The following is a 114366-nucleotide window of genomic DNA, read 5'->3' as shown; positions in this document are numbered from 1 at the left end:
CAGCACCTTGGCGGACAGGCCGGTGCCGGAGCGACGCGCGCGCGGCTTGGCCGCGGCACGGGTGGGGGTGTCGCCGGACGCCGGCTGCGCAGGCGAGCCTGATGCGTCGGAGAGGAGTTCGGTGGTGTCGCTCAACTAAAAGGTCCTTCCCAGGGGTCGGGCGCCGGTTGGTTTCTGCCGGGCGTCCCGGAGGTGCTTCGATCCGGCGGGACAGACCGGGTCGGGGTGCACTTTGCGATCTTCGGCCGCCGCTGGGGACGGTCGCCACTCTTGGGGAGGGGCTCGTCCAGGCCGCCACAGGACGGTGGCGCGTGGAGGACACCCCCCAGATTGCTGTCGCCAGCCAGATGTCGAGGTGATTCGAACGCGCAGATCCCCGTCGTCGCCGCCTCACGTTGGGCCAACCGGGTGTGGGCCAACCGGAGGCAACGGATTCCGGGGAGACAGCCGCGCTGCTCACGCCTCGCGACGTGAAGCATGATGCAGCGATGTGTGGCTGACAAGCACGCACCCACCAAGGGGGCATCTGGTGCGGCTATCAGCCTAACATCACCAGCGCACACGGCTATTCCCTGAAGGTCTAGAGAGGCATCAGCGTGTCTCGGGAAACTGAACGTACGCACCGACCTGGTCGACGTCCATTAGCTGGATGTGCCAGTCATTACCCACTTCTGGTGCGATCAAATCCTGCGAATCCGGTGTCGAAAACGCGAGGACAGTGGGACCCGCTCCGGACACGACCGCAGGCACGCCCACCGCACGCAGACGTTCTACCAGATCCGCGCTGCGCGGCATCGCAGGCGCGCGGTAGCTCTGGTGGAGCCGGTCTTCCGTCGCCGCGAGCAGCAACCCCCGATCCGGCCGCTGGGTCAGCGCGGCGATCAGCAGCGCGGCCCGGCCGGCGTTGAAGGAGGCGTCCTTGTGGGGCACGTCCTTCGGAAGCAGTCCTCGTGCGGTCTCCGTGGCCAGCCGCGTCGACGGAACGAACACGACGGGGCGGATGCGCGCATCAGGGACCAGTTTCACCATACGCGGTGCTCCGGAGTGGTCGGTCCAGGCCACCGTCAGGCCTCCGGCCAGGCACGGAGCCACGTTGTCGGGGTGCCCCTCCATCTCCGTGGCCAGCCGGAACACCTCGTCGTCGGTCAGCTCCGGCTCGGCTGCCCGCTCCTGCGTCGCGGCGCGCGCGGCCTCGGGGGCGAGGGCGCGGGCTGCGAGGATTCCCGCGCAGATCGCGGCCGAGGACGAGCCGAGGCCGCGGGCGTGCGGGATGACGTTGCGGCAGCGCACCTCGATCCCGCCGGGCTGGGGCACGCCCATGCGGTCGAACGTCCTGCGCATGGCCGTGACGATCAGGTGGCCCTCGCCGAGGTCCAGCTCACCGGCCCCCTCGCCCTCGACGGCCACCCGGACGCCGGGCTCGGCGGTCAGCCGCGCCTCGACCTCGTCGTGCAGCCCCAGCGCCAGTCCCAGCGTGTCGAACCCCGGCCCGAGGTTGGCCGACGTGGCCGGCACGCGGACCATCACGGTGCTCATTGGTCAGACTTCCCTTTCGTCCGCCTTCGCCGGGCGGGCGTGCGCCGCGCCGCGCCGGTGAGGCTGCTGTTGACTTGTGGGCGTACGCGTTCGGCGAACACGCCCACCGAACGGTCCGTACGGCTCCCGCGGGAGGCGGCGCGGCGGGTGCCGTGCGTCAGGCCAGGCCGAGGGCCGCGGCGGCGGCGTGCACGTCGATGGGCACGGTGACCGGGGCCGGCGCGCCCGAGATGGCCCAGTCGGGGTCCTTGAGCCCGTTGCCGGTGACCGTGCAGACGATCCGCTGACCGGGCTCGATCCGCCCCTGGGCGTGGGCCTGGAGCAGGCCGGCCACGCTGGCCGCCGAGGCCAGCTCGACGAAGACGCCCTCCTCCTGGGCCAGCAGCTTGTACGCGGCGGCGATCTGGCGGTCGGTGACCGACTGGATGTCGCCGCCCGACTCGTCGCGGGCGGCGACGGCGAGCTGCCAGGAGGCGGGGTTGCCGATGCGGATGGCGGTGGCGATCGTCTGCGGCCGGGTCACCGGGGCGCCGATCACGATGGGCGCCGCGCCGCTGGCCTGGAACCCGAACATGCGGGGCGTGCGAGTCGCCAGCTTGTCGGCCGCGTACTCCTGGTAGCCCATCCAGTAGGCCGAGATGTTGCCGGCGTTGCCCACCGGGATGCAGTGGATGTCGGGCGCGTCACCGAGCGTGTCGACGATCTCGAACGCGGCCGTCTTCTGGCCCTGCAGCCGGAACGGGTTGACGGAGTTGACCAGCGCGATCGGGTAGCTGGACGACAGCTTGCGCGTCATCTCCAGGCAGTCGTCGAACGAGCCCTCGACCTGCAGCAGCGTCGCGCCGTGGACGAGCGCCTGGGCCAGCTTGCCCATCGCGATCTTGCCCCGGGGCACCAGGACGGCGCAGGTGAGGCCGGCGCGCACGGCGTAGGCGGCGGCGGAGGCCGAGGTGTTGCCGGTGGAGGCGCAGATGACCGCCTTGGCCCCCTCTTCGAGGGCCTTGCTGATGGCCATGGTCATGCCGCGGTCCTTGAAGCTGCCCGTCGGGTTGGCGCCCTCGACCTTCAGGTAGACGTCGCACCCGGTGAGCGCCGAGACGCGGCGCGCGGGCAACAGCGGCGTGCCGCCTTCCAGCAGCGTGACGACCGGCGTCTTCGTGGTGACCGGAAGACGCTCTCGGTACTCCTCGATGAGGCCACGCCACGCCCTGCTCATGATGACTCCCTACCTGCGGTGTTGGGCCCGAGTGTACGGGGTGCCGCGACGCGCCATCGAACGGAGTCCAGCCGCGGCCACAAGATCCCGCATTTGCGGAAATTCTCCGGTTCTCCCGATAAAGTGCCCGCCAGGGGGTCACCACATGAACGCGCGTCCTGCCATGACGCAGAACGACTTTTCTCCGCTTCAGCCGCCGGAACTCGGCACCTGGTCGCCCGCCCTGTCCGTGAGCGTGGTGGTGCCCGCGCACGGCGGGCCGCACCTGGAGCTGACGCTGGCCGCACTCGCGGCGCAGACGTACCCGGACCACCTCATGGAGGTCCTGGTCGTGGACGACGGCAGCGAGCCGCCGATCCGGCTGCCGGAGATCCGGCCGGTCAACACCCGCCTGGTCAGGGTCGAGACGGGCTGGGGCATCTCCAACGCCGTCAACACCGGCGCCCGGGCCGCCGACGGCGAGATCATCCAGCGGCTCGACTCCGACATGGTCGCCTGCCGCGAACACATCGAGGCGCTGGCCCGCTGGCATCACCTGACCGACTACCTGGTCACGATCGGCATGAAGAAGTTCGTCGAGGTGCCGCCGCTGACCGCCGCCGAGGTGTACCGGGCCCGGGACCTCGGTGAGGTGTTCGCGCTGGACAAGGCGGTGGCCAGCTCGACCGAGGCGACGATCGCCAAGACCGACGGGCTGCGCAGGAGCCGCAATCCCTACCACGTGTGCACGGGGCCGACCTTCGCCCTGCCCAGGGACGTCTTCCACGCGGTGGGCGGTCTCGATCCGACCGTCGTGCGGGGCGAGGACACCGAGTTCGCGTACCGGCTGGCCATGCACGGAGTCGTGTTCATCCCCGACCTGGAGGCCCAGGCGGTGCATCTGGGGCTGCCGGCGCAGCACCGCGACCGCGAGCGGGCCGTACGGGCCGTCGAGCCGTACCTCGCGCACCGCATCCCGCTCCGGCGAGACCTGCGCAAGGACGCGGGCCGGCGGTGGCTGGTGCCGTACGTCGAGATCGTGCTGGACGTGGGCGACACCTCCGAGACCGTCGTACGGCGGGCGGTGGCGGCGGCGCTGGACGGTGCGCTGCAGGACGTGGTGGTGACGCTGGTGGGACCGTGGGCGCGGCTGCACGACGGGCGGCGCTCGGTGCTGTCCGACCCGCGCTTCGAGCTGCGGCTGATGCGTGACCTGTTCGCGCACGACGAGCGGATCCGGCTCATCGACGAGGCGGCGCCGACGCCCGCGCCCGCGCCGTTCCGCTACCGCGGGCCGGTGGACGTGCCGCTGCACCGCTCGACGCTGGAGCGGATGGTGGAGACGGTGCAGAAGGACCTGACGGGCGTGCTGGTGGTGGACCTGCCCGACGGGCGCACGGCCAGGCTGGAGCGCACCTCCGCCCTGGGGCGGGCGCTGCTGCTCGCCGCGCCGGGCGACGACCTGGACGACGTCATCGCGGTCACCCACGGAGTACGGCACGTGCCGCCGGACCGCTACTGGCCCGCGCCTCCGGCCAAGCCGGCCCCGGCCGCGCCGGCCCCGGCCGCGCCGGCATCGGCCCGCCCTGGCGCGGGTGGCGGCAGCGGGGGTGGCGCGGCCGAACCGGGCGAGCCCGCCGTGAAGCAGCCCGCCCAGCCGGTGGGCGCGGTGGTGCCCGCCTCACGGACTCCCGCGGAACGCACGCTGCTGGGCCGCCTGAAGTCGGCCCTGCGCCCCGACTGACCCGCCCGCCCCGGCCTCGCCATCCGCGCCGCCACCTGGACGCTCCGTCGTGACGGCCCTCCAGGAGCGAGCGCGCCGCTCCGGAAGGGGAACTCCTTCCTCAGGAGGGGGTGGCCATTCCGAGGTGCGCGCCCCTCCCGAGAGGGGCGGCCCCCCGAGCAGCGTGACCCCGTGCGTTGCGGAGGTGAGGGCGTCTCCCCTGGTGCGCGGCGAGGTCGGTCAGGTGCGGTTCTTGCGGCTCAGGGCGCGGCGGACGGTGGTGGCCACGAGGACGCGCAGGCCCTGCTGGGCCCGGTTGGCGGCGGCGAGCTGGCGGCGGAGGGTGCCGACCTCGCGCCGCAGTTCGACGGCGCTCTTGCGCCACCGCGCCGCCTCGTCGCGCCACTTGGTCACCTGGGCACGCAGTCGTTCGGCCTCCTTGGCCAGGCGTTCCGCCTCGGCGCGGGCCTCCGTCCTGGCGCGGTGGGCGCTGCGGCGGCCGGGGATCTCGGCGGGCTCGGCGCCGAACCCGTAGGTCTCCCCCTCCACCCAGGTCACGCCGGACACGTCGTCCACCGCGTCGTCCAGGTCCTCGCCGGGCTCCAGCACGACGCAGGCGCGGGCGAAGGCGGCGACGCGTTCGAGGCGGGCGGCCACCACGCCGTCCGGCGACTCGTGCAGCAGCACGTTCACCAGGCCGTACCCCTCGTCGCGGCACAGGTCGAGGAGCCGGGCGAGGCTGTCCTCGCCGGGCACCCAGCCGGGCGGCAGGCGCAGCACGTACGGCACGGCGGGATCGACGTCGGCGGCGGTCGCCAGCCGGACCCGGCCGTCGTGCAGGTAGTGGCCGTGGACGAGCACCAGGTCCAGGGCGGGATCGCGGAGGGGGGCGCGGCGGTCGCGGTCCAGCGTGTCCCACGGGCCGACGACCACGACCTCGACGTCCGGCACGGTCCCGGCGAGCAGCGCGTCCACGGTGGACCGCACGCTCTCGTACCCGGCCGTGCCGTCCACGACGGCCGCCACGTACGGCACCTTCCACTGGCGGCCCGGATGCGAGCGCAGCCACCGGTAGGCGGGGATGCGATCGGCCACGAACGCGTGGCTCACCCGGTCGATGGGCTCCTTGTCACGCATCCGCATGGTGGGCCCGAGGTGGTAGGCGCGGGCGGCCGGCTCGGGGACGAACACGGCGCCCGCCTGCGCGAGGCGGTAGCCCAGCTCGGTGTCCTGGCCGAGGATCAGGTCCTCGTCCATCGGCCCGGCCGCCTCGACGAGCCGGGCCCCGACCGAGGTGGCGCCGCCCACGTGCAGGCTGAACGGGCGCTGCGGGTTGTCGGTGAGGCCGCCGGTGCGTTCGACCAGCTCGACGATCCAGCCGTGCGGCTCGGCGGGCTCGAACGCCTGCTCCAGGTCGTCGGGCAGTTCGGCGGGTACGGGGGCGTCGGTGAAGCGGATGTAGCCGGTGACGACGAGGTAGGGCGCGGCGTGGTGCCAGCGCATGTGCGCCTCGATCGCGCCGGGCGTGAGGAGAACGTCGGAGTCGAGCCAGTGGACGACGTCGCCGCTCGCCTCGGCCAGGCCGGCGTTGCGCGCGCTGGCCCGGCCGGGTGTCCCGCAGACGATCAGCCGGGTGTCGCGCGGGCGTTCCTCCGGCAGGCGCAGCGGCGGCGAGCTGCCGTTGTCGACGACGAGGACCTCGATCAGCTCGGCCGGATAGCTCTGCCTGGCCAGCGCGGCCAGCACGAGGTCGAGCTTGTCCTGACCGCCGTAGGCGGGGACGACCACGCTGACCCGCAGCGTGGGCTCGAAGCCGGCCGGGGGCCGCAGCACGCGGTAGTCGTTGCCGCGCACCCGCTCCCGGTCGCCCGCCGGCCGTACGGGATAGGGGAAGGCGGTCACGCGGCCTCCATCAGCAGGCTCGGGCGGAACCCCCGCCACTGGCTGGAGGCGACCTTCAGGAAGTGGGCGAGCGGGAGCTGCCAGGTGTGCCCGCCGCTGAGCGTGCGCCGCAGCACGTAGCCGAGGCCGTGGGTGCGGTAGACGCGCGCGCCCGCCTCGGTGGCGGCCTTGAGGAAGTCGCGGTCCACCGCCCGGGGCTGGGCAGGAAAGCCCCCGATGTCATGAAACTTCGCCCGGGAGGTGAGGATCGTGCCGCCCGCCACGTGGTCGGACCACACCTCGCTCTTGTACGCGGCGCCGCTGGCGAACGTGGTGCGCCGGATCGTGGTGTGCAGCGGCTCCAGGTAGAGGAACTCCCCCGCCGTGCCGACCACGTCGGCCCCGGAGTAGGCGGTGGCCATCACGAGGTCGGCGAGGTGGTCGGGGCCGTACCAGTCGTCGTCGTCCCACTTGGCCACGTAGTCGCCGCCGGCGAGCGCCGCGGCGTCGTTGAGCACCTGTCCGAACGGCACGTCGGCGTCCGCCTCCACCCAGGCCACCGGCAGCCCGGCGCCCTCGACCGCGTGGCGCACCCGCTCGAACGGCACCCCGTGCAGGCCCAGGAGCACCTCCACCTGGACGCCGCGCTGGCGGGCCATCTGGGCGAGCGCGCCGGCGACGAGGGCCGGGCGCATGGTGGCCATGACGACGCTGATCGCGGGTGTGCCCGGGAGGCGGTGGGCCAGGCGGCGCAGCCGTACGCTGTGCTCCTCGCGCCGCAGGTCGGCCAGGCAGCGCGCGGTGCCGTCGGGGACGTGGCGTAACCAGGCGCGGTCGGCGAGCAGCCGCGCCAGGCTCTCCGGCACCCAGCCGGGGGGCAGGGTGCCGGCCGCTTCGGGGCCGGCCAGCGGCACGCCGGCCGCCGCGAGCGCCAGCAGGCCGTCGAGCGGCACCGGCTCGGTCGGCCACTCGATCTCCAGGCCGCGCAACGGGCGCAGCTCGGCCACGTCGGGCACGTGACCGTCGACCGCCCACCCGGCCTCGCTCCAGTGGAGACGGGCGAGCCCCTTCTCGGGCGTGCGCGTGAAACCGCAGGGGGTGACGGTCATGCGTGGAGTGCTCCTCGACCGGGCTCGGCGACTCAGTCGGCGCCTACCTTACGCCCGTCCGGCACGCCTGTCCGATTGAGGCGTAGGCGGGGAGCGCCCGCCACGGCGGAAAGCCTCGCAGGTAAAGCTGCGGTCGTTCCCAGTGACCGCTAAGGATGTTATGGCACTGTAGTGGTTTAAGTTGATTAAGCTGTAAATAAATCCCCGATGACCGATTAATGATCTCGACGAAAGGTAAGCGCGGATGCTCTCGCCTCGCAGGCTGGCGATGATCGCCGCAATCCTCGGAGTCCTGGTCGTCGTCGTGCTCACGGCGCTCGTGCTCGGCGGCCTGATGGCGCTGGGCGCGGCGGCAGCCACGGGAGCGTTCCTGATCGCCCTGGCCGTCCTCGCCGTCCTGCTGATGAGCGTGCGCCGGCTGGACGGCAAGGCCCAGCGCATCGACCAGCGGGTCAAGAAGCACGAGAACGAGCTGGCCAGGACCGCGACGGCGCTCAAGCGCATCGACGCGAAACTGGACCGCGTGGCGGCGGCGGTCGAGGCGTCGGGTGCGCGCCGCGACGAGGACCTCACCGCGATCCTCGCCTCCCTGGGCGAGGACCGGGTCAACGCCATGGCCCGCGCCCACGAGCTGGACGAGCTGCGCGCGGAGGTCCGCGCGCTGGCCCAGGGCCGGGTCTGACGTGGCGCGGGTACGCAGCGGGGACCTGGCGGCGAACCGGCCGCGCCGGGAACGGGTACGCGTCGAGGGCGGCGCATGACACGGGTCAGGCACAACGACTACGGCGTCCTCGACCCCCCGGCCATCGGGACGTGGCGGCCCGCGCTGACCGTCTCGATCGTCATCCCCGCCCGCGGCTGCGGTGACGAGCTGGAGCGGACGGTCACCGCCCTCGGCCGGCAGACCTACCCCGCGGAGCTGACCGAGGTGGTCGTCGCCGACGACGGCAGCGACCCGCCCATCGAGCTGCCCGCCGACCTGCGCACCGGGCCGCTCCGGGCGCGGGTCGTGCGGGTCCGCGACGGCTGGGGGCGGGGCGCGGCCCGGGAGACCGGCCGGCTCGCCGCGACCGGCGACGTGATCCACTGGCTCGACGCCGACATGATCCTCGCCGAGGACCACGTCGAGGCGCACATGCGCTGGCACCACCTCATCGACCACGCCGTCGTCATCGGCGACACCCGGTTCGTCGACGCGCCGGGCGAGGAGGGCGTCCGGTCCGCGTACACGAACCGGACGCTGGAGTCCACCCGCATGCTGAAGGACGCCGGTGCGAACGCGTACCTGTTGCACACCGGCGCCTCCTCCTCCGTCCGGGCCGACCTGCTGGCCGCCGCGGGCGGCGTGGACCCGGGCCTGAACATGGCCGAGGACACCGAGCTGGGCTACCGCCTGGCCCAGGCGGGCGCGGTGTTCGTGCCGGACCCGCTGGCGCGCGGCTGGCACGTCGGCCCGTCCACGGTCATGCGGCGGGAGAAGGACGTCCACCGGCACAACTGGTCCTACCTCGGCGACCTCATCCCCGATCTGCGCTGGCTGCGCGCCCACCCGCGCCGCCACTGGCGGGTGCCGTACGTGCGGGTCGTCGTGCCGGCCACCACCTACGAGGAGACGCGCACCGCCGTAGACGCGGCCCTGGCGGGCACCGTGACCGACACGGCCGTCACCGTCGCCGGGCCCTGGGACCGGCTCACGGACGGGCGCCGTGCCAGCCTCGACGAGCCGCTGCTGGACCTGCGCCTGCTCAGCAACCTCTACCGGTACGAGCCGCGCGTCGCGTTCGCCGCGGCCGAGCCGCTGTCGGCCGCCCCGGCGCCGTTCCTGCTGACGCTGCCGGCCGGGTGGGCGCCGGGCCCCGACACGGTGTCCCGGCTGGTACGGCTGGCAGACGCCGACGGGCTGGGCCTCGTCTGCGCCGTCCTGGCCGAGACCCCCGACGGGGTGGTGGCGGCCCGGTTCGAGCGGACGGCGGCGTTCGCCCGCGCCGCGTTCTTCCACGGCGACCCCGACGACCTGGTCGACGAGATGTTCGGCTCGCTGTGGGTCAGCGGGGCCGAGTTCGGGATCGTCCCCGTTACCGAGGCGGAGTCACCGGCCGGCGACGCGGCCAAGTGGCGGGCGCTGGCCGCCCAGCGGCTGGCGGAGGTCAAGGAACTGCGCGGCGAGGTCGAGCGGCTCTCGGCGGAGGTGGCGCGGCTGTCGGCCGAGGCACCGGACGACGCCGGGACCGGCCGGTTCAGCTCGCTCATCAGGCACCTGCGGAGTGCGGGTTGATCCGTGAACTGCTGGCGGAGCTGCCGCGGGCGCGCGTCTACCTCGCCGGAATCGACCCCGACGCCGTCCCTGCCCCCGACCGCGACGCGCCGGACCGTACGGACCGCGCCGCCGTGCCCCCGCCGGTGGACCTGGACCGGGACCTCCTGGAGCCGCCGCCCGCCACGGAACAGGTGCGGGAGGTGCTGGTGCTCGCCCGCACCCCGGCCGATCTGAGGCGGGCCGCCACCCTGCACAAGCTGCTGCCCGATGCGGCGCGCGTGGTGGTGGCCGTGCTCGACACTCCCGCGGCGCACCCGGCGCCGGTGCCCACGCCCACTCCCGCGCACCGGTGGCGGGCGCTGGCGGACCTGCGGGTGCACCGGCCCAAGGACCGGGTGTGGGTGGTGGACGCCACGTTCTCGGCGCCGGTGCCCGCCGGCCGTACCGTGACCGCGACCGCCCGCGCCTTCGCCGGCCACCGGCTCGACGTGATCGCCGCGCCCGCCGCCGCGATCGCCGGCGTCGGCGCCGCCGACTGGCGGCCCGGCGACCCCAACGCCACGCCCGCCGAGGTGTCGGGCCCGGTCCCCGAGCGGGTCGGCGCGCCGGGCGGTGACGTGGTGCTGCGGACGTTCCCCGACCCGGCCGTGCTCGGCCCCGCGCCCGGCCCCGCAGCCGGTGACGCGCCCGGCGACCCGCAGGCCCTCGTGACCACGGAGGGCTGGGAGGGCGACGAGACGCCCGTCGAGCGGCCGGCCCACCGGGCCGCCACCTGGGAGCTGCTGGGCCGGCCCGGCGGCGCCGGCCTGCCGCTGGCCGACCCCGACGTGCTCGGCGAGCCGTCGATGATTCCGCCGGTGGACGAGCGGCTGGTCAACCCGCAGGGCTTCGTCACCACGCCGTCGCGCGGCCTGGCCTCCCTGGAGGAGCGCGACGGACGCTGGGCGGTGCTGCTCGACGGGAAGCCGGTGACGACGTTCGCCGAGTCGGGCGGCGTGACGGACGCCGACGTGGCGCGGCTCAGGCAGGTCCGCGGGGTGGAGGTGGACTGGCGGCACGCGCACAGCGGGCCGCTCGCCGCCGTCCGCGTGCTCGCCGGACTCGCGGCGGCCGGAGTGCCGCTCGTCGCGGAGTCGGTGCCCCGTTGGGCGCACGGCCTCGGCGAGGAGCTGATCGCGCTGCTGACGAGCCGTCCCGGCCTCACCGACGACCTGCGGCGAGAGGAGCACAGCATCCGGCTGCGCCGCGAGGCGCTGCGCACGCACGGGGTGGCCGCGCGCTGGGAGCAGCTCGGCGCGCCCGCCCCCGCCGCGCCGCTCACGTCCGTGCTCCTCGCCACCCGCCGGCCCGCCATGGTGCGGTTCGCGCTCGACCAGGTGGCCCGGCAGCGCGACGCGCGGCTCGAGGTGGTGCTCGCCCTGCACGACGTACCCCGCGACCACCCCGAGGTGGCGGCGGCGATCGCCGCGTTCGACCGCCCGCTGACGGTGTACGAGGCCGGCCGGGAGGAGATCTTCGGCGCGGTGCTGAACCACGCCGCCGCCCGGGCGTCGGGATCGTTCCTGCTGAAGATGGACGACGACGACTGGTACGGCCCCGACTTCCTGTCGGACCTGCTGCTGGCCCACTCCTACTCGGGGGCGCAGGTGGTGGGGACGGTGCCGGAGTTCGTCTACCTGGCCTCGATCGACGTCACCGTGCACCGCAGGCAGGTCACCGAGCAGATCACCAGCTTCGTCGCGGGCGGCACGATCCTCGTCGAACGCTCGGCGTTCCAGGCCGTGGGCGGCTTCCGGCCGCTGCGCCGCTCGGTCGACACGCAGTTCCAGGAGGCGCTGCAGGCGGCGGGCGGCCAGATCTACCGCACCCACGGTCTCGGCTACATCCTGCGCCGGGGCCCCGCGGCCGATCACACCTGGCAGGAGCCGATCGGCACGTTCCTGCAGCGCAACAGGCAGCAGTGGCGCGGCTTCCGGCCCAGCGCCCTGATGGAGCTCGACCGGAGCAGCACATCGTGACCCGCATCCCGCGCATCCGGCGGCAGGACTTCGGCGTGCTCACCCCGCCGCCGCTCGGCGGCTGGAGCCCTACGCTGACCGTGACGGTCGTCATCCCCGCGCACGACCGCCAGCAGACCCTCGACCTCACCCTCGCGGCGCTGTCGGCCCAGAGCTACCCGGCCGAGCTGATGGACGTGGTCGTCGTGGACGACGGCAGCGCGGTCCCGCTGCGGCTGCCGGAGCTCGTCCCCGACGGGACCAAGCTGATCTCCAGCCCGCCCGGCGGCTGGGGGCGGGCCTGGGCTCTCCAGGCGGGCCTGGAGGCGGCCACCGGTGAGGTCGTCCTCGTGCTGGACGCCGACATGGTGCCGCACCGCCGGCACGTCGAGGCGCAGTTGCGCTGGCACCATCTCGCCCCGTACGTGGTGACGCTCGGCTGGATCGACTTCACCGTCGCCGACCGGCTGCCGTCACCGGAACGGGTGCGCGCGGCCGTGCGGGACGGCGAGGAGGACGGCCTCTTCCCGCTCTCCCCGCACCGCCACGACTGGGCCGAGAAGATCATCCAGGACCACGACGGGCTGCGCACCGCGCCGAGCTCGCTGGCCACCAGGATCCACGTGGGGGCGACGGCCGCCTACCCCGCGGCGCTGCTGCGCTCCATCGGCGGGCTGGACACCTCGCTGGTGCTGGCCGAGGACACCGAACTCGGCTACCGGCTCACCCAGGCGGGCGTGGTGTTCGTGCCGGACCCGCAGGCGCGGGCCTGGCATCTCGGCCTGCCCACGGCGATGCGCGACATGGCCGCCCTGAAGAGGTACAACGACCCGTACGTCGCCGACCGCGTGCCGTACCGGCGCTACCTGCGCACGGACGCCGGGCGGCAGTGGCTGGTGCCGTACGTGGACGCCGTGGTGCCGGCCGGGGCGTACGAGGACGTCCGTGCCACGGTGGACGGTCTGCTGGCCGGGAGCCTCCCGGACGTCCGGGTCACCGTCGAGGGCCCGTGGGCGTCGCTCGGCGCCGGCCGCCGCTCCCCGCTGCGCGACCCGGACCTGGACCTGCGCCTCGTGCACGCCACGTTCGAGCACGACGCCCGGGTGCGGCTGGCCGACCCCGCGGCGCCGCCCCCGGCCGGCCCCGAGCGCGTCGTGGCGCCGTTCCGGCTGACGGTGCCGCCCGGCTGGATGCCGCGCGCCGACACCGTCGAGCGCCTGGTCGGGCGCCTGGAGGAGGACGACGGCGGGGTGCTGTGCCTGGCGCTGGACGAGACGGAGGGGGGCGTGCTCGTGGCCCGCCTGGAGCGCGCCTCCGCCCTGTCGCGTGCCGCCCTGGTGGCCGAGCCGGGCGAGCCGCTGGACGACGTCGTGGACGAGCTGTTCGGCGTCGAGTGGCTGGACGGCGCCGAGTGGGGCTTCACCCGCAGGCCCGCCGGCTACCCCCCGCGCAGGCGCCCGGTGCCGGAGGCCGAGCGGCTGGCCGCGCAGCGTGAGAAGGAGATCGCCCGGCTCCGGGAGCGGGCCGCCGCGCTGCGCGCCGAACTGGCCGAGGTGCGCAGGCAGGCGGGCAAGAGCGAACGGGACGCGGCCCGATGGCGGGAGAAGGCCGAGGCGTGGCGGCGGGAGGCGGTCCGGCTCGCCCGTACCCAGAACCGCACGGTCATCACGCGCGCCGTCCGCCGCATGCGCGACCTCGCCTCCCGCACCGCCTCTCCCCCCGCTCCCCGTGGCGCCTCCCGCCCGGGGCGGCGGCAGGAGGACGGCCCGGGCACATCCTGAGCCGCCCCTCGGTCGTCAGCCTTCGGTGAGGAGGCTGTCGTAGGCGCCTGAGTGGTGGCGGCCCGCCATGAACGTCAGGAACTCCCTGACGAACGCCGCCCGGGAGAGCCGGTCGGCGCCGCCGGTCAGTTCGCGGTCGAACGCGGACCGGAACAGCGCTTGGTACTCGGGCGTGCTGATCGTCTGGTCGCCGTCGGCGTCGGTGGCGTCGAACAGCGCGTCGGCCACCTTGATCAGGGCGGGCCCGGCAGGCGTGGTGGCCGCCGTCGCGTACTCGTGCCGGGTGATCCGCCCGTCGCCGTCGGTGTCCAGGCTGGTCTGGAGCTCGCGCCACCAGTCGGCGTACGCGGTGAAGAGCCGGGCCTCGGCCTGGGCGTCCATGTCGAGCCGGGTCGCGATCTCCCGGGCCATGGCCGCCAGGTCGGGCCATTCGAGATGGCCGTTGCCGGTCTGGTCGAGGACCTCGGTGAAGAACCGCTCGGCGGATCTGCGGGCGGGGGCGACGGGCTGCTCGGGCTCGGCGTGGACGTGCTGCAGCAGGGTGCTGACCCGGCTCGCCTGGTGCAGCAGCGCCCCCAGCAGCCGCGAGCCGGGCTCGTCGTCGAGGTCCAGGACGTCCATGAACGTGGAGACCCGCGTCCAGGCCGCCGGCAGCCAGCGGGTCGCCAGCCCGGCCGTCAGGTAGACGCCGTGCATCAGCGCCTGCGCGCCCGGCGGCGTGGCGAGGTGGGCCTGCCGGCGGAAGCCGTCGGGCAGCGACGCCACGGTGATCGCGCCGGCCAGCGGCCCGGCCAGGGCCCGGATCGCGGCCCACGCCGCCGGGTGGTCGCGCAGGAGGGGCGGCGGGGGCACCTCCGCGAACACCCGGTAGAGGACGGCGTGGACCGCCTCGTTGAGCTCCAGGCGAAGGCTGACCGTCTCGTCGTAGTAGGGCCAGAACTCGTGGAGCGTCGCGGGCAGGGCGGCGCCGTCGTCGCCCATGAGGACGAGCATCTCCCGGAACTCCTCGTACAGGCGCTCCTGCGTGGGCTTGTCGAGGGGCCTGCCACCGAGCCGGCACATCGTGACCGTCGACTCGAACAGGGTCGCCATCACCCAGGCGCGGGCCTCGGGGTCCATCGCGTCGTAGGGCCGGCCCTGGGCGTCGGTACCGGCGATGCGCCCGTGCAGCCTGTTGAGCCGGGCCGCCTCGCGCAGGCGCACCTGGTCGTCGTCGTCGACCAGCCGGCGCATGCTGACCAGGGTGTTGCGCAGCCGCCGCCAGGGGCGGGCGACGAACGTCGAGTTGGCGGCGAGGGCCGCGCCGATCTGCGGGTGGGCGGCCTCCAGGACGCTGGCCCGGGTCGCCGCCAGCCCCCACCGCGCCTGGTTCGCGTAGTGCCGCAGCAACGGGCCGGGCCCCGGCGTGGGCGCGGAGCCGGTCGCCGGATCGGCCCCGGTGTCGGCCATCGGGTCGGTCACGGGGTCGGTCGGAGCGTTCGTCGTCTCGGCCATCTCAGCCCTCTCGCGTCATGGTCGGCACCTGGACGTCGCCGAACCGGCGCTCGCGCCGCCGGTAGGCGTCCAGGCATTCCCACAGGTGCGCCGCGCGGAAGTCCGGCCACAGCACCCGGGGGAACATCCACTCGGCGTAGGCCACCTGCCACAGCATGAAGTTGGAGATGCGCTGCTCCCCGGAGGTGCGGATGACCAGGTCCACGTCGGGGGTGTCGGGGTGGGGCAGGTGGCGGGCGAAGCTCTCCTCGGTGACCTGCTCGGCCGGCACCCGGTCGCGGATGAGGGACCGGGCGGCGCTCACGATGTCGCGGCGCCCGCCGTGGTCGAACGCCACGGTCAGCGTCATCCGCGTGTTGGCGCGGGTCAGCGTCATGAGGTCGGTGATGTCGCCGGCCAGGGACGCGGGGATCCTGGCGTCGGAGTCGCCGAGGAAGCGGCACCGGATGCCGCGCGCGTGCAGCGTCATGGCGTGCTTGCGGACGGCCCGCTGCACCAGCCGCATCAGGAAGCCGACCTCGCCGCCGGGCCGCCGCCAGTTTTCGGTGGAGAAGGCGAACAGGCTCAGCCACGGGATGCCGGCCGCGTAGGCCGTCTCGATCACGTCGATCACCGCGGCCTCGGCGGCCCGGTGCCCGGCCGTCCGGGGCAGTGAGCGCCGCTCGGCCCACCGCCCGTTGCCGTCCATGACGCACGCCACGTGGCCTGGCAGACCCGACACCACCGCATGGCCTCCGCTCCCCCGCCTCCGGAGCGACTATAGCTCACCGTGGGTGAGTGATGAACGACTCTTGGTAGTCGAGCGGGAATCGGAAAGGAGGCCCGGTGACGAAGGCCCAGCACCGGTCACCGTACGACTAGTGCCACCACCCGGTCGGGCAGTACACCAGCCCCGTGCCCGTGAGGGCGTCGCGGAGGATGCGGTGGCGCGTTCACGCCGCCGGGCAGCCGCCGCCGAGCGCGGTCAGGACCGCGTCGACGAACGCCGCGTTCCCCGGCTCCTCCGCGTGCGGCACGCCCGGCAGCTCGGCCCTGCACGCCACACCGTCGATGGTGTCGTTGCGGGTCTCGTCGAGCGAACTGGCCAGCACGGTGTAGCGGACCGCGCCGGGCGTCGGGTCGCCGCTGTTGAGCTGCGTCATGAACGTGCTCGTGGGGCACATCTGGCCGCCCTGCGCGGCCGGGAGCAGGCACGCGGGCCAGTAGCCACGCTGGCCGGTGCCCATGGAGACGTAGCTCAGGGTCTTGGTGGTGCCGCCGAGGGACTTCAGGTAGTACCGGGCCGACAGGCCGCCCATGCTGTGACCGACCAGGCTCACCTTGTCGGCGCCGTGCGTCTGGCGTACCTGCTCGACCAGGGCGGCGATGGCGTTCGCGTTGGCGATGTTCTCCTCTCCGGGCAGGTCGATCGCGTACGCGGGATGCCCGGCCTGCTGCAGGGCCGCCTTCATGGGGGCGAAGGAATCGGGGGTGCCGTTCCAGCCGTGGACGAGGATGACCGGCTCGCCCTGGGACTGTCGCGCCCAGGCCACTCCCGAACTCGTGCTCAGGGCCGCCGCTAAGACGACGGCCCCCGCTCCTGCCAGCAGACGTCCCATGGTCGCCCCTTCACTTACTTAGTGCTCGGTAGGTGAGTTGCGCTAGGTTTAGCACCATGAGCCGCGCTGATCAACCCCTCCACGGGGACGGGCCCGCGACGAGCCGCCGCGAACGGGCCCGCCTTCGCCGCGAGGAGATCATCCTGATCGCCGCCGAGTTGTTCGCCGAGCGCGGCTACCGGGGCACCTCGCTGGCCGACGTGGCCGCCCGGGCCGGGATCACCGAGCCCGGCCTGCTGCACCACTTCGGCAACAAGGCGGGGCTCCTGCTGGCGGTGATAGAGCGGCGTGACCTCGACAGCGAGGCGTTCGCCATGGAGCTGCTCGGCATGGAGCCGGCCGACCGGCTGCGGGCACTGCCGGAGTTCGCCCGCCGCAACAAGTACCGGGCGGGGCTGGCCAAGCTGTTCACGGTGCTGGTGGCGGAGAGTCTGGAGCCGGACGCCCCGGGGCACGACCACTTCGTCGCCCGCTACCGCGCGATGCGCGCCATCGTCGCCGACACCGTCCGCGCGGCCCAGCGGACGGGGCTCACGCGGGCCGGGCTGGACCCGGAGGCCAAGGCGGCCGAGATCATCGCCACGCTCGACGGGCTGCAGACGCAGTGGCTGCTGGACCCGGAGGCGGTGGACATCGTCGCCGCCGTCGAGTCGTACGCCCGCACCCTGGAACGCGACCTCACCGGCTCCTGACCGGCTCAACAGGGCGATGGCGCCCCGGCACGAGCGTCCCCGCGAGCAGCCGTCCGAGGGCCGGCGCCCGGGGAGTCCGAACTCGCACGGGCCGAGGGCGGATCAGGTCGGCGGAAGCGAGTGTTGCGGCGGGGCGGGCCGCCGAGTCAAGATCCACGTAAGTGTTGCCGGAAGCGTTTTCTCCACAGAGGGGACTTGCGTGGCCAAGCACTGGGCGGCGACTGCTCTGACCTGGTTCGCGAGAACGGTGGCCGTGGCGGCCCTGGTCTCACCCGTGATGTCTCCGGCCAGCGCGGCGGCGAGGACGGCCGATGTGGCGCCGCTCAAGGCGTTGAGCCTGACGGGTCTCAACCTGACCGCCGGCTCCGACCCCTATACGGTGCCGCCCTCAGCCGAGTACGAGCGGGTGGGGATCGCCGGGGCGCTCACCGGAACCGACCGTACCGCCCTACCGGGGAGCGAGGACGCGGGCTGCGCGGCCCGGGCGTCCTATCTGCCGCTGCTGCAGGTCCGTACGTGGTTCTGCTGGAACCCCGGCGCCCAGGGCGACAAGCAGGACCTCCCCCACTCCCCCTGGGTGCCGCAGGGGCTGGCCACCTCCGGCGAGGCCCAGCTCGACGGCACCCCGATCGGGAGCGACCACAGGGCGCTCATCACGAGCTGGGCGTGGCTGAACTCACCCGACCCCGACGCGCCCGACTACCGCACCAACTCCGTCATCCTGTCGGTCGTCGACCTGGACGAGCGCCGCTACCGCAACGTCCTGCCCGTATGGGTGGACGGGCGGGGAATGCTGAGGCGCGTCTACGGACACGGCGGCGGTCTGGCGTGGTACGGCCCCTACCTGTTCATGACCTCCAGCTCCAACTGGAACGGCTACTCGGGCCCCGACTCGACGCGGCACACCATCCGGGTGTTCGACACCCGCAAGATCTATCGCAAGAAGGACGGAAGCGGCGGTGACTACAAGTACGTCATTCCGGAAATACGCCACTACATCACCCCGATCCTCTTCGACTACGTCTCCCTGGACCGCCGCAGCTCCGGCGGCGCGACCCTGATCGCGGGCACGTACAAGCGCTCCAGCGGCACCTCCGCCTCCCTGGCCGGCACCAAGCTGGTCCGCTACCGCTTCCAGCCGCCCCCCGACGGTGACTACCGGCTCGTCACCGCCCCCGCTCAGGCGTGGGTGTCCACCGTTCCGGCCGACCCGGCCGACGCCATCAGCGACGTGCAGGGCGTCCAGGCCGACGGCGACCGCCTGTACCTCAACATGTCGGCCGGTTCCCACCCCGGCCCGGACCCCGGCAGGCGGTTCGCCACCGTGAACGTCAGCGGCGCCGCCTCCACCTGGACGATCGACGCCCACACGCGCTGGGCCCACCGGCCGGAGGACCTGTCCCTCTGGTACGGGACCGGCGAGTTGTGGGGCCTCACCGAGGGCGAGGAGGAGCGGGTCGTCTTCTCCGTCAGGATCGCCGACATCCCGTCGCCCGCGTAGACGCTCCGAGCGCGGGCCCCGCCCTTCCCCCGTACGGAGCTAACCTGGTCAGGTGGGCATCACCGCTGGTAGCTACACGTTGGGACCCGAGTCCGGCCGGCTCCTGGTCCATACGACGCGTGCCGGGTTCGGCGCGAAGGCCGGCCACGATCTCACCATCGCGGTCACCCGCTGGCACGGCGACGCCACGATCGACCCCGCCGACCCGGCCGGCTCCTCGGTGACGGTTGAGGCGGACACCGGGTCGTTCGAGGTTCAGAAGGGGACCGGCGGCGTCAAACCGCTCACGGCCGCCGATCGCGAGGAGATCGAGAAGATCATCCGGGAGAAGATCCTGCACAGCGGACGCCATCCGATGATCACGTTCCGGTCGTCACGGGTCGGGGGCACGGCGGAGTCGTTCCAGGTCGAGGGCGACCTCACCATGGTCGGCGCCACACTGCCCGTCGCGATACAGGGCACTTTGGCCGGGGGACGCGCGAACGGCTCGGCGGTCATCGTGCAGTCCCGATGGGGGATCCGGCCCTACTCGGCGTTCTTCGGCGCGCTCAAGGTCGGCGACGAGGTCGAGATACGGTTCGACCTCGGCCTCGTACCCAAGCAGTAGGGAGGATCCCAGCCGCCCGAAGCCTCCGAGGGCCCGGCGGCTGGGATCGTCGTGTGCGGGCCGGCGTCAGCCCTTTCCGTTGGCGGCGCACCAGCCGGCCCAGGTGGTGGCTCCCTTGCCCAGTTGCTTGTTGTAGAAGGACGTCCAGGAGTTCTCGCTCGGGCCGGGCGCGGTGGGGGCGGCCCTGAAGAGCGGGTAGGCGGCCTCGACCTCGGCGCGCAGCCACGGCTCGATGTCGTCGTAGGACTGCAGCGACCAACTGCGGGCGTGGTAGGTGAGCTGGCCGCGGACATCGGTCTCCGGCAGGCACAGGAACGGCGCCCATGGGCTCGTCCTGGCCCAGCTGATCTTGGTGTTCATCGCCCCCTTGGGCACGGTGCCCGCGACCGTGCGGGTGGCGACCTCCCGGTCGTCGACGTAGAAGTCGAACATCTCCTGGGCCGCGTAGACCCCGTTCACCAGGCCGAACGACTCGCCCAGCGCGGTCTTGAGGTCCGCGCGCACCGGGATGTCGCTGGTCCACTCGGTCTCGTCGTGCATCTGCCGCAGGGGCGGGCCGACGTAGGAGGAGGTGACGTTGAACGGGCCGAAGTTCACCGCGTCGTTGTTGATGGGGACGACGGGGTAGGTCTTGAGGTCGATCGGGTTCTTCCACTCCCGCAGGACCTTCGTCGGATCGGCGGGGTCGGTGTAGAAGACGATCTCACGGGAGAGCTGGTAGAGCTGCGTGGTGCCGGGCACCCGGTACAGCCGCCGGATGTTGTAACCCTCGATGTTGAACAGTTTCTGGCCGTGGCGCAGCGCCGGGTCGTGGGCGTTGCCCTCGATGTTGGCGTAGACGGAGCCCGAGATCCGGAAGACCATGTCCCGCCCGTCCGGGCGCCCGTTGGTCTGCAAGGACAGCAGCGCGCTCTTGTCCGTCACCGTCTTGTAAACCGGACCCGGATTTGTCGGATCATCCAACTCATCGCCTGCCGCCGCACCGGGAACGGCGACGCACACCAACAGCATGGTGAGGGCTGCGGACAGGATCAAACCACGACGCTTGAACAAGAGTGCTCCCGGCGCTGCAGAGGGTGACATAGCCAGCGAGATCATGCCAGTTGGTGCACCCCCACCTCAACCGGTCCATTCGTGATAATTCCGCGCTTCCCGGCGGCGCGGGATCTTGCCACAATTCCGCGACAGAACGCGCAGGCATGGGAGGCCGGGTGTCGAACAGCGTGCTGACCCACGAGTTCCACGTGGACGTCGCACCGGAGAAGGTGTTCGAGCACCTCACGACTCCGGAGAGCTACATCGGCCTGTCCCCGCTCGTGGTCGCCGTCCGTGATGTGGACCGCTCCGAGCCTGGGGTGATCCGGTACACGGCCGTCGAGCGCTTCCGATTCCTCCGGTTCCTCACCTACGACAACCCGATCGACGTGGTACTCCACACCGACGGCCGGTCCGTGTACGGCGAGGTGCGCAGCCCGGGACGCGTTCGCATGGCCTACCGCTTCGATGTCGCGCCGGACGGCGCCGGCACCCGGGTGAGCGACCGGCTCGACCTGACGGCCCCGTGGCTCCTGGCCGGGTTCGCGGCGGGCCAGGCGCGCAAGGTCCAGCTCGCCCGCGCCCGGATCCTCGCGGAACGGTTGTCCCGCCATCTCTGAGGGCACCGCCGGCCGGCATGGGAGGCGATCAGCCCAGCAGCAGCGACCGCGCCGTGTTCCAGCACGTGGGGCTGATCAGCTCCTCGGCCTCACGGTCGGCCACGGTGGCCACCTCGCCGGGCGACTTCTCGGCCACCTCTCCGTCGGCCAGCGCCCGGAAACGGGGAAGGATCGCGATCTCCGCCGCGTCGGTCAACATCTCGGTCACCTGGTCGATCCACATGATCGCGACCCTGACCCCAGCTGCATGCGGTCAGGCAGAGCCGTCGAGCAGCCCCGTGAAGTACGCGCAACCCCCGAGCTCCTCGCCGGCTTCGAACAGTGCGGCCCACTCGCTCACCTGACCCGGCGTGGGGTCGCCGTTCAGCCCGGCCGCGGCCAGTGGCGGCGGCTCGCCGAGCCGCCGCCACTGCTCGGGCGAGAGCGTGAGTGAGAGCAGCCCGTCCAGCTCGCCGATCACGGCGAGGTCCCGGGCGGCGCCCTCCGCCAGTTCGAGTCCTTCCAGACGCGGGAACGTCCGCAGCACGCCGAGATCGACGGGGTCCCGCGTGCCGAGGGTCACCGCGCGCAAGGTCGGGTGTCCGGCCAGCGGGCTCAGATCGGCCGCGTCCAGCTCCAGCCGCAACGCCTCGAGCGGGACGTCGCGCAGGGGCTCCAGATCGACGGGCCCCTCGCCGAACAACGCCACCATGCGCAGGTGCGGCGCGCCGCGGACCGACTCCAGATCGAGGTCCCTGACCTTGTCGACGACGAGGGACTGGATCCTGCGCGTCTTCTTCGGGATCGGGGGCGCGCCGCGCCAGTAGGTGCGGTCGTCGTCCAGGTAGCTCGGGAGCCTGGCGTACACATCGAGGTAGCCCTCGCGGTCTTCGTAGTCGCCCCGGTCGAGTGCCTCCACGAGCCGGCGCAGCATGGTCGTGACGGAGTCGGCGACATAGACGGGCTCGCCGTCGTAGTGGATCCCGACGCGGATGACCTGGCCCGGGCGGCCCGCGGGTCCCGGGTCCATGTCGACCGCCAGGTAGTCGCCGCCGGTGCTGGTCGCGAACGGGATCCAGCGCGGGCTGCTGAGCTGTCGCCGGATGGTGCCGAACGGCTCCGCGTCGCCGGTCATCGACCAGAGCGGGTCGCCGGTCCATCTCCGTTCGGGCCGGTGGTGGACGTAGGTCGTCGTGGACTCCAGGGGGAACCACAGGTGGTTGTGGAAGAGCCCGGTCTCGTCGTCGCCGTCGGCCTCGCCGTACAGGGCCACCAGGTCGGGGGGCAGGTCGCCGGGGAAGGCGTCCAGCAGCGCGGCCCGCTCGGCCGGGTCCAGCGGCTCGGGCAGGAACTCCTCCCCGATGATCTCGGCACGCCGTCTCACGTACTCCCGGAACAGCCGCACGGCCTCATCCGGGTCGCCCGCCGGCGCCGGGTTCGACGGTGGGTCCTGGTCGGCGCCGGGCTCGCGGGGCAGCACGTCCGGGCGCAGGACGTACAGGAACAGACCCGAATGGTCCCGGGTGATCGCCCGACTGGTCACCGCCTCGAACCGGCCCGAGGAGTCGACGGCCAGATCGACCGTCAGATCCGCCGGCGAGGCGCCACTGAGCTTGTAGAGCCTGTTCAGCCCGCCGAGGGCGGCGGGCAGGTCGCCCATGCTGCCGTCGGACATCTCGTATCCCGCGCCGCGGTGTCCCGAGGAGGACGGGCCGCGGTAGGCGTGCACCCATCCCCGCTTCCAGCCCTGGGGAGCGCCTTCCGCGATCTGCGCGGCCATGCCGCGTATGACGTCGGCCATGGCACGTTCGCGTTGATCATCCATGTGGGCCAGTACTACACCCTCCCACCGACGATCGGCCTGCCGCCGGTGTCGGCGAGATCGGCGCCGGGCTGCTCCGGGCCACCGCCCCGGCCCAGGCGACGACCGGAGTCACGGGCGGTCGCGGCTGCGGTGGCCCCTGCTCGACCAAGGTGGGGTTGCGGCCGAGTTCGGACCAAGCCCTACCCGCTCCCGGCAGTCACGAAGATCCCAACGACGGAGAGGTCCGCGTGAGCTTCAGCGGTGGCCGTGGCCTGGAGCCGGCTCGATGGATGCCGGAGCCGCCACGAATGCCGCGGCGGCAACGACGCGTCCACCTTCCACGGCTTCGATCTCTCGCCGTGGCCACGGCGAGAGATCGAAGCCAACAGGAATCATCGCGCTCTAGTCGTCACCCTCGACGCGCATCACGCTGGCGATCGCCCGGACGATGTCGAGCTCGCGCAGCCCTTCCATGGTGGCCGTCAGCGCCGCGTCCGTCGCCCGGTGGGTGACGATGACGAGTTGCGCGTCGTCGCCGTGGCCCTCCTGGCGCACGGTCTGGATCGACACGTCGTGCTTGGCGAACAGCTCGGCCACCCGGGCCAGCACGCCCGGCTTGTCGGCCACGTCGAGCGCCACGTGGCACCGGGTGACCGTCTCGCCCATCGGGTGCACGGGCAGGGAGGCGTAGGTGGACTCCTCGGGCCCGCGGGTGCGGGCGAGCCGGTTGCGGGCCACGGCCACGAGGTCGCCGAGCACCGCCGAGGCGGTCGGCGCGCCGCCGGCGCCCTTGCCGTAGAACATGAGCTGCCCGGCCGACTCGGCCTCCACGAACACCGCGTTGTACGCCTCGCGCACCCCGGCCAGCGGGTGGGTGCGCGGGATCATCGCCGGGTGCACCCGCACCCCGACGGAACGGCCGTCGTCGGAGCGGGCGCAGATGGCCAGCAGCTTGATGACGTAGCCCATGGCCTTGGCCGAGGCCACGTCGGTGGCGGTGATGTCGGTGATGCCCTCGCGGTGCACCTCGGCGGCCGTCACCCGGCTGTGGAAGGCCAGCCCGGCCAGGATGGCGGCCTTGGCCGCGGCGTCGAACCCCTCGACGTCGGCCGTCGGGTCGGCCTCGGCGTAGCCGAGGGTCTGCGCCTCCTCCAGGGCGTCGGTGAACGACGCGCCCGTGGAGTCCATCTTGTCGAGGATGTAGTTGGTGGTGCCGTTGACGATGCCAAGCACCCGTTGGACGTGGTCGCCGGCCAGCGACTCGCGCAGCGGCCGCAGCAGCGGGATCGCGCCGGCGACGCTGGCCTCGAAGTAGAGGTCGCCCTCGCCCGCGCGGGCCGCCTCGTGCAGGGTGGCGCCGTCCTCGGCCAGCAGGGCCTTGTTGGCCGTCACCACGGACTTGCCGCGAGACAGGGCGGCGACGATCAGCGACCGAGCCGGCTCGATGCCGCCGATGACCTCGATCACGATGTCGACGTCGTCACGGCTGACCAGCGACTCGGCGTCGGTGGTGAACAGCGCGGGGTCCAGGTCCACCTCGCGCTTGCGGCCCAGGCGGCGAACCGCCACCCCGGCCAGCTCCAGCGGCGCGCCGATGCGGGCGGCCAGGTCGGCGTGCTGCTCGTGGATGAGCCGGATGACCTGCGTGCCGACGACGCCGCAGCCCAGCAGCGCGACCTTCAGCGGTTTCACAACTGCCCCCTCAACAGGTCGTCCTCGGTCTCGCCCCGTACGATCACCCGGGCCTGGCCGTCGCGGACGGCGACCACGGCGGGCTTCGGGAGGTAGTTGTAGTTGCTCGCCAGCGACCGGCAGTAGGCGCCGGTGGCGGCGACGGCGATCAGGTCGCCGGGCGCGAGGTCGGCCGGCAGGAAGCAGTCGCGCACGACGATGTCACCGCTCTCGCAGTGCTTGCCGACGACGCGGCTGAGCATGGGCTCGGCCGAGCCCTCGCGGCTGGCCAGCACCGTCGTGTAGTCGGCGCCGTAGAGCGCGGTGCGGAGGTTGTCGCTCATGCCGCCGTCGACGCTCACGTAGGTGCGCAGCCCCTCGACGTCCTTGATGGTGCCGACCTCGTAGAGGGTGATGCCGCCGGGGCCGACGATGCCCCGGCCGGGCTCGACGGTCAGCCGCGGCACCGGCAGGCCGGCCGCGGTGCACACCTTGGCGACGATCTCGCGCAGGCCGTCGGCGATGACCTTGATGTCGGGCGCCTCGTCGTCGTCGACGTAGGCGATGCCGTAGCCGCCGCCGAGGTCGAGCTCGGGCAGCACCACGCCGTGCTCGTCCTTGATCTGCACGAGGAGGGCGGCCAGGCGGCGCGCGGCCACCTCGAAGCCGGCCGTGTCGACGATCTGCGAGCCGATGTGCGAGTGGAGGCCGACGAGCTCCAGTGACGGCATCGCCAGGATGCGGTGCACCGCCTCGGCGGCGGCGCCGGAGTTGAGCGACAGGCCGAACTTCTGGTCGTCGTGCGCGGTGGCGATGAACTCGTGGGTGTGCGCCTCGACGCCGGTCGTGACGCGGATCATCACCTTGGGCCGCCTGCCGAGCCGCTCGGCGAGGTGGCCGAGCCGGGCGATCTCCTCGAAGGAGTCGACCACGATGTGCCCGACCCCGGCCTCCAGGGCCCTGGTCAGCTCGGCGACGGACTTGTTGTTGCCGTGCAGGGTGACGCGCCCGGCGGGGAAGCCGACGCTGAGCGCCACCGCCAGCTCGCCGCCGCTGGCCACGTCGAGGCCGAGGCCCTCCTCGTCCAGCCAGCGGACGATCTCCTTGCAGAGGAACGCCTTGCCCGCGTAGTGGACCTCGGACCCGGCGAACGCGGTGGCGTAGTCGCGCATGCGCGAGCGGACGTCGTCCTCGTCGAGCACGAACAGCGGCGTGCCGTGGTCACGGGCCAGGTCGCGGACGTCGACACCGCCGATCGTGAGCGCGCCCTCGGTGCGGCCGGACGTTCGGGGCCAGATCGCGGGATTGATCCGGTTGAGGTCGGCGGGCGCCAGCGGGGGGCGCTCGTGGGGCAGCATCTCGGCGTGCCGGTCCCCTGCGGGATGGGCGAATCGACTCACCCGATCGAGGCTATCGGAAGCGTCGTCATCCCTGGACCGGGTGCTCACGTATCGAGACGCGATCACCCCTCTTCGGGGATATTTTTACGCTTCTTCGCCCTTTCGCCGGATATTTTGTGATTCGTCAGATGCGATCGGGTCCCGCGAGCACGTCCCGCACGGCCCGCGCCAGCCGCACCCGGGCGGTGTGCGCCGGCGCCGGCTCCTCGTCCCCCACGGGTACGGCCGGGGCCAGCTCGTGGGCGTCGTGGTAGGCCGTGGCCAGCCGCACCTGGAAGGCCTCCCACCCGGGGGCCCGGCCGGCCAGCCGCCCCGGCAGCTCGGCCAGCACCCGCAGCACGGCCCGGCAGCGCGGGTCGTCCAGCAGCTCCGGCCGGAAACCGGTGTCGGGCACGCCCAGGTCACGGGCCCACCGCTGCACGGCGGCCGCCCGCGCGTGCGCGTAGCGGACCACGAAGCCGGGGTTGTCCCACGTCCGGGGGAGGTCGGGCCACGGGTCGGGCAGGTCCAGCGGCCGGACCTCCTCCACCAGCTCGCCGGGCGTCTCGACGGTGATGCGCAGGAACCCGTTCGGGCGCACCTCGACGCGCGAGACCCCGTCCAGCGGCCGCACCTGGCCGGCCAGCTCGGCGGCGACCCGGCCGACCTCCGCGCCCCCGCCGGCGGCCGGCTCGCCGGGCCGCGGGGCGACCCGGGCGCGCCGCAGCGCGACGGCCGAGACGTAGACCGCCTCCCGCTCCCACGTGCCGTCCGGCGCGGGCGGCTCCCCCAGCGCCTCGGCCAGCCGCCCGGGTCTCACGGCCGGCTCAGATGAGCGCGTGCGGCTCGGCCGAGCCGTACTCGACCAGATGGGCGGCGCCCAGCAGCCACCGGTCCTCGTCGCGCACGCGGACGTAGCCGAACCGGTCGGCCGAGAACACCTTCACCCCGTCGGCGCGGCAGCGCCGCATGAGCACGTCGTCCCAGCCGTCGGTCAGGTCGGCGAAGCCGAGCTGGCGCAGCGTGTTGCGGCGGGCCAGCAGCGTCGCGCCGGCGATCTCCGGCAGGTAGGTGTACTCGGCGTCCGGCTGCTTGAGCAGCGTGGCCTGCGGCTTGCGCAGGTGGGCGTAGTAGGCGGCCTTGCCGACGATGTCGGCGGTGCCGAACAGGAAGGCCCGGCTCAGGTCGGCGAGGTAGTGGGTGCCGTACAGGTCGCGCTGGTCCATGACGGCGACCAGGTCGGCCTCGCACAGGTCGAGCCCGCGGTTGAGCATCTCACCCGTCGACAGCGCCGGGTCGAGGTGGCGGAAGACCACCTCGGCGCCCGGCACGACCTCGCGGGCGCGCGCCTCGGCCTCCGGCGGGCCGAACACCACGAGCTGCGCCACCGGCTTGGACTGCCGCGCCACCTGGGCCAGGGCGGGCTCCAGCAGCCGGCGGTCGGTGACGGGCAGCAGCAGCGAGACCTCCAGCGTGGCGCGGGCGCCGGGCAGGCCGATCGCCTCCAGCAGCTCGTCGATCCGCTCGGTCATCGTGCCGCTGTTGTAGGCGCGGCGCAGCGCGACGTGCGCCCGGCGCGAGTCGGGCTCGTCGCCGATCGAGGTGCCGCAGGCCGCGAGCTCGGCCAGCCGCCACGGCGGGGTGCCGGCCGGGCACCGCACGGCGGCCGGCCAGCGGTAGGAGGTGAGCACGTCGGGATAGGTCAGGTGGCCGGGCAGGAGCTGCTCCAGCGTGAGCATGCGGTCGATGCGCCCGCCCGACAGCGGGATCGGGTTGTGCACCCGCGGCTGGATCGCGAACGACAGGTGTGGCCAGCCGGTGGCCGGGTCGGCGCTGAAGCGGTGCTCGAACAGCCCGGCGGCCGCGGCGTAGGCGGCCGCGTCGCCCTGCGTGTGCCAGAACACCGTGCGGATGCCGCGGTCGGCGCACCAGGCGAGCAGCGCCCGCAGCCCCTCGCCCGGCTCGCCGGTGATCTCCTCGGCCCACGGCCCTCCGGTGACGGACTCGACGACGAGCAGGTGCGGCACCTCCTGCGGCAGCACCCGGGCGAAGTCACGTGGCGTGAAGCCGGTGGTCTGCCGCCACTCGTAGCGCAGCAGCGCCTCGACGTGCGGGTCGGCGATCACCGCGGCGGTCAGGTGCGGGCGCGTGTTGGGACCCGTGGGCACCCGGTAGGGCTTGAGCTTGAAGGAGGCGCCCTCCAGGGTGCGGGTGGAGGTGGTCGCCTGGTAGGAGGCGCCGGGCCGCTCGTCGCCGGCCTGCCTGGACTTGGCGGCGACGGGCCTGCGCTTGGGGGCGGTGGGCCGCTTGACCGGCCTGGCCGCGCCCTTGAGCCCCTTGGCGAGCAGGAGGGGGTTGCTCTTGCCGGTCTTGATCGCGTCGCCGAGCCGGTTCCAGCGGGCGACCTTGATGGAGGACAGCTTCCAGTGGGCCACCTCGGCCTGGTAGCGCTGCTCGGCCAGCTCCTTGCGGAGCTTGTCGGCGGCGGCGCGCTCGTCCGCCAGGCGCTCCTCGGCCTCGGCCAGCCGATCGGCCAGCGCCTTGACCTCCGCGGCGCTCCGCTCGGCGTCGGCCAGCCTCGCCTGGGCGTCGTCCAGCAGTCTCGCCAGCTCGGCCGCGCGCTCCGCCTGGGCGATCGCATCCCGCAGCGCGCGCCTCGTGCTCTCCAGCTCAGTGCTCACCGGCACCTCCGATTCCTAGCCCGGCAAAGGATACTCTTGCGCGGGAAGCGTCTCGAAGGGATGAGATCCGGTGCAGTTCAACGTGCGGCCCTACGTCTGCGGCGCTCTCGGCCGGATCGACACCGTCGTGCTCGGCAAGCTGACGGCCGCCGGGCCGCGGGTCAGGCCCGCCCTGCAGCAGGCCGGCGCGGCGCTGTTCAGCTCGACGCCGCTGCCGCCCTACCACCGCGCCGAGGGCTCGTTCGCGTTCTCTTGGGGCGAACGCAGGCCCGCCGGGACCGGTGACTCGCCGGCCGACTGGATGTCGGTGGCGGAGACGTACGAGACGCCGGGCCTGATCGGCGACGGCGAGCGCGTCACCCTCCACGCCGGCGCGCTCGGCCTGGTCGACGTCTACTACGTGCGGCTGGGTGGGGCGGTCTACTTCTCGTCGCTGATCCAGCCGCTGCTGTCGCTGGTGCCCGCCGGGATCGACTGGGCCGCGTGGGCGTCGATCATCCAGGTGACCTTCCCTCTCGGCGAGGCCACGCCCTACCCGGCGATCAAGCGGCTGCCCGGCTCCAGCGCCCTGGTGTACGACCAGGGGGCGCTCGGCACCGAGCGCCGGCTGCCGCGCTGGCTGCGCACCGAGCCGTACGAGACGTGGACGAGCGCCGGCGAGCTGCTGGAGATCCTGCACGAGGTCTACAAGGACTACGAGGGCCGCCGGCTGCTCGTGCCGGTCAGCGGCGGCTACGACTCGCGGCTGTTGTGCTCGGTGGCCGTGGCTCGGGGCGCCGACGTGGAGTCGTGGACGACGAGCCCCGACGACGGCACCGACACCGACATCGCCTTCGCCCGGGCCATCACCCGCGAGCTCGGCGTCGGCCACCGGGTGATCACGCAGGACCCGGCCGACTACCCGGGCGACGCGCAGGAGGTGGCGCGCCGGCTCGAGTACCTGACGCCCCACCACGCCTGGTACGCGCCGTTCGCCAAGGAGGTCCACCGGTCGGGCCGGGTGCTGGTCGACGGTCTGGCGGGCGGGCCGCTGCTGAAGAACTTCATGGTCAGCGGCGCGGCGCTGGAGGCCACCTCGCAGGCCGAGCGGTCGGCCGCGGTGCTCGGCTCGCTCAGCCTGGGGGCCCCGTCGCAGCCGTTCCTGTCGCCGCAGGCCCAGGAGTGGATCGAGGAGGCCGTCAGGGAGCAGTTCCACGCCGCCACCTCGATGCTGCACGGGCACCGGGCGGAGCTGCCGCTGTCGGTGCTGCACACCCGCACCGTGCGGGGCATCGCCCGCTCGGCGGTCAACCTGGTCGGACCGGAGGCGTCGTTCGCGGCGCCGTTCATCCATCCCGATTTCTTCGACGCGGCGCTGTCGGTGGGCGTGGCCCGCAAGGACAAGGGCCGCTTCTACCGCGAGCTGCTGCACGCCGCCAACCCGCGGGTGGCCGCGCTGCCGTCCACCAACGTCGTCAAGCAACCGCTGCGGCGGGTGCCGCTGCGCTCGACGGCCGCCCCCGCGCGCGTGTACGCGCACCAGATGCTGCACGCGGTGGCCGAGCGGGTGCCGTCGCTGCTGTCGGAGGAACTGCACGCGGTCGTCCTCGACGGTCCTGACGCGCTGACCCGCTTCACCGGATGGAACGACAGGTTCTGGGTACGCGGGCTCGTGCTGTTCGGGCTGTGGTTGAGCGACTTCGAGGGTGACCTCGGCGACGTGTCGCCACCCTTCTAGATGAACCATGGGTAACAGGGCGATTACGCAGAGGTATCCAGGGTACGAAGAGATCACCGCATAAGCAGGTTCCGGAAAGCCACCGGGCTGATAGTGTTCGGCCCGTAAGCGCCGCATCGAGCGGGAGCACCCGGATCACAAATCCGGTCCCGTCAAGGGCACTGGGGTTGCAGGGATGACGACCCCAGGCGGCGCGGTCACCACATGTAAACGCCGGGGAACCGGTGACTCCGTCCTGCCCACATCTCCTTCTGTGAGCGACCTATGATCAACGCATCCCCATCGCCAGAGCCGATCTCCGAGGACTTCGTCTCGGAGGATCCCTCCTGGTACAAGCGGGCGGTGTTCTACGAGATTCTCGTCCGGGGGTTCAAGGACTCCAACGGTGACGGCACCGGAGACCTCCGTGGTCTCGTCGAGAAGCTCGACTACCTGGAGTGGCTGGGCGTCGACTGCCTGTGGCTGCTGCCGTTGTACGAGTCTCCGTTGCGTGACGGCGGCTACGACATCTCCGACTACATGAAGATCCTGCCCGACTTCGGGGACCTCGGGGACTTCGTGCATCTGGTGGAGGCGGCCCACGAGCGCGGTCTGCGCATCATCACCGACCTGGTGATGAACCACACGAGTGACAAGCATCCCTGGTTCCAGGCCTCCCGGCACGATCCGGAGGGGCCGTACGGCGACTTCTACGTGTGGGCGGACGAGCCGACGGGCTACCCCGACGCGCCCATCATCTTCATCGGGGCGGAGGAGTCCAACTGGACCTACGACCCGGTGCGCAAGCAGTACTACTGGCACCGTTTCTTCCACCACCAGCCGGACCTCAACTACGACAACCCGGCCGTCCAGGAAGCGATGATCGAGGTGCTGAGGTTCTGGCTGGACCTCGGCATCGACGGCTTCCGGCTGGACGCGGTGCCCTACCTGTTCGAGCGTGAGGGCACCGCCTGCTCCGGCCTGCCGGAGACGCACGCCTACCTGAAGAAGATCCGCGCCGAGGTGGACCGGCTCTACCCGGACCGGGTGCTGCTGGCCGAGGCCAACGGCTGGCCGGAGGATGTGGTCGAGTACTTCGGCGACCCCACCACGGGCGGCGACGAGTGCCACATGGCCTTCCACTTCCCGCTCATGCCGCGCATCTACATGGCGGTCAAGAAGGAGACGCGCGAGCCGATCTCCGAGATCATGTCGCTCACCCCCAAGCTGCCCGAGAAGGCGCAGTGGGGCATCTTCCTCCGCAACCACGATGAGCTGACGCTCGAGACGGTGACCGAGGAAGAGCGCGACTACATGCACGCCGAGTACGCCCAGGACCCGCGCATGCGGGCCTACCTCGGCATCCGCCGCCGCCTGGCGCCGCTGCTGGACAACGACCGTGACCGTATCGAGCTGTTCACCGCGCTGCTGCTGAGCCTGCCGGGCTCGCCCGTCATGTACTACGGCGACGAGATCGGCATGGGCGACAACATCTGGCTGGAGGACCGCGACGCGGTGCGCACGCCGATGCAGTGGAGCCCCGACCGCAACGCCGGCTTCTCCACGGCCGACCCGGGCCGGCTCTACCTGCCGGCCGTCATGGACCCGATCTACGGCTACCAGGCGGTCAACGTCGAGGCGCAGCAGAAGCACGCGGGCTCGCTGCTGCACTTCACCCGCCGCATGCTGGAGATCCGCCGCAACCACCCGGTGTTCGGCACCGGCGCCTACACCGAGATGTGGTCCTCCAACAGCTCCGTCCTCACCTTCGTCCGCGAGGAGCGTGACGACGTGATGCTGTGCGTGAACAACCTGTCGAAGTTCCCCCAGCCCGTGGAGCTCGACCTGCGCCGTTTCGCCGGCATGACGCCGGTGGAGGCGCGGGGCGGGGTGCGCTTCCCGGTGATCGGCGAGGTGCCCTACCTGCTGACGCTGCCGGGGCACGGCTTCTACTGGTTCGCGCTCAAGCCGTAGGAGCGCACGCCTGAAGGCGGTGTCCGCCCCCTTCGCGGGGGTGGGCACCGCCTTCTCGTGTGTTCGGCGGTCGCTCGTGTGGCGCGTGGGCGCGTGGGCGCGTGGGCGCGGTCAGCGGGTGGCGATCGGCACCTGGGCGCGGGCGGCGCGGCGGGCGGGGATGAGCGCGACCGCGAGCGCCGCCCCCACGGCCGACAGGACGGCCAGGGTCAGCGTCAGGGGGGACGGCGGGCGGCCGATCCCGGCGCCGACGCCGCTGGTGTGTCCCTGCAGGTCGATCAGGCCGGTCACGACCGACAGCCCCACCCCGGCGCCGGCGACCACGCCCAGGACGACGAGCAGCCCCGAGCCGGTCACCAGCGTGGCCATCACCTGCCGCGGCGTCAGCCCCATGGCCTTGAGAACGGCCAGGTCGAAGGCGTGGTCGCGCAGGCCGAGCGCGCTGGCGGTGAGCAGGTTGGCCAGCCCGATCAGCGACAGCAGGACGATCAGCGCCACGATCACCACCCGGATGATCGTCAGCCGGTCGGCCGGGTTGACGACCCGCTGCACGTCGAGGCCCTCCCCCGAGTCCGCCAGCAGCCTGGCCCGCACCTCGCCGGGGTCGGCGCCGGGCCGCAGCGCGAGGGCGTAGAACTCGGGCGGCACCGCGTCCTTGTCGGCCAGGCTGTCGATGCCCACCGACAGCACCTCGCCGTCGAGGTCGGGCTCGACGGCGCGGCCGACGATGCGCACGATCAGCGGCGAGCCGCCCACGGTCAGCCGGACCCGGTCGCCGATCTTCGCGCCCAGCAGGTCGAGGAGCCCCTGTCCGGCCACGGCCTCGCCCGGCCGGTCGTACAGGCGGCCCTCGACCACCGGGAAGGGATAGGCGCCCGAGGACGAGCCGCCGAGCGCCCGTACGCGGATGGAGCGGGCCTCTCCGGGCGCCAGAGCGTTCACCTCGGCGCCGGGGTAGACGGCGGCCACTCCGGGGTCGCGCTTGACGAGACGCTCCGCCTGGGCCGTCTCCAGCTTGCCGGCGCGTACGTGCAGGGCGGCGTGCTGGCCGACCTGCTCGGGGTGGCTGAGGAAGTTGTCCAGGGTGGCCCAGACGCCCAGCCCGATGGTGATCATCATCATCGGCACGGCCAGCCCGAACACCGTCAGGAACGCGGGCACCCGCCGCGTGAAGGCGTCGCGGGTGCCGAGGATCAGCGCGGGAGGCAGCCGGACGAGCAGGGCCAGCCGGGCCAGCCGTGACAGGTGACCGCGCGGCGGCACGGCCGGGGCGGCGGGGATGGGCGGCGTGCGGCCGCCGCGCCAGGCGGGCACGCCCACCGCCGCGAGCACGGCGAGCGCGGTGCCGGCGACGATGGTGAGCACGGGGATCGGCGCGATCAGCGAGGCGCCGAGGACGGCCACGGTGGCCGCCCAGCCCGCCACGGCGCCCAACAGCACGCCGACCAGCCCGAGCGAGCCGTGCTCGGCGAGCAGCAGCAGCGCCACCTGTCCGCGGGTGAAGCCCATCGACTTGAGCGTGGCCAGGTCGCGGAGCTGCCCGAGCACCCGGCCGCCCGCCGCGTTGGCCAGCGCCAGCGCGGCGGCGACCAGCCCGACCACGCCGAACAGGGCCAGCAGCGTGCCGAGCAGCCGGTTGTCGAGCTCCATGGCGGCGCGCACCTCGCGCCAGGTGTAGACGCGCTGGAGCTGGTCTTCCAACATGACGACGACGCGCTGCGAGACGATCTGCGCCGCGTCGGCGTCCGTCAGGCGCAGCCCGGTCACCCACTCGCTGCGGCCCAGCATGGGCTCGATCCGGTCGAGCGTGCCCGGCAGGACCCAGGCCAGGCCGGGCGTCCACTCGGGGAAGAAGCCCTGCTCGGCAGAGTCGGCGATGCCGCGCACGTACAGGGTGTGGCGCTCGCCGCTCAGCGCGATGACGGTGAACGGCCCGCCGACCCTGACCCGCAGCGCGGTGGCGAACGAGCGCTCGACCACCACGCCGTCGGGCTGCCCGGGGTCGAGCCAGCGGCCCTCGGCCACCACGGGCCTGGCCACCCCCACCGGCGCGGACGGCACGGCCCGCAGCGAGGTGGGCTCCTTCTTGCCGTCCTGGGCGACGGTGACGGGCGCCGAGCGGTAGGGGCCGGCGACGTGGGTCACGCCGTCGATGTCGCCGGCCGCGATCCGGGGGCTGTCCTTGGTGTAGAACCACACGTGCGCGCCGTTGGTCTGGGCGAACAGGCCCCGCCACGGGTTGGTGCCGTCCTCCAGGAGGGTGACGGCGGCGATGAGGGCGGCCACGATGCCGGCCACGGCCAGCACGGTGAGCGCGGCCTGCCCCTTCCTGGCCCGCAGGTCCGCCCTGATCCAGCGGCCGCCGGCCCGCATCGTGCTCATCTGAGGTCGATCACCGCGCCGGCGGTGCCGGTGCGCTTGCGCGCGATCCGGCCGTCATCGACGATCTCACCGTCGAACAGCGACACCAGGCGGTCGGCCAGGCTCGCGACGCGGGCGTCGTGGGTGACCATGACGATGGTCTGGCCTTCCTTGTGGACGGTGCTGAGCAGCTTGAGCACGTCGCGGGTGTTGCGGCTGTCGAGGTTGCCGGTGGGCTCGTCGGCCAGCAGCACGCTCGGCTGGTTGGCCAGGGCGCGGGCCAGCGCGACCCGCTGCTGCTCGCCGCCGGAGAGCTGGCCGGGGGCGGCGTCGGCGCGTTCGCCCAGGTTGAGCGCGCCGAGCAGGCTCTCGCGCCGCTCGCGGGCCTCCTTGGGCGAGGCGCCGGCGAGCAGGGCGGGCAGCTCGACGTTGTCGGCCACGGTCATGTTGCCGACGAGGTTGAAGAACTGGAAGACGAATCCGATCTTCTTGCGTCGCAGCAGCGCCCAGGCGCTCTCGGAGAGGGTGTCGACGCGCTGCCCGTCGAGCCAGATCTCGCCGCTGGTGCGGCTGTCGAGGCCGCCGAGCATGTGCACCAGCGTCGACTTGCCCGACCCCGACGGGCCCATGACGGCGACGAACTCGCCCGGCTCCACCTGCAGGTCCACGCCGCGCACGGCCGGCACGGGCACGGCCCCGTCGGAGTAGATCTTGACCAGGTGGACGGTCTTGAGCACCGGGGTCACGTCAGGTCCTCCTGGCAGCGCTCCAGCCAGTCGAGGTCGGCCTGCAGGTGGAGCATCGCTCCTTCGATGAGCAGGGACTGCACGTGGTCGTCAGGCGCCGTGCGGGAGAGGAGATCGTTGAGGTCGCCCATGAGGGAAAGATAGTGCCGCCGCTGACGGCTGATGAGCACCATGCGGTCGGCGATGCCGGTGAGCGGGGCCAGCACCAGCTTCATGAAGAACTCGTCGCGCACCCGGGGACCCTCGGTGGGCTCGTCCACCCAGAGGGTGAGGGTCTCGCGGCCCTTGGCGGTCAGGTAGTAGACCTTCTTGTTCGGCCGGTTGGACTGCTCGACGTCCACGGCCTTGACCAGGCCGTCCTTCTCCAGCCTGCTGAGGGTGACGTAGATCTGGCCGATGTTGGGGGAGGGGTAGGCGCTGCCGAAGGTCTGCTCGAGTGCCTGCTTCAGCTCGTAGCCGTGGGCCGGCTCTTTAGCCAGAAGCGCCAGCAGGTGTAGCCGCACGCCTCACCTCCCCTTGTGTTACGTAGGCGTTACATCGCTATCCGTTGACCCACAGATTACCTGTGTGCATAACATGAATGCATCTACCTAACACGTATGTAACCCCATTGAACATGGAGGTAACAAGGTGCTTCGCGCGCTCTCGCTCACCATGGCCGTGCTCGTGACGGCCGGGTGCGCGGTTGCGGGCAACGAGGGCGGCGGCGACACGGGAACGGGCGGAACCGGCCCGATCACGTTCGCCACCGGCCGCGACACCACGGCGTACCTGCAACCCTTGCTGGATCGCTGGAACCAGGCCCACCCGGCCGAGAAGGTGACGCTCCTCGAACTGCCCGAAGCCGCGGACGAGCAGCGCGCGCAGATGGTCGCCAACCTCCAGGCCCGCAGCACCCGCTACGACGTGCTCGGACTGGACGTGGTGTGGACCGCGGAGTTCGCGGAGAACGGCTGGATCATCCCCCTGGAGCGCGGGTTCTTCCCGCTCGACAGGTTCCTGCCGCCCGTCGTGGAGACCGCGGTCTACAAGGACAAGCTGTGGGCCGTTCCGTACACGAGCAACGCGGGACTGCTCTACTACCGCACCGATCTGGTGAAGAAGCCGCCCCGAACCTGGGCGGAACTTCGCGAACAAGCACAAGAAGTAACCAAGAAGCACGCTATAGGAGGTTACGGCGGCCAGTTCCTCGCGTACGAGGGATTGACGGTCAACTTCTCCGAGGCTGTGCAGTCGGCCGGCAGCCAGGTCGTCAGTCCCGACGGCACCAAGGTCACCCTGGACGTGGCCAAGGCCGGCACCGCGCTCGACTTCCTCCGCCAGGGACTGCGGGAGGGCTGGATCCCCACCGAGTCCCTGAGCTACAAGGAGGAGGAGTCACGCCTGGCCTTCCAGGAAGGCCGCCTCGCCTTCGCCCGCAACTGGCCGCACGCCTACGGGCCGGCCAGGGCCGAGCTGGGCGGCAAGGTGGGGGTGACCATGCTCCCCGGTCTCGACGGGCCGGGATCCAGCACGCTCGGCGGGGCCAACCTCGCCGTCAGCGCCTCCTCCAAGCACCAGCAAACCGCGCAGGAGTTCATCCGCTACTTCACGGGCCTGGACAACCAGCGCCGGGTGCTCACCGAAGGGTCGTTCCCGCCGGTGTGGACCGAGCTCTACGACGACCCCGAGCTCACCAGGCGCTTCCCCTACCTGCCCGTGCTCAAGCAGAGCATCCTCGCCGCCAAGCCGCGGCCGGTGAGCGCGAACTACAACCAGCTGAGCCTGGTGATCGCCAGTTCGGTCTCCAAGGCGCTCAGCCCCCCTTACACGGAGTCCGCCCGCGACGTGGCGGCCTCCGTGAAATCCGAACTCGAAGAGATCCTGAGAACCCAGTGAGGTCATTATGCGATCAGCCAGAACAGCAGCGGTCCTGGCCGGGCTCGCGGTAGCAGTCGCCGCCTGCGGCAACGCCCCCACCACCACGCAGCCCACCGCGTCGAGTTCGGCCAGCGCGGGCGGCGGGGCCAAGACGCTGGAGGGCGTCAAGCTCGAGGTCGCCGCCAAGTGGACCGGTGACGAGCAGAAGAACTTCGAGCAGGTGCTCAAGGCGTTCTCCGACAAGACCGGCGCCGAGGTCACCTACGCCTCCACCGGCGAGGACACCGGCGCCTACCTCGGCCCGCGCATCCAGGGCGGCAGCCCGCCCGACGTGGCGATCCTCCCGCAGCCGGGCCTGGTGCAGCAGTACGCCGAGCAGAACGCGCTCAAGCCGCTCACCGACACGGTCACCAAGCAGATCGACGACAACTACACGCCGTACTGGAAGGAGCTGGGCTCCGCCGACGGCAAGGTCTACGGCGTGCTGGTCAAGGCGGCCCACAAGTCGCTGGTGTGGTACCGGGCGCAGGCGTTCGAGGACGCCGGCGTGCAGCCGGCCACCACCTGGGACGAGCTGGTCAAGGGCGCCCAGACCATCGCCGACTCCGGCACCCCGCCGTTCTCCTTCTGCGGCGCCTCCGGCTGGACCCTGACCGACCTGTTCGAGAACGTCTACCTCTCGACGGCCGGCCCCGAGAAGTACGACCAGCTCGCCAAGCACGAGATCCCGTGGACCGACCCCAGCGTGACCACCGCGCTGGAGAAGATCGCGCAGATCGCGGGCAAGAAGGAGTTCGTCGCCGAGGGCAACTCCGGCGCCCTGCAGACCGACTTCCCCACCTGCGTCACCAAGGTCTTCGGCCAGAAGAAGGCCGCCATGGTCATCGAGGCCGACTTCGTCGCCACCCCGGTGGTCCAGGCCGGCGCCAAGGTCGGCGAGGACGCCAAGTACTTCCCGTTCCCCAAGGCGGGCGACACCGCCCCGGTCGTGCTCGGCGGTGACGTCGCCGTCGCGATGAAGGACTCCCCCGGCGCCATGGCGCTGCTGGAGTTCCTGGCCTCCAAGGAGGGCGGCGAGGTCTGGGCCAAGCTCCCCGGCTACCTGTCCCCCAACAAGAACGTCTCCCCCGACAACTACCCCGACGAGCTGACCAAGCAGCTCGGCCAGACCATCGTCTCGGCCGGTGACGCCGTCCGCTACGACATGTCCGACCTGGCGCCGAGCGCCTTCGGCGGCACCGACGGCAAGGGCGAGTGGAAGGTCCTGCAGGACTTCCTGCGCAACCCGAGCGACGTCAAGGGCGCCCAGGAGGCCCTGGAGGCCGAAGCCAAGAAGGCCTGGAAGTAAAGAGGTATGGCCGTGACCGAACGGTTGGACGGCCCGACGGCCCCGCGCGAGGGTAACGACTCGCGCGGGGGCGCTTCCGGACCAGCTGATACCCCCCGCACACGACGCCTCGGCCCCTCCCCCGTGGTCGCGATCGCCTTCCTGCTCCCGGCGGCGCTGCTGCTCGGAGTCTGGGTGGTCTACCCGATCGTCTACTCGATCTTCCGCAGCCTCTTCGACGCGACCGGCTCCGGTTTCGTCGGGCTCGGCAACTACATCACGATCTTCACCGACGGCGGCATGCTCACCACGATCAGGAACAACCTGATCTGGGTGATCGTCGCGCCGATCGTCATCACCGTGCTGGGCCTCATCTTCGCGGTGCTGACCGAGCGCATCCGGTGGGCGACGGCGTTCAAGCTGATCGTGTTCATGCCGATGGCGGTCTCGCTGATGGCCGCCGGCGTCATCTTCCGCCTCGTGTACGACGAGGACCCCGACAAGGGCGTGGCCAACGCCGTGCTCACCACGATCAACGACACGTTCTCCTCCTCCCAGGGCTACCCGGAGGCCCGCCCCCGCGAGGGCGACCAGTCGCCGGTCGCGGACCAGGGCGGCGCGGTCGTCACCAAGCAGCCCGCCCAGACCGGGCAGCCGGTGCTGGTCCCGATCGTCGGCGTCAAGCCGGCGGTCATGCCTGGGAACGCCCAGACCGCCAAGACCCCGCAGGGCGGCAACGAGCTGTCCGGCACGGTCTGGTTCGACTTCACCCCGGGCGGCGGCGGCCAGAGCGGCGCCGTGGACGCAGGCGAGAAGGGCCTGCCGGGCATGACGGTGGAGGCGGTCGGCAACGACGGCCAGGTGGCGGCGACCGCCACCACCGCCGAGGACGGCTCGTTCCGCTTCGAGGGCCTGGCCGCCGGCTCCTACGTCGTGCGGCTGCCGCAGTCGAACTTCGAGGCCGCCTACAACGGCCTCACCTGGCTCGGCCCCACGCTCATCACACCGGCGATCATCGGCGCGTTCGTCTGGGTGTGGGCCGGGTTCGCCATGGTGCTGATCGCGGCCGGCCTGGCGGCCATCCCGCGTGACGCGCTGGAGGCGGCCCGCATCGACGGCGCCACGGAGTGGCAGGTGTTCCGCAAGATCACCGTGCCGTTGCTCTCGCCGGTGCTGCTCGTCGTCTTCGTGACGATGATCATCAATACCTTGAAGGTGTTCGACCTGGTCTTCATCATCGCGCCGTCCTCGGTCCAACCGAACGCGAACGTGGTCGCGCTGGAGATGTGGCGCGTGTCGTTCGGCGGCGGGAACAACCAGGGGCTCGGCAGCGCCCTGGCGATCTTCCTGCTCATCCTGGTCCTGCCCTTCATGATCATGAACATCCGCAGGTTCAGGAGGGAGAACGCATGACCACCGCGACAGCCCCGGCTGCTCCCGCCGCCTCCGGACTGCACACGGGCGCCCCGCGCAGGGGCCTGGCCAGCCGCATCGTCGACCGGGTCGGCAGCGGCACCATCCAGGTCGTCATGGTGCTGCTCGGCCTGTTCTGGCTGGTACCGACGCTCGGCCTGCTGGTCGTCTCGATGCGGACGGTCGAGGTCAACAACGCCGAGGGCTGGTGGACCGTCTTCACCAAGCCCGCGGAGCTGACCCTCCAGAACTACGCCAACCTGCTGTCCAGCGGCTTCACCGCGTCGTTCTGGAACACCGTGGCCATCACGGTGCCCACCACGGTCCTGGTGATCGGCATCGCCGCCATGGCGGCCTACGCCTTCGCCTGGATGGAGTTCCCGGGCCGCGACACGCTCTTCCTCGTCGTGATCGGGCTGCTCATCGTGCCGATCCAGATCGCGCTCATCCCGATCGCCTCGTTCTACGGCGGCATGGGGATCTTCGGGTCGATCCCCGGCGTGGTGCTCTTCCACGTCGCGTTCGGCCTGCCGTTCGCCATCTTCCTGCTCCGCAACTTCTTCGTCGGCATCCCCTCCTCCCTGCTGGAGGCGGCCCGGATGGACGGCGCGTCGGAGTGGAAGATCTTCGCCACCGTGGTGTTCCCGCTGGGCAAGCCGGCGATCGCCTCGCTCGGCATCTTCCAGTTCCTCTGGGTGTGGAACGACATGCTCATCGCGCTGGTCTTCGCCGACACCGGCAGCCAGCCGATGACCAAGGCGCTCCAGTCCCAGATGCGGCAGTTCGGCTCCAACGTGGACATCCTGTCCTCCGGCGCCTTCCTGTCGCTGATCATCCCGCTGATCCTGTTCTTCGCGTTCCAGCGCTACTTCGTGCAGGGCATGATGGCGGGCTCGGTCAAGTAGGGACCGTTCGCCGCGGAACCCCGCACTCCTCGGGGGGGTGCGGGGCTCCGTTGTGATCATTCTGGTACGGCCGGCAGGCCCGATCGGCGCGCAGGCCGTACCAGACCTGGATAAGCTCATCGGCCATGGCCGGTCGTCCCCTGAACGAAATCGTCGAAGCCGGATGGGCACAGGCTCTTGAGCCCGTCGCCGAACGGATCTCCCACATGGGCGAGTTCCTCCGCAAGGAGATCGCCGAGGGCAGGCAGTACCTGCCCGCCGGCGCGCACGTGCTGCGTGCCTTCAACCAGCCCTTCGACGAGGTCAAGGTGCTGATCGTCGGGCAGGACCCCTACCCGACCCCCGGACACCCCATCGGGTTGTCCTTCTCCGTCGCCGCGGACGTCCGGCCGTTGCCGGGCAGCCTGCTCAACATCTACAAGGAGATGGAGAGCGATCTGGGCCTGCCCCGTCCCGCCAACGGCGACCTGACGCCGTGGGCCGAGCAGGGCGTGCTGCTGCTCAACAGGGTGCTGACCGTGATGCCCGGCAAGCCCGCCTCGCACCGGGGCAAGGGTTGGGAAGAGGTCACCGAGCAGGCCATCCGCGCCCTCGTGACCCGCGACAAGCCGCTGGTGGCCATCCTGTGGGGCCGCGACGCGCGCAACCTGGCGCCGATGCTCGGCAGCGTGCCGCGCATCGAGTCCGCCCACCCGTCGCCGCTGTCGGCACGCAACGGCTTCTTCGGCTCACGGCCGTTCAGCCGGGCGAACGAGCTGCTCGTCCAGCAAGGCGCGGCCCCCGTCGAGTGGAAGCTGCCCTAGCATCGTCGCCATGAGCGATAACGAGAAGTTTCTGCGCCTGACGGTCGAGCTGACCGTGGAGGTGCTCGACGTGGACGCGCTGCAGGCCGCCGCGCTGGCCGAGATTCGGCATCCCGACGCCGAGCTCACCGACGAGGAGCGGGCCGAGCAGGCCGAGCTCGTCGCCTCCGACGAGACCGGCGCCTCCGCGCTGCAGTGGTTGATCGAGCCTGACCACGTGCTGCAGCTCGTCGAGCACATCGACGAGATCGAGCCACGCGAGGCCGTGCTGGGGGTCGAGCCCTCGGAGGGGCCCAGTGAGGACGAGGACCACGAGGAGCATGACCACGCCTGACGCCCGGCGCGGGCCACGGCGCTGGACACACCCCGTGCCGTGGCTCGCCCCGTCCCATGCCGCCGAGGAGGTCTCACCGTGATCGTCGCATTCTCCATCACCCCGCTCGGCGTCGGCGAAGGGGTCGCCGAGCCGGTGGCCCGGGCCGTGAAGGTCGTCCGGGACAGCGGGCTGCCCAACCGGACGGACGCCATGTTCACCACGATCGAGGGTGAGTGGGACGAGGTGATGGACGTGGTCCGGCGCGCCGTCGAGGCGGTGGCCGAAGTCGCGCCACGGGTCAGCCTCGTCCTGAAGGCCGACATCCGCGAGGGCGTCACCGACGGGATGACCAGCAAGCTGGAGTCCCTGGAACGCCACCTCCCCTGACCCGCACAGGCGTTCCGCCCGCACAGCCTTCCTGGCCCGCACAGCCTTCCTGGCCCATGCGGAGCTCTGACCCGCGCGAGTGTTTCGACCCGCGCCGGCCTTCCTCACCCGCGCGAGCCTTCTGATCCGTGCAGGCTTCCGGGCTCGCGCGAGCCTTCTGATCGGTGCGGGCTGGCTGAGGCGCGCGGGCCTTCCTCACCCGCGCGGGCTCTCCTGAGCCCTACCGCCCGGCTCGTGCAGTCGCCGGCCCGAGCGACGCCCGCGCCCGCGGGAACAGGTCCCCGCTTGTCCTGGCGGGGGCCACCCCTCACCATCGAGATATGTCTTGACCGTCCTCAGAACGCGTCATATCGTGTCGCTGCAAACGCGATATGACGCGTATCGGAGAGGTGGAGACATGAAGCGCGAGCACGTGCCCGTCCTCGTGGTCGGCGGCGGATACGCCGGCCTCAGCACCGCCCTGCTCCTGGCCTGGCGACAGGTCCCCGTCATGCTGGTCGAGCGGCACGCCGGCACCTCCATCCAGCCCAAGGCGTTCGGCGTCGGCCCGCGTGCCATGGAGCTGCTGCGCCCCGTGCCCGGCATGGAGCGGGCGCTTTCGGAGATCTGGGCCGGCATCGGCGACGGCATGCGCATCGCCATCGCCCCGAACCTCGGCGCTCCCGACCCGCACATGATCGTCAGCAACAGCGAGGACGAGTTCGGCTTCCTACCCGAGGTGACACCCGTCCTCCCCATAGGCGCGCCGCAGGCCGAGGTGGAGCGCATCCTCCGCGCCCGGGCCGAGGAGCTGGGCGCCGACCTGCGCTTCGCCACCGAGCTGGTCAGCCTCGACCAGGACGCCGAGGGCGTGACGGCGGTGATCCGCGCGGGCGGCGCCGACAGCGTGGTGCGCGCCTCCTACGTCGTGGCCGCCGACGGCTACCGCAGCCCGGTCCGCGGGATGCTCGGCATGCCCACCACCGGCAAGGGCGAGCTGGGTCAGATGTGCTCCATCATGTTCGACGCCGACCTGACGGAGCTGGTGCGCGAGCGCGAGGTCACCCTCTGGTATCTGCAGAACGACGTCTTCACCGGCGTCATCCTCACCGGCACCGGCGTGGGCGCGCACGTGCTGGGCGTCAACCACGGCCCCGCCGAGAGCGAGACCTTCACCGAGGAGCGCTGCGTCGAACTGGTCCGGATCGCCACCGGCGTGCCCGGCCTGGACGTGCGGGTGCTCGACAAGGCGACGTTCGCCATGGCCCACGTGCTGGCCGAGCGCTACCGGGACGGGCGGGTGTTCCTGGCCGGCGACGCCGCCCACACGATGCCGCCCACCGGTGGGCAGGGTGGCAGCACGGCGATCGAGGACGGCTGCGACCTGGCCTGGCGGCTCTGGCTGGTGCTCTCCGGGCAGGCGGGGCCGGACTTCCTCGACACCTACGACGCCGAACGCCGCCCCATCGGCACACTCACGGCCGACGCCCAGCTCGCCAACCTCGGCGTGCGCATGCCGCCCGCCCTGCGCACCGACTACCCCGAGCCACTCGACGACCCCATCGGCGCGCTCCTCGGCCGACGCCACCACTCGACCGCCATCCTGAACGAACCCGGCGACGACGGGTCGATCCTGGAGGACCCCCGCGTGCCGACCGGTCGCCCCGGCAGCCGGGCCCCGCACGTGGTCCTGGACCGGGACGGCCGGCGCATCTCGACCATCGACCTGTTCGCCTCCGGCTTCACCCTGCTGGCCGGGCCGCGGGGCGCCGACTGGACCCGCGCCGGCCGGCTCGTCGCCGAACGGCTGGGCGTGCGGCTGACCCGCGTCGTGGTGGGCGAGGATCTGGTGGACGTCGAGGGGCGCTGGCAGGAGAGGTACGGCGTGGACGAGGGCGGCGCCGTGCTGGTCCGGCCCGACGGCTACGTCGCCTGGCGTTCCCCCGGCCCCCACCCGGACCCGGAGACGACCCTGGACCGCGCGCTACGCCACATCCTCAGCCGCTGACACCCGCCGCGGGCCGGTCGGGCGAGGGGAGGAACGAAACGGCCCGGCCCGCAGAGCAGGCCCGTACGCCAAGGAGATCAGAAGAACCCGAGCCGGCCGGTCCGCTGGGCGCGGGCCTCTCCCAGCCGGAGCGCCATCATCGCCGTCAGCAGCATGACGGCGGACAGGAGAGCGAGCGCCGCCAGCTCCCCGGCCAGCTCGCCCGCCCCCCGCCCGTCGAGCAGCGCCCCGCGTACCACCACCAGGCTCCCGGTGAGCGGCAGCACCGAGCCGGCCGCCCGCAGCCAGCCCGGCAGCGCGAAGGTCGGCAGCCGCACCCCGGCGGCGAACCACATCGGATCGTCCAGCAGCGTGTAGAGGAACGCGGCGTCCCTGGAGAAGATCAGCAGGCTGTTGAGCAGCGCCCCCCACGCCACGGCAGGCACCAGCATGGCCAGGAAGACGACCGCGTACATGCCCGGGTGGGCCACGCGGACCACGTCGAGCAGCGTGAACCCGGCCACCGCGAAGCAGGCGAACAACCAGGTGTTCTGCACCAGCGCGCCGAATCCGTTGGCGACGACCACGACCAGGCGGCTGGCCGGAGACAGGAAGAGCAGCTCCAGCGTCCCGGTCTGCCGCTCGAAGGTGAAGTGCCAGGCGGACTGCACCAACGAGAAGAAGAACGTGAACCCGAGCGTCCCGGTGGCCAGGAAGGCCAGCAGCCGCTCCGGGTCGGCGGCGAGCGGCCAGCGTTCGGCGATGCCGGGCGCGGCCGCCAGCGGGCGGAGCGTGTAGTACGACTGCGCCAAGGTGAGCAGCGGCCAGACCAGCATCGAGAAGATCACGAGCTTGCTGCCGAAGACCCGGCGGTGCTGCTTGAGCGCCTCGGCCCGGAAGATCCTCACGGCGTGCCTCACCGGGTCACCTGCCAGGGCCGGGCCAGGCACGGGCACGGGCTGCCCGGGTCGAGTGCGCACCTCGCGCACCCGGCGCCGAGTTGCCGCAGGTTCCAGGCCTTCGTGCGCGGCCTGACCTCCTCCGTCTCCGCCGGGCGGCGCCGCCACTTCACGCGACCACCGCCGCCGGCCGGTCGTTCAGAGCCAGGATGGCGTCCTCCAGGGTCGGCTCGGCGATCTCCAGGCGCTCCGGCGCGCCGCCCGCCTCGATGATCGCCGTGGTCAGGGCTCCGGCGACGTCCCCCGGACCGCTGAGCTCGACCACCCCGCCGGGCGCGATCCGGACTGCCGGGTCGAAGGCACGCGCAGCGGCCTCGACCTGGGGCGTGAGCTCGGCGACCGTGACACGCACCGTGCGGTGGCGGCCGGTCTGGGTCACCAGCTCGGCGGGGGTTCCCTCGGCCAGGTGGCGGCCCTCGCCGATCACGTACACATGCGCGCAGAGCTGCTCGACCTCGGCGAGGTAATGGCTGGTGAGCAGCACACCCTTGCCGCGCTCGGCCAGCTCGGCCACCACCCGGCGCAGGTCACGGGCGATGGGCGCGTCCAGGCCGAGCGTAGGCTCGTCGAGCAGCAGGTAGTCGGGGTCGTTGACGAGGCCGCGGGCGATGGACAGCCGCTGCGCCATGCCGCGTGAGTAGCGCTCGACCCTGGTGTCGGCGGCCTCGACCAGCCCGACGAGGTCGAGCAGTTCGGCGATGCGCGGCCGGAGGACTCTGCCGGGAACGTCGTAGAGCTGTCCGAAGTACCACAGGTTCTCTCGGCCGGTCATCCGCGCGTACACCATGCGCTCGCCGCCGGCGATGAGGTTGATCCTCCTACGTACGGCGTGCGGCTGCCTGGCCGGGTCGAGCCCGCCGACGGTGACGGTGCCGGACGTCTGCCTGAGCAGGGTGGCGAGGATCTTGATCGTGGTGGTCTTACCCGCTCCGTTCAGGCCGAGCAACCCGGTCACGCGGCCGCGCGGGATGGTGAGGTTCAGGTCGTGCAGGGCGACCTTGGGGCCGAACTCCTTGCGCAGGTGCACGGTCTCGATCATTCAGAAGCTCCGTTCCATGGCCCTGCGCTCCGCCCAGGGCATCGTGAGCAGCCCGGCGGCGGCGTAGCCGAGGGCGATCAGTACGGCCACGCCGAGACGGGCGGGGTCCAGTCCGGTGCCGCCGGTGAAGACGCCCCGGATCACGTCCATGGCGGCCGTCACCGGTATCAGCTCGCCGAGCCATCGCAGCGCCTCCGGCAGGTAGTCCCTCGGGAAGGTGAACCCGGACAGCACGGCCACCGCTTGGAAGACGGTGTTCTGCGTGATGTGCGCCTCTCCGGCGACGATCATCACGTTGCTCAGCACCACCGACATTCCGAACACGGCCAGGGCCAGCCCGGCGACGGCCAGCACGGCGTCCACCGCGCCCGTGGCCGCCGGCCGTACGCCGAGCAGCAGCGCGAACCCCAGCAGGACGGCCACCTCCAGGGCGACGGCCGTGAACGCGAACGCGGCGAACCCGAGCAGGTAGGGCAGTCGGCGCGCCGGTGCGACGACCAACGCGCCCATCGTGCCCTCGCGCTGCTCCTGGATCATCGCCTTGCCGATCCAGAGGATGCCGTGCACGACGAACATGTAGGCCGCCGCGCCCACGGCGATGTAGCCGAGATAGTCGGCGGTGCCCACCCTGCCGGCGAACTCCGCCGGCACCTGGTCTCCGGCGACGGCCCGCAGCCCGAGATATGCCACCCCCATGGTGAAGACACCCAGCAAGAGGGTGCCGATGAAGTACGACCACGGGTAGGCCCGCCTGGTCACCAACCACGACCGCCTGAGGGTCGCCCATGCCACCGTCATAAGTCTCCTTTGGGAACTGACTGAGTTTCTATCAGAGACTCACAAGGGGGTAAAGTCGGGTCATGGCCCGGGAACTACGTGTTCAGGACGCCCAATGCTCGATCGCCCAGGCGGCGGCCGTCGTCGGCGACTGGTGGAGCCTGCTCGTCGTGCGCGAGGTCGCGCGGGGGCATCGCCGGTTCGACGAGCTGCTCGGCGAGCTCGGCATCTCACGCAAGGTGCTGACCGAGCGACTGCGCCACCTGGTGGAGCACGGAGTGCTCGCCCGCGAGCCGTACCAAGCGGGGCCGGTGCGCCACGAGTACGTGCTCACGGACGCCGGCTGGGCACTCGCGCCCGTCCTGATCACCATGCAGGACTGGGCGGACCGCTGGTTGCTCGGCGACGGCTCCCTGACCGGGGTGGCCGAACCCGCGAGCACGGAGGCGGCCCGCGTCCACGCGCTGCTCGGCACCCGCGTACCCGCCCCCCTGTTCCTCCCGAGCCACGGCGGGGCCTCAGCGGACGAGATGGCCACAGGCACCACGACCGCACACAGGACAGCCCCGAACGGGCGGGCGCCGGGGGGTGGCAGCTCAGGCGAGGTGGCAGCGGACGGTACGACAGCGGGTGGGGCGGGCGCGACGCCGGCTCTCGATGTGGTGGCGGACGCGGCGGCCACCGTCCTGTTCTGCTATCCGGCGACGGGCATGCCCGCACCCTTGCCGCCCGGCTGGGGCGAGGTACCGGGCGCGGCGGGCTGCACGCTGGAGAACCGGCTGTTCAGGGACAGAGCATCCGAGTTCGCCGCCAAGGGGGTCGCCGTCCACGGCGTGAGCACGCAGCGGCCCGACGAACAGGCTGCCTTCGCGGCCGCAGAGGAAATCCCGTTCCCGCTGCTCTCGGACATGGACCTGCGGCTGGCCGCGGCGCTCCGGTTGCCCACGTTCCGGGCGGGGCAGGCGCTCCGGCTCAAGCGCGCCATCCTGGTGATCGATCGGCACCGGGTGGTCCGCCACGTCACCTTTCCGGTCCTCGACATCCCCCAGGCCGTCGAGGAATCCCTCGAAGCCGCCCAGTCGCTGCCCCGCTGACCGATCCCTGCCCCGCTGACCGACCCCTGCCCCGGCTCCGGTCCCGACTCGACTCCACCCCGGCGACCCGAGCGCCGGGGCCTCCACGACACAGGACCGGGGTCGGGGACCTGGGCCAGGGTGGGGCACCCGGGACTTGGGTGGAGAACCCGAGACCTGGGTGGAAGAACCCCGGACCTGGGTGGAGAACCCGGGGCCGAGACCGGACCCGCACAGCGCAGGACCGGGACGGCGAGGGACGCAGGAACGAGACATGCACAGGACCGGGGCGGGTACCTGGAACCCCACGAGGAGGCCCGGACCTGTGGGGAGGCCCGGACCCGCGAGGACACCCGGACCTGTGGGGAGGCCCGGACCTGTGGGAAATCTGGACCGGGGCGGGGAGGTCAGGCGTACCAGTCGCCGGCGAGTTCCTGGATCTCCTTGCTGCCCTTGCGGACATAGGTCGCAACGGTGAGGACCTGCCAGATCGACTTCGGGTGGTTGAGCATGCTGAACATGAAGACCGAGCCGCCGTCGCGGGCGACGAAGCCCCACGGGGTGCCGAACGACTGGTAGCCCACGTACGCCCCCTTGGAGATCCTGGCGTAGGCCTTGCGGCTGAAGTTGTCCTTGGCCAGCCGGTAGCCGTTCTTGCCCGCCCGCTTGTGCCGGTCGTAGTCCCAGAAGATCATGTACTCGCCGGCGATGGCCCCGCCGGTCGACATCGGGGCGGCGGTGGCGTAGCCCTCGGCGTCAAGGCGCGGTGCGGGCACCCGCTGACCGTAGTGGAGCGGGGTCTTCGCGGCCAGTTTGAAGGACTCGCCCTTGGCACGCCAGAAGGCCAGCAGGTGCGCCCGGTCCTGACCCTGGTAGGTCGCCTGGAGCATGAACCACTCGCCGGTGGCCGGTTGGTTGCGGGGCACGTAGTAGGTCTGCTTGCCGGTCAGCCGGATGGGCTTACGGGCGCGGTCCTTCTTGCCGTCGCTGACGTGGCCGCGGTCGATGACCACCTCGTGCCGGGTGCCTTCCGCGAACAGGGTGTCCGCCCTCGCCTGCTCATCCCACCACTTGCGGTCCTTGATGAGCTTGTTGTGCCTGGTCACCCAGGACGCCGCCTCCTTCCTGGCGTCGGCGAGGGTCAGCCGGATGTCGTCCGCCGGGCTGGACGGGGTCGCGGTGGGGGTGGCGCTGGGCTCAGGGACGGCGCTGGCCGGTGGGGAGGCGGGGGACCCGGAGGAGGACGGCGAGGGGGAGCTCGCCGCGGGTGCGGCCCATCGGGCGACGGGGTTGTCCGCCAGCGAGCAACCCACGAGGCCGAGGGCCAGGGCGACGATGAGCGGCACCTTGCGCACGGTGTTCCTTCCAGGATTATTGCGACAAAAGACAATAGAGAGACCGTACCGGACAGGTTTGGGTCAGGATCACGATGCGATGACGGGCGCACCGTGTCCGTGATCGGGCTCTCCTCCTTCCGGCGTCTTCGTCTGGCGTGCGGTTCGGGGCTGGACGCGCCCTGGTGTCGGGGTGCTGTGTCCTGGTGTCTCGGGGCGCGCGGTGTTGTGGTGCGCGCAGTGTTGTGGTGCGCGCGGTGTTTGGGGTCTCGGGTGCGTTGACGTCTCGGGTCCGTTGACGTCTCGGGTGCGCCGATGCCTCGGGTGGGTCGGGTGTGCGTGCTGGCTCTGGGGTGTGTGCTGGTGCCTCGGTGCGTCTGATGTTGCGGATGCGCCTTTCAGGCCGGCTCACGACCGGTCTTCGGGTGTCCTGGCCGTTCTTGCTCGGGGTGCCGGTCCTCAGGCTGTCGCTCACGAGCTGCTGTGTTCTAGGCCGCCAGTGTCTGAGGTGGGTCGCTGGGGCGGCGAGCCCGCGGGGCCGTGGGCCTGTGGGGCGCCTCCCGGCGTGGCCGGACCGTGATGGGTGGATCGGCTGCCGGACCGACCTTGAGGCAGGCTGCCCGGTCTGTGCCGGGGAGGGGGCCCACCTTCAGGCGGGTGACGCGGCCCGAGCCGGTGGTGCGCGGCACGTTTCGGTTCGCGGGACGGGGGCTGTGGGTGGTTGGGCGGGCAGCGGCGCGTGGGCCACCGAAGGGGCCAGAGGTCGAGGCGGGCGGATGCTCGTCGCAGGGGGTGAGGCGGATCTTCAGAGGAGGGGCGCCGGGGAAGGACGAGGGGTCCGGGCCGTCGATCCGGAGGTGATCGTCGATCAGGCGCGTCGTCGCGTGCGGGTGGGCGGCGAGGAAGGCCAGGTGCTCGGTGACGAGCCGATCGGCCACGGTGCGCAGGAGGGTGATGGCGCACAGGGTGTGGGTGCACGGGGCGCCGTCGAGGGTGATCTCGGGGAGGGCGAAACGGCGGAGTCCTCGGGAGGTGATGTGCGGGAACCCTCGCGAGGTGACGTCGGGGAAACCGCGCGAGGTGATGTGGGGGAACGCTTGCGAGACGTGCGGGAGGGTGTGCGGCGGTCTGTGCGACGGTTGGTGTGCGGGGATCACGCGGGGCCGGCATGACGGCTGCTGTGCGGTGGGCGCGTGTGGTGGCTCGCTCGCCAAGGGGCGAGGGGAGGCTGGGGTGGGGTGGTGGACGTCCCAGCCCAGCCAGTCGTCGGCCAGCCGGAACCTGGACGGCTCGTTGGGGCAGTGGTCGCAGAGCGGCACCGTCGTGCCCGCCAGCGGGTCGATGACCAGGCCGCCGCCGGCGTGGGCCAGGGCGCGGGCCGCGGCGCGAGCGACCTGGGCACCGGCGGGCAGCGTGCGCGGGGATGCGCTGGAGGTGACGACGACGTGTTGCCGGGTGCGGCGGAGAAGATGCCGCTCGTCGTCGGTGAGGGTGAGGTCGCCGGGGCTCCAAGGCGATCGGTGGTGGGTGACGCTCAGCCACGGGGTGCCGAAGGCGCTCATCGCCGCCCGCCGGTAGGGCGGGCCGACGCGCCAGGGCACCACGGACTCGACGGGACAGGGCATGCGCTCCACCGCTACGACGAAGAGGCAGCGCAGCGTGCGGGGCAGTGCGAGGGCGATCTTCATGTGTGGGCCTCCGGGATGGTGAGGCCCTCAGCATGGAGAACGAGCGGGTGGGGTGGCGGGGGTGAACGGGGTTCTGTGGATGGGGGCGGGTGGTTGGTCAGCCGCCTGTGGACGACGAGCCGGCGTGGCGGCCCGGGTCGAGCGGCGTCAGACGGCCCGGGTCAGACCGCCCAGGTCGGACGGCCCGGGTCGAGCGGCGTCAGACGGCCCGGGTCAGGCCCGGGTCAAGCGGCGTCAGACGGCCCGGGTCAGGCCCGGGTCGAGCGGCGTCAGACGGCCCGGGTCAGGCCCGGGTCAGGGGTGGGGCGGCAGATGGCAAGGCTCTGGGCCGGGAGCCGCAGCCCGTCCTGCTCCAGTGACACCGGCTCGTCCGAGGCCAGCAGGACGCTCCCCCCGCGCACCGGCACCGTCACCGGCTCATCGCCGAAGTTCACCGCCACGCACACCTCCCCCCGCCACATGGCCAGCCAGTCGCCCTCCGGATCCGTCTCCACCCGCACCCGGTCCAGGCGCGGGTCCGAAAGCTCCGGCAGCGCCTTGCGCAGCGCGATCAGGTCGCGGTACCAGCACAGCAGCGACCAGTGCGCCTCCTCCTTCAGCTCCGCCCAGTCGAGCTTCGACATGAGGAACGTCTCCTCGCTGGAGGGGTTGGGCGCCTCCCAGGCGTACCCGAACCCCTCGAACTCCGTCTCCCTGCGCCCGCCCTCGCTCTCGCGCAGGTGCGGCTCGACGTGGTCGGAGAAGAACAGGAACGGCGAGCGCGCCCCCCACTCCTCCCCCATGAACAGCATCGGCGTGAACGGCGAGGTCAGCAGCAGGCCGGCGCCGAGCGTGAGCGCGGCGGGCGGCAGCCGGTCGCCGGCGGGGCGGTTGCCGATCTGGTCGTGGTTCTGCAGGCAGGCGACCAGCCGGTGGCCGGGCACACCGGTGTACGGGCTGCCGTGCGAGCGCTGCCGGAAGCTGGAGTGGCCGCCGTCGTGGAGGACGCCCGAGGTCAGCACCTTGGCCAGGGCCTCCAGCCCGACGAAGTCGCCGTAGTAGCCGTGCGTCTCGCCGCTGACGGCGGTGTGCAGGACGTGGTGGACGTCGTCGTTCCACTGCGCGGTCATGCCGAGGCCGCCGGCGTCGAGCGGGCGGACCATGCGCGGGTCGTTCAGGTCGGACTCGGCGATCAGCGACAGCGGGCGGCCGACCGCGCAGGCGAGCGCGTCGACCTCCGCCGACAGCTCGGCCAGCAGGTGGGTGGCCCGCTTGTCGTGCAGGGCGTGCACGGCGTCCAGCCGGAGCCCGTCGATGTGGTAGTCGCGCAGCCACTGGATCGCGTTGCCGATGAAGTAGCGGCGCACCTCGTCGGAGCCCGGCCCGTCGAGGTTGACCGCCTCGCCCCAGTAGCTCCCGGCGAATCCGGAGAAGTACGGTCCGAACGGGTGCAGGAAGTTGCCCGACGGCCCGAGGTGGTTGTAGACCACGTCGAGGATGACGCCGAGCCCGTGCCGGTGGCAGGCGTCCACGAACGACTTGAGCCCGTCGGGCCCCCCGTACGTCTCGTTGACCGCGTACAGGTCGACCCCGTCGTAGCCCCAGTTGCGCCCGCCGGGCACCGGGGCGACGGGCATGACCTCGACGAAGTCGACGCCCAGCTCGACCAGGTGCTCCAGCCGGTCGATGGCCGCCTCGAACGTGCCGCCCTGCGTGAACGTGCCGATGTGCAGCTCGTAGATGACGGCCCCGCGCAGGTCGCGGCCGGTCCACTCGTCGTCGGACCACGTGTAGCGCCCGTGGTCGTAGACGGCGCTGGGCCCGAAGATCCCTTCGGGCTGCCGCCGGGAGCGCGGGTCGGGGTACGGTCCGCCGCCGTCGACCACGTACCCGTAGCGGGTGCCGTGGGCGGCCTCGGGGACGTCGAGCGCCCACCAGCCGTCCGGCAGCGGGGACATGGCCCTCCGCCCGCCCAGAACGTCGACCTCGACGGCCGTGGCCTTCGGTGCCCACACCTCAAAGATCATGTCTCTCCAGGAGTGCGACGGGATACTGGTGGAGGAGGTGGGCCAGCGGCACCCGGCCGGTGTAGAGGCCGCCCGTGAGCAGCTCGCGCCAGTTGCCCGGCGGCAGGGTGAGCGTGGTGGCCCCCCAGCCGCCACGCCGTTCGAGGCCCACCGGGAGCCGGGTGGCGACCGCGACCGCGCGGGCCCGCTCCCCCTGGCTGCGGGCGAAGGCGACGGCGTGCTCCGCCGCCTCGCCGTCCGCCTGGAGCGGCGTGTACGGCGCCGCCGGCCCGAGCCTGCGCCGCAGCCGCAGCGCCTGGCCGGTGACCAGCAGCTTGGCCGCGTCCCACGCCGAGGCGGGTGTGCGCGGGTAGCTCACCGGCCGCCGGTTGTCCGGGTCGACCAGCGAGAAGTCGGTCGTCTCGTTGCCCTGGTAGACGTCCGGCACGCCGGGCATCATGAGCTGCACGAGCTTGGCCCCGAGCGAGTTGGACATGGCGTACGGCTCGATCCGCTCGGCGAACTCCCCGACGGGCAGCTTCACGGCCGCCTCGGCGAACTCGCGCAGCCGCCGCTCGTAGCCGGGGTCGGGGTTGACCCAGGAGATGGCGGTCTTGGCCTCACGGGCCGCCTTGAGCAGGTAGCCGGCGAACCGCTCGGCGGAGACGGGCCAGGCGGCCATGAGGTTCTGCCAGGCCAGGCAGTCGAGGCGCGGGTCCAGCCGCACGATCTGCGACCAGGCGGTGACCGTCTCCGCCCACTCCTGCGGCAGCTCCGACAGCACCGACAGCCGGGCCCGTACGTCCTCCGACCGCTTGGTGTCGTGCGTGGACAGCGTGGTCATCGAGTGGGGCGGCATGCTGGCGCAGAACTCGTGGAACTCCGCCACCTCGATCCCGAACGCGTCCGGCTCGCCGCCGACCTCGTTCAGGCAGGACAGCGGATACCACCGGTAGAGCGCGGTGTCCTCGACGCCCTTGGCCATGACGGGCCCGCACGCCTGCTGGAAGCGGATGACCAGCTCAGGCGGGCCGTGCAGGACCTGTTCGGCGAGGCGGCGGGCGGCGGGCGAGCACGCGGCCGCCGCCTGTCGGACGATCTCGGCCGACTCGGGCGGCGGCGGCTCGCCCGGCACCGCGTACGCCCGGTAGACCGGCATGGCGGCCAGCAGCTCGGCCACCGTCTCCGGCTCGCAGGAGGCGAGCTGGGCCAGCCGCTTCACCTCGGCCCCGAAGAACAGGTCGATCACCTCGCGCTTGGCCCGCGCCACCACCGGCAGGTAGTCGCCGGGTTCGCCGGTCAGCCGGGTGAACAGCTCGACCAGCGGCTCCTTGCCCGCCGGGTCGACGAACAGGCGGTTGACCCGGTTGAGCACCTCGTAACCGGTGGTGCCGTCGCACGGCCAGTCGGCCGGCAGCCGCTCCTCGCCGATGAGGATCTTCTCCACGACCGTCCAGGCGCCGCCCGTGCGGGCGCGCAGCCGCCGGAGGTAGCCGCGCGGGTCGGCCAGGCCGTCGGGGTGGTCGACGCGCAACCCGTCGATCAGCCCCTCGTCCAGCAGCCAGAAGATCACCTCGTGCGTGGCGAAGAACACCGCCGGGTCCTCCACGCGCAGCCCGATCAGCGTGGAGACGTCGAAGAAGCGCCGATAGCCGGGCCCCTCACGCCAGTCGACCAGCCGGTAGTGGCCGGGATGGGGGAAGGTGTGCTCGTGGTAGCGCAGCACGTCGCCGTCCGCGACGGGCTCGGTGTCGTCGCCGAGCACCGGCAGCGCCACCTTGCCGCCGTCCCACTCGATGTCGAACCAGCTCGCGTACGCCGAGCCGGGGCCGTCGCGGAGCACCTCCCAAAAGCGTGGGTTGGTGGTGTTCATGTGGTTGGGCACGATGTCGACCACCACGCCGAGGTCGTGCGCGGCGAGCTGTTCGGCCATCTCGCGGAACCCCTTGGCGCCGCCGAACTCCTCGCGGATGCGCGAGTGGTCGGTGACGTCGTAGCCGTGCAGCGAGCCGGGGTTGGCCTGCAGGATGGGCGACAGGTAGACGTGGCTGACGCCGAGGTCGCGCAGGTAGCCGGCGATCTCGGCGACCTGCGCGAACCCGAAGTCGGGGGTCAGCTGGACCCGGTAGGTCGAGATGGGCCTAGACACGGCGCAGCACCCGCACGCTGCGGCCGGGGACGTCCACGGCCTCGCCCGCCCGGCTCAGGCGGACGTCCAGGATGATCGGCATGGCCGTGTCGATCTCCGTCTGCCACATGTCTCCGTAGTCCTTCGGAATCGTGAACGCGATCGTGTCGTGGTGGGCGTTGAACAGCAACAGGAACGAGTCGTCGCGGATCGGCCTGCCGCGCCGGTCGGGCTCGGTGATGGCGTCGCCGTTGAGGAAGACGGCCAGTGACTTGGCGTATCCGACGTTCCAGTCGGCGTCGGTCATCTCCTCACCGGACGGGGTGAGCCAGGCGATGTCGCTCAGCCCGCGTACCGGCTTGCCGTAGAAGAACCTCCTGCGCCTGAACACCTGGTGCTTCTTGCGCAGCTCGGCGAGGCGTTGGGTGAACTCCAGCAGCAGCCAGTTCTCGCGCACGTCGGACCAGTCGACCCAGGTCAGCTCGTTGTCCTGGCAGTAGCCGTTGTTGTTGCCCTGCTGGGTGCGGCCCAGCTCGTCGCCGTGCGAGAGCATCGGCACGCCCTGCGACAGGAACAGCGTGGTCAGGAAGTTGCGCTTCTGCTGCTCGCGCAGCGACTCGATGGCGAGGTCGGCCGGGCCTTCCGCGCCGCAGTTCCAGGAGCGGTTGTCGTCGGTGCCGTCGCGGTTGCCCTCCTTGTTGGCCTCGTTGTGCTTGTGGTCGTAGGAGACGAGGTCCTGCAGGGTGAAGCCGTCGTGGCAGGTGACGAAGTTGATGGAGGCGGCGGGCCGGCGCATGTCGTCCTGGTAGAGGTCGCTGGAGCCGGTGAACCGGGAGCCGAACTCGGGCAGCGTGGCCGGTCGGCCGCGCCACAGGTCGCGGATGGTGTCGCGGTAGCGGCCGTTCCACTCGGTCCAGCGGGAGGGGAAGTTGCCGACCTGGTAGCCGCCCGGCCCCACGTCCCACGGCTCGGCGATCAGCTTGACCTGCGACAGCACCGGGTCCTGCTGCACCAGGTCGAAGAACGCGCTCAGCCGGTCGACCTCGTGCAGCTCGCGCGCCAGGGTCGAGGCCAGGTCGAAGCGGAAGCCGTCGACGTGCATCTCGGTCACCCAGTAGCGCAGCGAGTCCATGATCATCTGCAGGACGTGCGGGGAGCGCATGAGCAGGCTGTTGCCGGTGCCCGTGGTGTCCATGTAGTGGCGCGGATCGCCGTCGACGAGCCGGTAGTAGTCGGGGTTGTCGATGCCCTTGAACCCGAGCGTCGGCCCGAGGTGGTTGCCCTCCGCCGTGTGGTTGTAGACCACGTCGAGGATGACCTCGATGCCCGCCTCGTGCAGGGCGCGGACCATCGCCTTGAACTCCAGCACCTGGCCGCCGCGCTGCCCCTGGCTGGAGTAGCTGTTGTGCGGGGCGAAGAAGCCGATCGAGTTGTAGCCCCAGTAGTTGGTCAGTCCGCGTTCCTCCAGCACGTGGTCGGTGACGAACTGGTGCACCGGCATCAGCTCCAGCGCGGTCACGCCGAGCTTGGTCAGGTGGTCGAGGATCTCCGGGTGGCCGAGGGCGGCGTACGTGCCGCGCAGGTGCTCGGGGATCTTGGGGTGCTGGATCGTCAGGCCGCGCACGTGCGCCTCGTAGATCACGGTGTCGTGGTACGGGACGGCCGGCGGCCTGTCGTGGCCCCACCCGAAGAACGGGTTGATCACGATGGAGCGGGGCATGTAGGGCGCCGAGTCGAGGTCGTTGCGCGAGTCGGGCTGCCCGAAGCGGTAGCCGTAGACCGCCTCGTTCCAGGTGACGCCGCCTTCGATCGCCGTGGCGTACGGGTCGAGCAGCAGCTTGGCCGGGTTGCAGCGCAGGCCGCGCGCCGGATCGTACGGGCCGTGCACCCGGTAGCCGTAGCGCTGGCCCGGACCGATGCCGGGCAGGTAGCCGTGCCAGATGAAGCCGTCGACCTCGGTGAGCGCCACGCGCGACTCGTTGTTGCCCTCGTCGAACAGGCACAGCTCCACCTTGTCGGCGACCTCGGTGTAGAGCGAGAAGTTGGTGCCGGCGCCGTCATAGGTCGCGCCGAGAGGATAGGGGTCTCCCGGCCACACTTCGATCATCGAGGCTCCCTTGCCGTTCTTCCCCATGGTGCGTTCCCCTGATCTGCCCGACAAGCCCGCCGCTCCGTGGGCCGAACAGGTTCTTCCCCGAAGTCGGCGGGTTAGCCCGGTCACCTGGGCGTAGCCGAGCCGCCTCCGACGGGATCGAGTCCGGCGCGTTCGACGCCGTCCGTCCGCGTTTGACCCTTCCGGTCCCGGTCACTTGACGACTCATGGGAGGTTTCAAGAAGTTCCTGTTACGCGGCAACATCGTCGAGCTGGCCGTCGCGGTGATCGTCGGGGCCACGTTCAGCGGTCTGGTGCAGGCCCTCGTCCGCGATCTCGTCACCCCGCTGATCGGGGCCGTCACGGGCGGGAGGGAGCCGGACTTCGCCCAGTACTCCTTCACCGTCAACGGCAGCGAGTTCAGGTACGGCGACTTCCTCAACCACCTGATCAGCTTCCTGATCATCGCCGCGGTGGTCTACTGGCTCGTCGTCCTGCCGATGACCCGGCTGGTCAGCCTGTTCGACAGGAACAAGGAGGCCACGACCAAGCAGTGCCCGGAGTGCCTGAGCGACGTGCCCGCGGAGGCACGCAGGTGCGCGCACTGCACGGTCGAGCTGGTGCCCCGGTCGGAGCAACCCCTGGCCTAGTTCGCAGCGGGATCGCCTGCCGTACCGGCGATGGGGGGTTTTGGCCGGTTGTGGGCTTCAAGGCGACCAAGGGTTGGGCAGGATGGGCGGGGTGAGCGTTGAGTTGATGGTCTGGGACGAGCCCGTGCCGATCACCAGGGACCAGGCGCGGGCCACCTATCTGGCGGTCAGGAAGAGCCGGCCCGTGACGGGCGCGGTGCCGGAGGTGGCCAAGGAACTGCCGGGGCTCGTCACCGTCTTTCCCGGCCACGTGCTGGTGACCATGGACCTGGAGTCCATGGACGAGATATCCGGTCAGGTGTTCGCGGTGGCCCGCGCGCACGGCATGGTCTGCTACGACCCGCAGCGCGACCTGGTGCACAACGTGGCCCCGCTCGGGATCTACCAGGACATGCAGCTCCACACCGGCGACGGCATGATCGTGCACGACCCCGACCTGGGCCTGGTGCACGACGTGCTGGGCACGCTCTCGGCGCAGAACCCCTTCGCGGCGCTGGTCGCCTTCGGGCGGCACTTCCTGCAGGTGTCGCCCGGCGGCGACCAGCCCGACGCGGGCTACGAGGTGGAGTACAAGGAGGGCACGATGGTGCGCACCCTGCTGCCCGACCTGGCCGACGTGCGGCGGGCCTTCCACGAGTACGCCACCGGCGACCGGGGTTTCCTGTCACGCCATGCGTGGTCCTGACGCTCCGGTGCGGCCGTGGCAGGATCGTGCGGCATGAGAACCCACTACCCGCCCATCGAGCCGTACGACTCCGGCCTGCTCGACGTCGGTGACGGCGAGCGGATCTACTGGGAGGTGTGCGGCAACCCCGACGGCAAGCCGGCCGTCATGCTGCACGGCGGCCCCGGCGGCGGCTGCACCGCCAAGCACCGCCGCCAATGGGACCCCGAACGCTACCGGGTGGTCCTGTTCGACCAGCGCAACTGCGGGCGCAGCCGGCCGCACGCCGCCGACCCGGGCACCTCACTGGCGGACAACACCACCTGGCACCTGGTCGCCGACATGGAACGGCTGCGCGAGCACCTGGGGATCGACCGGTGGCAGGTGTTCGGCGGGTCGTGGGGCAGCGCGCTCGCCCTGGCGTACGCGCAGACGCACCCCGAGCGGACGACGGAGCTGGTGCTGCGCGGCATCTTCACGCTGCGCCCGCACGAGCTGCGCTGGTTCTACCAGGAGGGCGCCTCCTACCTCTTCCCCGACCGGTGGGAGGCGTTCACGGCGCCGATCCCGGAGGAGGAGCGCGGCGACCTGCTGGCCGCCTACCACCGGCGGCTGGAGGGCGGCGACCCCGAGGCGCGGCTGGCGGCGGCCCGGGCGTGGGCGCAGTGGGAGGCCGGCACGGTGACGCTGCTGCCCGACCCCGAGCTGGTCGAGGAGTTCGGCGAGGAGCGCATGGCGCTGGCCTTCTCCCGGATCGAGAACCACTACTTCACGCACCTGGGCTGGTTCGAGCCTGAGCAGCTCATCCGCGACGTCGGCAAGGTCCGGCACATCCCGGCGGTCATCGTCCAGGGCCGCTACGACGCCTGCACGCCCATGACCACGGCCTGGGACCTGCACAGGGCGTGGCCGGAGGCGGAGTTCCACGTCGTGGACGACGCGGGGCACGCCGCCACGGAGCCGGGCATCGTGCACCGGCTCATCGAGGCGACAGACGGCTTCGCGCGAGCCGCACGGCCGGTGTGACGGCGCCGACCAGCAGCAGCGCGAACAGCGGCGCCAGCGTCAGGCCGGCGAGGAAGCCCCCGGCCACGTCGTGCGGGTAGTGCACGCCGACGAACACCCGCGAGAACGCCATGACCGCCGCCAGCGGCAGCACCACCCAGGCCAGGGCCCGCCAGGCCAGGACGAGGGTGCCGGCCGCCCCGGCGGCGATCACGGCGTGGTTGCTGGGGAACGACCAGTCGTCGGAGGGCGGGCAGACGGCGATCGTGGTGACGCCCCGGCAGGGGCGGTCCTCCCGCACGAGGAGCTTCACGACCTCGCTGACCACGTACGCGCAGACGATCCCGGCCGGGCCGGCGATCGCGATGGCCAGGTCGCGGGCGGGGGCGTGGCGCGCCCGCCACCAGCACAGCAGGAACAGCCCCGCGAAGACGAACAGCCCCGCGTCGGTCCCCACCTCGGCGAAGGTGTGGAGCCAGCCGGGCGTGCTGAGGGCGAAGTCGACGATGTCGCGGTACACACATGTCCAATCGATGAATGAGGCGTGGACACGACCTTACGGAAGATCATGAGTGGTCGTGTCGGCCTCCCGGCCCATCCGGGTCGGTCATCCGGCCGATTCGGGATGCGCCTCAGACTGGACGATCGTCACGGGCGTCCTCAGCCGGCGCCCCGCAGAGAGCGTGACCGGGTGATGGTCCGCTCGTACAGCTCCAGGTAGCGCTCCCCCATGACACTCGGGGAGAAGCGGCGGCGGGCCTCCCGGCGGCACTCCTCGGGGTCGATCTCGTCGGCCCGCAGCAGCCACTCGGCCAGTTCCTCCTCGGTGTCGGCGAGGAAGCCCGTGCGGCCGTGCTCGACGATCTCGGGCAGGCAGCCGCGGCGCAGGCCCACCGGCGGCACCCCGAGGGCCAGGGCCTCCACGACGGCCGTGCCGCCGGGCTCGTCCCACTGGATGGGGAAGAGCGCGGCCCGCGCGGAGGCGTAGAGGTCGTCGCGCTCCCGCCCGCCGACCGCGCCGATCCACCGGACCATGTCGCCGTCGAGGTAGGGTGCGACCACGTCGGCGTGGTAGCGCACGTCGGGGTGCCCGTGCAGCGGATGGTAGGGGTCCTGTGTCACGGTCTCCAGGTCGGCCTGCGTGCCGAGGCCGCTCACTGGACCGGCCAGGACCAGGGGGAGCCCCAGCTTCTGGCAGACGCGGGCGGCCACGTGCTGGCCCTTGAGCCGGCAGACGCGGCCCATGACCACGAAGTGCTCGCCGCGTTCGGCCCGCACGTCGCGGTCCGCGAGCGGGGAGGCGAGGTGGACCGCGCCCAGTGACGCGTTGCGCAGCGCCTCGGGGGCGCGGCGCAGCTGTGACTCCGAGACGCCGTTGACGGCGATCGACTGCGGGAAGTCGCCGTAGAACGCCGCGTGCTTGTGCAGGTCCCAGTGCAGGGTGTGCAGGACGGGCGGCCCGTCCAACGCGGCCAGCACGGCCGGCCCGACGACCTCGAGGTGGTCGTGCACGAGGTCCACGTCGTCGCGGCGGCGCAGCTCCTCGACGACGCGCGCCTGGTGCGCGTGGGCGATGCCCATGACCTGGTTGTACGGCTTCTGCAGGTCGCCGAACTGGCCGGTGTCGTAGACGCTGACGAGTTCGTCCACCTCCAGGGTGCTGGACCCGACGGAGGCGAGGATCACCCGCACGCCCCGCTCGCGCAGGGCGGGCACCAGTGTGGCGACCACGTTCTCGATGCCGCCGTAACCGGGGGGCGGGACCTCCAGCCAGGGGCCCGCGTTGATGAGCACGTTCACGCGACATCCTCCTCGAACAGCAGGGAGGCGAGCGGCGGCCGCTCGGCCACGGACACGTCCACCAGGTCCGGCCGGCCGTCGAGCCCGAACTGCAGCAGGGTCCGGGACGGCGGCTCCGACGACAGGACCCGGCCCTGCCGTTCGAGCCTGGACCAGGCGGTCAGCGTGATCTGCCCGGCCATCCGGCCGAGCGCGGTGGTCGACTGGTGGGAGTGCGTCCGGGTGCCCAGGTCCACCTGGGCCATCGCGTCGAGCCCGACCAGGTCCAGCAGGTCCACCAGCATCCCGAACTCGACGCCGTACTCGGTGACGAACGGCACCTGGGCCAGGACCTCGCGGCGGGCTGCGTACTCCCCGCCGAGCGGCTGGTGGAAGCCGGCCAGCTCGGGCCAGAACAGGTTGATGAGCGGCCTGGCCACCAGCTCGGTGACCCGCCCCCCGTCGCCGCGCCTGGCCACCCCGTCGTCCCCGATCAGGGGCCGCTCGTAGGCGCCCTTGACGAAGTGGACGGCGGGATCGGTGAGCAGCGGCCCGAGCAGGCCGGTCACGAAGTGGGCCCCGAAGTCGCGCAGGTCGGAGTCGACGAACACGACGATGTCGCCGTGGGAGGCGGCCAGGCCCTTCCACAGCGCCTCGCCCTTGCCGGTGAGCCTGGGCAGGTGCGTGAGGACCGCGTCCTGCGCCACCACGCGCGCGCCCGCGGCGGCCGCCTTGATGGCGGTCGCGTCGGTGCAGTTGGAATCGACGACGAGAATCTCGTCCACGAGCGGTGTCCGCTCGACGAGCTCGCGGCGGATCACGGTGATGATGTCACCGACAGTGCTTTCCTCGTTACGAGCCGGCAGCACGACGCTCACCGTGGTCGTTCCCTTGGCTCGCAGAAGGGCGTCGGGAGACCAGTCCTCAGCGGTGCTCGAGTGAGGCCCGTACCATTCCCTTACCCTGGCCAAGGCCCGCGGATCTCTCTCCATGCAGTAGCCCCGATCTGACGTCGTCACGGTCGGCGACATATTCCCTGAGGGCGAGAGTTCGAACATCGTTGTTTGAGCGCGCGCTGTCGTGGGATATGCCGGACTGTGTCCCCAATCATTCGTGTCGGCATCATCGGTGCCGGTAACGTAGCCGCTCGCCATGCAGACGTACTGTCCGGCTTTCCCGACGTGACGATCGCTGGGATCGCCGACACTGATCTGCGAAGAGCTGAAGCCCTCGCTTTACGGCACGGCTCCCCCGCATATGGCGGCCATGCCGATCTTCTGGATGCCGGCGATCTGGACGCTGTCTTCGTATGTGTGCCACCTTTTGCGCACGGTAAACCGGAACATGATGTTCTGTCCTGTAATCTCCCGATATTTGTAGAAAAGCCGCTGTCACTTAACCTCGAAACCGCAAAAAACATCGCAGCCGAAATCGAGCGGCGCGGACTGCCGTCAGCCGTCGGCCACCACTGGCGCTATCTCGACATCGTCGAGCGGGCCCGCGACCTGCTGGCCGGCCGTCCGGTGCGGCTGGCCATCGGGCACTGGCTCGACAAGGTGCCGCCGGTCGGCTGGTGGCTCGACCCCGCCCTGTCCGGCGGGCAGGTCGTCGAGCAGGCCGTGCACGTCCTCGACCTGGCGCGGCTGCTGGTAGGCGAGGTGGAGATGGTGCATGCCGTGCCCGCCGTGAACGGGGTGGACGGCGAGGTGGACCGGGCCGTCGCCGCCGTGCTGCGCTTCACCGGCGGGGCGACCGGCATGCTGGCCACCACCTGCCTGCTGCGCCACAAGCACCGGGTCGGGCTGGAGGTGCACGCCGACGGCATCGCGCTCGACCTCACCGAGACCCGGCTCACCGTGGACGGCGAGACGATCGTGCAGGACGACGGCCAGGCCAAGATCCGCGTCGCCCGCGCGTTCATCGACGCCGTGCGGGGCGGGGACGGTGACGTGCGGGTGCCGTACCACGAGGCGCTCAGGACGCACGAGCTGGCGCTGGCCGTCGCCCGGTCGGCGGCGCAGAGCAGGCCGGTCGAACTCGACGGACAGGGGGTCTCATGATCGAGGTGCTCAGCATCGAGTCTCCCGGCAAGGTGGCCCTGGTCGAGGAGCCGCTGCCGGAGGTGCCCAGGGGCGGCTTCCGGGTGGCCACCACCCACAGCGGCATCTCGGCGGGCACCGAACTCACCTACGTCAAGGGCGACAACCCCTACCTGAACGCCTCATGGGACGCGGCCCTCGGCCTGTTCGTGCCGGGGAGGCCCTCGGTCGCCTACCCGGTGCGCGGCATCGGCTACATGCAGGTGGGCATGGTCGTCGAGACCCGCACCCGGGCGGTGCGCGAGGGCGCGCTGGTGGCCATGACGTACGGCCACCGCACCGGCTACGTGGCCGACCCGATGGCCGACCGGTTCGTCGAGTTGCCCGACGACCTCGACCCGCTGCTCGGCGTCTACGTCGCCCACATGGGCCCGATCTGCGCCAACGGCCTGCTGCACGCCGCCGCCGACCTGCACGGGCCCGCCGTCCGCGACCTCGGCGACGGGGTGCGCGGCCGGCGCGTCGTGGTGGTGGGCGCCGGCGTGGTCGGCCTGCTGGTCGCCTCGTTCGCCCTGCAGTACGGCGCCGCGGAGGTCGTGGTGGTGGACGAGACCCCGTCCAGGCTGGCCATCGCCGAGGCGCTCGGCGCCGGCACGCTGGACTTCCAGGACGACCCCGCGGTCGAGCTCAAACGGCGCTGGCGCCACGGGCCCAACGACCGGGGCGCCGACGTGGTGTTCCAGTGCCGCGGCCAGACGCGGGCGCTGGCCCTGGCCCTGCGGGTGCTACGGCCCCAGGGCAGCGTGGTGGACCTCGCCTTCTACACCCAGGGCGCCGACGAGGTCCGGCTGGGCGAGGAGTTCCACCACAACGGGCTGACGCTGCGCTGCGCCCAGATCGGCAGGGTGCCGCGCGGCCTGGCCCACTCCTGGGACCGCGAGCGGCTCTCCCACGAGACGATCGCGCTGCTCAGGCGGCGCGGAGCGCTGCTACGTGAGCACGTGATCACTGACGTCGTCGGCTTCGCCGAGGCTCCCGAGCTGTTCGCCGACCTCGCGGCCCGCCGCAGGCACGCCGTCCAGGCCGTGCTCTGCGACAACGTCCAGGATGAGGGCGGCTGACCAGCTGAAGTCGTGGCAGCCGTGCCCCTGCAGGGTGAACGGGTCGAAGTACTCGCGAAAACCCGACGCGGCGATCGCCCTGATCATGCCCTCGGCCAGCGGCCCGGCCAGGTCGGGGCGGCGGCGGCGCAGCCCCTGCCAGATGAGCCAGCTCAGGTTGATCCAGCTCGGGCCGCGCCAGTAGCGGACCGGGTCGAACTCGGGCGCGGCCGGCGCGAAGCTCGACACGACGCCGTCCTTCAGACCGAACCTGTCGAGCGCGGTGCCGACCAGCTCGTTGACCAGGTCGCGCGGCAGGCCCGGCAGCATGAGCGGCACCAGCCCGGCGGCGCTGTTGGAGCGCAGCAGGCAGCCGGTGCGCACGTCGCGGGCGTGGAAGAGGCCGTCGTCGTAGAGGTGCTCGACCATCGCCTCGGTGATCGCGGCGGCCTCGCTCCGGTGCGGCTCCGGGTCCAGCCCGCACACCTTCGCGATCTTGGCGAGGGTGTGCTCCGCCACGCCGTACGCGGCGTTGAACAGGGGGTCCTCGACGCAGAACGCGCCCGCCCGGCGGTAGCCGGTGTCGCGGTAGGCGCGGGCGAGCGCGGCGTAGCGCGCGTAGTCGCGGTCGGTGGGCCGCTCGTCGGCGCTGATGTGGGCGAGGTCCCTGCGCCGCACGTCGGACGCGCCCACGTCCACGGCCGCCAGCGGCGCGTCCCAGGCCGGGCTGTTGTCCATGCCCGACTCCCAGGGGTGCACGATCGAGATCAGGCCCTCGGCCGAGCGGCGGGCGCCGCGCAGGAACTCCTGCTGGGCGACCAGACGCGGATAGATCCGGCGCAGGAACGCCGGGTCGGGCTCGGCCAGGTGGACCCGCCAGGCGGCCAGCGCGTGCACCGGCGGCTGCACGATGCCCGAGGTCGCCGCGCCGGACGGGGCCCGCACCTCCCAGAACTCCGGGCCGGGGAAGTAGGCCCGGTCGGGCACCGTGGGATTGAACACGATGTGCGGCACGCGGCCGTCACGCCACTGCGCGCCGAACAGCGTCAGCAGCTCCGCCCTGGCCCGGCGCGGCGACCACTGCGCGTTGCCGATCGCGATGAAGGCGGAGTCCCAGCTCCACTGGTGCGGGTAGAGCCGGCGCGAGGGCACGGTGTAGCTGCCGTCCCAGTTGGCGACCAGCACGCGCACGGCTTCACGGAGGATCACAGGAACTTCCTGATGAAGGCGGCGGTCTGGGGCAGGACGATCTCGGGCTCGCCGCGCAGGCGGCACTCCAGCGCGAGGTAGCCGTCGTAGCCCGCCGCGTCGAGCGCGGCCAGTTGGGCGCCCCAGTCGAGGTGGCCGGTGCCGGGCTGGTTGCGGTTGGACTCGCTGATCTGCATGTGGGCGAGGTAGGGCGCCGCGTCCAGCAGCGAGCGGCAGGGGTCGTCCTCCTCGATGTTCATGTGGTAGGTGTCGCCGACGACCCGGATGGAGTCCATCGCGCAGTAGGAGACCGCCTCGGCCAGGGTGTTGACCATGTGGTTCTCGTACCGGTTGAGCGGCTCCAGCATGATGAGCACGCCGTTGCGCTGGGCGTGCTCGCCGAGCACCCCGAGCGCCTCGGTGAGCACCTCGCGGTCCTCGTGCGGGCTGCGCGGCGGCTCGAACGGCGGGAGCCGGCGCGAGAACTGGCCCCAGGAGGCGGGGGTCATCACGCCGATGCCGCCCAGCTCGGCGATGACGGTGAGCTGCGACCGGAGCTGCTGGATCGCGTCCGTCCGTCTGGCCGGGTCGAAGTCACCGATGAAGTGCGGCATGTCCACGCACACCGTCGGCATGACCACGCCGTCGGCCAGCGCCCGCTTCAGCTCCGTCAGGCGCCCGGCGAAGTGGAAGTCACCCTTGCCGCGCAGCTCGATGGCGTCGAAGCCGGCCTCCACCGCGAAGGCGAACTTCTCCTGAAGGGTGCGGCCGGGCAGAAGCTGCTCCTGGGCGGAAAGCTTCACGTGTCACTCCTCGAATCGGAAGACGAGCTGGAGTACATCTGACGGGTGCTTGTCGAGCAGCTCGTAGGCCGCGGCGGCCTCGGCGGCGGGGACGACGTGGCTGACCAGGTCGAGGACGCCGATCTCGCCCCGGTGCACCAGCTCCATGAAGGTGCGCTGCATGCGCTCGACGTCCCAGCGGTGCGCCAGCCAGGAGGCGACCCCGCCGATCTGGGAGGAGACGAGCTGCACCTGGTTGTGGTGGAACTCCTCGCCGAGGCGCAGCCCGACGCCGTCGCCCTGGTAGAAACCGGCGGCCACGACCCTGCCGCCCTTGCGGACGGTCCTGATCGCCTCGTGCAGTCCCTGGTGGCTGCCGCTCAGCTCGATGACGGTGTCGGCGCCCTCGACGCGCTTGCGCATGAACTCGGCGACCGAACCCGACCGCACGTCGAACGTCTCCGCGGCGCCGTAGTCGCGGGCCAGCTCCAGACGGGCCGGGATGGCGTCGGCCGCGACCACCCGGGCGCCGCTGAGCACGGCCATGCGGGTGGCGAGCAGGCCGATGACGCCCTGCCCGAAGATCGCGACCTGGTCGCCGATGTGCAGGTCGGCGGCGTGTACGGCGTTCATGGCGATGGCGCCGACGCGGGCGAAGACACCGCTCAGCGGATCGGCTCCGGGCGGGAGCACGTGACCGGTGAGCCTGGCGGCCGGCACGACCGCCTCGGCGCGGTGGCCCCAGATGCCCCAGACGAGGCTGCCGACGGGCGGATCGGCGACGTCGGGAGCCGCCTCCACCACCTCGCCCACCTCCTGGTAGCCCCACCCGGAGAGTGGGTAGGCATGCGTCTGCCCCTCGGTGAAGAGCCGGCGCTCGGTGTCCCACTTGCGGGTCAGGTAGGGGTTGGTGCCGCGGTAGGCGGTCAGCTCCGTGCCCGCGGAGACCCCCGAGTAGATCGTGCGCACCCGCACGCAACCCGGCTCCAGCGGGGCGGGCGGCTCCAGGCCTACGTGGACGAGGCCCGGTTCTTGAAAGGTGATGACGTGCATTCCCCACACTTACGTTTTTTGATCATGCATAAGGTAAAGGTTTAGTGCTTGTTTGCAAACCATAGTTGCGCCAAGAACACTCTTAAGTCTACGACTTCGACGGAGGTTCCCTGTGAAACTCGGTTTTCTGACCGCCTGTCTCCCCGGAGACGATCTCGCCGACATCGCCCGATGGGCTGCCGACCAGGGCTTCGAGGCTTTGGAGGTGGCCGGATGGCCTTCTCCGGACGACCGAAATCACATCAGAGTAGATACTTTTGACCAAGCTGAACAGGAGCGGGTCGGGAGAATCTTCGCAGAGACCGGACTGACCCTTTCCTCGATCGCCTACTACGAGAACAATCTGCACCCACAGGCAGGGGCGCAGGTGAACGCTCACCTGCGCCGGTGCGTCGACGCGGCCGCCGCGCTGGGCTGCCCGACCGTCGGCACGTTCGTCGGGCGCGACCCTGGCCTGCCGGTCCGCGACAACCTGGAGCGGGCGGCCGGCGTGTTCAAGCCCCTGGTCGGGTACGCCCGGGACCGCGGGGTCGAGATCGTGATCGAGAACTGCCTGATGAAGGGCTGGCACCCCGACGGCTATCCGGGCAACCTGGCCTACTCCCCCGAGTTGTGGGAGTGGATGTTCACCCTCGGTCTCAAGCTCAACTACGACCCGTCCCACCTGGTCCCGCTGGGCATCGACCCGGTGGCGGCCGCCATGCCGTACGTCTCGGAGATCGCGCACGTGCAGGCGAAGGACACCGAGATCCTGCCCGGCGCGGTCAACCGCTTCGGGTTCTACGGGCCGATCAACGGAGAGAAGGGCTGGTACCGGTTCCGGGTGCCGGGGCTGGGCCAGATCGACTGGCCGATGGTGATCGGCGCACTCCGCGCGGGTGGCTACGACGGCGTGGTCTCGGTCGAGCACGAGGACCACGTCCACAGCGGCAGCACGGAGAGGGTACAGACCGGTCTCGGTATCGCTTACGGGACGTTGCGCCATCTTGTCAGGGGGTAAGGGCGGCATATCCCCTCTGGAGGAGCGTGCCATGCCCAACAAGGTCACCGCCGTTCTCTCCGCCGCCGTCCTGGCCGCGGCAACGCTGGCCGCCTGCGGCGACGACAGTGAGACGGCCGCGAACGAGATCACCGTCTGGACCGAGGAGAACCTCGAGGACCGGATGGCCGTCCAGAAGCAGATGGCGGCGGACTTCACGAAGAAGACCGGCATCAAGGTCAACCTCGTGGGAGTCGCCGAGGACCAGTTCAGCCAGGTCATCACCTCGGCCGCCGCGGCCGGCAAGCTGCCCGACGTGATCGGGGCCCTGCCGCTGGCGTCGGTACGCGAGCTGGAGACCAACGACCTGCTCGACACCGAGACCCCCGCCAAGGTCGTCGACCAGCTCGGGCGCGAGACGTTCTCGCCGCGCGCCCTCGAACTGAGCACCTCCGACGGCAAGCTGCTCGGCGTGCCCAGCGACGGCTGGGCGCAGCTCCTCCTCTACCGCAAGGACCTGTTCGACAAGGCCGGGCTCCAGCCGCCCCAGACGTACGAGGCCGTGGAGGCGGCGGCGAAGCGGCTCAACACCGGTGGCGTCGCCGGCATCACGCTGGCCATCGCCCCCAAGGACACGTTCACGGCCCAGAGCTTCGAGCACGTGGCCCTGGCCAACGGCTGCCAGCTCGTGGACGACGCGGGCAACGTCACGCTCGGCTCGCCGCAGTGCGTCAGGGCGATCTCCTTCTACACCGGGCTGGCCCGCGACTACTCGGTCAAGGGCAAGCAGGACGTCGACTCCACCCGGGCCACGTACTTCTCCGGCAGGGCCGCGATGACCATCTGGTCCTCGTTCATCCTGGACGAGCTGGCCGGGCTGCGTAAGGACGCGCTGCCGAGCTGCCAGGAGTGCCGCACCGACCCCGAGTGGCTGGCCGAGAACACCGGGGTCGTCACCGCGCTGAAAGGGCCCGACGCGAGCGAGCCCGCGCAGTACGGCGAGATCGTCTCGTGGGTGGTGCCCCGTGACGCGGCCGCGGACTCCGCCGCCAAGTGGATCTCGTTCGCCATGAACGAGGGCTACGAGCGGTGGATCGGCATGGCGCCCGAGGGCAAGTTCCCGACCCGCAAGGGCTTCGAGGACAGGTGGAACAAGCTGCCCGCCGGGGTGGACACCAAGAAGCCGCTCGCCGACGTCTACCCGGCCGCCGTGCTCGACGCGCTGCGCGCCAGCCCCGACACCTTCGCCCGCTGGGGCATCGCGCAGGGCCAGGGCAAGCTGGTCGGCGCCACCATGGGCGAGCTGCCGGTGCCGAAGGCGCTGAGTCAGGTCGTCGAGGGCGCGCTCACCCCCGAGGCGGCCGCCGCGCAGGCCAAGAACGACGTCGAGACCATCAAGCGCGGGATCCGCCAGTGACGGCCCGCGCACGGGGCACCTCGCGAGGGGGTGCCGGGTGAGGCGTGTCCGGACACTTCGCGAGCAGGAGGGCCGGGCGGGACTCGCGCTGATCTCCCCCACCCTCGTCATCACGCTGGTCGTGGTGGTGCTGCCACTGCTCTGGGCGATCATGCTGGCGTTCCAGGACGTCCGGCTGATCAACATCCGGCAGGCGGGCCTGTTCGGCCGCTACACGCTGGAGAACTTCTCCTACGTGCTGGCCGAGCCCGGCTTCTGGTCGGCGCTGGTCAACACGCTCGTCTACACGGTGGCGGGCACGGCGCTGTCCATCGTGATCGGGCTGGTGGCCGCGCTGGCGCTGCGCGACAGGTTCCGGGGCCGGACGCTGGTCAGGGCCTCGATCCTGGTGCCGTACGTGGCGCCGGTGGTGGCCGTGGCCTTCCTGTGGGAGACGATGCTCAACCCCCAGTACGGCATCGTCAACACCTGGCTCAGCCAGCCGATCGCCTTCCTCAGCCAGGCCAAGGGCACCTTCCTCGGCGTCGAGGTGCCGGTGGCGCTGCTGACCGTGATCGCGTTCGAGGCGTGGCGCTACTTCCCGTTCGCGTTCCTGTTCGTCCTGGCCCGGCTCCAGGCGCTGCCCGCCGAGCTGGACGAGGCGGCCGTGGTGGACGGGGCGACGCCCACGCAGCGCTTCCGCTACGTGATCATGCCGCAGCTCTGGCGGATCATCGCGCTGCTGTCGGTGCTGCGCTTCGTGTTCACCTTCACCAAGTTCGACGACGTCTACCTGCTCACCGGCGGCGGGGCGGGCACCGAGGTGGTCAGCGTCCGGGTCTACAACTTCCTGACCGCCCGCGACGACATCGGCGCCTCGGCCGCGCAGGCCATCGTGCTCGCCGTGGTGCTCGTGGTCTTCCTGGTCGTCTACCTGAGGTTCTTCGGAGGTGGCGAACGTGCCGAGCAGGGATAGGGTCGAGCGGGGGGCGCTGCGGGTGCTCCGGCCGCTGGTGATCGCCGTCCTCTTCCTGGTCACCGCGTTCCCGTTCGTCTACATGGTGATGCTGTCGGTCCGCGACATCCAGGAGCTGATCCTCGACCCCGGCTCGCTGTGGCCGAGCGCCTTCACCTTCGACACCTACGTCAACGTGCTGACCCGGCAGGGGTTCCTCACGTTCATGCGCAACAGCCTCGTCGTCGCCGTGGCGTCGGTGGCGGTCACGCTGCTGATCTCCATCCCGGGCGCGTACGCGGTGGCGCGGCTGCGCTTCTTCGGGCGGCGGCAGGTGCACTTCCTGTTCCTCGCCGTCTACCTGTTCCCGGCGATCGTGCTGGCCATCCCGCTGTTCGTGCTCTTCACGATGCTCGGGCTGCGGGGATCTCTGGTGGGCCTGATCCTCGTCTATATCGCGCAGACGGTGCCGGTCACGGTATACATGCTCCGCAACTACTTCGAGACCGTGCCACAGAGCGTGGAGGAGGCGGCGGCGATCGACGGGTGCACGCGCCTGTCGACCATCTGGCGGGTGGTGCTGCCGCTGTCCAAGCCCGCGCTCATGGCCACCGGCCTCTACGCGTTCATGATCGCCTGGAACGAGTTCCTGTTCGCCCTGCTCTTCCTCGTCGAGAGGCGGGAGAGCTGGACGGTCTCCCTGGGGCTCTCCCAGCTCGCGGGCAGTATCGAGATCCCGACCACGGTGCTCATGGCTGGGTCGGTGGTCCTGACGCTGCCCATCGTGATCATATTCTTCGCCGGTGAGCGGCTGCTGACGGAGGGCCTCACGGCAGGAGCAGAGAAAGGCTGACCATGCTGACGGCAGGACAGATCCTCCAGCTCATCCGCGATGGCTCCTGCCGCACCCGTAAGGCACTCATCGACCACACCGGCCTGTCCCGTTCGACGATCACCGACCGGGTCGACCGGCTGATCGAGGCCGGCTACATCCACGAGTCGGGCGTCGAGAGCTCCGGGGGCGGGCGGCCGCCCTCGGTGCTCGACATCGACGCCACCAGCCGGCTGGTGCTGGTGGCCGACCTGGGGGCCGGCCACGCGCACGTCGCCCTCACCGACCTCGCCGCCCGGCCACTGGCCGAGGAGCGCATCGAGATGCGCATCGAGCGCGGGCCGGACGCCGTCCTGTCGTGGGTGCGGGAGGCGTTCCAGCGGCTGCTCGACCGGGCCGGCCGGCCGCGCGAGCAGGTCTGCGGCATCGGCGTCGACCTGCCCGGCTCGGTCGACCACACGGCGGGCAAGGTCGTCAGGTCGTTCCTGATGCCGGGCTGGGACGACCATCCGATCGGCGAGGCGCTGCGGGCCGACTTCGACGTGCCGATCCTGGTGGAGAACGACGCCAACGCGATGGCCCTCGGCGAGTGGTGGTCGTCGTGGCGCCGCACCCGCGCCCTGGTGCTCGTCAAGGTCTCCACCGGCATCGGGACGGGCGTCATCCTCGACGGCGGGATCTACCGGGGCGCCGAGGAGGCCGCCGGCAACATCGGGCACGTCCGGCTGCGGATGAGCGACGACCGGGTGTGCACCTGCGGCTCGCGCGGGTGCGTCGCCTCGCTGGCCAGCGGCCACGCCCTGGCCCGCGACCTCGGGCAGCAGACCAGCGCCGACGTGGTGCGCCTGGTCAACGCCGGCGACCCCACGGCGATCGCGCGCACCCAGGAGGCGGGCCGCACGCTCGGCGTCCTGCTGGCCACGGCGGTCAGCCTGCTCAACCCCGGCGTGCTGGTGCTGGGCGGCGACATGGCCGAGACCCGGGAGCACTACCTGACGGGCATCAGGGAGAGCGTCTACTCCCGGAGCCTGCCGTACACCACCCGCAACCTGGAGATCGCGACCAGTTCCCTGGGACAGCGGGCCGGGATCGTGGGCACTGCGGTGATCGTCATGGAGCACGTCCTCAGTCCGGAGTCCGTCGACGCCGCCCTCGCCGAGGGCGGCCGGCCCCGGAACCGGGCCAGGACCCCCGCCTCCTGACGGCCGGGCTACCCGGCGAGGGCCGCCTCCAGGCGGGCGCGGGCCCCGACGAGGGAGGGCCCGTACCAGGTCAGGTCGCGGCCGCTCACCAGGACGCACCGCAGGCCGGGGAAGCACTCGGGGCCGTCGGCGGCCGAGAAGGCGTACGGCTCGTCGGGCAGCACCACAAGGTCGGGCGCGCTCCCCGCCAGTTCGGGCAGCGGCACCTTGGGGTAGCGCTCCGCGTGACCGGCGTAGAGGTTGCCGACGCCGAGCCGCGCCAGCACGTCGCCGGTGAACGTGTCGCGCCCCACGACCATCCACGGCCGCCGCCAGATCGGGATGACCGCCGTGCGGTGCGGTCCCCCGGCGGGCGCCCGCCACACCCGTTCGGCCCGTTCCAGCCAGCCGGGCGGGGTGGTGCGGCACGCGTGCCGGAACATGCGGCCGAGGGAGGCGAACGCCCCGTCCAGCGTCTCGATCCGGGTCACCCACACGGCCAGGCCCGCCTCACGCAGCGCCGCGAGGTCCGGCTCGCGGTTCTCCTCGGCGTTGGCGAGCACCACGTCGGGACGCAACCGCCGGATCGCGTCGAGGTCGGGGTTCTTGGTGCCGCGCACCCGCGCGACGTCCAGGCCGGGCGGGTGGGAGCACCAGTCGGTGGCACCCACCAGGGCGCCGGGGAGGGTCGCCGCCACGGACTCGGTCAGCGAGGGGACCAGCGACACGATCCGCCGCACGGTATCGGGCACGCGCACCGCGGCCCCCGTGTCGTCCTTCATTCTGGCCACCCTAGCCGCGCCCGAGTGTAAGTGCCTGTCTAGCGAGCTTTCAGAGGGACTCGCTAGCTTTCGACCTTATGATCCGCTTGAGTCCCACTTTGGGGCCGCTCACCCCCCGGCAACGCTGGCGCAGGGCCAGACTCCAGGCCTACTCCTGGCTGCTGACCGGCGCCTACCGGCTGGGCTCGACGCACCCGGCCGTGTGGCGGTTCGTCGCCCGCACCTACCACCCCGTCCTGGACCGGGTGGCCGCCCGGCACGCCCGGGTGGCCTGCCAGTTCGCGGCCGTGGACGTGCCCGCCTACCGCGACTTCCTGCGCGGTCACGGCGCCGCGCACGCCAGGAGGCTGGCCGACTTCCCCGAGACCACCAAGCAGAACTACGCCGGTGTCTACGACGAGGCGAGCCGCTGCCAGGAGGGCCGGCTGCACCGGGCCGGCGTGATCGTGGACGAGTCGTCCGGGTCGAGCGGCAAGCCGTACAACTGGGTGCGCGGCCCGCGGGAGCTCAAGGGCATCTACCGCAACGCCGCCGGCTACATCACGCTCGTCTTCCCGGGCGAGAAGCTGTTCGTGATCAACGCGTACTCGATGGGCGCCTGGGCCACGGGCACCACCACGGGCACCGCCATGGCCCGCGTCGCGATGGTCAAGAACACCGGCCCCGACCTGGAGAAGATCGCCGACACGCTGGCGCACTTCGGCCCCGGCTACGACTACGTGATCGCCGCCTACCCGCCGTTCCTCAAGCACCTGCGCGACCGGCTCGACGAGACCGGCTTCCCGTGGCACGACTACCGGATCCGCGGCATGGTCGGCGGCGAGGGCATGACCGAGGCGCTCCGCGACTACCTGGAGGAGCGCTTCGAGGAGGTCCGTTCGGGCTACGGCGCCAGCGACCTGACCATCGGCATGGGCGCCGAGAGCGGGTTCAGCGTCCGGCTGCGCAAGCGCCTGGCCACCGACCGGCGGCTGCGCGACGTGCTGCTCGGGCCGGGCGAGCAGCGGCTCCCGATGATCTTCCACTACAACCCGCTGGAGACCTTCCTGGAGGTCAACGAGCGCGGCGAGCTGCTGTGCACGATCAACACCAAGAGCTGCCTGCAGCCCAAGCTGCGCTACAACGTCGGCGACGAGGCCAGGCTGCACACGCTGGCCGAGGTCGAGCGGGCCCTCGGCGCCGAGTACGCGGGCGCGTGGACCGACGAGCGGCTCAACCTGCCGCTGCTGTTCCTGTTCGGCCGCGCGGACTCGACGATCTCCTACATGGGCGCCAACCTCTACCCGCAGGACGTGGAGTACGGCCTCTACCAGGGCAACCCGCACGCCGCCGCGATCAACAGGTTCTGCCTGTCGCTGGAGGAGCTGCCCGGCCTGGAGTACCGGCCGGTGATCAATATCGAGGTGCGCGGCGACGTGGACCGCGAGGAGCTGGCGGAGATCTGCCGCAAGGGCGTGGTCACCCACCTGAGCGCCGTCTCGCGCGACTTCGCCGAGTCGCTCAAGGAGGACCCCACCGCCGCCGACCTGCGGGTCAGCACCCACGGCCTGGGCGAGGGGCCGTTCGCCGGGCTCACGAAGATGAAGAACGTCTACCTGGTGAAGGACGCATGAGGACCACCGACTTCAGCAAGACGCCGCCGCAGGGGCAGGCGACCGCGATGTTCGTCGGGGCCACCCGCTACCGGGGGCCGCTGTCGATCATCACGCTCACCCTGACGTGGTTCCGCATGGTCCGCGACATGAAGCGGATGCGCGGCTACCGCTGGCACAAGATCTACTGGGAGTTCCCGTACACGCTGGGCACGCTCGCCTTCTTCGAGGACCGCGACGCGCTGCTGCGCTTCGCCCGCAGCCGCCACCACCGCAGGCTCATGCAGTGGGTGACCGACGGCTCGAAGAACGCCACCGGCGGGTACATCAGGCTCTACAACGCCGAGCCGGAGGGCTACAGCAACGGCGTCTGGCGCGCCGAGGGCGGCCCGATGGCGCACATCGAGACGTTCACCCCGCTGTCCACCGAACGGGCCGCCGGGGACGGCGAGGGTCCGCGGGTGAGGCGCGGGTGACGCTCCAGCCGGTCGAGACCCGGCGCGACCTGCGCGACTTCCTCGTGCTGACCGACCAGCTCTACGCGGGCGAGCCACGCTACATCCCGCCCCTGCACGCGCAGGTCCGCGCGTGGTGGAAGGGCGGCGTACGGCTGAGCGTGCTCCGGCGGCGCGGGCAGGTGGTCGCGCGGACCACCCTGCACACCGACGCGGCGCTCGACGCCCGGTTGGGCCGGGCCACGCAGTTGTTCGGGCTGACCGAGTTCGCCGAGGACGCGGCCGGCGAGCTGTTCGACGGCATCCAGGCCGCCGCCCGCGAGGGCGGCAGGCAGGCGGTGTTCGGGCCGGTCTCGCTGCTGCCCAACCAGGCGGGCGGGGTCATCACCTCGGGTTTCGAGGAGCGCGGCTTCATCGACAGCGCGTGGAACCGCCCCTCCTACCCGGCCGCCTACGAGGGGTACGGCTTCACCCGCCGGTTCGAGTCCGACACCTGGATCTGCCCGGTCCCCGGCGAGCCGGTGTTCGCCTTCGACGACGCGCGGATCGAGGCGGAGCGGCTGCGGGTGCACCGGGGCGACCGCCGCCGCTTCCGTGAGCAACTTCCCATCCTGCGCGAGCTGCTCAACGCCAGTTTCGCCCAGCTCGGCTACTACACGCAGATCTCCGCCGACCAGCTCGCCGCGCAGACCGACGGGCTGAGCCACCTCCTGGACGAGGCGCTGCTGCTCTACCTGACGAAGGCGGACCGGCCGATCGCCTTCGTCCTCTGCCTGCCCGACATCTCCGCGTTCGTGGCGGACACCCGCGGCGACCTGCACCCGCTCAACCAGCTCCGCCTGCTGGCGACCAGGTCCCGGTACCGGCGCGAGGCCGTGCTCGTCGTCAAGGGCACGGTCCCCGGCGAGCAGGGGCGCGGCTACATGCGGCTGCTCTCCCGCGAGCTGCACGCGGGGCTGCGCCGCGGCGGCTACCACACGCTGCGCAGCACCTATGTCGAGCGGGTCAACCCCGGATCGGCCGCCCAGTACGTCGCGATGGGCGGGCGCCCGCTGCACGGCTACACCTTCTACGGCAAGGACCTGACGTGAGAGAGCTGCGAGCCCTCGAACCGGATTTCTGGCGCGCGCCCAGCGCGCACAACACCCAGCCGTGGACGCTCACCTACACCGCGCAGGAGGTTGCCGTCGGCTGGGACCCGGACCGGGCGCTGCCCATCAGCGACCCCACCGGCCGCGACCTGCGCCTGAGCCTGGGCGCGTTCGTCGAGTGCTGCCTGATCGTGTGCGCGGACGCCGGCCTCGACGTGGCCTTCCGCGCCGATCCGGGGCCGCTGCGGGTGGGGTTCCTCCATCGGGCGCCGGAGCCGTACCGGACGCCCTTCACGACCGCCGACGTGCGGGCGCGCGGCGTCAACCGCGGCGGCTACCACCCGGGACGGCTGCCCGCCGAGGTGGCCGATCGGCTCACCGGGGTCCACCGGCTGCCCTGCCGCGACCTGGCCGGGCTGCTCCGCGCGGCCGATCTCCACCAGTTCGGCGATCCCGGCGTGACGCGGGAGCTGCGCGCCTGGCTGCGGCTGACCCCGCGCCATCCCCGCTACCGGCTCGACGGGCTCACCGACCGGGCCCTGGAACTGGGCGCGGCACAGGCGCTCGGGCTGCGCGCCTCGCTCGCGCTCCACCCGGTGCTCCGGCGGCTGGGGTTGCCCAGGGTGCTGGCCGCCGCCTCGGGCGGGCTGCTCGACCACGACGGCGACGTGCTGGTGCTCGTCGGACCGGTGACGGAGCAGGTGGAGCTCGGCCGGACGCTGATGCGGCACTGGCTCACCCTGGCGGGCCTCGGCCACACCACCCACCCGCTCAGCCAGATCATCGACTGCGACCGGACCCGCGAGGCGCTGGCGGACCGGCTGGGCGTGGCCGACCCGCTGACCCTGCTCCACGTGGCGAGGGTCGGCCGGCCGAAGGCACCCGCCGCGCGGTCGGCGAGGGTGCGGACCTGACGGCGCCGGCGGCCCGGAATCGAACAATATTCTGTTGAATTCCGCTGACTGCTCCACAAATGGCATGACGAATCCGTACACTCTCAGCAAAAGATCGTCTCTGGATCGGGGGATCGCCGGTTGGAGCGCGCACCACGGGGTTTCGATCCCACCACACCCAACGTCGCCCGGCTCTACGACTACTTCCTCGGGGGCAAGGACCACCTGGCGGTGGACCGGGCGGCGGCTGAGGAGATCCTGCGGACGGCGCCCGAGACGCGCGGGGCCGCGCGGGCCAACAGGGCTTTCGTGCTGCGGGCCGTCCGGGAGCTGGCGGCGGCGGGGGTGCGGCAGTTCGTCGACATCGGCGCCGGGCTGCCCGCGCCGACGAACGTGCACGACGTGGCCCGGCAGGTCGCGCCGGGGGCGCGCGTGGCCTACGTGGACCACGACCCCGTCGTCCTCACCCACGTCCGGGCGCTGCCGGCCGACGACGACCTCACGGCCGTCGTGGAGGGCGACCTGCGCGACCCCGGCGGCATCCTGAAGCATCCCGACCTGCTGCGGGTCATCGACTTCGCCGAGCCCGTCGGGATCGTGCTCGGCGCCGTCCTGCACTTCGTCGGCGACGCCGACGACCCCGCCCACATCGTCGCCACGCTGCGCCGGGCGATGGCGCCCGGCAGCCACCTCGTGCTGTCGCACGTCACCGGCGACGCCAGGCCGGCCACCGTGGAGGCGGCCGCCGAGGTCTACGGGCGCGCCGGCGTCCCCCTCCACCCGCGCGGCCGGGAGCGGATCGCGGAGTTGCTGGCCGGGTTCGAGCCGGCCGAGCCGGGGCTGGTGTGGCTGCCGCAGTGGCGTCCCGAGGAGGCCGACGTGATCGACTTCGCGGCCGACCCCACCGCGTCGCTCGCGCTGGGCGGGGTCGGCCGCAAGGTCTGACCGCTCACACGTTGCGGCGGTACTGGCCGCCGGCCTCGAACAGGGCGTCGGTGATCTGCCCCAGCGAGCAGACCCGGGCGGTCTCCATGAGCACCTCGAAGGCGTTGCCGTCGGACATGGCGACCTCGCGCAGCCGGGCCAGCGCGGCGGGCGACTCGCCGCGGTGCCGCTCGTGGAAGCCGTGCAGCCGGTCGAGCTGCGACCGCTTCTCCTCCTCGGTGCCTCGCGCCAGCTCCAGCTTGCCCTGCTGCGGCTCGTCGCCGCGCGGGTTGCGGAAGGTGTTGACGCCGATGATGGGCAGCGAGCCGTCGTGCTTGCGCGTCTCGTACAGCATCGACTCGTCCTGGATCCGGCCGCGCTGGTAGCCCGTCTCCATCGCGCCGAGCACGCCGCCCCGGTCCGACAGCCGCTCGAACTCGCGCAGCACCGCCTCCTCGACCAGGTCGGTCAGCTCGTCGATGATGTACGAGCCCTGCAGCGGGTTCTCGTTGCGTGCCAGGCCCCACTCGCGGTTGATGATGAGCTGGATGGCCATCGCGCGCCGCACCGAGTCGGCCGACGGGGTGGTGACGGCCTCGTCGAAGGCGTTGGTGTGCAGGCTGTTGCAGTTGTCGTAGACGGCGATGAGGGCCTGCAGGGTGGTGCGGATGTCGTTGAAGTCCATCTCCTGCGCGTGCAGCGACCGGCCCGAGGTCTGGATGTGGTACTTGAGCTTCTGGGAGCGCTCGCCGGCTCCGTACCTCTCGCGCATCGCGACCGCCCAGATGCGGCGGGCCACCCGGCCGAGCACGCTGTACTCGGGGTCCATGCCGTTGGAGAAGAAGAACGACAGGTTGGGCGCGAAGTCGTCCACCCTCATCCCGCGCGCCAGGTACGCCTCGACGTAGGTGAAGCCGTTGGCCAGGGTGAAGGCGAGCTGGCTGATCGGGTTGGCCCCGGCCTCGGCGATGTGGTAGCCGGAGATCGACACCGAGTAGAAGTTGCGCACCCCGTTGGCGATGAACCACTCCTGGATGTCGGCCATCATCCGCAGCGAGAACTCGGTGGAGAAGATGCAGGTGTTCTGGCCCTGGTCCTCCTTGAGGATGTCGGCCTGGACCGTGCCGCGGACGGTGGCGAGCGTGCGCGCCCGCACCTCGCGCGCCTCCTCGGGGCCCGGCTCGCGTCCGTGCTCGCCGCGCCACCTGTCGAGAGCCTGGTCGATGGCGGCGTTGAGGAAGAACGCCAGGATCGTCGGGGCCGGGCCGTTGATCGTCATGGAGACCGACGTGTTGGGCGCGGTCAGTTCGAAGCCGTCGTAGAGCACCTTCATGTCGTCGAGCGTCGCGATGGAGACGCCGGACGTGCCGACCTTGCCGTAGATGTCGGGCCGCAGGTCGGGGTCGTTGCCGTACAGCGTCACCGAGTCGAACGCGGTGGACAACCGGGTCGCGGGCTGGCCCTCCGACAGCAGCTTGAAGCGCCGGTTGGTGCGGAACGGGTCGCCCTCGCCGGCGAACATCCGAGTCGGGTCCTCGTCGTCCCGCTTGAACGGGAACACCCCGGCCGTGAAGGGGAACCTGCCGGGCAGGTTCTCGGCGCGCAGGAACCTCAGCAGCTCGCCGTGGTCGGTGTGGCGGGGCAGGGCCACCCTGGGGATGCGGTTGCCCGAGAGCGTCTCACGCCACAACGGCGTGTGGATCTCCCGGTCGCGCACCTTCACGACGAGTTCGTCGGCGGTGTACTGCTCCCGGGTGGCGGGCCAGGAGTCGAGCAGCGCCCGGCTCTCGTCGCTCAGCTCCAGCCCGGCCCGCCGTTCCAGCTCGGCCAGCCGGTCGTCGTCCCCCTCCAGCAGGGCGCGCACGGCGGCGAGCTGCTGGCGGCGGCGGGCCACCTCGGCCTGGGACTCGGTCTCGGCGTGGTAGGCGCGGACGGTCTCGGCGATCTCGGCGAGGTAGCGGGCGCGGGCGGGCGGCACGATCGCGGCGGAGACCTCGGACGTGCGCCCGCGCACCGGCGCGAGCAGGCCCGGGCCGGCCTGCATCCCCTTGCCGGTCAGCAGGCCCTTGAGGTGGTGGTAGAGGGCCGTCACGCCGGCGTCGTTGTAGCGGGCGGCGATCGTGCCGAAGACCGGCATCTCCTCCGGCGGCACGCCGAACGCCTCGCGGTTGCGCACGAGCTGCCGGCGCACGTCGCGCAGGGCGTCCTCGGCGCCGCGCCGCTCGTACTTGTTGATCACCACGGCCTCGGCGAAGTCGAGCATGTCGATCTTCTCGAGCTGGGAGGCCGCGCCGAACTCGGGCGTCATGACGTAGACGGGCACGTCCACGTGCGGCACGATCCCGGCGTCGCCCTGGCCGATGCCCGGCGTCTCGACGACGACCAGGTCGTAGCCCGCGGAGCGGCAGGCGGTCACGACGTCGTCGAGGCAGGCGGGCACCTCGTTGGCGGCGCCCCGGGTGGCCAGGGAGCGGAAGTAGGTCTGGGGGCCCAGGCTGTTCATGCGGATGCGGTCGCCCAGCAGCGCGCCGCCGCCCCTCCTGCGGGTGGGGTCGATGGCGATGATCGCGATGCGCAGCTTGTCGTCGTTGTCCACCCGGAAGCGCCGCACCAGCTCGTCGGTGAGCGACGACTTGCCCGAGCCGCCGGTGCCCGTGACGCCCAGTACGGGGGCGCGCCGCTCACTCCCGGCCGCCCGCAGCCCGTCGAGCAGCGTGTCCGTGGCGCGTCCGGTCTCGATGAGGGTGATCGTCCGGGCGAGGGCCGCCTGGTCGCCGGAGACGACGGCCTCGACCGAGGGCTCGCCGGCCAGCTCGACGTCGCACTCCTCGACCAGCTTGTTGATCATCCCGGGCAGCCCGAGGCGCTGGCCGTCCTCGGGCGAGAAGACGCGGGCCACCCCGCGGGAGTGGAGCAGGTCGATCTCGTCCTGCACGATGACGCCGCCGCCTCCGCCGTACACCCGGACGTGGCCGGCGCCGCGCTCGCGCAGCAGTTGCACGAGGTAGCTGAAGAACTCGACGTGGCCGCCCTGGTAGGAGCTGATCGCCACGCCCTGGACGTCCTCCTGGATGGCCGCGGTGACGATCTCGTCCACCGACCGGTTGTGCCCGAGGTGGATGACCTCCGCTCCCTGCGACTGGAGGATGCGCCGCATGATGTTGATCGCCGCGTCATGGCCGTCGAACAGCGCCGCAGCCGTCACGAATCGGACGGGATGAACCGGTACGTGCACGGCTTCTCACTCCTTTGTGGGGGGCCTCACTACGAAGATACTAGGACGTCCTACTATTTCCCACCGGACGGGGTGGCCGACTGTTCTTCCGCGGGCAGTCACCGGCATCCGCCCCGGGAGGCCGCCCAACGGGCAAGGCAACGCGGGTCCGCCAGAGCGCGAAGCCCACACCACCTCCCCTGATCGAAAGGGGCGAAATCAGCACCTCGGCAGCGTGGCGGCCCCGGAGTCGAGGTGCGCTTGGCTCATGGGATCGCAGGCGGCGTGGCGGGTGCGCCGGTCGCGGCGTCGGCGTAGCGGCGGGCCAGGTGCGCGAAGGCGTCCCTGAGTTCGGCCGGGCCGACGACCTCGAAGTCGGCGTCGAATCTGCCGACCGCGGCGGCCAGACTCGGCCATGACCACGAGCCCAGGACCAGCCGGCAGCGATCGGGGCCAAGTGCCTCGACGACTCCGTCGCGGATGTAGGGGGACACCTCGGCCGCCGAGAGGTGGAGGATCACCTCGCCGCGGCAGGGCCAGTCGCCTGAGCCGGCGGACCCGCGGAACCTGGCGGTCACGAAGGCGGCCGGGTCAGCCGCCGGCAACTCGCGCGGGGTGAAGCGAGGGCCTGTCGGGGTGCGGGGGATGATGCGATCGGCGCGGAAGGTGCGCCAATCCTCGCGGTCGAGGTCCCACGCGACGAGATACCAGCGCCCGCCCCAGGTGAGGAGGTGATGGGGGTGCACTCGTCGGGGCTCCCCGCCGGCGTAGTCGAAGCGCAGTTCTTCGCGGGCGTGGACGGCGGTGCCGAGTGCCACGAGCACGCCGCTGTCGACCTGCGGCTCAGGTCGGGACGCGGGCGGCTCGGCGGCGGTGACCTGGAGGGCGTCGATGCGGTGGCGCAGCCGTGCGGGCATGACCTGCCGGACGGTGTTCAACGCGCGCGCCGCGGCCTCCTCGATGCCCACCCCGGAGATGGCGGCGATCTGGAGGGCGACGCCCAGGGCGACGGCCTGCTCGTCGTCGAACAGCAACGGGGGCAGTCGTGACCCGGCGTCGAGCCGGTAGCCGCCGTCGGGGCCCTTGGTCGCCAGGATGGGATAGCCGAGCTCGCGCAGGCGGTCGACATCTCGGCGCACGGTGCGGGGGCTCACCTCCAGCCGGTCGGCCAGCAGCGCTCCCGGCCAGTCCCTGCGCGCCTGGAGCAGCGAGAGCAACGCCAGCAGTCGCGCTGAGGTTTTCTGCACGGTTCCCATCGTGCCGCAAGAAGCGGCCACAACCTGTCCGCTACTCCTGCGACGGTGAGCGCCTCAGGAACCGAGCGACAAGGAGCAGACCATGTCCGTCAAGTCCGTGACCCATCTGAACTTCCGCGGTGACGCCCGCGCGGCGCTCACCTTCTACCAGTCCGTGTTCGGCGGGGACGTGGCCGTGGTCACCTACAAGGACGCCGGCGACATCCAGGAGCCGGCCGAGGCAGATCAGGTGATGTGGGGCCAGGTGACCTCCGGCAACGGTTTCCACGTGATGGCCTACGACGTGCCCGCGCGCCTGCCGTACCACCGGGGCGAGACCGCGTTCTTCATCTCGCTCCGCGGCGACGCGGCCGAGGAGATCACCGGCTACTGGGACAAGCTCGCCGACGGCGCGACCATCCTGCAGCCCTTGGGACCTGCGCAGTGGGCGCCCCTGTACGGCATGCTGACCGACCGGTTCGGCGTCACCTGGGTCGTGGACGTCGTCAGCGACTACAACGCCTCCTGACTACCGCGAGTCCGGGTGGCGGGCGGTCGCACACAGCCGGTATCCCCTGCCGGACACGTTCTCGATCGCGTGCGGCCGCAGACCTCGCGCGATGGCGTCGGCCGGCTCCTCCTCGTCCTCGACGACGAGCACCCGCATCCCGGGCCCCCTTCCGTTCGCTCCGAAGCGTGGCGCACCACGTGTTAGCCGCGGATAGGGCGCGCCAGGTCGCTTATCCGGGTTTAGCACCGAGGCCGCTGAAGTGGACGTCGCGCCCCGGGCGCACGACCCGGCGCGCCGAGGAGATACGAGCATGAACATGCGTCCGTTACTGGCCACAGCGGTCCTGGCCGTCGCCCTGACGGCCTGCGGCGCCCCCGCGGAGCGGGACGACGGCGTCGCCGGCGCGGGCGGCGCGAAGCCCAGCGCCACCACGTCCGCCTCGGCGTCCGCCCCTGCCGACCGCAGGGAGGCCCAGCTGAAGTTCGCGCAATGCATGCGGGAGCACGGCGTCGACATGGACGACCCCGCCCCCGACGGCGCGATCAGGATCAAGGCCGGCCGGGACGACAAGGGCAAGGTCGACGAGGCCCAGCGGGCGTGCAAGCACTTCATGGAGGCCGCGGTCGGCGAGCTCCACGGCAAACCCGACAAGGAGACGCTCGACCAGGTGCTGAAGTTCGCCCAGTGCATGCGCCAGCACGGCATCCCCATGAAGGACCCGTCCTCCGACGGCCGAATCGAGATCAACATCCCGCGGGGGACGCCGGAGGAGAAGGTCAAGGCCGCGCACGAGGCGTGCAAGGACTTCGAGCCCGGCGGGGGCCGGCCATGAGACGCGGCCTCATCCTCACCGGAGGCGGACTGCTCGTCATCGCGGCGGTCTGGACCGCGGTGGCCGCGTTCGGCGACGGCCGCACGACGGCGGTCGCGCCCCCGGCGCCGCCCGTTCCCGCCACCGCGGAGATCGCCCGGCGGGACCTGGTGGACACCAAGACCGTCACCGGCGCTCTCACGTACTCCGGCGAGCGCCGGGTCGCCGCCGCCGGGTCCGGCACGGTGACGTGGGCGCCGCCCGAGGGCACGGTGGTCCGCCGCGGCCGCCCCTTGCTCAGGGTGGACCGCCGCCCGCTGGTGCTCATGTACGGCGGCCTGCCGCTGTACCGGGAGCTGCGGCAGGGCGTCGAGGACGGGCCGGATGTGGAGCAGCTCGAACGCAACCTCAAGGCGCTCGGCTACGGCGACGATCTGACCGTGGACGACCACTTCTCCTACGCCACCTTCCTGGCGGTCAAGGAGTGGCAGGAGGACCGGGGGCTGCCGGAGTCCGGCCGGGTGGACGCCGCGCAGGTGGTGTTCCTGCCGTCGGTGGTCCGCGTCACCGATGCGGCCGTCGAGGTCGGCGACCGGACCTCCCCCGGCCGGCGGGTCCTCACGGTCAGCGGCGTGCGCAGGCTCGTCCACGTCGACCTTGACGCGGGTGACCAGGCGATGGCTCGCAAGGGCGCCCGCGTGACGGTGGAGTTGCCCGGCGGTGAGCGCGTCACCGGGAAGATCGCCTCGGTCGGCACGGTGGCCGAGACCAGCGGTCAGGGGCAGGACGCCAACGTCACCGTCGATGTGGACATCACCCTGGCCAAGACGCCGAAAACCCGGCTGGACCAGGCGCCGGTCGAGGTCGAGATGGAGAGCGAGCGTCGCGAGAACGTGCTGGCCGTGCCCGTGGAGGCGCTGCTGGCGCTGCGCGAGGGCGGGTTCGGCGTCGAGGTCGTCGAGGGCGCCGCCACCCGGATCGTCGCGGTCGAGACCGGCGGGTACGGCGGCGGCATGGTCGAGATCGAGGGTGCCGGGCTGGCCGAGGGCATGAAGGTGGGGGTGCCGGCGTCATGAGCGTGCCGAACAGCGCGGCGCGCAGCAGGGTGGAAGGCCCGGGGAGCGGCGAGCGGTACGTCGTCGAGCTCCACGGCGTGACCAAGGTGCACGGCGGCGATGTGCACGCGCTGCGCGGGGTGGATCTGGCGATCGCCGACGGAGAGCTGGTCGCCATCGTGGGGCCGTCCGGGTCGGGCAAGTCGACGATGCTGCACATGATCGGCACGCTGGACCGGCCGAGCGGTGGCACCGTGCGCATCGCCGGGCAGGACGTCGCCGAGCTCTCGGACCGGGAGCTGTCGGCGTTGCGGGGGCGGGTGCTGGGGTTCGTCTTCCAGCAGTTCCACCTCGCGCCGGGGATGAGCGCGCTCGACAACGTGGCCGACGGGCTGCTGTACACGGGCACGCCGCGGCGGGTCAGGCGCGAGCGGGCCGCCGCGGCGCTGGAGCGGGTCGGTCTCGGTCACCGGCTGGGCCACCGGCCGCACCAGCTTTCGGGCGGCGAGCAGCAGCGCGTGGCCGTGGCGCGCGCGGTGGCGGGCGATCCGCGGCTGCTGCTGGCCGACGAGCCGACCGGGAACCTCGACTCCGGCGCGGGGGCCGAGGTGCTGGGCGTGCTGGGCAACCTGCACGCGACCGGCACGACGATCGCGGTGATCACGCATGACATGGAGATCGCCGCCTGGTGCCCCCGCCAGGTGCGCCTGCGCGACGGCCGCATCGTCGCCGACGCAGGCGGGAGGCGGCGGGTGGAGAGCACGGAAGGGGCCGGGGCATGAGGCGGGAACGGCGGCCGGGACCGGCCCGGCTCAGCGCGGCCGACGTGCTGCGGGTGGGCGCGGCCGGGTTGCGGGCCCGGCCGGCCCGGGTGATCCTGTCGGCGCTCGGCATCGCCATCGGCATCGCCACGATGATCGCGGTGATCGGCATCTCGTCCTCCTCCCGCGAGCAGCTCATGCGCCAGCTCGACCGGCTCGGCACCAACCTGCTCACGGTCGCGCCGGGACGCACCATGTTCGGCGAGGAGGCGACACTGCCGACGACGGCGCTGGAGATGGTCAAGCGCATCGGCCCGGTCCGCACCGCCTCGGCGACCGGCGTCGTCGAGGCCACCGTCCGGCGTACCGACCGCATCCCCGAGGCCGTCACCGGCGGCATCGCCGTCCAGGCCGCGACGACCGAGCTGCTCGTCACCCTGGAGGGCCGGGTGGCCGTGGGCGCCTGGCTGAACGCCGCCACCGAGCGTGAGCCCGCCGTCGTCCTCGGCTCCGAGGCCGCCGAACGGCTCGGCATCGCCAGGACCGGTGTGCGGGTGTGGCTGGGCGGGCGGTGGTTCACCGTCGTCGGCGTGCTGGAGCCGATGCCGCTGGCGCAGGAGATCGAGCGCTCGGCCCTCGTCGGTTTCCCGGCCGCCCAGGAACTGCTCGGCTTCGACGGGCATCCCACGACCGTCTACGAGCGCTCCGGAGAGGAGGCGGTGGACGCGGTGCGCGCGGTGCTGGCCCGTACGGTGAACCCCGAGAGCCCCGGCGAGGTGGAGGTCAGCAGGCCGTCCGACGCGCTGGCCGCGCGGGCCGCGGCGGCCGGGGCGTTCACCAACCTGCTGCTCGGCCTCGGCGCGGTGGCGTTGCTGGTCGGCGGTGTCGGGGTGGCCAACACGATGGTGATCTCGGTGCTGGAGCGGCGCAAGGAGATCGGGCTGCGCCGCTCGCTCGGCGCGACGCGGGGGCAGGTGCGCGTGCAGTTCCTGACGGAGTCGCTGCTGCTGTCGGCCCTGGGCGGGACGGCGGGGGCGGCCCTGGGCGCGCTGGCCAGCGCCGGCTACGCGCTGTCGCGGGGCTGGCCGCCCGTGGTGCCGCCGTGGGCGATCGGCGGCGCGGTCGCGGCGACCCTGGTCATCGGCACGGCCGCCGGCCTCTACCCGGCGATGCGGGCCGCCCGCCTGTCGCCCACGGTCGCCCTCGCCGCCACCTGAGAGCCGTCCTCCATCCCGGCTTTCGCGGCGAGTCACTCGCGGTAGCCGGGTCAGGCGGGCGATCTCCGCGTCGAGGACGGCAAGCCTGCGCTCGACCACGCCGCTCGTCATCGTACGGCCGGGGCCGCGCGGCCCCGGCGTGTCGCCCTCCGGGAGGTCCAGGCGGCCGGCTTGGCGGCGGAGTCCTCGATGGTCAGCCCGAGCGAGTTCCGCTGTCCCGTCGGGGCGTCGGCTCGTACGGTCTGCGCCGGGTGGGAGTGCCGGCGTGCCCGGCTCCGGCGGGCACACGCGCCCTGGGAACGGCCACGGGGTGCGGCGCGGGCGGCGGACCGGACGCCCCCTCGGCCGCCCCGGCTGCGGCGCCCGGACCCGGTGCGCACGGGGTGGCGGAACTCGCGCCGGTGGGCTGGGCCGCGATGGGTCGGCTCCCGGTGGAGCGGCCTTGCGTGGGGCGGCCTTGCGTGGGGCGGCCTTCAGCGGGGTGGCCTTGCGCGGGGCGGCGTGCCGTGGGAGGGCGCGGGGTGTGGGGGTGTGGTGCGTTCCAGGGGCCGGGGAAGCGGCGGTGGGTGCCGCGGCGGCGGCCGGCGAAGCGGAGGGACAGGACGATCGTCGTCAGCACCATCGCGGCCAGCAGCGCCTGCGGCGTGCCTAAGACGTCGAACGGCGAGCCCTGCGCCTCCCGGGCCCCGGGCACGGGCGCGAGCGGCTGCTCGGTGCTGCGGATCTCGGTGAGCCGGGCGTTGGCCTGGACGACGCGCGGCAGCCCGTAGCCGACGACCTTGTCCGTCTCGCGGACCTTGCGCTTGAGCCAGACCCGGTCGACGTTCGCCTCGATGGTGTGGATCTTGTCACCGGAGACCCGCTCGACGATGCCGACGTGATCCACGCCCTGGTAGCTCTTGCCGCCCTTCCAGTCGAAGAAGACCAGCGCCCCCGGCTCGGGCTCGGCGCTCCAGGCGTCCTGCTTGATGAACCACACGGCGTGGGACGGCGTCCACGCGAACTGCCCCACGTAGTCGGCGACCCCGGCCCTGTCGGCCGCCCAGGCGATGAACATGTCGCACCACGGCGCGTCGCGGTACTGGGGGTCCTGGACGCGCTCGGCGTACCAGTGGCCGAACTTGGTGTGCTGGCCGCCCTTCTCCCGATAGCCGAGTTCCTGGCGGACTTGCTTCAGCAGGGCTTCCGCGATCGGGTCCAGGGCCACTCCTCCCAGAAATCGGGCAGATCACGATGGACTTTAATCCCGCCATCGTGATCACGCGCCGTACACGGGCAAAGTGGCGAACCCAGTGACAGAAGTGACAGGCGTGACCCTACGTGCCGGCGCCGACCCGGTAGACCTGCTCGTCTCCGGTGCCCGGCGGCACGACGTCGGCCACGATCACGGTCACGTTGTCGGGCGAGCCGCCCTCGTTGGCCAGGTCGATGAGCCGCTGCACGGCCAGGGCCGGGTCGGCGATCGTGGTCAGCACCTCGTGCAGCGTCTCGGGGCCGAGGACGGTGGTGAGCCCGTCGGAGCACAGGAGGTAGCGGTCGTCGGGCTCGGCCTCGCGCAGCGCCATGTCGGGCTCGGCCCTGCCCTCGCTGCCCAGCACCCGCAACACCATGGAACGACGGGGGTGCACAGCGGCCTGATCCTCCGTTATCCGCCCTTCGTCCACCATCGACTGCACAAGTGTGTGATCCTTGGTCATCTGGTAGAGAGCACCATCGCGAAGCAGGTATCCGCGGGAGTCACCGAGATGAGCCAGGGCGAACCGGTAGCCGTCCCACAGCAGGGCGGTCACCGTGGTCCCCATTCCCCTGCGCGCGGGGTCGATCTCGGCCAGCTCGACCAGCCTGCGCGCCGCCTCGTGCACGGCGCCCTCCAGCGCCGCCTCCAGGTCGGCGCCCGTCTCGGGAAGCGTGGCATCCAGCTCGCGCATGACGGCGATCGCCGCCGAGCTCGCCAGCTCGCCGGCCGCGTGTCCACCCATCCCGTCAGCCACCACGAGCAACCGACCGCTCGCGTAGCCGGAGTCCTCGTTCTGCTCCCGGCGGCGGCCCACATCTGATCCGGCGGCATAGCGGATGTTGTGCTTCATACCCAGCAGTAAATCATTGGTTGAAAGACTTCACAAGCAGATGCGCTGAAGACTCTTGTGAACTACTGTGGGCGACATGAGCCACGACCCCACCGTGAACGCCGGGGACATCGCCCGGCTCGCCGGGGTCGGGCGTGCCGCGGTGAGCAACTGGCGTCGCCGCCACGACGACTTCCCCCGTCCCGTCGGAGGAACCACGAATCAACCCTTGTTCTCGCTCCGGCAGGTCGAGGCGTGGTTGCGCCGCTACGGGAAGTCCTACCAGGTCTCCCTGGGAGATCGGGTGTGGCAACGCCTCAGGGCCGCGGGAGATCTACGCCTGGGCGAGCTGGTGGCGGAGGCCGGGGTGCTGCTGACGACCGGAAGCAGTGCGCTCGACCCCGAGCCGGCTGGGCTGGTGAGCGAGTTGGCCGAGCGGCACGACCCGCTCACGGCGTACGAGTTCCTCTGCGAGCGCTACCTGGAGGCGCACTCCCGGCAGCTCTCGATCACCCGCGAGGAGACCGCCGAGCTGATGGTCAGGCTGGTCGGCGCCGGCGGGGGCGAGGACGGCGGCGGTGATGGCGGCACGGCCGGCGGGGGCACGGTCCTGGACCCGGCCTGCGGCGTCGGCACGCTGCTGCTCGCCGCGAAGGCCGGACGGGTGCTGGGCCAGGAGCTCAGCGACACCTCGGCGCGCGTCACGGCGGCCCGGCTGCGGCTGCGCGGCGTGGCCGCCGAGATCGTCGCGGGCGACTCGATGCGCCACGACGGGTTCGCCGGGGTGCGCGCCGACGCGGTCGTGTGCGACCCGCCGTTCAACGAGCGCGCCTGGGGTTACGAGGAGCTGACGGGCGACCCGCGCTGGGAGTACGGCCTGCCGCCGCGCGGCGAGCCGGAGCTGGCCTGGGTGCAACACTGTCTGGCCCACGTCCGGCCGGGCGGCCGGGTGGCCGTCCTCATGCCGCCCGCCGCGGCCAGCCGCAAGGCGGGCCGGCGCATCCGGGCCAACCTGCTGCGCGCCGGCGCCCTGCGCGCCGTGGTCGCGCTGCCCGGTTCCGACCTGTGGCTGCTGCGCCGCCCCGCGGCCGGCGAGCGGCCGCCGTCCGACGTGCTCATCCTCGACGCCACCGACGACCTGGCGGTCGTCGAGCCGGCCTGGCGGGCCTACCTCGACGACCGCTCCGACCAGACCGTGCGGATCATCGACCTGCTGGCCGACGAGGTCGACATGACGCCGGCCCGCCACCAGCGCCGCGACGACCTGGGCCGGGCCTTCACCGAGGCCCGCGACCGCTTCCTGTCCGCCACGGCAGCGCCGCCCGACCTCAAGGTGCTGGAGCAGCCGCTCGACCAGCCGTTCACCACGATCGGCGATCTCATCAAGGAGGGCCTGGTGACGGTGCTGCAGGCGCCGGCCAGGATGGCGACGGGCGCCGGTGACGTGGCGGTGCTCACGGCCGACGACCTCGCCCAGGGCATGGCGCCGACCGGGCGGACGAGCGGGCGGCAGGGTCTGGTGCAGGTGCAGCCGGGCGACGTGGTGGCGTCCTACTCCAGCGTGCGCGTGCTGGCCGAGGGCGGCTGCGTGCTGGGGCCGCACCTGACGCTCTACCGGGTCGACCGGCGCCGGCTCGACCCCGACTTCCTGGCGGGGTTCCTGCGCGCGGCCGGCGGGCGGGTGACCACCGGGTCCAGCCGGTTCGACGTGCGGCGCACCCGCCTGCCCCGCCTGTCGCTGGCGGAGCAGGGCGCGTACGGCGAGGCGTTCCGGCAGCTCGCGGTGCTGGAGGACGCCCTGCGCGAGACGTCGGCGCTCGGCCAGACGCTCATCCGGCTGGGGCTCGACGGGCTGGCCGACGGCCACCTGCACCCGCAGTCCTGACGGTGTAGTTTTTCCCGGAAGGCTGCGGGGGGAGGGCGAATGGTCATCGGCGACCGCTATGTGCTCGACGACCTTCCCCTCGGCCAGGGCGGCATGGGAGCCGTGTACGCGGGCCACGACCGGCACCTCGACCGCCGCGTGGCGGTCAAGCTGCTGCGCCTGCCGAGCGGCCCCGACCAGGAGCTGGAGCGGCGCTTCATCCGCGAGGCGCGCATCCTGGCCCGGCTGGAGCATCCGGGAGCGCCGGTCCTGTACGACTTCGGCACCCACGAGCAGCGGCTCTACCAGGTGATGCAGTTCATCGAGGGCGTCACCGTGGCCGACGTGGTGAGCGAGCACGGGCCGCTGCCGGTGCCGTGGGCCGCCGGGATCGCCGCGCAGGCGTGCGCCGTCCTGTCGGCCGCGCACGCGCTGTCGATCTGCCACCGCGACCTCAAGCCGACCAACCTCATGCTCTGCCCCGACGGCAGCGTGAAGGTGCTCGACTTCGGCCTGGCGATGCTGCGCGACACCGACGTCACGACGTTCACCAGGGTCGGCCAGATCCTCGGCACACCCGCGTACATGGCGCCGGAGCAGATCCAGCACGGTGTCGCCGAGCCGCGCAGCGACCTCTACTCGCTGGGGTGCGTGTTGCACGAGATGCTGACCGGCCGGCAGTTGTTCACCGGGCCGACGGACTACGTGGTCTTCGAGAAGCAGGTCAAGGAGCGGCCGCCGGCCGTTCCGGGGCTGCCGGGCCCGCTGGGGGCGTTGCTGGGGCAGTTGCTGGAGAAACGGCCGGACGACCGGCCGTCGGGGGCGGAGGAGCTGTTCGCGAGGCTGGAGCCGTTCGCGGTGGGGCTGCCGATGCTGCCCGGTTTCCTCACCCAGGCGCCGAGCCCGGGACGCATGTACGCCCGCATGGTGGGCCGCGTGCTGACCTGAGCTCAGGAGGGCGGCAGGACCGCTTCGATGGCCGTCACGGCGTGGGTGCGATGCGCGGCCAGGGTGCGCACCACGGCGTCGGCGTCGCGCCGGCGCAGCAGGCCGAGCACGGCCCGGTGCTCCTCGATGACCCGGTGGCGGTTGCCCTCCTCGCCGTAGTAGACCGATCGGTAGGCGTCGGTCGAGTCCCACAGCGTCCTGATCATCCGCACCAGGCGCGGCAGCCCGGCCGCCTCGAAGACGGTCATGTGGAAGCGGCGGTTGGCCTCGGCCATCGCCAGCACGTCGCCGGCCGCGGCCGCCCGCTCCACCTCGGCCTGCGCCCGCTCCGCGGCCTGGAGCGTCTCGTCGGTGAGGCGGGCGACGGCACGGCGGACGGCCTCGGCCTCCAGGAGCTCGCGGATGAGGTAGACCTCGCGCAGGTCGTCGAGCGACAGCCGCTCGACGAAGTAGCCGCGGTGCGCCTGGTAGGTGACCAGGCCCTCGCCCTGGAGCGTCTTGAGCGCCTCGCGCAGCGGGACCCGGCTCACGGCCAGCTCCTCGGCGAGGGCCTCCTGCCTGATCGGGTCGCCGGGGCGCAGCCGGCCGGTGGTGATGGCCCGCCGCAGCTCGCCGAGGACGAACTGCTGGGCCGTCGGCGGCCTGCGGCGTCCCTCGTCGGCGGCGAGCTGCCCCTCTGGCGTGGTCATCCGCCCAATATCTCACGAACCCACTGCTCGTCCTGTCCGAGCGCCGGCGGCGGCAGGCGGTACTCGGGCGGCGTCACGTCGAGCCCGATGGGGTTGGCCACCTGGGCCGCGGCCCCCTCCCCCACGATCGGCCGCAGCCCCAGTCCGGCCGCCAGGGAGAAGGCGTCGGCCACGGAGTTGATCGGCCCGCACGGCACCCCGGCCGCGGTGAGCGCGGCGAACCACTCCGCCGCCGGGCGGGCCGCGAGGGCGCGGTCGAGCTGCGCGACGAGCGCGTCGCGGTGGGCGACCCGCGCGGCGTTGGTGGCGAAGCAGGGGTCCGCCGCCAGGCCGTCCAGCCCGAGCACCTCGCACAGCGCGCCGAACTGCCGGTCGTTGCCCGCCGCGATGACGAGGGGCCGGTCGGCGGCCCGGAACACCTCGTACGGCACGATGCTGGGATGCCGGTTGCCCATGGCGGCGGGCACGACCCCGGCGGCGGCGTACCCGGAGGACAGGTTCGTCAGGGCCGACAGCAGCGACGACAGCAGCGAGACCGTGACCCGCTGCCCCTCGCCCGTCGCGTCCCGGTGGCGCAGCGCCGCCAGCACGCCGAGCGCCGCGTGCAGCCCGGTGATCACGTCCACGAGGGCCACGCCCGCCTTGGTGCCCGGCCCGTCCGGCTCGCCGGTCACGCTCATCAGCCCGCCGACCGCCTGGACGATCAGGTCGTACCCGGGCAGCCCGGCGCCCTCGCCCGTCCCGAACCCGGTCACCGAGCAGTAGACCAGCCCCGGGTTGGCGGCGCGCAGCGCGTCGTAACCGAGGCCGAGCCGGTCCATGGTGCCGGGCCGGAAGTTCTCCACGAGCACGTCGGCCCGGCCGGCCAGCGCGCGGGCGACCTCCAGGTCGGCGGGGTCGCGCAGGTCGAGGGCTATCGACCGTTTGTTGCGGTTGACGGCCAGGAAGTACGTGGAGTCGCCGCCGGCGTGGGGCGGCCCCCACGAGCGGGTGTCGTCGCCGGTGCCCGGCCGTTCGACCTTGACCACGTCGGCGCCGAGATCGGCGAGCAGCATGGTCGCGTACGGCCCGGCCAGCACCCGGCTGAAGTCGGCCACCAGCAGACCGGACAGCGCGCCGCTCACGCGGGGGCGCCGAGGTGGACGGTCACGGTCTGGGAGGAGATCGCCGCCGGCGCGCGGTCGTGGTGAGGGGCGGGGCGCCGGACGGGCCCGGCGTCGTTCAGCAGGTCCATGGTCAACGCACCCTAACTGTGCCATATTGGATAATCAATATTGGATCCAAAATACGGAGGGCGCCCATGCACCCCTCGGCCCTGTTCGCCGTCGACGGCCTTCTCACCGACGAGGAGCGCGACATCCGCCAGGCCGTCCGTCAGGTGTGCGACCGGGAGATCCGGCCGCACGTCGCGGGCTGGTTCGAGACGGGCGAGCTGCCCGCGCGGGAGCTGGCCCGCACGCTCGGCTCGGTCGGCGTCCTCGGCATGCACCTCGACGGGTACGGCTGCGCCGGCCTCGGCGCCGTCGCCTACGGCGTGGCCTGCCTGGAGCTGGAGGCCGCCGACTCGGGCCTGCGCAGCCTGGTCTCGGTGCAGGGCTCGCTGGCCATGTACGCGATCTGGAAGTACGGCAGCGAGGAGCAGAAGCGGGAGTGGCTGCCGGCCATGGCGGCGGGCGAGCGGATCGGCTGCTTCGGCCTCACCGAGCCCGACTTCGGCTCCGACCCCGGCGGCATGCGCACGACCGCCAGGCGCGACGGCTCCGACTGGGTGCTGAACGGCACCAAGATGTGGATCACCAACGGCTCGGTGGCGGACGTCTCGGTCGTCTGGGCCCGCGCGGAGGACGGCATCCGCGGCTTCCTCGTCCCGGCCGGCACGCCGGGCTTCGCCGCGCACGACCTCAAGCACAAGATCTCGCTGCGCGCCAGCGTGACGAGCGAGCTGGTGCTCGACGGGGTGCGGCTGCCGGCCGAGGCGATGCTGCCCGGCGCGCGCGGCCTGTCGGGGCCGCTGGGCTGCCTGAACGAGGCCAGGTTCGGCATCGTGTTCGGCGCGATGGGGGCGGCGCTCGACTGCCTGGAGACGGCTCTGGCCTACGCGGCCGAGCGGGAGGTCTTCGCCAGGCCCCTCGCCTCGTACCAGCTCACCCAGGCCAAGCTCGCCGACATGGCGCTGGAGGTCGGCAAGGGCCTGCTGCTGGCCGTCCACCTCGGGCGGCTGAAGGAGCGGGGCACGCTCACCCCCGAGCTGGTCAGCGCCGGCAAGCTCAACAACGTGCGCGAGGCCCTCGACGTCGCCAGGACGTGCCGGACGCTGCTCGGCGCGAGCGGCATCACGCTGGAGTACCCGGTGATCAGGCACGCGGTCAACCTGGAGTCGGTGCTGACCTACGAGGGCACCTCGGAGATCCACGCCCTGGTCGTCGGCCGCGCCCTGACCGGCCTGCCCGCCTTCCACTGACGCCGCCCCCGCGCGCTCCGGCCCGCTCAGAACGTCTGCCAGGTCGTCCCGGCGACCTGGCAGAGCCGCCCCCGGGTGGACCCGTGGCCTCGTCCAGGCCGACGCGGGGCTGGTTCAGGGACGCAGGACCGGGGCCGGGGTGTGCACCTGCGTCGGTACGGGGCCGTTGAAGATCACCTGAGGCTGGGAGGGGGTCTGGTTGAGCGCCCATAGCCCGATGATGTTGGCCAGCGCGAACACGATCGTGACCAGCGTCGCCAACACCAGCCGGCGCCGCCGCTCGCGCCGCTTCCAGTCAGCGCGGGCCTGCCGGTAGGCGTCAGGCTGTGGCTGCACTTGGGAGGCCAGCACGTTCAGCGTCTCGCGCAGCCGCTCCTCGCCGATCGAGCCCCCTGTCATGACCGTCCCTCCATCGCACGCGTCAACGCCGCCATCCCGCGGGCCGTGTGTGACTTGACCGCACCGCACGAGATGTCCATGGCTTTGGCGATCTCGCTTTCCCGCAGGCCGAGCCAGTATCTCAGGACCAGTGCCTCCCGCTGCCGGGCGGGAAGCTGTTTCAGCGCGGCGACGAGCTCTCGCTGGTCGTCGCGAAGCAGCGCCTCGCTCTCCGCGGACACCGCGTCGTCCTCCACCGTCCCGCTGTGCTTGCGCGCGACCTGCAGGTGGCGCACCCGCATCCGGATCAGGTTGACCACCACGCCGCGCAGGTAGGCCAGGGCGGCATCGGCGTCGCGCAGCTTGTTCCAGCGCCGGTAGAGCTGCCAGAACGCCTCCGCCACCACGTCCTCGGCGTCGTCGGCGCCCAGCAGCACGGCCAGGCGGAGCGTCGGCGTGTAGTGCCGGGAGAACAGCTCGGCCAGCGCCGCGTCGCGGTCGAGGACGTTGAGGTCCCTGGTCCCGGGCAGCAGGTCCGCCGACGGGCCGGTCAGGTGTGCGACGGGTTGTTCAGTGTTCATGCCGGCCTCACGGGCGGAGGACTGGACGGTACCGACCTGGCGAACGGGGTGAGCACCAGCGTAACGACGACGTTGATGGCGAGCGCGACGACCGCGGCGTACGCGGGCACCCCCAAGGTGATCACCGCGGAGAACCCTCCCCAGGCGACCATCAGTGTGCCCGCGACCATGCCGGCCAGCCAGCCGCCGAGCAGCGCCCGCCCGTGCGACCAGCGGGTGAACAGGCCCAGTGCCACCGACGGGAACGTCTGCAGGATCCACACCCCGCCCAGTAGTTGCAGGTTGATGGCGTCCTGGTTGCGCAGCCCCAGCACGAACGCGACGGCGCCGACCTTCGCGGTCAGCGAGACCCATTGCGCGACCCGGGTCTGGTACTTGGGCGTGGCGAAGGGGTTGAAGTACTCGACGTAGACGTTGCGGACGAACAGGGTGGCCGCCGCGATCGACATGACCGCCGCCGGGACCAGCGCGCCCACGGCCAGCGCGCCGAACAGCGCGCCGGTGAGCGCGGCCGGCATGAGCCGCTGGATGAGCAACGGCAGCGCGGCCTCGGCGTTGCCCGGCGGCGCCTCCACCCCGGCCGCCAGCGCGGCGATGCCCAGCAGGCCGAACAGCCCGAGCACGGCCGTCCAGACGGGCAGCGCGACCGTCACCTTCCGCAGCGTCCGCGCACTGGCCGCGGAGAAGGCTGCGGTCAGCACGTGCGGGTACATGAGCAGCGCCAGCGCCGACCCCAGCGCGAGCGAGGCGAACGCCGGGTACATCTCCGGCTCCAGCAGCAGTGACGGCCCGCCCGGGCCGCCCGGCAGGTTACGCTCGGCCGACTCGAAGATCCGGCCGGCCCCGCCGAGCCGGTTGAGCACAACCGCGATCACGCCTACGACCGCGCCGAAGATCGCCGCCCCTTTCACCAGGGAGATCACCGCCGGGGCCCGCAGGCCGTAGCGGTAGGTGGCGGCGGCGAGCACCGCGAAGACCGCGACCAGCGCCAGGTCACCGACCCAATCGCTCGGGTAGAGGCCGCCCGCGCTCAGCACCGCGCGGATGCCGACGAGCTGCAGGGCGATGTACGGCATCGTGGCCAGGATGCCGGTCAGAGCGACGACCAGCGCGAGCGGCGCCGAGCTGTAGCGCGCCTTGACGTAGTCGGCGACCGTCACGCAGCCGTGCTCGTGAGCGGCCCGCCACAGCCGGGGCAGCAGCACGAACGCCAGCGGATAGACGATCACCGTGTACGGCAGCGCGAAGAAACCGAGCGCCCCCACCCCGTACACCAGCCCCGGCACAGCGGCGAAGGTGTAGGCGGTGTAGATGGTGCCGCCGAGCAGGAACCAGGTGACGGCCGCGCCGAACCGCCGCCCGGCCAGCGCCCAGTCTTCCAGCGTCGGCAGGTCGTCCACCCGCCTGAACCACCGGGCGGTCACCGCGACGAGAGACGTGCCCGCGAGCACGGCGAGGAACGCCGCGACTGTCGCCGGGTAGTTCGTCATAGCCACCGCCATGGCGTAGGAGGTCACCTGAAGGTTGCGCGAAGGTGCCGTTTGGTTGACTCGCAACTTAGGTGAGATTTCGCGTAAACCAAAACGTGGGTCTCGGCAACCTGCAGGAAACGTACGAGTAGTCCCGGAGGACTCGATGACCAGCGATCACCCCGATCCGCCGCGCCGGCCGCTGCCGGCGCGCGTGGCGGCGGGCCTGTGCCTGATCGTGCCGTTCGTCGCGCTCTTGTGGGTGCCGTCGTACGCGCGGGAAGGGCCGGCCTTGGCCGGCATGCCGTTCTTCTACTGGTACCAGCTCGCCTGGGTACCGATGAGCACCACGCTGATGATCGTCGCCTGTCTCCTGCTGCGTGGCGGCTCACCCCACCGCTAACCCTTCTCGTCGAATCCCTGCACGTGGGAGGCCCCAGGGCCGCCCGCGCGATGCCGTACGCCCGAAACCCTCCGGAGGACAACGTGACGGGTGTCACCAGAGCCAAGCCAAATCTCCGATCCATCGTCATCTGGACCGCCGTCTCCCTCGTCGGCGCGGTCGCGTGGGGCGTCATAGCCCTGTCACGCGGCGAGGAGATCTCCGCCGTCTGGCTGATCGCCGCGGCGCTCGGCTCGTACGCGATCGCCTACCGCTTCTACGCCCGGTTCATCGCGCGGCGCGTGCTGAAGGTGGACGACAGGCGCGCCACCCCGGCCGAACGGCTGGACGACGGGGTGGACTTCCAGCCCACCGACCGCCGGGTGCTCCTCGGCCACCACTTCGCCGCCATCGCCGGGGCCGGACCGTTGGTCGGGCCGGTGCTGGCCGCCCAGATGGGCTACCTGCCCGGCACCATCTGGATCATCGTCGGCGTGATCTTCGCCGGCGCGGTCCAGGACATGGTGGTGCTGTTCCTGTCGATGCGCCGCGACGGGCGCAGCCTGGGGCAGATGGCCCGGGACGAGATCGGCCGGGTCGGCGGCACGGCCGCCCTGGTCGCAGTGTTCTCCATCATGATCATCCTGCTCGCCGTGCTGGCCATGGTCGTGGTCAACGCGCTGGCCAAGTCGCCGTGGGGCACCTTCTCGATCGCGATGACCATCCCGATCGCCATCTTCATGGGCCTGTACCTGCGGGTGCTGCGGCCGGGCCGGGTGATCGAGACAAGTCTCATCGGGGTGGCGCTGCTGCTGCTGGCCATCGTCGCGGGCGGCTGGGTGCAGAACTCGTCGCTGGCCGAGATGTTCACGCTCAGCCCGCAGGCGCTGGTCGTCTGCCTGGTGGTGTACGGCTTCTTCGCCTCGGTGCTGCCGGTCTGGATGCTGCTCGCGCCGCGCGACTATCTGTCGACGTTCATGAAGCTCGGCACGATCGGCATGCTCGCGGTCGGCGTACTGGTCGCCGCACCGGTGCTGCAGACCGAGGCGATCACCAAGTTCGCCGTCACCGGCACCGGGCCGGTCTTCTCAGGGCAGCTCTTCCCGTTCGTGTTCATCACGATCGCGTGCGGCGCGCTGTCGGGCTTCCACGCGCTCATCGCCTCCGGGACGACGCCCAAGATGATCCAGAAGGAGTCGCAGGTACGGCTTATCGGGTACGGCGCCATGCTCATGGAGTCGTTCGTGGCCGTCATGGCGCTGATCGCGGCCTGCATCCTCGACCCGGGCCTGTACTTCGCCATGAATTCCCCGGCCGGCCTGCTCGGGACGACCGTCGAGAGCGCGTCGGCGGCCGTGGCCAACCTGGGCTTCACCATCTCGCCGCAGGAGCTCCAGGCGGCGTCCGCCGCGGTGCAGGAGCAGACGCTGGTGGCCCGCACCGGCGGCGCGCCGACCCTGGCGGTCGGCATGTCGGAGATCTTCTCCTCGGTCCTCGGCGGCGACGGTATGAAGGCGTTTTGGTACCACTTCGCGATCATGTTCGAGGCCCTGTTCATCCTCACCACCGTGGACGCCGGCACCCGCGTGGGCCGGTTCATGCTCCAGGACACGCTGGGGAACGTCTGGAAGCCGCTCGGCCGGGTCGGCTGGAAGCCGGGGCTGTGGGGCACCAGTGCCCTGGTCGTGCTCGCGTGGGGCTATTTCTTGTGGGCCGGCGTGAACGACCCGCTGGGCGGCATCAACCAGCTCTTCCCGCTGTTCGGCATCGCCAATCAACTGCTCGCCGCCGTCGCGCTCACCGTCTGTACCACCGTTCTGGTCAAGAGCGGTCGGCTGAAGTGGGCCTGGGTCACCGGCCTGCCGCTCGCCTGGGACGCGGCGGTCACCCTGACCGCGAGCTGGCAGAAGATCTTCTCCGCCGACCCGAAGATGGGCTTCTTCGCCCAGCGCGCCCGCTTCGCCGAGGCCATCGAGCAGGGCAAGGTGCTCGCCCCCGCCAAGAACCTGGACGACATGCGCGCAGTCGTCGTCAACTCCACGGTGGACGGCGTGCTCGCCGCGCTGTTCGCCCTCCTGGTGATCCTCGTCATCGGCAACGCCCTGGTGGTGTGCCTGCGGGCCATCCGCTCACGCGAGCCTCTGCCGATGAGCGAGGCGCCGTATGTCGAGTCGAAGCTGGCGGTGCCGGCGGGCATGTTCGCTTCGGAGGCACACCCGGACGGGCGCGAGCCGGTGGGCACCAGGTCCGACCGGTCGTGACGCTCACCCGCGTGCTCGGCCTCGTCCGGTGGTACCTCCGGGAGCTCACCGGCGAGGCCGGGTACGACCGGTACGTCGAGCGGCATCGGCGCACCCACCCGCGCGAGCCCGCCCTGTCGCGGCGCGAGTACGAGCGGCACCGCGCCTCCCGCCTCGATGAGAACCCGGGCACTCGGTGCTGCTGAACCGGGCGCCTGCGCATCCCGAACCGGCCGCCCTCATGGACCACCTGCGGGCGAGCGGGGCCGCCCGCGAGCTCGTCGTCCGGGCCTCCTCGCGCCCGTAAAGACGCCGTGAACGCGCTCTCTCAATAATCCGGATCGTTATCCAACTTCCGTTGACGACACGGTGTGAGACCTAAGACTCTACTGAGAGAGCGCTCTCACGGACATCCCCCAGCCTGAACCCAGGAGGGTTCCATGACCCCTCGCATCCGGCGACTCGCCGTACCCGTACTCACCGCCTCCCTGCTCGCCCTGGCCACGGCGTGCGGCGGCGGAGGCGGCGACGGCGCGGACACGGCAGCCAAGCCCGGAGAGAAGATCAAGCTGACCGTCGGCCTGTTCGGCGACTTCGGCTTCAAGCCGCTCTACGAGGAGTACAAGAAGACCCACCCGAACATCGAGATCACCGAGAACGTCACCCAGTTCAACGACCACCACAACAACCTGGTCAAGCGGCTGGCCACGAACGCCGGCGCGGCCGACGTCGAGGCCGTCGAGGTCGGCTACATCAGCACGTTCACCGCCCAGCCCGCCAAGTTCCACGACCTCAGGCAGTACGGCCTGGACAAGCGGCAGAGCGACTACCTCGACTGGAAGTGGCAGCAGGGGCTCGGCAAGCAGGGCGGCCAGCTCCTCGGGCTCGGCACCGACGTGGGCGGCCTGGCCATGTGCTACCGCAAGGACCTGTTCGAGAAGGCCGGACTGCCCAGCGACCGCGACGAGGTCGCCAAGCTCTGGCCCACGTGGGAGCAGTACATCGAGACCGGCAAGAAGTTCGCCGCGGCGGACGTGGCCGGCGCGAAGTTCGTGGACAGCCCCGGCGAGATCTTCCGGGCGATGGTCAACCAGGCCCCGACCGGCCTGTACGACCAGCAGGACAGCATCATCGTCGCGTCCAACCCCGACGTGAAGAAGGCCTGGGACCTGTCCAACCAGCTCACCTCGGAGAAGCTGACCGCCAAGCTGGCCGCCTTCTCGCCACCGTGGAACACCGGCTTCGCCAAGGGCGCCTTCGCCACGATCATCTGCCCCGCCTGGATGACCGGCTACATCCAGGAGCAGGCCAAGGACGCCACCGGCAAGTGGGACATCGCGACCGTCCCCGGCGGGTCGGGCAACAGCGGCGGCTCCCACCTGATGGTCCCCAAGCAGAGCAAGCACCCCAAGGAGGCGGCCGAGCTGATCGACTTCCTCACCTCCAAGGAGAACCAGGCCAAGGTCTTCAAGGAAGAGGGCACGTTCCCGTCGATCCCGGCGCTCTACGACGACCCGTCGATCCAGAACTTCACCAAGGAGTTCTTCGGTGACGCGCCGATCGGCAAGATCTACTCCGAGGCCGCCAAGGCGCTCAAGCCGCAGCACCTCGGGCCCAAGGAGGCCGAGGTCCGCGTCGTGATCGGCGACGGGCTGGGCCGGGTCGAGCAGGGCAAGCAGACGCCCGACCAGGCGTGGGCGCAGGTGCTCGAGGACGTCAAGAAGATCAAATGAGCGCCCTTCCCCTGTCCGTCCCCCGGCGGCACAGGCGTGGCGTGCGGCACACCCTCGACGTGAGGGTGTCGCCGTACGCCTACGTCGCGCCCTTCTTCCTGCTGTTCTGCGCGTTCGGGCTGTTCCCGCTGGCCTACACGGCCTGGGTGAGCCTGCACGAGTGGACGCTGCTGGACGAGGAGCAGACCTTCGTCGGGCTGGACAACTTCGCCACGCTGCTCACCGACGGCTACTTCTGGAACGCCGCCTTCAACACCCTGTCCATCGGGGTGCTGTCCACCGCGCCGCAGCTGCTGCTCGCCATCTGGCTGGCGCACCTGCTCAACCGGCCGATGAGGTTCCAGACCCTCTTCCGGATCTCGCTGCTGCTGCCCAACGTCACCAGCGTGGTGGCCGTGGTGGTGATCTTCAGCCAACTCTTCGGCCGCGACTACGGCGTCATCAACTGGGTGCTGTCGTGGTTCGGCGCCGGCACCATCGACTGGGCGGCCGGCACGGCCACCTCGCACATCGCGCTCTCCACGATGATCATGTGGCGCTGGACCGGCTACAACGCGCTGATCTTCCTGGCGGCCATGCAGGCCGTGCCCAAGGAGCTGTACGAGGCCGCCACCCTCGACGGGGCGAGCTCGTTCACCCAACTCCGCCGGATCACCGTGCCGATGATCCGGCCGACGATCGTCTTCGTCGTCATCGTCTCCACGATCGGCGCGATGCAGATCATCGCCGAGCCGCTGCTGTTCGGGGCCAGCAGCGGGGCGGGTGGCGGGGCCGTCAGCGGCGGGCCCGACCGGCAGTACCAGACGCTCGCGCTGTTCGTCTACGAGCAGGGCTTCACCAAGTTCGACTTCGGCTACGCCTCGGCGGCGTCCTGGCTGATGTTCCTGGCCGTGGTGCTGGTCGCCGGGATCAACTTCCTGCTGACCCGCCGGCTGAAGGGCGGCCTGGGATGAGACTGCGCTACCTGACCCTCATCGCGGTGGCCTTCTTCTCCGCGTTCCCGCTGTACTACAGCGTGGTGGTGGCCTCGCGGCACAACTCGGCGCTGGCCGAGGTGCCGCCGCCGCTGCTGCCGGGCGGCAACCTCCTCGCCAACGTGTCACGGGTCTTCGACACCGTGCCGTTCGCGCTGGCGCTGCTCAACTCGTTCGTCGTGGCCGGGTCGATCGCGGTCGCGGTGATGTTCTTCTCGACGCTGGCCGGGTTCGCCTTCGCCAAGCTGCGCTTCCGGGGCCGCAACATCCTGCTGCTGACCACGGTCGCCACCATGATGGTGCCGGCCCTGCTCGGGAGCATCCCGCTCTACATGCTCATGGTGAAGCTGGAGTGGACCGGGACCATGTACGCGCTCGTCGTGCCGGCACTGGTGAACGCCTTCGGGGTGTTCTTCATGACGCAGTTCCTGTCGCGGGCGCTGCCGACCGAGCTGCTGGAGGCCGGGCGGGTCGACGGGTGCACGACCTGGAAGCTGTTCTGGCACGTCGTGCTGCCGGTCGCGCGACCGGCGGCGGCGGTGCTCGGCATGCTCACGTTCATGTCGGCCTGGAACGACTACTTCTGGCCGCTGGTCGTGCTCACCCCGGACAACCCGACCGTACAGGTCGCGCTGTCCACGCTGGCCAGCGGCTACGTCAACGACTACGTGCTGGGCCTGGCGGGCACGGCGGTGGGCACGCTGCCGCTCGTCCTCGTCTTCGTCCTGTTCGGCAAGCAGATCATTGGTGGAATCATGCAAGGAGCTGTAAAGGGATGATCTTCCCGGAAGACTTCGTCTGGGGTGCCGCCACGGCCTCCTACCAGATCGAGGGGGCGGTCAAGGAGGACGGGCGCGGCCAGTCGATCTGGGACACCTTCTCCCACTCCCCCGGCAACGTCGCCAACGGCGACACCGGCGACATGGCCTGCGACCACTACCACCGCTACGCCGACGACGTCGAGCTGATGCGCGAGCTGCGCCTGGCCGCCTACCGGTTCTCCGTCGCCTGGCCGCGCATCCAGCCGGACGGGTCCGGTCCCGCCAACCCGCGCGGGCTGGCCTTCTACGACCGGCTGGTGGACCGGCTGCTCGCCGCCGAGATCTCGCCGTACGTGACGCTCTACCACTGGGACCTGCCGCAGGCGCTCCAGGAGCGGGGCGGCTGGACGGACCGTGACACCGCCCACCGCTTCGCCGAGTACGCGGCGGCCGTGTACGACCGGCTCGGCGACCGCGTCCGCCACTGGGCGACGCTCAACGAGCCGTGGGTGTCGGCGTTCCTCGGCTACGGCAACGGCGTGCACGCGCCCGGCCGGCGTGATCCGGGCGAGGCCATGCGCGCGGCCCACCACCTGCTGCTCGGCCACGGCCTGGCCGCCGCCCGGCTGCGCGAGCTGGGCGCGCCACACCTCATGCTCGTCGTCAACTCCGCCCCCGTGCTCACGCCCGCCCAGGTCAACGACCCGTCGGCGACGCCCGGTGAGGCGGACGCGGCGGCCACCGAGCGCGTGCACGCGCTGCTGACCGGGCAGTTCCTCGACCCGGTGATCCACGGCCGCTATCCGGAGCAGGTGCTGGAGGCGGCCCGGCGCAACGGCGGCACCGGCCACATCCACGACGGCGACCTGGAGATCATCGCCACCCCGATCGACCAGATCGGGATCAACTACTACAACCCGTGCGTGGTCGAGGCGAGCCCCGGCCAGCCCGCCGACGCGGCCTGGCCGGGCTCGGAGGACGTCGGGTTCCGGGGAGCCGACGCCCCCACCACCGCCATGGGCTGGCCGATCGTGCCCGACGGGCTGTCCCGGCTGCTCGTCCGGCTGTCGGGCGACTACCCGGGCGTCTCCTTCATGGTCACCGAGAACGGCGCCGCCTTCGACGACGTGGTGGAGAACGGCCGGGTGCACGACACGGACCGGGTGTCCTACCTCGAAGGCCACCTGCGCGAGGCGCACCGCGCCGTCGAGGCGGGCGTGGACCTGCGGGGCTACCTGGTGTGGTCGCTGCTGGACAACTTCGAGTGGGCCGAGGGCTACAGCCGCCGGTTCGGCATCGTGCACGTCGACTACGCGACCCAGGTCCGGGTGCCGAAGGACAGTGCGCTGTGGTTCAGGGACGTGATCGTCAGGAACGGGCTGTAGATTTTTTGCGTGCTCTTCCTCTCGGTCCAGCCATGAGACGCCCGACGCTGGAGGCCGTCGCCGCCCGGGCGGGGGTCTCCCGTGCCACGGCGTCGCGCGTCGTCAACGGGCAGACGACGGTCGCGCCGCACATCCGCGACGCCGTGCAGCGCGCGATCGACGAGCTGGGCTACGTGCCCAACTCGGCCGCGCGCAGCCTGGTCACCCAGCGCACCGACTCGATCGCCCTGGTCGTCTCCGAGCCGCCGACCAGGGTGTTCTCCGAGGACCCGCTGTTCTCCACGGTGATCCGCTCGGCCAGCCTGGAGCTGGAGGCGGTCAACAAACAGGTCGTGCTGATGCTGGCCTCCTCGGCCGAGAGCCACGCCCGGGTGGAGCGCTACATCTCGGGCGGGCACGTCGACGGGGTCATGCTCATCTCGATGCACGGCGCCGACCCGCTGCCGGCCGCGCTGTCGCGGCTGCGTGTCCCCGTCGTCTCCTACGGCCGCCCGGCCGTGCCCGTCGACATCCCGTACGTGGACAACGACAACGTGGGCGGGGCCGAGCTGGCGGTCCGCCACCTGGTGGCGGCGGGCAGGCGGCGCATCGCCACGATCGCGGGCCCGCAGGACATGATCGGCGGCCAGGACCGGCTGACCGGCTACCGCAACGTGCTGCGCGACTCCGACCGCCGCTCGATCGTCGCGGTGGGCGACTTCACCCGCGAGTCCGGCGCGGTCGCGATGCGCCAGCTCCTCGGCGACGACCCGGCGCTCGACGCGGTGTTCGTGGCCAACGACCTGATGGCGGTGGGCGCGCTGCAGTCGCTGCGCCAGGCGGGCCGACGGGTGCCCGACGACGTGGCGGTGGTGGGCTTCGACGACATCGAGGCCGCCAAGTACACCGAGCCGCCGCTGACCACCGTGCGCCACCCGGTGGCGGACCAGGCGGCGGCCATGGTCCGCCTGCTGCTGGGGCTGTTCGAGGGCGGCCCGGGCGACCCGGTCATCCTTCCGACGGAGCTGGTCGTCCGTGAGTCGGCCTGACGTCGCCGCCGCCTGCCGGTGACGGCTGCCAGGGCAGCCGTCCCTCCAGCTCCACCTGGAGCGAGAAGCTGAGGAACGTCCGCACCACCACGATGACGGCCAGCACCCCCACGCTCTGGAACGTCGGCGACACTGCCACGGTCCTGATGATGTCGGCGGCCACCAGCAGCTCCAGCCCGAGCAGGATCGCCCGCCCGACCCCCTGCCGGTACAGGCGGTACACGTCGGGCTCCCGCCGCGCCCGCACCCACCGCAGCCCGAACACGACGCTGGCCACGAGCGTGCCGACGGCGATGACGAGCACGCCGGCGACGTCCAGCGCCTCACCGACGACCTCGATGATCTCCTTCACCGCCGTGCCCTCCCCGGTGACCGTTTCCCCCTTCATGCCCGCCCACCGGATCTCCACCCAACAGCCCATCTCATCCGGCCGGTGCGGCTCCCGGCTGCTGGACCCGGAACACGCGCAGTTGCAGGGCGAGGGTGGCGTAGTAGCCGACCAGGGTGGTCAGCTCGAAGACCGCGCTCGCCGGCAGCACGGCGTACTCCTCGTCGTCCAGGTCGGCGCGTGACACCAGCGCCCGGGTGAGGCGGAGCGCCGCCGCCTCCTCCGGGTCGTCCAGCTCCAGCGGCGCGCCGGTGCGCAGCGCGTCGAGCTGCGCGCCGGTGAGGCCGAGCCGGCGGCCGATCTCCTCGTGCACGTGCCGTTCGAACGCGCAGTCCCAGGAGTGGGCCACCACGAGGATCGCGATCTCCCTGGCCCGGTCGCCGAGCTCCGACCGGTAGCGGATGGCCGCGCCGAGCCGCTGGAGCGCGTCGCCCACGGGCGGGCTGAGCAGCATGGCGTTGAACGGCCCGGCGAGCCCGCCCTGCTCGTCGAGCATCGACGTGCCGCGCGGGCCTTCGATGATCGAGTCGTAGAGGGCGCGCGCGTCGGGTGCGAGCTCGGACGGGGTCAGCGGCGGCAGGCGTCTCATCCGGCCGATGCTAGATCACGGCGGGCGGGGCACGCCGGAGGTCAGAGTTCGGGCCGGGTCGGCAGGCCCTGCCAGTCGCTGGCGCTGGCGACCACGGCGGCGCCCAGCAGCGCGCCGCGGTGCAGACGCTCCGGCGGGGTCATCCCGTCCAGGGCCGCACTGATGTAACCGGCCACGAACGCGTCGCTCGACCCCGCCACGTCCACCACGGGGACCTGCACCCGCGGCGCGTCGTAGCGCATCCGGTCGGCCCGCACGCTGGCGCCCTTCGCTCCGCGGTCCACCACGACCTCCCGCTCGGGCGTGAGCGCCGGCTTGACCAGGTCCAGCTCGTCCTGGTCGAGGAACAGCAGGTGGGAGGCGCAGGCCAGCTCGCTCAGCACCTCTTCCGCCTCCCTGACCGACGGCCACAGCTCGGGGACGTACCGGACGGCGAACGAGATCATCACCCCGGACGTCCTGGCGGCGCTCACCGCGGTGCGGACCGCCTCCAGCGCGTCGCGCCCCAGCGCGGCCGTGACGCCCGTGACGTGCAGCATCTTGGAGCGCGCGACGCGGTCGATGGGCACGTTGCCGGGAGCCAGGCCCGAGCCCGCCGAACCGGTGCGGTAGTGCGTGACCTGGGGCTCCCTGCCGACCCGCGACTCCCTGAGCAGCAGGCCGGTGCGCGCCCCCTCGGTGACCCGCATGTCGGCCACGTCTACGCCCTCGCCCTTGAGCACGGTGAGCACCCGGGCGCCCAGCTCGTCGCCGCCGACCTTGCCCAGGAAGCACGCCCGGTGACCGAGTCTGGCCAGGGCCACGGCCACGGTGAACTCGGGGCCGCAGACGTCCAGCCTGGCCTCGCTCTCATGGCGAACCCGCCCGCTGGACACCACGCCCAGCGCCTCGCCCAGGGTGCAGACGTCGGTCATGGTCAGACTGTAGTAGGTCATGAGGTCTGAAAACGGATTTACGCTCATCACCGCAGGTCGGCATCTTGATCAAATACTTTTCCAAATACCGGCCAACTTTTCCCCATTTTCGTGCCTCAAAGGAGATGAGGGAGTCGGCGATCCCGAGCCGGCTCCAGCAACGGGGAGAGGAATCAGCACCCTCATGAGAAAGATCGCTGTAGGTATCGTCTCCGCCCTCGTCGGCGGGGCCATGCTCGTCTCCGGTGGGGCGGCGACGGCGCAGACCAAGGCGCCGACCGTCGACATCCGCGACATCACGCCCAACCCGGTAGTGGTCAAGGCCGGCGGCGAGACGAACGCCTACTTCAAGATCGACGCCAGCTCCGACGTGGACAGCGTCCGGCTGAGCGTCGAGCCGCAGGCCCAGTTCCGGGCCATGCGCGAGAAGGACGCCCAGAAGCTCGAGAGCTGGCGCTTCGCCATCCCGTTCAACGACGGCGACTACGAAGGCAAGTGGAAGGCCACGGCCGAGGCCGTCAAGGACGGCAAGGTCGTCGCCACCGACACCGCCGTCTTCGCGGTCGAGATCGAGGAGGGCAAGGCCGAGACGCGCATCACGCGCTTCAGCGCCGACCCCTACAAGGTCCGCAAGGGCAAGTCGATCTACTTCTCCGGCCGTCTCCAGGTGGACGACGACGGCTGGGAGGGCGTCCGTGGCGAGAAGGTGAACGTCTACTACCGCGCCAACGGCTCCTCCGGCTGGAAGTGGGTCGCCTCCGGTTACACCAAGTGGAGCGGCAAGTTCACGGCCAAGACGCGAGCCTACAAGAGCGGCACGTTCAAGGCGGTGTACGCCGGTGACGACGAGCTCCAGGGCTCGGAGAGCCGCGCCGACTACGTGCGGGTCTACGGCGGCTGGTGGCGTCACTAAGCACCTCTGAGCGCGAGCCCGGTCCCCTGCAAGCGGGGCCGGGCTCTCGCCTTTCCGGCCGCCTCCCCGGGCCGGCCGTGAGAGGCGCCGTCCCGGGGGTAGCGTCGGAGTATGGGTGAGGACCTGCTGAAACAGTGGGAGCCGTTCGACATCTTCGACGCCGAGGCGGCCCGGCTCGACCGCTACTTCTCCGGTCTCGACGCCGAGGCGTGGGAGCGGCCCTCGCGGTGCGCGGGCTGGTCGGTGCGCGACGTGCTCGGCCACCTGGCGGGCGAGGAGCTCTACAACCACGCCTGCCTCGACGGCAACGTGCAGGACCTGCTGGCCCGGCTCGCCCGGGAGGGGATCGACGGGTTCCACGACTTCAACGAGTGGAGCGTGCGTCAGCGCCGGGCCGTGCCCGTACGGGAGGTGCTGGAGGAGTGGCGCGCCGACAACGGCGCCACCCGCCGGCGCATGCGCGAGCTCGGCCGCGAGGCGCTCATCGACACCATGGCCGGGCCCTACCCCTGCGGGCTGCAGACCTTCCACTACGACTCCGAGTACGCCACGCACGCCGACGACGTCGGGGCGCCCGTGTCGGACGACGAGGCGGACGGCAGGACGCGCTGGCGGGTCGCGGTGGGCCGGTTCGCGCTGGCGGAGCAGGGGGCCGACGTCCAGGTGGAGCAGACGGCCGAGCAGGTCCGGGTACGGGCGGACGGGATGGAGGCGACGTTGTCGTATCCGGACTTCGTGGCGGCCACGGTGGGACGCCCACCGGCCGGTCACGACCTCGGCGCACGCCTGGCGTCGAAGCTGAGGTGCCTGGCCTGACCGTCTTGGGCCGTCCAGAGAGGGGGACGTGACCATGTGGCTACGTGACCGGCAGGGCACCGAGCCGCTGACCGCGCGGAGCCCGCTGGGGGCACGGCGGGTGCTGTCGCTGCTGGCGCTGGCGCTCGGGGCGGCGGCGGCCGTCTACTTCGTGACACGCGCCGTCAGCACGGGCGAGGAGGTCTGGGCCTGGGAGGCGGCGATCGCCGCGGCGGTGTCCCTCATCGCGGCCGTGGACCTCGCGGTGCTCAGTCGCCGCAGGACCCGCGGCTGACGCCGGGGGCACGTCGGTTCCGGTCAGGGGCGGGCACGGGGCTTCACGCGAGCGCCACGGCCAGGGCCAGCAACGCCACCACCAGCATGAACACGGCGACGATCAACCACACGTGCCCGGCCACCCAGTCGCGGACCTGCCTGCCGTACGGCCGCAGGCTCAGGCCGGCGTCGGCGCCGGACTCGATGCTGTTGATCGCCGCGACGCGCCTGGCCAGGTCCGGGTCCTCCAGGGCCAGGGCGTGCTCGATTTCAGCGAGGATGCGGCGTTCCTTCCCCGAGAGGCTCATCGCGATCACCCTTGCTCCCACCGCAGGTCCAGGTTAACTACCCACAAGTAACGGCGGGCATGCGGCTTCGAGCTGCGAGGGGAGCTTCGGCGTCAACCCTGTACGCCCGCCCCTGGCACGGGTGAACAGGGAGCCGCCGCCCCGGGACGTGGCCCCGGGGACACGACCCGACCCGGGACGTGGCCGCACGGCCCGGCCCGGGACGTGGTCGCACAGGGCGCGGCCCGAGACGCGGTCACACAGGGCGCGGCGCCGCCCCGGAACGTGGGCGCCAGGGCACGGCCCAGCCCGGCCCAGCCCGGCCCGGCCCAGCCCCGGAGCGTGCCTCGGGGCGCGGGCCGGTCATGGCGGCCGGGGCCGGGACGGCGCGCGGGGTCAGCTCCTGCCGTAGCGCTGCTTGAAGCGCTCGACCCGCCCGGCGCTGTCCACGATGCGGCCGCGGCCGGTGTAGAAGGGGTGGCTGGCGGACGAGACGTCCACGTCGACGACCGGGTAGGTCGTGCCGTCCTCCCACTCGACGGTCTTGTCACTGGACATCGTCGAACGGGTCAGGAAGGCGAACCCCACGCTCGGGTCGCGGAACACGACGGGACGGTACGAGGGGTGCAGGTTCTTCTTCATGCCCCCTCCAACCGGACGGCAATGGTTTTCATTCCCGAACTCCGGGGTTCGACCCCGAGCGCCCGCCCCGGACCTCCCTCCCGGCCACCGGCCCGGCCCGGTGGCCGCGCCCGGCCCGGCCACCGAGCCGGACGCGGCGGCGTTCACCCGGACGGTTTCCCCGGCCGGACACCATTCGACATTTGGCGTTTCGTCATAGGCGCCCGCCCCGCACACGATCATTGCCCCGAATATGCGCTCACGTATTTCGCGGCCACGCGGATACCGCACAGACCCGGGCCTACATGACCCAAAGGGCGGGCCCGCCATCGGAGGGGCGCCGGCATCGGGCGGGGATTCCGTCGAGAACGAGGCTCCGGGAAGGCAACCCGGCAAAAATGTCGCGGGACCCCGACGCGGCCACCTCCTCCGCCCAGCCCCGCTCTATCCGCCCTATCCGCTTTGTCCACCGCCCGCCGTATCGCCGTCGGCGAACCCGTGCGAGCGACCCCGGCCGACCACGTAAGGTAGCCGCATGGATACCCCCATCGAGGTCCTGCGCCGGATCTTCGGTTACGACTCCTTCCGGCCGGGCCAGCAGGAGATCATCGAGCACGTCGTGGCGGGTGGCGACGCGCTCGTGCTCATGCCGACCGGCGGCGGCAAGTCCCTGTGCTACCAGATCCCGGCGCTGGTGCGTCCGGGCACCGGGGTGGTCGTCTCACCGCTGATCGCACTGATGCAGGACCAGGTCGACGCGCTGACCGCGCTCGGCGTCCGTGCGGGGTTCCTCAACTCGACGCAGGATTTCGGCGAGCGGCAGGCCGTCGAGGCGGCGTTCCTGGCCGGCGAGCTCGACCTGCTCTACCTCGCGCCCGAGCGGCTGCGCGTGGAGGCCACCCTGCGGCTGCTGGCCAAGGGTGAGATCTCGCTGTTCGCCATCGACGAGGCGCACTGCGTGTCCCAGTGGGGCCACGACTTCCGGCCCGACTACCTCACACTGTCCGGGCTGCACGAGCGCTGGCCCGACGTGCCGCGCATCGCGCTGACGGCCACCGCCACCCCGGCCACCCATGCCGAGATCTCCTCCCGGCTGAGCCTCGACCAGGCCCGCCACTTCGTGGCCGGCTTCGACCGGCCCAACATCCACTATCGCATCACCGCCAAGAGCGAGCCCAAGCGGCAGCTCCTGGAGTTCCTGCGCACCGAGCATCCGGGTGACGCGGGCATCGTCTACTGCCTGTCGCGATCGTCGGTCGAGAAGATCGCGGCCTTCCTGGCCGACAACGGCATTCCCGCCGTGCCCTACCACGCGGGGCTCGACGCGGCGACCCGGGCCGCGCACCAGGCGCGTTTCCTGCGCGAGGACGGGCTGGTCGTGGTCGCCACGATCGCGTTCGGCATGGGCATCGACAAGCCCGACGTGCGCTTCGTGGCCCACCTCGATCTGCCCAAGTCGGTGGAGGGCTACTACCAGGAGACCGGCCGGGCCGGGCGCGACGGGCTGCCCGCCACCGCCTGGATGGCCTACGGCCTGCAGGACGTGGTGCAGCACCGGCGGCTGGCGCTGGAAGGCGACGAGGCCCACCGGCGGCGGCAGGTCCTCCACCTCGACGCGATGCTCGCGTTGTGCGAGACCGTAGGCTGCCGCCGGGTGATGCTGCTCGACTACTTCGGCCAGAAGGACACCGCCCCGTGCGGCAACTGCGACACCTGCCAGTCCCCGCCCGAGTCCTGGGACGGCACCGTCCCCGCCCAGAAGCTCCTGTCCACGGTGTGGCGCCTCGACCGTGAGCGGCGCCAGCGCTTCGGGGTGGGCCACATCGTCGACATCCTGCTCGGCAAGCAGACGACCAAGGTGGAGCAGCACGGCCACGACTCGCTGACGGTGTTCGGCGTGGGCACCGAGCTGGGCAACTCCGACTGGCACGGGGTGGCGCGACAGCTCCTGGCGCAGGGCGTGCTCGCCGTCGAGCCCAACCACGGCACGTTGATGCTCACCGACGCCAGCGGTGACGTGCTGCGCAACCAGCGTGAGGTCCGGCTGCGCCGCGACACTCCCCGCCCGGCGCGCGCCCGGACCTCCGGCTCGTCCAACGGCGCGGGCTCGCGTCCCGTGGTGGAGCTGCCGGAGGAGGCCGCGCCGCTCTTCGAGCGACTGCGCGCCTGGCGCGCGGCCACGGCCAAGGAACAAGGCGTGCCCGCGTACGTCATCTTCCACGACGCCACGCTGCGCGAGATCGCCACCCTGTCCCCCACGTCGCTGGCCGAGCTGGGCACGGTCAACGGCGTCGGCGAGAACAAACTGGCCAAGTACGGCGAACAGGTCCTGGAGACCATCGCCTCCTGACCCTCCCACCCGCGATCACGCACCCTCACCAGCCCGGACGCACGGCCACCCCTGTGCCCGGCACATCACCACCTGCCGAGGTGCGGCACCTCACCCATGCGCACCTCTCAGAGAGGTGCGCCCGATCCTCACCGCCACGGGGGCTGGCGTGCGCGTCGTCAGCCGCTCGCCCCCACTCAGCGGAACCGATCGGTTGCAGCGATCACCCGCGCCACCATGCCGGTCCCGCCATGGCCTTCGTCGACGACGACGACCAACTCGCTGCCAGGCCAGTTCTTGTGCAGTTCCCAAGCGGTCTCAAGGGGCCCACTCACGTCAAGCTTGCCGTGGACCAGCACCCCGGGGACACCCTCCAGGAGGTGAGCCTGCTTCACCAGGTCGCCGGTGTCCGGCAGGAAGCAGTCGTTGGCCCAGTAGTGCGTCACCAGGCGCGCGAACGTCATGCGGAGGACAGGATCTTCGAAGAGCGGACTCGGCCGATGCTTGGGGTCGAGGCTCACGTGCGTGTCCTCCCACTCGCACCAGGCACGGGCGGCCTCCTCACGCGTCCGCGGATCGGCCAGGAGCTTGGCGTAGGCCGCTGCCAGGTTCCCGTCACGGTCCTGCGCGGGCACGGCGTCGCGGAAGCGCTCCCATTCCTGCGGGAAGATCCGTCCGACGTCACGGGTGATCCACTCGATCTCCTTGCGGCGCCCCGCGGTGACCGCGAACAGGATCAGCTCGCTCACCCGCTCCCGATACTGCTGCGCGTAGGCCAGGCT

103 protein-coding genes and 1 pseudogene (2 of these 104 running past the window's edge) are annotated in these 114366 nt (G+C 71.8%); 55 read left to right on the top strand and 49 right to left on the bottom strand.

All coding sequences use genetic code 11. From position 1 onward, the window contains the following. The 3 genes from rho to thrC form a co-directional block, all read right to left on the bottom strand. A protein-coding gene (gene rho, locus FHU36_RS37705; protein ID WP_185088808.1) for a transcription termination factor Rho crosses the window boundary here: on the bottom strand, positions 1–135 show its start. It extends 1923 nt beyond the left edge of the window; the window shows 135 of its 2058 coding nt (coding positions 1–135); its start codon is at positions 133–135; its stop codon lies off the left edge, out of view. Between the two features lie 456 nt (positions 136–591). Beyond that, positions 592–1524, bottom strand: coding sequence for a homoserine kinase (thrB, locus tag FHU36_RS37700; RefSeq protein WP_246503067.1), 933 nt, complete (start codon positions 1522–1524; stop codon positions 592–594). Between the two features lie 169 nt (positions 1525–1693). Then, the gene (gene thrC / locus FHU36_RS37695; protein WP_185088806.1) at positions 1694–2752 is read right to left on the bottom strand and encodes a threonine synthase; all 1059 of its coding nucleotides are present in this window, start codon (positions 2750–2752) and stop codon (positions 1694–1696) included. Between the two features lie 145 nt (positions 2753–2897). Here thrC and FHU36_RS37690 point away from each other — a divergent pair, with 145 nt between their 5' ends. Further along, a complete protein-coding gene (locus FHU36_RS37690) occupies positions 2898–4475 on the top strand; it encodes a glycosyltransferase family 2 protein (RefSeq protein ID WP_246503066.1) in 1578 nt (525 codons plus the stop codon). A gap of 219 nt (positions 4476–4694) precedes the next feature. Here FHU36_RS37690 and FHU36_RS37685 read toward each other — a convergent pair whose 3' ends face one another. Further along, positions 4695–6356: a glycosyltransferase gene (locus FHU36_RS37685; RefSeq protein ID WP_312892106.1), complete on the bottom strand. Its 1662-nt coding sequence runs from the start codon at positions 6354–6356 to the stop codon at positions 4695–4697. Next, positions 6353–7444 (bottom strand): glycosyltransferase family protein, encoded by a 1092-nt coding sequence (locus FHU36_RS37680; RefSeq protein WP_185088805.1) that lies wholly within the window; start codon positions 7442–7444, stop codon positions 6353–6355. The genes FHU36_RS37685 and FHU36_RS37680 overlap by 4 nt, the downstream gene beginning before the upstream one ends. A gap of 244 nt (positions 7445–7688) precedes the next feature. Between FHU36_RS37680 and FHU36_RS37675 the strand changes: the two genes are divergently transcribed. The 4 genes from FHU36_RS37675 to FHU36_RS37660 all read left to right on the top strand — a co-directional run bounded on the left by FHU36_RS37675 (position 7689) and on the right by FHU36_RS37660 (position 13479). Further along, positions 7689–8126 (top strand): hypothetical protein, encoded by a 438-nt coding sequence (locus tag FHU36_RS37675; protein ID WP_185088804.1) that lies wholly within the window; start codon positions 7689–7691, stop codon positions 8124–8126. Between the two features lie 75 nt (positions 8127–8201). Next, positions 8202–9719, top strand: coding sequence for a glycosyltransferase family 2 protein (locus tag FHU36_RS37670; protein WP_185088803.1), 1518 nt, complete (start codon positions 8202–8204; stop codon positions 9717–9719). Further along, the gene (locus tag FHU36_RS37665) at positions 9716–11719 is read left to right on the top strand and encodes a glycosyltransferase (RefSeq protein ID WP_185088802.1); all 2004 of its coding nucleotides are present in this window, start codon (positions 9716–9718) and stop codon (positions 11717–11719) included. The genes FHU36_RS37670 and FHU36_RS37665 overlap by 4 nt, the downstream gene beginning before the upstream one ends. Continuing rightward, positions 11716–13479: a glycosyltransferase family 2 protein gene (locus FHU36_RS37660; RefSeq protein ID WP_185088801.1), complete on the top strand. Its 1764-nt coding sequence runs from the start codon at positions 11716–11718 to the stop codon at positions 13477–13479. Before FHU36_RS37665 ends, FHU36_RS37660 begins: the two co-directional genes overlap by 4 nt. A 15-nt stretch (positions 13480–13494) precedes the next feature. On the opposite strand, the gene FHU36_RS37655 is transcribed toward FHU36_RS37660, so the two are convergent. The 3 genes from FHU36_RS37655 to FHU36_RS37645 form a co-directional block, all read right to left on the bottom strand. Beyond that, on the bottom strand, positions 13495–14973 hold the full coding sequence (locus FHU36_RS37655) for an oxygenase MpaB family protein (RefSeq protein ID WP_246503065.1): 1479 nt from the start codon (positions 14971–14973) through the stop codon (positions 13495–13497). A gap of 1 nt (position 14974) precedes the next feature. After that, entirely contained in the window at positions 14975–15694 is a 720-nt protein-coding gene (gene uppS / locus FHU36_RS37650) for a polyprenyl diphosphate synthase (RefSeq protein ID WP_312892105.1), read from the bottom strand. 211 nt (positions 15695–15905) lie between these two features. After that, complete coding sequence (locus FHU36_RS37645) at positions 15906–16571, bottom strand: lipase family alpha/beta hydrolase (RefSeq protein ID WP_185088800.1); 666 nt, start codon at positions 16569–16571, stop codon at positions 15906–15908. Positions 16572–16627: 56 nt separating this feature from the next. On the opposite strand from FHU36_RS37645, the gene FHU36_RS37640 reads away from it, so the two are divergent. The 3 genes from FHU36_RS37640 (at position 16628) to FHU36_RS37630 (ending at position 19371) form a co-directional block, all read left to right on the top strand. Further along, positions 16628–17263 carry a TetR/AcrR family transcriptional regulator gene (locus FHU36_RS37640; RefSeq protein WP_185088799.1) on the top strand — a complete coding sequence of 212 codons (636 nt, stop codon included), beginning with the start codon at positions 16628–16630 and terminating at the stop codon, positions 17261–17263. Positions 17264–17462: 199 nt separating this feature from the next. Further along, positions 17463–18764, top strand: a complete 1302-nt coding sequence (locus tag FHU36_RS37635; RefSeq protein ID WP_185088798.1) for a hypothetical protein — start codon at positions 17463–17465, stop codon at positions 18762–18764. A 52-nt stretch (positions 18765–18816) separates the two neighbouring features. After that, entirely contained in the window at positions 18817–19371 is a 555-nt protein-coding gene (locus FHU36_RS37630) for a YceI family protein (RefSeq protein ID WP_185088797.1), read from the top strand. A 66-nt stretch (positions 19372–19437) separates the two neighbouring features. Here FHU36_RS37630 and FHU36_RS37625 read toward each other — a convergent pair whose 3' ends face one another. Further along, the gene (locus tag FHU36_RS37625) at positions 19438–20295 is read right to left on the bottom strand and encodes a DUF1838 family protein (RefSeq protein ID WP_312892104.1); all 858 of its coding nucleotides are present in this window, start codon (positions 20293–20295) and stop codon (positions 19438–19440) included. A gap of 287 nt (positions 20296–20582) precedes the next feature. Between FHU36_RS37625 and FHU36_RS37620 the strand changes: the two genes are divergently transcribed. Then, on the top strand, positions 20583–21026 hold the full coding sequence (locus FHU36_RS37620; RefSeq protein WP_312892103.1) for an SRPBCC family protein: 444 nt from the start codon (positions 20583–20585) through the stop codon (positions 21024–21026). A 28-nt stretch (positions 21027–21054) separates the two neighbouring features. On the opposite strand, the gene FHU36_RS37615 is transcribed toward FHU36_RS37620, so the two are convergent. The 6 genes from FHU36_RS37615 to FHU36_RS37590 form a co-directional block, all read right to left on the bottom strand. Then, positions 21055–21249 (bottom strand): hypothetical protein, encoded by a 195-nt coding sequence (locus tag FHU36_RS37615; RefSeq protein ID WP_185088795.1) that lies wholly within the window; start codon positions 21247–21249, stop codon positions 21055–21057. Positions 21250–21279: 30 nt separating this feature from the next. Further along, positions 21280–22830: an SMI1/KNR4 family protein gene (locus FHU36_RS37610; RefSeq protein ID WP_185088794.1), complete on the bottom strand. Its 1551-nt coding sequence runs from the start codon at positions 22828–22830 to the stop codon at positions 21280–21282. A 381-nt stretch (positions 22831–23211) separates the two neighbouring features. Then, a complete protein-coding gene (locus tag FHU36_RS37605) occupies positions 23212–24501 on the bottom strand; it encodes a homoserine dehydrogenase (RefSeq protein ID WP_185088793.1) in 1290 nt (429 codons plus the stop codon). Next, entirely contained in the window at positions 24498–25880 is a 1383-nt protein-coding gene (lysA, locus tag FHU36_RS37600; protein ID WP_185088792.1) for a diaminopimelate decarboxylase, read from the bottom strand. Before lysA ends, FHU36_RS37605 begins: the two co-directional genes overlap by 4 nt. A 124-nt stretch (positions 25881–26004) precedes the next feature. Next, the gene (locus FHU36_RS37595; RefSeq protein ID WP_185088791.1) at positions 26005–26679 is read right to left on the bottom strand and encodes an anticodon-binding protein; all 675 of its coding nucleotides are present in this window, start codon (positions 26677–26679) and stop codon (positions 26005–26007) included. 7 nt (positions 26680–26686) lie between these two features. Continuing rightward, positions 26687–28540, bottom strand: coding sequence for a hypothetical protein (locus tag FHU36_RS37590; RefSeq protein ID WP_312892102.1), 1854 nt, complete (start codon positions 28538–28540; stop codon positions 26687–26689). Positions 28541–28610: 70 nt separating this feature from the next. On the opposite strand from FHU36_RS37590, the gene FHU36_RS37585 reads away from it, so the two are divergent. Then, the gene (locus FHU36_RS37585; protein WP_185088790.1) at positions 28611–30257 is read left to right on the top strand and encodes an asparagine synthetase B family protein; all 1647 of its coding nucleotides are present in this window, start codon (positions 28611–28613) and stop codon (positions 30255–30257) included. Between the two features lie 264 nt (positions 30258–30521). After that, positions 30522–32210: a maltose alpha-D-glucosyltransferase gene (treS, locus tag FHU36_RS37580; RefSeq protein WP_185088789.1), complete on the top strand. Its 1689-nt coding sequence runs from the start codon at positions 30522–30524 to the stop codon at positions 32208–32210. 111 nt (positions 32211–32321) lie between these two features. Here the strand turns inward: treS and FHU36_RS37575 are convergent, their stop codons facing one another. From FHU36_RS37575 to FHU36_RS37565, 3 genes are read right to left on the bottom strand one after another with little or no spacing between them, the layout of a single operon-like run. After that, the gene (locus tag FHU36_RS37575; RefSeq protein WP_185088787.1) at positions 32322–34592 is read right to left on the bottom strand and encodes an ABC transporter permease; all 2271 of its coding nucleotides are present in this window, start codon (positions 34590–34592) and stop codon (positions 32322–32324) included. Next, on the bottom strand, positions 34589–35317 hold the full coding sequence (locus FHU36_RS37570) for an ABC transporter ATP-binding protein (protein ID WP_185088785.1): 729 nt from the start codon (positions 35315–35317) through the stop codon (positions 34589–34591). The genes FHU36_RS37575 and FHU36_RS37570 overlap by 4 nt, the downstream gene beginning before the upstream one ends. After that, the gene (locus tag FHU36_RS37565; protein WP_185088784.1) at positions 35314–35820 is read right to left on the bottom strand and encodes a PadR family transcriptional regulator; all 507 of its coding nucleotides are present in this window, start codon (positions 35818–35820) and stop codon (positions 35314–35316) included. The genes FHU36_RS37570 and FHU36_RS37565 overlap by 4 nt, the downstream gene beginning before the upstream one ends. Positions 35821–35947: 127 nt before the next feature. Here FHU36_RS37565 and FHU36_RS37560 point away from each other — a divergent pair, with 127 nt between their 5' ends. The 8 genes from FHU36_RS37560 (at position 35948) to FHU36_RS37525 (ending at position 44315) form a co-directional block, all read left to right on the top strand. Further along, the gene (locus FHU36_RS37560; protein WP_312892101.1) at positions 35948–37195 is read left to right on the top strand and encodes an ABC transporter substrate-binding protein; all 1248 of its coding nucleotides are present in this window, start codon (positions 35948–35950) and stop codon (positions 37193–37195) included. Between the two features lie 7 nt (positions 37196–37202). Next, on the top strand, positions 37203–38525 hold the full coding sequence (locus FHU36_RS37555) for an ABC transporter substrate-binding protein (protein ID WP_185088783.1): 1323 nt from the start codon (positions 37203–37205) through the stop codon (positions 38523–38525). Positions 38526–38531: 6 nt separating this feature from the next. Beyond that, entirely contained in the window at positions 38532–39917 is a 1386-nt protein-coding gene (locus tag FHU36_RS37550) for an ABC transporter permease (RefSeq protein ID WP_185088782.1), read from the top strand. Beyond that, the gene (locus tag FHU36_RS37545; protein ID WP_185088781.1) at positions 39914–40822 is read left to right on the top strand and encodes a carbohydrate ABC transporter permease; all 909 of its coding nucleotides are present in this window, start codon (positions 39914–39916) and stop codon (positions 40820–40822) included. The genes FHU36_RS37550 and FHU36_RS37545 overlap by 4 nt, the downstream gene beginning before the upstream one ends. A 125-nt stretch (positions 40823–40947) precedes the next feature. After that, positions 40948–41625: a uracil-DNA glycosylase gene (locus FHU36_RS37540; RefSeq protein WP_185088780.1), complete on the top strand. Its 678-nt coding sequence runs from the start codon at positions 40948–40950 to the stop codon at positions 41623–41625. Between the two features lie 10 nt (positions 41626–41635). Further along, positions 41636–41959 (top strand): hypothetical protein, encoded by a 324-nt coding sequence (locus FHU36_RS37535; RefSeq protein ID WP_185088778.1) that lies wholly within the window; start codon positions 41636–41638, stop codon positions 41957–41959. A 78-nt stretch (positions 41960–42037) separates the two neighbouring features. Further along, positions 42038–42328: an MTH1187 family thiamine-binding protein gene (locus tag FHU36_RS37530; RefSeq protein ID WP_185088776.1), complete on the top strand. Its 291-nt coding sequence runs from the start codon at positions 42038–42040 to the stop codon at positions 42326–42328. Positions 42329–42725: 397 nt separating this feature from the next. After that, on the top strand, positions 42726–44315 hold the full coding sequence (locus FHU36_RS37525; protein WP_185088775.1) for an FAD-dependent monooxygenase: 1590 nt from the start codon (positions 42726–42728) through the stop codon (positions 44313–44315). A gap of 77 nt (positions 44316–44392) precedes the next feature. On the opposite strand, the gene FHU36_RS37520 is transcribed toward FHU36_RS37525, so the two are convergent. The 3 genes from FHU36_RS37520 to FHU36_RS37510 form a co-directional block, all read right to left on the bottom strand. Beyond that, a complete protein-coding gene (locus tag FHU36_RS37520) occupies positions 44393–45214 on the bottom strand; it encodes an ABC transporter permease (RefSeq protein WP_221497117.1) in 822 nt (273 codons plus the stop codon). 148 nt (positions 45215–45362) lie between these two features. Further along, entirely contained in the window at positions 45363–46292 is a 930-nt protein-coding gene (locus FHU36_RS37515) for an ABC transporter ATP-binding protein (protein ID WP_185088774.1), read from the bottom strand. Continuing rightward, complete coding sequence (locus tag FHU36_RS37510) at positions 46293–47090, bottom strand: ABC transporter permease (RefSeq protein WP_185088773.1); 798 nt, start codon at positions 47088–47090, stop codon at positions 46293–46295. Positions 47091–47152: 62 nt separating this feature from the next. Here FHU36_RS37510 and FHU36_RS37505 point away from each other — a divergent pair, with 62 nt between their 5' ends. Continuing rightward, a complete protein-coding gene (locus FHU36_RS37505) occupies positions 47153–48163 on the top strand; it encodes a winged helix-turn-helix transcriptional regulator (protein WP_185088772.1) in 1011 nt (336 codons plus the stop codon). A 386-nt stretch (positions 48164–48549) separates the two neighbouring features. Here the strand turns inward: FHU36_RS37505 and FHU36_RS37500 are convergent, their stop codons facing one another. The 5 genes from FHU36_RS37500 to glgX form a co-directional block, all read right to left on the bottom strand. Beyond that, a complete protein-coding gene (locus tag FHU36_RS37500; RefSeq protein ID WP_185088771.1) occupies positions 48550–49497 on the bottom strand; it encodes a DUF8094 domain-containing protein in 948 nt (315 codons plus the stop codon). Positions 49498–49964: 467 nt separating this feature from the next. Further along, entirely contained in the window at positions 49965–51164 is a 1200-nt protein-coding gene (locus FHU36_RS37495) for a hypothetical protein (RefSeq protein WP_185088770.1), read from the bottom strand. A 269-nt stretch (positions 51165–51433) separates the two neighbouring features. After that, entirely contained in the window at positions 51434–53158 is a 1725-nt protein-coding gene (gene treZ, locus FHU36_RS37490; protein WP_312892099.1) for a malto-oligosyltrehalose trehalohydrolase, read from the bottom strand. Between the two features lies 1 nt (position 53159). Continuing rightward, complete coding sequence (treY, locus tag FHU36_RS37485; protein WP_185088767.1) at positions 53160–55298, bottom strand: malto-oligosyltrehalose synthase; 2139 nt, start codon at positions 55296–55298, stop codon at positions 53160–53162. Further along, complete coding sequence (gene glgX / locus FHU36_RS37480; RefSeq protein ID WP_185088766.1) at positions 55291–57384, bottom strand: glycogen debranching protein GlgX; 2094 nt, start codon at positions 57382–57384, stop codon at positions 55291–55293. Before glgX ends, treY begins: the two co-directional genes overlap by 8 nt. A 212-nt stretch (positions 57385–57596) precedes the next feature. Between glgX and mscL the strand changes: the two genes are divergently transcribed. The 3 genes from mscL (at position 57597) to pip (FHU36_RS37465) (ending at position 59709) form a co-directional block, all read left to right on the top strand. Beyond that, a complete protein-coding gene (gene mscL / locus FHU36_RS37475) occupies positions 57597–58019 on the top strand; it encodes a large conductance mechanosensitive channel protein MscL (protein WP_185088765.1) in 423 nt (140 codons plus the stop codon). Between the two features lie 82 nt (positions 58020–58101). Continuing rightward, positions 58102–58704: a hypothetical protein gene (locus FHU36_RS37470; RefSeq protein ID WP_376774187.1), complete on the top strand. Its 603-nt coding sequence runs from the start codon at positions 58102–58104 to the stop codon at positions 58702–58704. Positions 58705–58737: 33 nt separating this feature from the next. Beyond that, positions 58738–59709: a prolyl aminopeptidase gene (gene pip, locus FHU36_RS37465; RefSeq protein ID WP_185088764.1), complete on the top strand. Its 972-nt coding sequence runs from the start codon at positions 58738–58740 to the stop codon at positions 59707–59709. On the opposite strand, the gene FHU36_RS37460 is transcribed toward pip (FHU36_RS37465), so the two are convergent. The 3 genes from FHU36_RS37460 to FHU36_RS37450 all read right to left on the bottom strand — a co-directional run bounded on the left by FHU36_RS37460 (position 59663) and on the right by FHU36_RS37450 (position 62459). After that, on the bottom strand, positions 59663–60208 hold the full coding sequence (locus tag FHU36_RS37460; RefSeq protein ID WP_185088763.1) for a phosphatase PAP2 family protein: 546 nt from the start codon (positions 60206–60208) through the stop codon (positions 59663–59665). The genes pip (FHU36_RS37465) and FHU36_RS37460 overlap by 47 nt on opposite strands. Positions 60209–60348: 140 nt before the next feature. After that, positions 60349–61488 (bottom strand): glycosyltransferase, encoded by a 1140-nt coding sequence (locus FHU36_RS37455; protein WP_185088762.1) that lies wholly within the window; start codon positions 61486–61488, stop codon positions 60349–60351. Beyond that, positions 61485–62459: a glucosyl-3-phosphoglycerate synthase gene (locus tag FHU36_RS37450; RefSeq protein WP_185088950.1), complete on the bottom strand. Its 975-nt coding sequence runs from the start codon at positions 62457–62459 to the stop codon at positions 61485–61487. Before FHU36_RS37450 ends, FHU36_RS37455 begins: the two co-directional genes overlap by 4 nt. A 105-nt stretch (positions 62460–62564) precedes the next feature. Here FHU36_RS37450 and FHU36_RS37445 point away from each other — a divergent pair, with 105 nt between their 5' ends. Then, positions 62565–63527 (top strand): Gfo/Idh/MocA family protein, encoded by a 963-nt coding sequence (locus tag FHU36_RS37445; protein ID WP_221497116.1) that lies wholly within the window; start codon positions 62565–62567, stop codon positions 63525–63527. Beyond that, on the top strand, positions 63524–64627 hold the full coding sequence (locus FHU36_RS37440) for a zinc-dependent alcohol dehydrogenase (RefSeq protein ID WP_185088761.1): 1104 nt from the start codon (positions 63524–63526) through the stop codon (positions 64625–64627). Before FHU36_RS37445 ends, FHU36_RS37440 begins: the two co-directional genes overlap by 4 nt. Positions 64628–64636: 9 nt before the next feature. Here the strand turns inward: FHU36_RS37440 and FHU36_RS46990 are convergent. The 3 genes and pseudogenes from FHU36_RS46990 to FHU36_RS37425 all read right to left on the bottom strand — a co-directional run. Continuing rightward, a pseudogene (locus FHU36_RS46990) lies at positions 64637–65758 on the bottom strand (MGH1-like glycoside hydrolase domain-containing protein); the annotation flags it as partial. A gap of 53 nt (positions 65759–65811) precedes the next feature. Next, positions 65812–66597 (bottom strand): sugar phosphate isomerase/epimerase family protein, encoded by a 786-nt coding sequence (locus FHU36_RS37430; protein ID WP_185088760.1) that lies wholly within the window; start codon positions 66595–66597, stop codon positions 65812–65814. 3 nt (positions 66598–66600) lie between these two features. Next, on the bottom strand, positions 66601–67629 hold the full coding sequence (locus FHU36_RS37425; protein WP_185088759.1) for a zinc-dependent alcohol dehydrogenase: 1029 nt from the start codon (positions 67627–67629) through the stop codon (positions 66601–66603). Positions 67630–67741: 112 nt separating this feature from the next. Between FHU36_RS37425 and FHU36_RS37420 the strand changes: the two genes are divergently transcribed. The 5 genes from FHU36_RS37420 to FHU36_RS37400 are packed head-to-tail and all read left to right on the top strand — an operon-like array spanning position 67742 to position 72993. Continuing rightward, the gene (locus FHU36_RS37420; RefSeq protein ID WP_185088758.1) at positions 67742–68629 is read left to right on the top strand and encodes a sugar phosphate isomerase/epimerase family protein; all 888 of its coding nucleotides are present in this window, start codon (positions 67742–67744) and stop codon (positions 68627–68629) included. A 31-nt stretch (positions 68630–68660) separates the two neighbouring features. After that, positions 68661–70025 carry an ABC transporter substrate-binding protein gene (locus FHU36_RS37415; protein WP_185088757.1) on the top strand — a complete coding sequence of 455 codons (1365 nt, stop codon included), beginning with the start codon at positions 68661–68663 and terminating at the stop codon, positions 70023–70025. Positions 70026–70062: 37 nt separating this feature from the next. Then, positions 70063–70980: a carbohydrate ABC transporter permease gene (locus tag FHU36_RS37410; protein ID WP_185088755.1), complete on the top strand. Its 918-nt coding sequence runs from the start codon at positions 70063–70065 to the stop codon at positions 70978–70980. Next, on the top strand, positions 70964–71812 hold the full coding sequence (locus FHU36_RS37405) for a carbohydrate ABC transporter permease (protein ID WP_312892097.1): 849 nt from the start codon (positions 70964–70966) through the stop codon (positions 71810–71812). The genes FHU36_RS37410 and FHU36_RS37405 overlap by 17 nt, the downstream gene beginning before the upstream one ends. A gap of 2 nt (positions 71813–71814) precedes the next feature. After that, positions 71815–72993 carry an ROK family transcriptional regulator gene (locus FHU36_RS37400; RefSeq protein ID WP_185088754.1) on the top strand — a complete coding sequence of 393 codons (1179 nt, stop codon included), beginning with the start codon at positions 71815–71817 and terminating at the stop codon, positions 72991–72993. Positions 72994–73001: 8 nt separating this feature from the next. Here FHU36_RS37400 and FHU36_RS37395 read toward each other — a convergent pair whose 3' ends face one another. Further along, the gene (locus FHU36_RS37395) at positions 73002–73754 is read right to left on the bottom strand and encodes a helical backbone metal receptor (RefSeq protein ID WP_185088753.1); all 753 of its coding nucleotides are present in this window, start codon (positions 73752–73754) and stop codon (positions 73002–73004) included. Between the two features lie 77 nt (positions 73755–73831). Here FHU36_RS37395 and FHU36_RS37390 point away from each other — a divergent pair, with 77 nt between their 5' ends. The 5 genes from FHU36_RS37390 (at position 73832) to FHU36_RS37370 (ending at position 78730) form a co-directional block, all read left to right on the top strand. After that, entirely contained in the window at positions 73832–75367 is a 1536-nt protein-coding gene (locus FHU36_RS37390) for a phenylacetate--CoA ligase family protein (protein WP_185088752.1), read from the top strand. Then, the gene (locus FHU36_RS37385; RefSeq protein ID WP_185088751.1) at positions 75364–75822 is read left to right on the top strand and encodes a DUF4188 domain-containing protein; all 459 of its coding nucleotides are present in this window, start codon (positions 75364–75366) and stop codon (positions 75820–75822) included. Before FHU36_RS37390 ends, FHU36_RS37385 begins: the two co-directional genes overlap by 4 nt. Next, positions 75819–76892, top strand: a complete 1074-nt coding sequence (locus FHU36_RS37380; protein WP_185088750.1) for a hypothetical protein — start codon at positions 75819–75821, stop codon at positions 76890–76892. The genes FHU36_RS37385 and FHU36_RS37380 overlap by 4 nt, the downstream gene beginning before the upstream one ends. Beyond that, complete coding sequence (locus FHU36_RS37375; RefSeq protein WP_185088749.1) at positions 76889–77806, top strand: nitroreductase; 918 nt, start codon at positions 76889–76891, stop codon at positions 77804–77806. The genes FHU36_RS37380 and FHU36_RS37375 overlap by 4 nt, the downstream gene beginning before the upstream one ends. A 120-nt stretch (positions 77807–77926) precedes the next feature. Next, complete coding sequence (locus tag FHU36_RS37370) at positions 77927–78730, top strand: SAM-dependent methyltransferase (protein WP_185088748.1); 804 nt, start codon at positions 77927–77929, stop codon at positions 78728–78730. A 4-nt stretch (positions 78731–78734) separates the two neighbouring features. Here FHU36_RS37370 and icmF read toward each other — a convergent pair whose 3' ends face one another. Both icmF and FHU36_RS37360 read right to left on the bottom strand, forming a co-directional pair. Continuing rightward, the gene (gene icmF, locus FHU36_RS37365) at positions 78735–81944 is read right to left on the bottom strand and encodes a fused isobutyryl-CoA mutase/GTPase IcmF (RefSeq protein WP_185088746.1); all 3210 of its coding nucleotides are present in this window, start codon (positions 81942–81944) and stop codon (positions 78735–78737) included. Positions 81945–82189: 245 nt separating this feature from the next. Then, positions 82190–83170 (bottom strand): helix-turn-helix transcriptional regulator, encoded by a 981-nt coding sequence (locus FHU36_RS37360; RefSeq protein ID WP_185088744.1) that lies wholly within the window; start codon positions 83168–83170, stop codon positions 82190–82192. 91 nt (positions 83171–83261) lie between these two features. Here FHU36_RS37360 and FHU36_RS37355 point away from each other — a divergent pair, with 91 nt between their 5' ends. Further along, complete coding sequence (locus FHU36_RS37355) at positions 83262–83687, top strand: VOC family protein (protein ID WP_185088743.1); 426 nt, start codon at positions 83262–83264, stop codon at positions 83685–83687. Here the strand turns inward: FHU36_RS37355 and FHU36_RS37350 are convergent, their stop codons facing one another. Further along, positions 83688–83825, bottom strand: a complete 138-nt coding sequence (locus FHU36_RS37350; RefSeq protein ID WP_185088742.1) for a hypothetical protein — start codon at positions 83823–83825, stop codon at positions 83688–83690. It abuts the gene before it with no gap. Positions 83826–83979: 154 nt separating this feature from the next. Between FHU36_RS37350 and FHU36_RS37345 the strand changes: the two genes are divergently transcribed. From FHU36_RS37345 to FHU36_RS37330, 4 genes are read left to right on the top strand one after another with little or no spacing between them, the layout of a single operon-like run. Further along, positions 83980–84501, top strand: coding sequence for a hypothetical protein (locus FHU36_RS37345; protein ID WP_185088741.1), 522 nt, complete (start codon positions 83980–83982; stop codon positions 84499–84501). Beyond that, positions 84498–85556, top strand: coding sequence for a peptidoglycan-binding protein (locus tag FHU36_RS37340; protein WP_185088740.1), 1059 nt, complete (start codon positions 84498–84500; stop codon positions 85554–85556). The genes FHU36_RS37345 and FHU36_RS37340 overlap by 4 nt, the downstream gene beginning before the upstream one ends. After that, the gene (locus tag FHU36_RS37335; protein WP_185088739.1) at positions 85553–86317 is read left to right on the top strand and encodes an ABC transporter ATP-binding protein; all 765 of its coding nucleotides are present in this window, start codon (positions 85553–85555) and stop codon (positions 86315–86317) included. The genes FHU36_RS37340 and FHU36_RS37335 overlap by 4 nt, the downstream gene beginning before the upstream one ends. Then, entirely contained in the window at positions 86314–87513 is a 1200-nt protein-coding gene (locus tag FHU36_RS37330) for an ABC transporter permease (protein ID WP_185088738.1), read from the top strand. Before FHU36_RS37335 ends, FHU36_RS37330 begins: the two co-directional genes overlap by 4 nt. Before the next feature lie 193 nt (positions 87514–87706). Here FHU36_RS37330 and FHU36_RS37325 read toward each other — a convergent pair whose 3' ends face one another. Further along, the gene (locus tag FHU36_RS37325; protein ID WP_185088737.1) at positions 87707–88720 is read right to left on the bottom strand and encodes a CHAP domain-containing protein; all 1014 of its coding nucleotides are present in this window, start codon (positions 88718–88720) and stop codon (positions 87707–87709) included. A 109-nt stretch (positions 88721–88829) separates the two neighbouring features. Beyond that, positions 88830–89600, bottom strand: coding sequence for a PP2C family protein-serine/threonine phosphatase (locus FHU36_RS37320; RefSeq protein WP_185088736.1), 771 nt, complete (start codon positions 89598–89600; stop codon positions 88830–88832). A gap of 76 nt (positions 89601–89676) precedes the next feature. Between FHU36_RS37320 and FHU36_RS37315 the strand changes: the two genes are divergently transcribed. Continuing rightward, the gene (locus tag FHU36_RS37315; RefSeq protein WP_185088735.1) at positions 89677–91464 is read left to right on the top strand and encodes an HsdM family class I SAM-dependent methyltransferase; all 1788 of its coding nucleotides are present in this window, start codon (positions 89677–89679) and stop codon (positions 91462–91464) included. A gap of 39 nt (positions 91465–91503) precedes the next feature. After that, positions 91504–92391 carry a serine/threonine-protein kinase gene (locus FHU36_RS37310; protein ID WP_185088734.1) on the top strand — a complete coding sequence of 296 codons (888 nt, stop codon included), beginning with the start codon at positions 91504–91506 and terminating at the stop codon, positions 92389–92391. Between the two features lie 2 nt (positions 92392–92393). Here the strand turns inward: FHU36_RS37310 and FHU36_RS37305 are convergent, their stop codons facing one another. Then, the gene (locus tag FHU36_RS37305; RefSeq protein ID WP_185088733.1) at positions 92394–93080 is read right to left on the bottom strand and encodes a GntR family transcriptional regulator; all 687 of its coding nucleotides are present in this window, start codon (positions 93078–93080) and stop codon (positions 92394–92396) included. Then, positions 93077–94204, bottom strand: a complete 1128-nt coding sequence (locus FHU36_RS37300) for a CaiB/BaiF CoA transferase family protein (RefSeq protein ID WP_312892095.1) — start codon at positions 94202–94204, stop codon at positions 93077–93079. The genes FHU36_RS37305 and FHU36_RS37300 overlap by 4 nt, the downstream gene beginning before the upstream one ends. A 176-nt stretch (positions 94205–94380) precedes the next feature. On the opposite strand from FHU36_RS37300, the gene FHU36_RS37295 reads away from it, so the two are divergent. Further along, positions 94381–95541 carry an acyl-CoA dehydrogenase family protein gene (locus FHU36_RS37295; protein ID WP_185088731.1) on the top strand — a complete coding sequence of 387 codons (1161 nt, stop codon included), beginning with the start codon at positions 94381–94383 and terminating at the stop codon, positions 95539–95541. A gap of 114 nt (positions 95542–95655) precedes the next feature. Here FHU36_RS37295 and FHU36_RS37290 read toward each other — a convergent pair whose 3' ends face one another. The 3 genes from FHU36_RS37290 to FHU36_RS37280 are packed head-to-tail and all read right to left on the bottom strand — an operon-like array spanning position 95656 to position 97990. Then, entirely contained in the window at positions 95656–95940 is a 285-nt protein-coding gene (locus FHU36_RS37290) for a hypothetical protein (RefSeq protein WP_185088730.1), read from the bottom strand. Continuing rightward, on the bottom strand, positions 95937–96500 hold the full coding sequence (locus FHU36_RS37285; protein WP_185088729.1) for a SigE family RNA polymerase sigma factor: 564 nt from the start codon (positions 96498–96500) through the stop codon (positions 95937–95939). Before FHU36_RS37285 ends, FHU36_RS37290 begins: the two co-directional genes overlap by 4 nt. Then, the gene (locus FHU36_RS37280) at positions 96497–97990 is read right to left on the bottom strand and encodes a sodium:solute symporter family protein (RefSeq protein WP_185088728.1); all 1494 of its coding nucleotides are present in this window, start codon (positions 97988–97990) and stop codon (positions 96497–96499) included. The genes FHU36_RS37285 and FHU36_RS37280 overlap by 4 nt, the downstream gene beginning before the upstream one ends. 145 nt (positions 97991–98135) lie before the next feature. On the opposite strand from FHU36_RS37280, the gene FHU36_RS37275 reads away from it, so the two are divergent. The 8 genes from FHU36_RS37275 to FHU36_RS37240 all read left to right on the top strand — a co-directional run bounded on the left by FHU36_RS37275 (position 98136) and on the right by FHU36_RS37240 (position 106472). Then, on the top strand, positions 98136–98372 hold the full coding sequence (locus tag FHU36_RS37275) for a DUF3311 domain-containing protein (RefSeq protein ID WP_185088727.1): 237 nt from the start codon (positions 98136–98138) through the stop codon (positions 98370–98372). A 23-nt stretch (positions 98373–98395) separates the two neighbouring features. Beyond that, positions 98396–100612: a carbon starvation CstA family protein gene (locus FHU36_RS37270; protein WP_312892094.1), complete on the top strand. Its 2217-nt coding sequence runs from the start codon at positions 98396–98398 to the stop codon at positions 100610–100612. Then, entirely contained in the window at positions 100609–100797 is a 189-nt protein-coding gene (locus FHU36_RS37265; protein WP_185088726.1) for a YbdD/YjiX family protein, read from the top strand. Before FHU36_RS37270 ends, FHU36_RS37265 begins: the two co-directional genes overlap by 4 nt. A gap of 234 nt (positions 100798–101031) precedes the next feature. Then, a complete protein-coding gene (locus tag FHU36_RS37260) occupies positions 101032–102324 on the top strand; it encodes an ABC transporter substrate-binding protein (RefSeq protein WP_185088725.1) in 1293 nt (430 codons plus the stop codon). Further along, complete coding sequence (locus tag FHU36_RS37255) at positions 102321–103277, top strand: carbohydrate ABC transporter permease (RefSeq protein ID WP_185088724.1); 957 nt, start codon at positions 102321–102323, stop codon at positions 103275–103277. The genes FHU36_RS37260 and FHU36_RS37255 overlap by 4 nt, the downstream gene beginning before the upstream one ends. Next, entirely contained in the window at positions 103274–104077 is an 804-nt protein-coding gene (locus tag FHU36_RS37250) for a carbohydrate ABC transporter permease (RefSeq protein WP_185088723.1), read from the top strand. Before FHU36_RS37255 ends, FHU36_RS37250 begins: the two co-directional genes overlap by 4 nt. Further along, positions 104074–105444 carry a GH1 family beta-glucosidase gene (locus tag FHU36_RS37245; protein WP_185088722.1) on the top strand — a complete coding sequence of 457 codons (1371 nt, stop codon included), beginning with the start codon at positions 104074–104076 and terminating at the stop codon, positions 105442–105444. The genes FHU36_RS37250 and FHU36_RS37245 overlap by 4 nt, the downstream gene beginning before the upstream one ends. 32 nt (positions 105445–105476) lie before the next feature. Beyond that, on the top strand, positions 105477–106472 hold the full coding sequence (locus tag FHU36_RS37240) for a LacI family DNA-binding transcriptional regulator (RefSeq protein ID WP_185088721.1): 996 nt from the start codon (positions 105477–105479) through the stop codon (positions 106470–106472). On the opposite strand, the gene FHU36_RS37235 is transcribed toward FHU36_RS37240, so the two are convergent. Genes FHU36_RS37235 through FHU36_RS37225 form a run of 3 tightly spaced genes read right to left on the bottom strand, consistent with a single transcriptional unit; the run spans position 106432 to position 108384 of the window. Then, complete coding sequence (locus FHU36_RS37235) at positions 106432–106860, bottom strand: DUF1622 domain-containing protein (protein ID WP_185088720.1); 429 nt, start codon at positions 106858–106860, stop codon at positions 106432–106434. The two genes, FHU36_RS37240 and FHU36_RS37235, sit on opposite strands and share 41 nt — an antisense overlap. A gap of 34 nt (positions 106861–106894) precedes the next feature. Further along, positions 106895–107449, bottom strand: a complete 555-nt coding sequence (locus FHU36_RS37230) for a carboxymuconolactone decarboxylase family protein (RefSeq protein WP_185088719.1) — start codon at positions 107447–107449, stop codon at positions 106895–106897. Between the two features lie 41 nt (positions 107450–107490). Beyond that, positions 107491–108384: a sugar kinase gene (locus FHU36_RS37225; protein WP_246503063.1), complete on the bottom strand. Its 894-nt coding sequence runs from the start codon at positions 108382–108384 to the stop codon at positions 107491–107493. Positions 108385–108547: 163 nt separating this feature from the next. Between FHU36_RS37225 and FHU36_RS37220 the strand changes: the two genes are divergently transcribed. The 3 genes from FHU36_RS37220 (at position 108548) to FHU36_RS37210 (ending at position 110366) form a co-directional block, all read left to right on the top strand. Next, positions 108548–109276 (top strand): hypothetical protein, encoded by a 729-nt coding sequence (locus FHU36_RS37220; RefSeq protein WP_185088718.1) that lies wholly within the window; start codon positions 108548–108550, stop codon positions 109274–109276. Between the two features lie 111 nt (positions 109277–109387). Further along, positions 109388–110092, top strand: coding sequence for a maleylpyruvate isomerase family mycothiol-dependent enzyme (locus FHU36_RS37215; RefSeq protein ID WP_185088717.1), 705 nt, complete (start codon positions 109388–109390; stop codon positions 110090–110092). A 34-nt stretch (positions 110093–110126) separates the two neighbouring features. Then, positions 110127–110366: a DUF6343 family protein gene (locus FHU36_RS37210; protein ID WP_246503199.1), complete on the top strand. Its 240-nt coding sequence runs from the start codon at positions 110127–110129 to the stop codon at positions 110364–110366. Between the two features lie 43 nt (positions 110367–110409). Here FHU36_RS37210 and FHU36_RS37205 read toward each other — a convergent pair whose 3' ends face one another. Beyond that, positions 110410–110655, bottom strand: a complete 246-nt coding sequence (locus FHU36_RS37205) for a DUF3040 domain-containing protein (protein WP_185088715.1) — start codon at positions 110653–110655, stop codon at positions 110410–110412. Positions 110656–111030: 375 nt separating this feature from the next. After that, positions 111031–111276, bottom strand: coding sequence for a type B 50S ribosomal protein L31 (locus FHU36_RS37200; RefSeq protein WP_185088714.1), 246 nt, complete (start codon positions 111274–111276; stop codon positions 111031–111033). A 514-nt stretch (positions 111277–111790) separates the two neighbouring features. Here FHU36_RS37200 and recQ point away from each other — a divergent pair. Next, entirely contained in the window at positions 111791–113605 is a 1815-nt protein-coding gene (gene recQ, locus FHU36_RS37195) for a DNA helicase RecQ (RefSeq protein ID WP_185088713.1), read from the top strand. A gap of 176 nt (positions 113606–113781) precedes the next feature. On the opposite strand, the gene pip (FHU36_RS37190) is transcribed toward recQ, so the two are convergent. Next, positions 113782–114366, bottom strand: the 3' portion of a protein-coding gene (gene pip, locus FHU36_RS37190; RefSeq protein WP_185088712.1) for a prolyl aminopeptidase. It continues 351 nt past the right edge of the window; the window shows 585 of its 936 coding nt (coding positions 352–936); its start codon lies beyond the right edge, outside the window; it ends in the stop codon at positions 113782–113784.

The sequence above is a fragment of the Nonomuraea muscovyensis genome (assembly GCF_014207745.1).
GTDB lineage: Bacteria > Actinomycetota > Actinomycetes > Streptosporangiales > Streptosporangiaceae > Nonomuraea > Nonomuraea muscovyensis.
Note: the sequence above shows the minus strand (reverse complement) of the source record. Positions and strands in the feature narration are given on the sequence as shown.

Coding starts and splice junctions, on each gene's coding strand:
- thrB (WP_246503067.1), bottom strand. CDS start 1,524: ATGGTCCGCGTGCCGGCCACGTCGGCCAACCTCGGGCCGGGGTTCGAC.
- thrC (WP_185088806.1), bottom strand. CDS start 2,752: ATGAGCAGGGCGTGGCGTGGCCTCATCGAGGAGTACCGAGAGCGTCTT.
- FHU36_RS37690 (WP_246503066.1), top strand. CDS start 2,898: ATGAACGCGCGTCCTGCCATGACGCAGAACGACTTTTCTCCGCTTCAG.
- FHU36_RS37680 (WP_185088805.1), bottom strand. CDS start 7,444: ATGACCGTCACCCCCTGCGGTTTCACGCGCACGCCCGAGAAGGGGCTC.
- FHU36_RS37675 (WP_185088804.1), top strand. CDS start 7,689: ATGCTCTCGCCTCGCAGGCTGGCGATGATCGCCGCAATCCTCGGAGTC.
- FHU36_RS37670 (WP_185088803.1), top strand. CDS start 8,202: ATGACACGGGTCAGGCACAACGACTACGGCGTCCTCGACCCCCCGGCC.
- FHU36_RS37655 (WP_246503065.1), bottom strand. CDS start 14,973: ATGGCCGAGACGACGAACGCTCCGACCGACCCCGTGACCGACCCGATG.
- FHU36_RS37645 (WP_185088800.1), bottom strand. CDS start 16,571: ATGGGACGTCTGCTGGCAGGAGCGGGGGCCGTCGTCTTAGCGGCGGCC.
- FHU36_RS37640 (WP_185088799.1), top strand. CDS start 16,628: ATGAGCCGCGCTGATCAACCCCTCCACGGGGACGGGCCCGCGACGAGC.
- FHU36_RS37615 (WP_185088795.1), bottom strand. CDS start 21,249: ATGTGGATCGACCAGGTGACCGAGATGTTGACCGACGCGGCGGAGATC.
- FHU36_RS37610 (WP_185088794.1), bottom strand. CDS start 22,830: ATGGATGATCAACGCGAACGTGCCATGGCCGACGTCATACGCGGCATG.
- treS (WP_185088789.1), top strand. CDS start 30,522: ATGATCAACGCATCCCCATCGCCAGAGCCGATCTCCGAGGACTTCGTC.
- FHU36_RS37575 (WP_185088787.1), bottom strand. CDS start 34,592: ATGAGCACGATGCGGGCCGGCGGCCGCTGGATCAGGGCGGACCTGCGG.
- FHU36_RS37555 (WP_185088783.1), top strand. CDS start 37,203: ATGCGATCAGCCAGAACAGCAGCGGTCCTGGCCGGGCTCGCGGTAGCA.
- FHU36_RS37550 (WP_185088782.1), top strand. CDS start 38,532: ATGGCCGTGACCGAACGGTTGGACGGCCCGACGGCCCCGCGCGAGGGT.
- FHU36_RS37545 (WP_185088781.1), top strand. CDS start 39,914: ATGACCACCGCGACAGCCCCGGCTGCTCCCGCCGCCTCCGGACTGCAC.
- FHU36_RS37540 (WP_185088780.1), top strand. CDS start 40,948: ATGGCCGGTCGTCCCCTGAACGAAATCGTCGAAGCCGGATGGGCACAG.
- FHU36_RS37535 (WP_185088778.1), top strand. CDS start 41,636: ATGAGCGATAACGAGAAGTTTCTGCGCCTGACGGTCGAGCTGACCGTG.
- FHU36_RS37525 (WP_185088775.1), top strand. CDS start 42,726: ATGAAGCGCGAGCACGTGCCCGTCCTCGTGGTCGGCGGCGGATACGCC.
- FHU36_RS37515 (WP_185088774.1), bottom strand. CDS start 46,292: ATGATCGAGACCGTGCACCTGCGCAAGGAGTTCGGCCCCAAGGTCGCC.
- FHU36_RS37510 (WP_185088773.1), bottom strand. CDS start 47,090: ATGACGGTGGCATGGGCGACCCTCAGGCGGTCGTGGTTGGTGACCAGG.
- FHU36_RS37505 (WP_185088772.1), top strand. CDS start 47,153: ATGGCCCGGGAACTACGTGTTCAGGACGCCCAATGCTCGATCGCCCAG.
- FHU36_RS37495 (WP_185088770.1), bottom strand. CDS start 51,164: ATGAAGATCGCCCTCGCACTGCCCCGCACGCTGCGCTGCCTCTTCGTC.
- glgX (WP_185088766.1), bottom strand. CDS start 57,384: ATGATCGAAGTGTGGCCGGGAGACCCCTATCCTCTCGGCGCGACCTAT.
- mscL (WP_185088765.1), top strand. CDS start 57,597: ATGGGAGGTTTCAAGAAGTTCCTGTTACGCGGCAACATCGTCGAGCTG.
- FHU36_RS37470 (WP_376774187.1), top strand. CDS start 58,102: ATGGGCGGGGTGAGCGTTGAGTTGATGGTCTGGGACGAGCCCGTGCCG.
- pip (WP_185088764.1), top strand. CDS start 58,738: ATGAGAACCCACTACCCGCCCATCGAGCCGTACGACTCCGGCCTGCTC.
- FHU36_RS37450 (WP_185088950.1), bottom strand. CDS start 62,459: ATGGAGAGAGATCCGCGGGCCTTGGCCAGGGTAAGGGAATGGTACGGG.
- FHU36_RS37440 (WP_185088761.1), top strand. CDS start 63,524: ATGATCGAGGTGCTCAGCATCGAGTCTCCCGGCAAGGTGGCCCTGGTC.
- FHU36_RS37425 (WP_185088759.1), bottom strand. CDS start 67,629: ATGCACGTCATCACCTTTCAAGAACCGGGCCTCGTCCACGTAGGCCTG.
- FHU36_RS37415 (WP_185088757.1), top strand. CDS start 68,661: ATGCCCAACAAGGTCACCGCCGTTCTCTCCGCCGCCGTCCTGGCCGCG.
- FHU36_RS37400 (WP_185088754.1), top strand. CDS start 71,815: ATGCTGACGGCAGGACAGATCCTCCAGCTCATCCGCGATGGCTCCTGC.
- FHU36_RS37395 (WP_185088753.1), bottom strand. CDS start 73,754: ATGAAGGACGACACGGGGGCCGCGGTGCGCGTGCCCGATACCGTGCGG.
- FHU36_RS37390 (WP_185088752.1), top strand. CDS start 73,832: ATGATCCGCTTGAGTCCCACTTTGGGGCCGCTCACCCCCCGGCAACGC.
- FHU36_RS37385 (WP_185088751.1), top strand. CDS start 75,364: ATGAGGACCACCGACTTCAGCAAGACGCCGCCGCAGGGGCAGGCGACC.
- FHU36_RS37355 (WP_185088743.1), top strand. CDS start 83,262: ATGTCCGTCAAGTCCGTGACCCATCTGAACTTCCGCGGTGACGCCCGC.
- FHU36_RS37350 (WP_185088742.1), bottom strand. CDS start 83,825: ATGCGGGTGCTCGTCGTCGAGGACGAGGAGGAGCCGGCCGACGCCATC.
- FHU36_RS37345 (WP_185088741.1), top strand. CDS start 83,980: ATGAACATGCGTCCGTTACTGGCCACAGCGGTCCTGGCCGTCGCCCTG.
- FHU36_RS37340 (WP_185088740.1), top strand. CDS start 84,498: ATGAGACGCGGCCTCATCCTCACCGGAGGCGGACTGCTCGTCATCGCG.
- FHU36_RS37335 (WP_185088739.1), top strand. CDS start 85,553: ATGAGCGTGCCGAACAGCGCGGCGCGCAGCAGGGTGGAAGGCCCGGGG.
- FHU36_RS37330 (WP_185088738.1), top strand. CDS start 86,314: ATGAGGCGGGAACGGCGGCCGGGACCGGCCCGGCTCAGCGCGGCCGAC.
- FHU36_RS37320 (WP_185088736.1), bottom strand. CDS start 89,600: ATGAAGCACAACATCCGCTATGCCGCCGGATCAGATGTGGGCCGCCGC.
- FHU36_RS37315 (WP_185088735.1), top strand. CDS start 89,677: ATGAGCCACGACCCCACCGTGAACGCCGGGGACATCGCCCGGCTCGCC.
- FHU36_RS37310 (WP_185088734.1), top strand. CDS start 91,504: ATGGTCATCGGCGACCGCTATGTGCTCGACGACCTTCCCCTCGGCCAG.
- FHU36_RS37305 (WP_185088733.1), bottom strand. CDS start 93,080: ATGACCACGCCAGAGGGGCAGCTCGCCGCCGACGAGGGACGCCGCAGG.
- FHU36_RS37295 (WP_185088731.1), top strand. CDS start 94,381: ATGCACCCCTCGGCCCTGTTCGCCGTCGACGGCCTTCTCACCGACGAG.
- FHU36_RS37290 (WP_185088730.1), bottom strand. CDS start 95,940: ATGACAGGGGGCTCGATCGGCGAGGAGCGGCTGCGCGAGACGCTGAAC.
- FHU36_RS37285 (WP_185088729.1), bottom strand. CDS start 96,500: ATGAACACTGAACAACCCGTCGCACACCTGACCGGCCCGTCGGCGGAC.
- FHU36_RS37280 (WP_185088728.1), bottom strand. CDS start 97,990: ATGACGAACTACCCGGCGACAGTCGCGGCGTTCCTCGCCGTGCTCGCG.
- FHU36_RS37275 (WP_185088727.1), top strand. CDS start 98,136: ATGACCAGCGATCACCCCGATCCGCCGCGCCGGCCGCTGCCGGCGCGC.
- FHU36_RS37260 (WP_185088725.1), top strand. CDS start 101,032: ATGACCCCTCGCATCCGGCGACTCGCCGTACCCGTACTCACCGCCTCC.
- FHU36_RS37255 (WP_185088724.1), top strand. CDS start 102,321: ATGAGCGCCCTTCCCCTGTCCGTCCCCCGGCGGCACAGGCGTGGCGTG.
- FHU36_RS37250 (WP_185088723.1), top strand. CDS start 103,274: ATGAGACTGCGCTACCTGACCCTCATCGCGGTGGCCTTCTTCTCCGCG.
- FHU36_RS37245 (WP_185088722.1), top strand. CDS start 104,074: ATGATCTTCCCGGAAGACTTCGTCTGGGGTGCCGCCACGGCCTCCTAC.
- FHU36_RS37240 (WP_185088721.1), top strand. CDS start 105,477: ATGAGACGCCCGACGCTGGAGGCCGTCGCCGCCCGGGCGGGGGTCTCC.
- FHU36_RS37235 (WP_185088720.1), bottom strand. CDS start 106,860: ATGAAGGGGGAAACGGTCACCGGGGAGGGCACGGCGGTGAAGGAGATC.
- FHU36_RS37230 (WP_185088719.1), bottom strand. CDS start 107,449: ATGAGACGCCTGCCGCCGCTGACCCCGTCCGAGCTCGCACCCGACGCG.
- FHU36_RS37225 (WP_246503063.1), bottom strand. CDS start 108,384: ATGACCTACTACAGTCTGACCATGACCGACGTCTGCACCCTGGGCGAG.
- FHU36_RS37220 (WP_185088718.1), top strand. CDS start 108,548: ATGAGAAAGATCGCTGTAGGTATCGTCTCCGCCCTCGTCGGCGGGGCC.
- FHU36_RS37215 (WP_185088717.1), top strand. CDS start 109,388: ATGGGTGAGGACCTGCTGAAACAGTGGGAGCCGTTCGACATCTTCGAC.
- FHU36_RS37210 (WP_246503199.1), top strand. CDS start 110,127: ATGTGGCTACGTGACCGGCAGGGCACCGAGCCGCTGACCGCGCGGAGC.
- FHU36_RS37205 (WP_185088715.1), bottom strand. CDS start 110,655: ATGAGCCTCTCGGGGAAGGAACGCCGCATCCTCGCTGAAATCGAGCAC.
- FHU36_RS37200 (WP_185088714.1), bottom strand. CDS start 111,276: ATGAAGAAGAACCTGCACCCCTCGTACCGTCCCGTCGTGTTCCGCGAC.
- recQ (WP_185088713.1), top strand. CDS start 111,791: ATGGATACCCCCATCGAGGTCCTGCGCCGGATCTTCGGTTACGACTCC.